Annotated in this window: 107 protein-coding genes, 1 tRNA gene and 1 pseudogene (1 of these 109 running past the window's edge); 60 read left to right on the top strand and 49 right to left on the bottom strand. The window is 35.4% G+C overall.

The window, feature by feature from the left end:
- Genes dnaA through trpC form a run of 7 tightly spaced genes read left to right on the top strand, consistent with a single transcriptional unit; the run spans position 1 to position 8,244 of the window.
- A complete protein-coding gene (gene dnaA, locus V4D31_RS00005; protein ID WP_353686193.1) occupies positions 1-1,320 on the top strand; it encodes a chromosomal replication initiator protein DnaA in 1,320 nt (439 codons plus the stop codon).
- 12 nt (positions 1,321-1,332) lie between these two features.
- Positions 1,333-2,424: a DNA polymerase III subunit beta gene (gene dnaN, locus V4D31_RS00010; RefSeq protein WP_353686194.1), complete on the top strand. Its 1,092-nt coding sequence runs from the start codon at positions 1,333-1,335 to the stop codon at positions 2,422-2,424.
- A 54-nt stretch (positions 2,425-2,478) separates the two neighbouring features.
- Positions 2,479-4,713 carry a DNA topoisomerase (ATP-hydrolyzing) subunit B gene (gene gyrB, locus V4D31_RS00015; RefSeq protein WP_353686195.1) on the top strand — a complete coding sequence of 745 codons (2,235 nt, stop codon included), beginning with the start codon at positions 2,479-2,481 and terminating at the stop codon, positions 4,711-4,713.
- 30 nt (positions 4,714-4,743) lie between these two features.
- A complete protein-coding gene (gene serS / locus V4D31_RS00020; protein WP_353686196.1) occupies positions 4,744-6,018 on the top strand; it encodes a serine--tRNA ligase in 1,275 nt (424 codons plus the stop codon).
- Complete coding sequence (locus V4D31_RS00025) at positions 6,015-7,199, top strand: hypothetical protein (protein WP_353686197.1); 1,185 nt, start codon at positions 6,015-6,017, stop codon at positions 7,197-7,199. Before serS ends, V4D31_RS00025 begins: the two co-directional genes overlap by 4 nt.
- Positions 7,196-7,459, top strand: coding sequence for an EscU/YscU/HrcU family type III secretion system export apparatus switch protein (locus V4D31_RS00030; protein ID WP_353686198.1), 264 nt, complete (start codon positions 7,196-7,198; stop codon positions 7,457-7,459). The genes V4D31_RS00025 and V4D31_RS00030 overlap by 4 nt, the downstream gene beginning before the upstream one ends.
- Positions 7,459-8,244, top strand: a complete 786-nt coding sequence (gene trpC / locus V4D31_RS00035) for an indole-3-glycerol phosphate synthase TrpC (RefSeq protein ID WP_353686199.1) — start codon at positions 7,459-7,461, stop codon at positions 8,242-8,244. The genes V4D31_RS00030 and trpC overlap by 1 nt, the downstream gene beginning before the upstream one ends.
- Positions 8,245-8,656: 412 nt before the next feature.
- Here the strand turns inward: trpC and V4D31_RS00040 are convergent.
- From V4D31_RS00040 to V4D31_RS00090, 11 genes and pseudogenes are all read right to left on the bottom strand, one after another.
- Positions 8,657-9,133, bottom strand: a pseudogene (locus V4D31_RS00040) (MjaI family restriction endonuclease).
- Positions 9,134-9,139: 6 nt separating this feature from the next.
- Positions 9,140-10,906, bottom strand: coding sequence for a DUF87 domain-containing protein (locus V4D31_RS00045; RefSeq protein ID WP_353686200.1), 1,767 nt, complete (start codon positions 10,904-10,906; stop codon positions 9,140-9,142).
- Entirely contained in the window at positions 10,869-11,828 is a 960-nt protein-coding gene (locus V4D31_RS00050) for a site-specific DNA-methyltransferase (RefSeq protein WP_353686201.1), read from the bottom strand. Before V4D31_RS00050 ends, V4D31_RS00045 begins: the two co-directional genes overlap by 38 nt.
- Positions 11,829-12,503 carry a ThaI family type II restriction endonuclease gene (locus V4D31_RS00055; RefSeq protein WP_353686202.1) on the bottom strand — a complete coding sequence of 225 codons (675 nt, stop codon included), beginning with the start codon at positions 12,501-12,503 and terminating at the stop codon, positions 11,829-11,831.
- 2 nt (positions 12,504-12,505) lie between these two features.
- Positions 12,506-13,657 carry a DNA double-strand break repair nuclease NurA gene (locus V4D31_RS00060; RefSeq protein WP_353686203.1) on the bottom strand — a complete coding sequence of 384 codons (1,152 nt, stop codon included), beginning with the start codon at positions 13,655-13,657 and terminating at the stop codon, positions 12,506-12,508.
- 9 nt (positions 13,658-13,666) lie between these two features.
- Positions 13,667-16,831, bottom strand: coding sequence for a DUF3883 domain-containing protein (locus tag V4D31_RS00065; protein ID WP_353686204.1), 3,165 nt, complete (start codon positions 16,829-16,831; stop codon positions 13,667-13,669).
- Complete coding sequence (locus V4D31_RS00070; RefSeq protein WP_353686205.1) at positions 16,832-17,977, bottom strand: Druantia anti-phage system protein DruA; 1,146 nt, start codon at positions 17,975-17,977, stop codon at positions 16,832-16,834. It lies immediately after the preceding gene.
- Positions 17,974-18,072, bottom strand: coding sequence for an MjaI family restriction endonuclease (locus V4D31_RS00075; protein ID WP_353686206.1), 99 nt, complete (start codon positions 18,070-18,072; stop codon positions 17,974-17,976). Before V4D31_RS00075 ends, V4D31_RS00070 begins: the two co-directional genes overlap by 4 nt.
- Positions 18,047-18,820: a TdeIII family type II restriction endonuclease gene (locus tag V4D31_RS00080; RefSeq protein ID WP_353686207.1), complete on the bottom strand. Its 774-nt coding sequence runs from the start codon at positions 18,818-18,820 to the stop codon at positions 18,047-18,049. Before V4D31_RS00080 ends, V4D31_RS00075 begins: the two co-directional genes overlap by 26 nt.
- A gap of 2 nt (positions 18,821-18,822) precedes the next feature.
- Entirely contained in the window at positions 18,823-20,427 is a 1,605-nt protein-coding gene (locus V4D31_RS00085) for a DNA methyltransferase (RefSeq protein ID WP_353686208.1), read from the bottom strand.
- Positions 20,405-21,721: a DNA methyltransferase gene (locus tag V4D31_RS00090; protein WP_353686209.1), complete on the bottom strand. Its 1,317-nt coding sequence runs from the start codon at positions 21,719-21,721 to the stop codon at positions 20,405-20,407. Before V4D31_RS00090 ends, V4D31_RS00085 begins: the two co-directional genes overlap by 23 nt.
- A gap of 202 nt (positions 21,722-21,923) precedes the next feature.
- Between V4D31_RS00090 and V4D31_RS00095 the strand changes: the two genes are divergently transcribed.
- From V4D31_RS00095 to V4D31_RS00135, 9 genes are all read left to right on the top strand, one after another.
- Entirely contained in the window at positions 21,924-23,741 is a 1,818-nt protein-coding gene (locus V4D31_RS00095; protein WP_353686210.1) for a thiamine pyrophosphate-dependent enzyme, read from the top strand.
- A complete protein-coding gene (locus tag V4D31_RS00100; RefSeq protein ID WP_353686211.1) occupies positions 23,738-24,181 on the top strand; it encodes a 2-oxoacid:acceptor oxidoreductase family protein in 444 nt (147 codons plus the stop codon). Before V4D31_RS00095 ends, V4D31_RS00100 begins: the two co-directional genes overlap by 4 nt.
- Positions 24,168-25,445, top strand: coding sequence for a phenylacetate--CoA ligase (locus V4D31_RS00105; protein ID WP_353686212.1), 1,278 nt, complete (start codon positions 24,168-24,170; stop codon positions 25,443-25,445). The genes V4D31_RS00100 and V4D31_RS00105 overlap by 14 nt, the downstream gene beginning before the upstream one ends.
- A gap of 63 nt (positions 25,446-25,508) precedes the next feature.
- Positions 25,509-26,216 (top strand): GAF domain-containing protein, encoded by a 708-nt coding sequence (locus V4D31_RS00110; protein WP_353686213.1) that lies wholly within the window; start codon positions 25,509-25,511, stop codon positions 26,214-26,216.
- A gap of 29 nt (positions 26,217-26,245) precedes the next feature.
- Positions 26,246-27,109, top strand: coding sequence for an HD domain-containing phosphohydrolase (locus V4D31_RS00115; RefSeq protein ID WP_353687103.1), 864 nt, complete (start codon positions 26,246-26,248; stop codon positions 27,107-27,109).
- 118 nt (positions 27,110-27,227) lie between these two features.
- Positions 27,228-27,902 carry a TonB family protein gene (locus V4D31_RS00120; protein ID WP_353686214.1) on the top strand — a complete coding sequence of 225 codons (675 nt, stop codon included), beginning with the start codon at positions 27,228-27,230 and terminating at the stop codon, positions 27,900-27,902.
- Positions 27,903-28,034: 132 nt separating this feature from the next.
- Entirely contained in the window at positions 28,035-29,198 is a 1,164-nt protein-coding gene (locus V4D31_RS00125; RefSeq protein WP_353686215.1) for an LL-diaminopimelate aminotransferase, read from the top strand.
- Positions 29,195-29,596, top strand: a complete 402-nt coding sequence (locus V4D31_RS00130; protein WP_353686216.1) for a secondary thiamine-phosphate synthase enzyme YjbQ — start codon at positions 29,195-29,197, stop codon at positions 29,594-29,596. The genes V4D31_RS00125 and V4D31_RS00130 overlap by 4 nt, the downstream gene beginning before the upstream one ends.
- A 12-nt stretch (positions 29,597-29,608) precedes the next feature.
- Positions 29,609-30,373, top strand: coding sequence for a YkgJ family cysteine cluster protein (locus V4D31_RS00135; protein ID WP_353686217.1), 765 nt, complete (start codon positions 29,609-29,611; stop codon positions 30,371-30,373).
- Here the strand turns inward: V4D31_RS00135 and rlmN are convergent.
- Genes rlmN through V4D31_RS00155 form a run of 4 tightly spaced genes read right to left on the bottom strand, consistent with a single transcriptional unit; the run spans position 30,359 to position 34,771 of the window.
- Entirely contained in the window at positions 30,359-31,411 is a 1,053-nt protein-coding gene (rlmN, locus tag V4D31_RS00140; RefSeq protein ID WP_353686218.1) for a 23S rRNA (adenine(2503)-C(2))-methyltransferase RlmN, read from the bottom strand. The two genes, V4D31_RS00135 and rlmN, sit on opposite strands and share 15 nt — an antisense overlap.
- The gene (locus tag V4D31_RS00145) at positions 31,408-32,076 is read right to left on the bottom strand and encodes a TIGR00730 family Rossman fold protein (protein WP_353686219.1); all 669 of its coding nucleotides are present in this window, start codon (positions 32,074-32,076) and stop codon (positions 31,408-31,410) included. Before V4D31_RS00145 ends, rlmN begins: the two co-directional genes overlap by 4 nt.
- Positions 32,060-32,446 (bottom strand): co-chaperone GroES family protein, encoded by a 387-nt coding sequence (locus tag V4D31_RS00150; RefSeq protein ID WP_353686220.1) that lies wholly within the window; start codon positions 32,444-32,446, stop codon positions 32,060-32,062. Before V4D31_RS00150 ends, V4D31_RS00145 begins: the two co-directional genes overlap by 17 nt.
- 48 nt (positions 32,447-32,494) lie before the next feature.
- On the bottom strand, positions 32,495-34,771 hold the full coding sequence (locus V4D31_RS00155) for a vitamin B12-dependent ribonucleotide reductase (RefSeq protein WP_353686221.1): 2,277 nt from the start codon (positions 34,769-34,771) through the stop codon (positions 32,495-32,497).
- A gap of 47 nt (positions 34,772-34,818) precedes the next feature.
- Here V4D31_RS00155 and V4D31_RS00160 point away from each other — a divergent pair, with 47 nt between their 5' ends.
- Positions 34,819-35,826: a sodium:calcium antiporter gene (locus V4D31_RS00160; RefSeq protein WP_353686222.1), complete on the top strand. Its 1,008-nt coding sequence runs from the start codon at positions 34,819-34,821 to the stop codon at positions 35,824-35,826.
- Here V4D31_RS00160 and V4D31_RS00165 read toward each other — a convergent pair whose 3' ends face one another.
- The gene (locus V4D31_RS00165) at positions 35,827-36,120 is read right to left on the bottom strand and encodes a ferritin family protein (RefSeq protein ID WP_353686223.1); all 294 of its coding nucleotides are present in this window, start codon (positions 36,118-36,120) and stop codon (positions 35,827-35,829) included.
- 74 nt (positions 36,121-36,194) lie between these two features.
- On the opposite strand from V4D31_RS00165, the gene V4D31_RS00170 reads away from it, so the two are divergent.
- The 3 genes from V4D31_RS00170 to V4D31_RS00180 are packed head-to-tail and all read left to right on the top strand — an operon-like array spanning position 36,195 to position 39,285.
- Positions 36,195-36,518, top strand: coding sequence for a YtxH domain-containing protein (locus V4D31_RS00170; RefSeq protein ID WP_353686224.1), 324 nt, complete (start codon positions 36,195-36,197; stop codon positions 36,516-36,518).
- Positions 36,515-38,836, top strand: a complete 2,322-nt coding sequence (locus tag V4D31_RS00175) for an endonuclease MutS2 (RefSeq protein ID WP_353686225.1) — start codon at positions 36,515-36,517, stop codon at positions 38,834-38,836. The genes V4D31_RS00170 and V4D31_RS00175 overlap by 4 nt, the downstream gene beginning before the upstream one ends.
- The gene (locus V4D31_RS00180) at positions 38,833-39,285 is read left to right on the top strand and encodes a TIGR00725 family protein (protein WP_353686226.1); all 453 of its coding nucleotides are present in this window, start codon (positions 38,833-38,835) and stop codon (positions 39,283-39,285) included. The genes V4D31_RS00175 and V4D31_RS00180 overlap by 4 nt, the downstream gene beginning before the upstream one ends.
- Here V4D31_RS00180 and V4D31_RS00185 read toward each other — a convergent pair.
- The 3 genes from V4D31_RS00185 to V4D31_RS00195 form a co-directional block, all read right to left on the bottom strand.
- Positions 39,231-41,111, bottom strand: a complete 1,881-nt coding sequence (locus tag V4D31_RS00185; protein WP_353686227.1) for an ATP-binding protein — start codon at positions 41,109-41,111, stop codon at positions 39,231-39,233. The genes V4D31_RS00180 and V4D31_RS00185 overlap by 55 nt on opposite strands.
- Before the next feature lie 222 nt (positions 41,112-41,333).
- The gene (locus tag V4D31_RS00190; RefSeq protein WP_353686228.1) at positions 41,334-41,612 is read right to left on the bottom strand and encodes a hypothetical protein; all 279 of its coding nucleotides are present in this window, start codon (positions 41,610-41,612) and stop codon (positions 41,334-41,336) included.
- Positions 41,613-41,627: 15 nt separating this feature from the next.
- Positions 41,628-43,904, bottom strand: coding sequence for a GNA1162 family protein (locus V4D31_RS00195; protein ID WP_353686229.1), 2,277 nt, complete (start codon positions 43,902-43,904; stop codon positions 41,628-41,630).
- Positions 43,905-44,200: 296 nt separating this feature from the next.
- Between V4D31_RS00195 and V4D31_RS00200 the strand changes: the two genes are divergently transcribed.
- From V4D31_RS00200 to pstB, 23 genes are all read left to right on the top strand, one after another.
- Positions 44,201-44,896, top strand: coding sequence for a Crp/Fnr family transcriptional regulator (locus V4D31_RS00200; RefSeq protein WP_353686230.1), 696 nt, complete (start codon positions 44,201-44,203; stop codon positions 44,894-44,896).
- The gene (locus tag V4D31_RS00205; RefSeq protein WP_353686231.1) at positions 44,893-45,405 is read left to right on the top strand and encodes a hypothetical protein; all 513 of its coding nucleotides are present in this window, start codon (positions 44,893-44,895) and stop codon (positions 45,403-45,405) included. The genes V4D31_RS00200 and V4D31_RS00205 overlap by 4 nt, the downstream gene beginning before the upstream one ends.
- A 16-nt stretch (positions 45,406-45,421) precedes the next feature.
- Positions 45,422-45,751, top strand: coding sequence for a hypothetical protein (locus V4D31_RS00210; protein WP_353686232.1), 330 nt, complete (start codon positions 45,422-45,424; stop codon positions 45,749-45,751).
- An 82-nt stretch (positions 45,752-45,833) separates the two neighbouring features.
- Positions 45,834-46,853 carry a CsgG/HfaB family protein gene (locus V4D31_RS00215; protein ID WP_353686233.1) on the top strand — a complete coding sequence of 340 codons (1,020 nt, stop codon included), beginning with the start codon at positions 45,834-45,836 and terminating at the stop codon, positions 46,851-46,853.
- A 75-nt stretch (positions 46,854-46,928) separates the two neighbouring features.
- A complete protein-coding gene (locus V4D31_RS00220) occupies positions 46,929-48,137 on the top strand; it encodes an S-layer homology domain-containing protein (RefSeq protein WP_353686234.1) in 1,209 nt (402 codons plus the stop codon).
- Between the two features lie 9 nt (positions 48,138-48,146).
- Positions 48,147-49,055, top strand: coding sequence for a hypothetical protein (locus V4D31_RS00225; RefSeq protein WP_353686235.1), 909 nt, complete (start codon positions 48,147-48,149; stop codon positions 49,053-49,055).
- A gap of 17 nt (positions 49,056-49,072) precedes the next feature.
- A complete protein-coding gene (locus tag V4D31_RS00230; protein ID WP_353686236.1) occupies positions 49,073-49,777 on the top strand; it encodes an SIMPL domain-containing protein in 705 nt (234 codons plus the stop codon).
- Positions 49,778-49,780: 3 nt separating this feature from the next.
- On the top strand, positions 49,781-52,978 hold the full coding sequence (locus tag V4D31_RS00235) for a tetratricopeptide repeat protein (RefSeq protein WP_353686237.1): 3,198 nt from the start codon (positions 49,781-49,783) through the stop codon (positions 52,976-52,978).
- A 9-nt stretch (positions 52,979-52,987) separates the two neighbouring features.
- Complete coding sequence (locus tag V4D31_RS00240; RefSeq protein ID WP_353686238.1) at positions 52,988-53,311, top strand: hypothetical protein; 324 nt, start codon at positions 52,988-52,990, stop codon at positions 53,309-53,311.
- Entirely contained in the window at positions 53,308-55,380 is a 2,073-nt protein-coding gene (locus tag V4D31_RS00245; protein WP_353686239.1) for a hypothetical protein, read from the top strand. The genes V4D31_RS00240 and V4D31_RS00245 overlap by 4 nt, the downstream gene beginning before the upstream one ends.
- A gap of 15 nt (positions 55,381-55,395) precedes the next feature.
- The gene (locus tag V4D31_RS00250; RefSeq protein ID WP_353686240.1) at positions 55,396-55,791 is read left to right on the top strand and encodes an SHOCT domain-containing protein; all 396 of its coding nucleotides are present in this window, start codon (positions 55,396-55,398) and stop codon (positions 55,789-55,791) included.
- A gap of 32 nt (positions 55,792-55,823) precedes the next feature.
- On the top strand, positions 55,824-57,794 hold the full coding sequence (locus V4D31_RS00255; protein ID WP_353686241.1) for a hypothetical protein: 1,971 nt from the start codon (positions 55,824-55,826) through the stop codon (positions 57,792-57,794).
- A 9-nt stretch (positions 57,795-57,803) separates the two neighbouring features.
- Positions 57,804-58,181, top strand: a complete 378-nt coding sequence (locus V4D31_RS00260; RefSeq protein WP_353686242.1) for a hypothetical protein — start codon at positions 57,804-57,806, stop codon at positions 58,179-58,181.
- A 167-nt stretch (positions 58,182-58,348) separates the two neighbouring features.
- Positions 58,349-58,639, top strand: coding sequence for a hypothetical protein (locus tag V4D31_RS00265; protein ID WP_353686243.1), 291 nt, complete (start codon positions 58,349-58,351; stop codon positions 58,637-58,639).
- 46 nt (positions 58,640-58,685) lie between these two features.
- A complete protein-coding gene (locus V4D31_RS00270) occupies positions 58,686-61,829 on the top strand; it encodes a caspase family protein (RefSeq protein WP_353686244.1) in 3,144 nt (1,047 codons plus the stop codon).
- 124 nt (positions 61,830-61,953) lie between these two features.
- Positions 61,954-62,175, top strand: coding sequence for a UPF0175 family protein (locus tag V4D31_RS00275; protein WP_353686245.1), 222 nt, complete (start codon positions 61,954-61,956; stop codon positions 62,173-62,175).
- Complete coding sequence (locus V4D31_RS00280; protein ID WP_353686246.1) at positions 62,168-62,617, top strand: DUF3368 domain-containing protein; 450 nt, start codon at positions 62,168-62,170, stop codon at positions 62,615-62,617. The genes V4D31_RS00275 and V4D31_RS00280 overlap by 8 nt, the downstream gene beginning before the upstream one ends.
- A 209-nt stretch (positions 62,618-62,826) precedes the next feature.
- Positions 62,827-63,681, top strand: a complete 855-nt coding sequence (locus V4D31_RS00285) for a DUF4384 domain-containing protein (protein ID WP_353686247.1) — start codon at positions 62,827-62,829, stop codon at positions 63,679-63,681.
- A gap of 73 nt (positions 63,682-63,754) precedes the next feature.
- Positions 63,755-64,234, top strand: a complete 480-nt coding sequence (locus tag V4D31_RS00290) for a four helix bundle protein (protein WP_353686248.1) — start codon at positions 63,755-63,757, stop codon at positions 64,232-64,234.
- A gap of 131 nt (positions 64,235-64,365) precedes the next feature.
- Entirely contained in the window at positions 64,366-67,236 is a 2,871-nt protein-coding gene (locus tag V4D31_RS00295; RefSeq protein WP_353686249.1) for a caspase family protein, read from the top strand.
- 115 nt (positions 67,237-67,351) lie between these two features.
- A complete protein-coding gene (pstC, locus tag V4D31_RS00300) occupies positions 67,352-68,281 on the top strand; it encodes a phosphate ABC transporter permease subunit PstC (protein ID WP_353686250.1) in 930 nt (309 codons plus the stop codon).
- The gene (gene pstA, locus V4D31_RS00305; protein ID WP_353686251.1) at positions 68,278-69,108 is read left to right on the top strand and encodes a phosphate ABC transporter permease PstA; all 831 of its coding nucleotides are present in this window, start codon (positions 68,278-68,280) and stop codon (positions 69,106-69,108) included. The genes pstC and pstA overlap by 4 nt, the downstream gene beginning before the upstream one ends.
- A gap of 4 nt (positions 69,109-69,112) precedes the next feature.
- Positions 69,113-69,871, top strand: coding sequence for a phosphate ABC transporter ATP-binding protein PstB (gene pstB / locus V4D31_RS00310; RefSeq protein WP_353686252.1), 759 nt, complete (start codon positions 69,113-69,115; stop codon positions 69,869-69,871).
- On the opposite strand, the gene V4D31_RS00315 is transcribed toward pstB, so the two are convergent.
- Genes V4D31_RS00315 through V4D31_RS00350 form a run of 8 tightly spaced genes read right to left on the bottom strand, consistent with a single transcriptional unit; the run spans position 69,868 to position 75,765 of the window.
- Complete coding sequence (locus tag V4D31_RS00315) at positions 69,868-70,287, bottom strand: hypothetical protein (RefSeq protein WP_353686253.1); 420 nt, start codon at positions 70,285-70,287, stop codon at positions 69,868-69,870. The genes pstB and V4D31_RS00315 overlap by 4 nt on opposite strands.
- A 21-nt stretch (positions 70,288-70,308) precedes the next feature.
- Positions 70,309-71,256, bottom strand: coding sequence for a tRNA 4-thiouridine(8) synthase ThiI (locus V4D31_RS00320; RefSeq protein WP_353686254.1), 948 nt, complete (start codon positions 71,254-71,256; stop codon positions 70,309-70,311).
- Positions 71,249-72,244, bottom strand: a complete 996-nt coding sequence (rfaE1, locus tag V4D31_RS00325) for a D-glycero-beta-D-manno-heptose-7-phosphate kinase (protein ID WP_353686255.1) — start codon at positions 72,242-72,244, stop codon at positions 71,249-71,251. Before rfaE1 ends, V4D31_RS00320 begins: the two co-directional genes overlap by 8 nt.
- Positions 72,231-73,466: a histidine--tRNA ligase gene (hisS, locus tag V4D31_RS00330; protein WP_353686256.1), complete on the bottom strand. Its 1,236-nt coding sequence runs from the start codon at positions 73,464-73,466 to the stop codon at positions 72,231-72,233. The genes rfaE1 and hisS overlap by 14 nt, the downstream gene beginning before the upstream one ends.
- 13 nt (positions 73,467-73,479) lie before the next feature.
- Complete coding sequence (locus V4D31_RS00335) at positions 73,480-73,950, bottom strand: DivIVA domain-containing protein (RefSeq protein ID WP_353686257.1); 471 nt, start codon at positions 73,948-73,950, stop codon at positions 73,480-73,482.
- A complete protein-coding gene (locus V4D31_RS00340; protein ID WP_353686258.1) occupies positions 73,947-74,255 on the bottom strand; it encodes a YggT family protein in 309 nt (102 codons plus the stop codon). Before V4D31_RS00340 ends, V4D31_RS00335 begins: the two co-directional genes overlap by 4 nt.
- A gap of 8 nt (positions 74,256-74,263) precedes the next feature.
- Positions 74,264-75,052: a pyrroline-5-carboxylate reductase gene (proC, locus tag V4D31_RS00345; protein ID WP_353686259.1), complete on the bottom strand. Its 789-nt coding sequence runs from the start codon at positions 75,050-75,052 to the stop codon at positions 74,264-74,266.
- A 14-nt stretch (positions 75,053-75,066) separates the two neighbouring features.
- Positions 75,067-75,765 carry a YggS family pyridoxal phosphate-dependent enzyme gene (locus V4D31_RS00350; RefSeq protein WP_353686260.1) on the bottom strand — a complete coding sequence of 233 codons (699 nt, stop codon included), beginning with the start codon at positions 75,763-75,765 and terminating at the stop codon, positions 75,067-75,069.
- Between the two features lie 24 nt (positions 75,766-75,789).
- Between V4D31_RS00350 and V4D31_RS00355 the strand changes: the two genes are divergently transcribed.
- The 3 genes from V4D31_RS00355 to V4D31_RS00365 all read left to right on the top strand — a co-directional run bounded on the left by V4D31_RS00355 (position 75,790) and on the right by V4D31_RS00365 (position 79,124).
- Entirely contained in the window at positions 75,790-77,193 is a 1,404-nt protein-coding gene (locus V4D31_RS00355) for a HAMP domain-containing sensor histidine kinase (protein WP_353686261.1), read from the top strand.
- Positions 77,194-77,196: 3 nt separating this feature from the next.
- Positions 77,197-78,582 (top strand): sigma-54 dependent transcriptional regulator, encoded by a 1,386-nt coding sequence (locus tag V4D31_RS00360; RefSeq protein WP_353686262.1) that lies wholly within the window; start codon positions 77,197-77,199, stop codon positions 78,580-78,582.
- A gap of 134 nt (positions 78,583-78,716) precedes the next feature.
- Positions 78,717-79,124 (top strand): hypothetical protein, encoded by a 408-nt coding sequence (locus V4D31_RS00365; protein WP_353686263.1) that lies wholly within the window; start codon positions 78,717-78,719, stop codon positions 79,122-79,124.
- A gap of 53 nt (positions 79,125-79,177) precedes the next feature.
- Here the strand turns inward: V4D31_RS00365 and V4D31_RS00370 are convergent, their stop codons facing one another.
- From V4D31_RS00370 to V4D31_RS00380, 3 genes are read right to left on the bottom strand one after another with little or no spacing between them, the layout of a single operon-like run.
- A complete protein-coding gene (locus V4D31_RS00370) occupies positions 79,178-79,561 on the bottom strand; it encodes a hypothetical protein (protein WP_353686264.1) in 384 nt (127 codons plus the stop codon).
- 49 nt (positions 79,562-79,610) lie between these two features.
- On the bottom strand, positions 79,611-80,759 hold the full coding sequence (locus tag V4D31_RS00375) for an MFS transporter (RefSeq protein WP_353686265.1): 1,149 nt from the start codon (positions 80,757-80,759) through the stop codon (positions 79,611-79,613).
- Positions 80,760-80,787: 28 nt separating this feature from the next.
- Positions 80,788-82,575: a KUP/HAK/KT family potassium transporter gene (locus tag V4D31_RS00380; RefSeq protein WP_353686266.1), complete on the bottom strand. Its 1,788-nt coding sequence runs from the start codon at positions 82,573-82,575 to the stop codon at positions 80,788-80,790.
- Positions 82,576-82,757: 182 nt separating this feature from the next.
- Here V4D31_RS00380 and V4D31_RS00385 point away from each other — a divergent pair, with 182 nt between their 5' ends.
- Positions 82,758-83,747, top strand: a complete 990-nt coding sequence (locus tag V4D31_RS00385; protein ID WP_353686267.1) for a mechanosensitive ion channel family protein — start codon at positions 82,758-82,760, stop codon at positions 83,745-83,747.
- Positions 83,748-83,789: 42 nt separating this feature from the next.
- Here the strand turns inward: V4D31_RS00385 and xerD are convergent, their stop codons facing one another.
- The 7 genes from xerD to V4D31_RS00420 form a co-directional block, all read right to left on the bottom strand.
- A complete protein-coding gene (gene xerD, locus V4D31_RS00390; RefSeq protein WP_353686268.1) occupies positions 83,790-84,674 on the bottom strand; it encodes a site-specific tyrosine recombinase XerD in 885 nt (294 codons plus the stop codon).
- The gene (locus V4D31_RS00395; RefSeq protein ID WP_353686269.1) at positions 84,640-85,446 is read right to left on the bottom strand and encodes a ribonuclease H-like domain-containing protein; all 807 of its coding nucleotides are present in this window, start codon (positions 85,444-85,446) and stop codon (positions 84,640-84,642) included. The genes xerD and V4D31_RS00395 overlap by 35 nt, the downstream gene beginning before the upstream one ends.
- Before the next feature lie 85 nt (positions 85,447-85,531).
- Positions 85,532-85,963, bottom strand: a complete 432-nt coding sequence (locus V4D31_RS00400) for a DUF202 domain-containing protein (RefSeq protein WP_353686270.1) — start codon at positions 85,961-85,963, stop codon at positions 85,532-85,534.
- A 236-nt stretch (positions 85,964-86,199) separates the two neighbouring features.
- Positions 86,200-87,363 (bottom strand): ATP-binding protein, encoded by a 1,164-nt coding sequence (locus V4D31_RS00405; RefSeq protein WP_353686271.1) that lies wholly within the window; start codon positions 87,361-87,363, stop codon positions 86,200-86,202.
- On the bottom strand, positions 87,363-88,052 hold the full coding sequence (locus V4D31_RS00410; RefSeq protein ID WP_353686272.1) for a response regulator transcription factor: 690 nt from the start codon (positions 88,050-88,052) through the stop codon (positions 87,363-87,365). The genes V4D31_RS00405 and V4D31_RS00410 overlap by 1 nt, the downstream gene beginning before the upstream one ends.
- Positions 88,045-89,124 (bottom strand): 3-dehydroquinate synthase, encoded by a 1,080-nt coding sequence (aroB, locus tag V4D31_RS00415; RefSeq protein ID WP_353686273.1) that lies wholly within the window; start codon positions 89,122-89,124, stop codon positions 88,045-88,047. Before aroB ends, V4D31_RS00410 begins: the two co-directional genes overlap by 8 nt.
- Complete coding sequence (locus tag V4D31_RS00420) at positions 89,111-89,623, bottom strand: shikimate kinase (RefSeq protein WP_353686274.1); 513 nt, start codon at positions 89,621-89,623, stop codon at positions 89,111-89,113. The genes aroB and V4D31_RS00420 overlap by 14 nt, the downstream gene beginning before the upstream one ends.
- 14 nt (positions 89,624-89,637) lie before the next feature.
- Here V4D31_RS00420 and V4D31_RS00425 point away from each other — a divergent pair, with 14 nt between their 5' ends.
- Complete coding sequence (locus V4D31_RS00425; RefSeq protein ID WP_353686275.1) at positions 89,638-90,195, top strand: thermonuclease family protein; 558 nt, start codon at positions 89,638-89,640, stop codon at positions 90,193-90,195.
- A 643-nt stretch (positions 90,196-90,838) separates the two neighbouring features.
- Here the strand turns inward: V4D31_RS00425 and V4D31_RS00430 are convergent.
- Entirely contained in the window at positions 90,839-92,002 is a 1,164-nt protein-coding gene (locus tag V4D31_RS00430) for a hypothetical protein (RefSeq protein ID WP_353686276.1), read from the bottom strand.
- A gap of 40 nt (positions 92,003-92,042) precedes the next feature.
- Between V4D31_RS00430 and V4D31_RS00435 the strand changes: the two genes are divergently transcribed.
- From V4D31_RS00435 to V4D31_RS00470, 8 genes are all read left to right on the top strand, one after another.
- Complete coding sequence (locus tag V4D31_RS00435; protein WP_353686277.1) at positions 92,043-92,351, top strand: AbrB/MazE/SpoVT family DNA-binding domain-containing protein; 309 nt, start codon at positions 92,043-92,045, stop codon at positions 92,349-92,351.
- The gene (locus V4D31_RS00440; RefSeq protein WP_353686278.1) at positions 92,348-94,441 is read left to right on the top strand and encodes a hypothetical protein; all 2,094 of its coding nucleotides are present in this window, start codon (positions 92,348-92,350) and stop codon (positions 94,439-94,441) included. Before V4D31_RS00435 ends, V4D31_RS00440 begins: the two co-directional genes overlap by 4 nt.
- A 234-nt stretch (positions 94,442-94,675) precedes the next feature.
- Positions 94,676-95,380: a hypothetical protein gene (locus V4D31_RS00445; RefSeq protein WP_353686279.1), complete on the top strand. Its 705-nt coding sequence runs from the start codon at positions 94,676-94,678 to the stop codon at positions 95,378-95,380.
- A complete protein-coding gene (locus V4D31_RS00450; RefSeq protein ID WP_353686280.1) occupies positions 95,370-95,735 on the top strand; it encodes a hypothetical protein in 366 nt (121 codons plus the stop codon). Before V4D31_RS00445 ends, V4D31_RS00450 begins: the two co-directional genes overlap by 11 nt.
- The gene (locus V4D31_RS00455) at positions 95,701-95,961 is read left to right on the top strand and encodes a helix-turn-helix domain-containing protein (RefSeq protein ID WP_353686281.1); all 261 of its coding nucleotides are present in this window, start codon (positions 95,701-95,703) and stop codon (positions 95,959-95,961) included. The genes V4D31_RS00450 and V4D31_RS00455 overlap by 35 nt, the downstream gene beginning before the upstream one ends.
- A 178-nt stretch (positions 95,962-96,139) precedes the next feature.
- The gene (locus V4D31_RS00460; RefSeq protein ID WP_353686282.1) at positions 96,140-96,559 is read left to right on the top strand and encodes a hypothetical protein; all 420 of its coding nucleotides are present in this window, start codon (positions 96,140-96,142) and stop codon (positions 96,557-96,559) included.
- Positions 96,560-96,602: 43 nt separating this feature from the next.
- Positions 96,603-96,884 carry a hypothetical protein gene (locus V4D31_RS00465; protein WP_353686283.1) on the top strand — a complete coding sequence of 94 codons (282 nt, stop codon included), beginning with the start codon at positions 96,603-96,605 and terminating at the stop codon, positions 96,882-96,884.
- Positions 96,884-97,948 (top strand): site-specific integrase, encoded by a 1,065-nt coding sequence (locus V4D31_RS00470; protein ID WP_353686284.1) that lies wholly within the window; start codon positions 96,884-96,886, stop codon positions 97,946-97,948. The genes V4D31_RS00465 and V4D31_RS00470 overlap by 1 nt, the downstream gene beginning before the upstream one ends.
- Before the next feature lie 45 nt (positions 97,949-97,993).
- Here V4D31_RS00470 and V4D31_RS00475 read toward each other — a convergent pair.
- Positions 97,994-98,066, bottom strand: a tRNA-Ala gene (locus tag V4D31_RS00475).
- Between the two features lie 46 nt (positions 98,067-98,112).
- On the opposite strand from V4D31_RS00475, the gene V4D31_RS00480 reads away from it, so the two are divergent.
- Positions 98,113-99,129: an alpha-hydroxy-acid oxidizing protein gene (locus V4D31_RS00480; protein WP_353686285.1), complete on the top strand. Its 1,017-nt coding sequence runs from the start codon at positions 98,113-98,115 to the stop codon at positions 99,127-99,129.
- On the opposite strand, the gene ispD is transcribed toward V4D31_RS00480, so the two are convergent.
- The 10 genes from ispD to V4D31_RS00530 form a co-directional block, all read right to left on the bottom strand.
- Positions 99,118-100,290 (bottom strand): 2-C-methyl-D-erythritol 4-phosphate cytidylyltransferase, encoded by a 1,173-nt coding sequence (gene ispD, locus V4D31_RS00485; RefSeq protein WP_353686286.1) that lies wholly within the window; start codon positions 100,288-100,290, stop codon positions 99,118-99,120. The two genes, V4D31_RS00480 and ispD, sit on opposite strands and share 12 nt — an antisense overlap.
- Positions 100,280-101,122, bottom strand: coding sequence for a PIN domain-containing protein (locus V4D31_RS00490; protein ID WP_353686287.1), 843 nt, complete (start codon positions 101,120-101,122; stop codon positions 100,280-100,282). The genes ispD and V4D31_RS00490 overlap by 11 nt, the downstream gene beginning before the upstream one ends.
- Before the next feature lie 152 nt (positions 101,123-101,274).
- On the bottom strand, positions 101,275-102,705 hold the full coding sequence (locus V4D31_RS00495) for a DegQ family serine endoprotease (RefSeq protein ID WP_353686288.1): 1,431 nt from the start codon (positions 102,703-102,705) through the stop codon (positions 101,275-101,277).
- A 1-nt stretch (position 102,706) separates the two neighbouring features.
- The gene (gene selB / locus V4D31_RS00500; RefSeq protein WP_353686289.1) at positions 102,707-104,572 is read right to left on the bottom strand and encodes a selenocysteine-specific translation elongation factor; all 1,866 of its coding nucleotides are present in this window, start codon (positions 104,570-104,572) and stop codon (positions 102,707-102,709) included.
- Entirely contained in the window at positions 104,569-105,180 is a 612-nt protein-coding gene (hisH, locus tag V4D31_RS00505) for an imidazole glycerol phosphate synthase subunit HisH (RefSeq protein WP_353686290.1), read from the bottom strand. The genes selB and hisH overlap by 4 nt, the downstream gene beginning before the upstream one ends.
- Before the next feature lie 9 nt (positions 105,181-105,189).
- Entirely contained in the window at positions 105,190-107,445 is a 2,256-nt protein-coding gene (locus V4D31_RS00510; protein WP_353686291.1) for a DNA internalization-related competence protein ComEC/Rec2, read from the bottom strand.
- The gene (gene glmM / locus V4D31_RS00515) at positions 107,445-108,800 is read right to left on the bottom strand and encodes a phosphoglucosamine mutase (RefSeq protein ID WP_353686292.1); all 1,356 of its coding nucleotides are present in this window, start codon (positions 108,798-108,800) and stop codon (positions 107,445-107,447) included. Before glmM ends, V4D31_RS00510 begins: the two co-directional genes overlap by 1 nt.
- Entirely contained in the window at positions 108,797-109,453 is a 657-nt protein-coding gene (locus V4D31_RS00520; protein WP_353686293.1) for a CdaR family protein, read from the bottom strand. The genes glmM and V4D31_RS00520 overlap by 4 nt, the downstream gene beginning before the upstream one ends.
- Positions 109,438-110,217 carry a diadenylate cyclase CdaA gene (cdaA, locus tag V4D31_RS00525; RefSeq protein WP_353686294.1) on the bottom strand — a complete coding sequence of 260 codons (780 nt, stop codon included), beginning with the start codon at positions 110,215-110,217 and terminating at the stop codon, positions 109,438-109,440. The genes V4D31_RS00520 and cdaA overlap by 16 nt, the downstream gene beginning before the upstream one ends.
- A gap of 5 nt (positions 110,218-110,222) precedes the next feature.
- Positions 110,223-110,813, bottom strand: coding sequence for a SurA N-terminal domain-containing protein (locus V4D31_RS00530; RefSeq protein ID WP_353686295.1), 591 nt, complete (start codon positions 110,811-110,813; stop codon positions 110,223-110,225).
- A 110-nt stretch (positions 110,814-110,923) separates the two neighbouring features.
- Here V4D31_RS00530 and V4D31_RS00535 point away from each other — a divergent pair, with 110 nt between their 5' ends.
- The 3 genes in view from V4D31_RS00535 to V4D31_RS00545 are tightly spaced (at most 48 nt apart) and all read left to right on the top strand, a layout consistent with a single transcriptional unit that may run on beyond the window.
- A complete protein-coding gene (locus V4D31_RS00535; RefSeq protein WP_353686296.1) occupies positions 110,924-111,124 on the top strand; it encodes a zinc ribbon domain-containing protein in 201 nt (66 codons plus the stop codon).
- A 48-nt stretch (positions 111,125-111,172) separates the two neighbouring features.
- On the top strand, positions 111,173-113,647 hold the full coding sequence (gene gyrA, locus V4D31_RS00540) for a DNA gyrase subunit A (RefSeq protein WP_353686297.1): 2,475 nt from the start codon (positions 111,173-111,175) through the stop codon (positions 113,645-113,647).
- On the top strand, positions 113,634-115,343 hold the 5' portion of the coding sequence (locus V4D31_RS00545) for a bifunctional acetate--CoA ligase family protein/GNAT family N-acetyltransferase (RefSeq protein ID WP_353686298.1). It continues 987 nt past the right edge of the window; 1,710 of the gene's 2,697 nt are visible here — the first part of the coding sequence; its start codon is at positions 113,634-113,636; the stop codon falls past the right edge of the window. Before gyrA ends, V4D31_RS00545 begins: the two co-directional genes overlap by 14 nt.

Here is a 115,343-nt window from a genome sequence, read left to right on the forward strand (position 1 = left end):
ATGAATGAAATAAATAAAATTTGGCAAAAAATTTTAGAGATTATTGCCCAGAAAGTTGGAGAATCAACTTTTCAGTTATGGTTTTCTCCTGTAAAACTTTTAGAGATAAAGAATTCAAAGGCTTTTATTGAAGTTCCAAATAGATTTTTTAAGGACTGGATAGAAGATAATTTTCCTTCAATAATAAGTGATGCTTTCTATCAAATTACAGGAAACCAAATCTCGGTTTGTTACATTATTACAGGTAAAGAGCATGAGACAGTTTCAACTGAAGAAAAAAAGCCTGTAATAAAAAGAGGTAATTTGAATCCTAAATATACTTTTAATACCTTTGTTGTGGGTCCGTCAAATCAGTTTGCCCATGCAGCAGCACTGAGAGTTGCTGAAAATCCAGGATTTGCTTATAATCCTCTTTTTATATATGGTGGTGTTGGACTTGGTAAAACTCATTTAATAACAGCTATTGGAAATTATATTCTTGATAAAAAACCGGGAATTAATGTATGTTATATGTCTTCAGAACAATTTACAGGAGAGTTTGTTTCCGCAATAAGACATGAAAAAATGCCTGAGTTTAGGCAAAAATACAGAGCCCTTGATGTATTTATTGTAGATGATATTCAGTTTATTGCTGGCAAAGATTCAACTCAGGAAGAATTTTTTCATACATTTAATGAACTTTATAGCAAGCAAAAGCAAATAGTCATTTCAAGTGATAGACCACCGATGGAGATTTCTGATATTACAGACAGGCTTCGTTCAAGATTTGGAATGGGTCTTATTGCAGACATTCAACCACCAGAAATAGAAACCAGGCTTGCCATCTTGTATAAAAAAGCTGAGCTTGAAGGAGTTCAATTGCCTGAAGAAGTAGCTTATTTCATAGCATCCCGAGTTAAATCAAATGTTAGAGAACTTGAAGGCTCTTTAATTAAACTCTGTGCATATATTTCCATTACAAAGACCCCAATAACCATGGATCTAGCAAAACATGTTTTAAGAGATTTACTTCCTGATGAAAACAAGCCAATCACAATTGATTTAATTCAGAAAGCTGTATGTGAAGCCTTAGGTATTAAACTTCATGATATAAAGTCAAAAAAAAGAACTAAAGAGATTGCAAATGCGAGGAAAATAGCCATGTATATAACAAAAAAACTGACAAATCTTTCACTGGCAGAAATAGGCAATGCCTTTGGTGGTAAGGATCATGCCACTGTTATATATGCCTGTAAGCAGATAGAAAAGGATAAAAAGCAAGATGAATCTCTTAATAAGCTAATAGACAGCATAATAAGAAAATTACAGGAAAACAAATAGAGGAGGAGTAAAATGTATGTAAAACTGAAAAAACAAAAAATACAGGAAACTATTGGAAAAATTCAAAGCATTGTTGAAAAAAAGAGCATTATGCCTGTGCTAAATCATTTTCTTATGGATGTTACTGAAAGTTCTGTATCCATTTTAGCCACTGATCTTGAAACAGCGGTAAAGCTCCCAGTTGAAGCAGAAATAATTGAACCTGGTAAAACATGTATACCTGCAAGAAAATTTTATGAAATCATAAAAGAACTTGAAAGTGATTTTGAAATTAAACTTTCAGAGGGATGGCTTAAAATTCAGTCTGGAAGATCAAATTTCAGACTTGCTGCATTAGATGCTTCTGAGTTTCCTGTTTGGCCACAGATTGGACAAGCTTGTCAGATTAATTTATCAAGAGATCTTCTTCTTACGGCAATAGATAAGACTCTTTATGCTTCTGGAGAAGCTGATGCAAGATATGTTTTAAATGCTCTTCTTTTTGAACTAAGAAATGGAGAAATTCATGTAGTTGGCACAGATGGACATAGACTTGCTCATTTTAAGGCAGCACTTAATGTAGCATCAGAAGACAGAAAAGTTATTTTATCAAAAAAATCTTTAAATGAATTAAAAAAATTCTTATCCAGTGCTGAAAATGTTTCACTTCAAATCGGCAAGACCCATGTGATGATAGAAATTGATGGAATAAGTTTTCTTACCCGTATGATAGAAGGTAATTATCCAAACTATGAAGCAGTCATTCCAAAAGACTTTGATAAACAGGCAATTGTTGATAAAGAATTGTTGATAGCTTCATTAAAAAGAGTTTCTGTGCTAAGCAGAGAAAGACAGAATGCTGTCAGAACAGAATGGGGGCAGAATTTAACTATTTCTGCATCAGACCCTGAAATTGGAGAGGCTCAGGATGAGCTCAGTATTGATTATCAGGGAGAACCTATTGTTATTGGTTTTAATGCAAGGTATTTAATAGACGCTCTTGAGCGCATAACATCAGATAAAGCAAAGATTATGATGAACGAGCCAGAAAAAGCTGTGTATATAACAGATGCTCATGATACTTCCTTTGTTTATGAATGCGTTGTTATGCCTTTAAGGCTTTAGTAGTTTGAACCCTTGAACATTTGAACACTTGAATTATGTATAAAAGGAGGTATTGTGAATAAAGAAGATACTTATAAGGTTGAAGACATAAAGATTCTTAAAGGGCTTGAAGGTGTAAGAGCCCGTCCCGCAATGTATATTGGCTCTACAGGAATTGAAGGATTACATCATCTTGTTTATGAAGTGGTGGACAATAGCGTTGATGAAGCTTTAGCAGGATTTTGCAATAAAATTGAGGTTTACCTGCACAAAGATGGAAGTTGCACTGTAAGTGATAATGGTAGAGGCATTCCAATAGGAATTCATCCGGAAGACCCTGAGGGTAGAACTGCTCTTGAGATTGTTCTTACCGAGCTTCATGCAGGAGGAAAGTTTGAATCTAAGGCTTATAAGGTTTCAGGTGGACTTCATGGAGTAGGATTAAGTGTTGTCAATGCGCTTTCTGAGGAACTTGAGGTTGAAGTAAAAAGAGAAGGTAAAGTAGTAAGGCAAAAGTATTGTCGGGGTATACCTGAGTCGTGCCCTAAGTTTGTTGGTCAAACAACACTCACAGGCACGACAATAAGATTTAAACCTGATCCTGAAATATTTGAAGTTACAGAGTTTTCAAGGGAGATTCTTGCTGAGAGATTCAAAGAGCTGGCTTATTTAAACAAAGGATTGAAAATCATTCTTATTGATGAAAGAGATGGTTACTATGAAGAGTTTATAAAAGAAGGTGGAATAGTTTCTTTTGTTGAAGATTTAAACAAAGGAAAAAAAACTTTACATCCTAAACCAATATACATTGCAGGTGAGAAAGATAGAATTATTGTTGAGATTGCTATTCAATATAATGAAGGTTTTTCAGAGGAAATTCTTACCTTTGTAAATAACATCAATACAAGAGAAGGTGGGACCCATTTAGTAGGTTTTAAATCTGCTCTTACAAGAACAATAAATACTTATGCTCTACAGAATGGACTTTTAAAAGAAGGCAAAGAATCTCTTTCTGGAGAGGATGTAAGAGAAGGCATTGTTGCTGTAATAAGTGTGAAAATTCCTGAACCTCAGTTTGAAGGACAAACAAAAATGAAGCTTGGCAATAGTGAGGTAAAAGGAATTGTAGAAACAATAGTTAATGAAAAACTCAGTAGATGGCTTGAGGAAAATCCTAATTATGCAAGGAAAATCGTTGAAAAAGCAAAAGAGGCTGCCCGTGCCCGTGAAGCAGCTAAAAAGGCGAAGGAACTTACGCGCAGAAAAGGTATACTTGAAGATACAGCACTTCCAGGCAAGCTTGCTGACTGCACTGAAAAAGACCCTTCTCAGGCAGAACTCTTTATTGTTGAGGGTGACAGCGCAGGTGGTTCAGCAAAACAGGCAAGAGACAGGCGCACTCAGGCAGTGCTTCCATTGAGAGGAAAAATTTTAAATGTAGAAAAGGCGAGAATTGACAAAATGTTGACCTCTGAAGAGATAAAAACACTCATAACAGCAATTGGAGGAGGTATTGGAAAAGAAAATTTTGAAATGGAAAATATTAGATATCATAAAATAATTCTTATGACAGATGCTGATGTTGATGGTGCTCATATACGAACTCTTCTTTTAACATTCTTTTACAGGCAAATGCTTCCCTTGATTGAAAAAGGCTGGCTTTTCATAGCTCAGCCTCCTCTTTACAGAATAAAGAGAGGAAAATGGGAAAAATATATTCAAACAGAGGAAGAAATGAATGAGTTTTTGATGGATATTGCAGTTGATGAGGTTACATTAATTGTTCAAACAGATGTAGAAACAAAGAAGAAATTCCTTAGATTGCTTTTTGATTATGGAAAGGTTCTTGTAGATTTTGAGAGAAAGGGTTTTGCCCCATCTTATATTGAGCAGATGCTCAGGATTCCAGAAGAGCAAAGCAGAATTTCTGAGTTAAAGGATTTTATCCTTATTAAGAACATTTTTGAAAAACTTCAATCAATTCAGGAAATAAAAGAAGACAAAAATTATGTTATTCAGATTAAAAATGAAGTAGTAAAAACTTCATCTCTCTGGGAGCTTTACACTAAAATCATGGATGCTGTAAAAAAAGGAGTCACTATTCAAAGATATAAAGGACTTGGGGAGATGAATCCAGAACAACTCTGGGAAACCACGATGGATCCTGAAAAAAGAACACTTCTAAAGGTTACAATTGAGGATGCTCAAAAGGCAAATGAAATATTTACAATACTTATGGGAGATGATGTTGAACCAAGAAAGGAGTTTATTGTAAAACATGCTCTTGAGGCAAAAAATCTTGATATTTAACCTTAATTATTGAGGACGGAAGGAGACAATATGCTTGATGTGAAATTTGTTAGAGAAAATCCTGATAAAGTGAAAGAAGCACTTCAAAAAAGAGGTTATGAGATTGATTTTGATAGATTTTTAGCTCTTGAAGAACAAAGACTAAAACTTTTAAGAGAGATTGAAAATAAAAGAGCGATAAGAAATTCCGTATCTCAGGAAATTGCAAAACTAAAAAAGTCAAAAACTGACAATCATGCAGTGGAAAACCTTATTTATGAGATGCGTCAATTGGGAGAAGAAATAGCAACTGTTGAAAATAAACTTCGTCAAGTGGAAGAAGATGTGCAGAATTTTCTTCTTTATATCCCCAATATACCCCATCATACAGTTCCTATTGGTAAGGATGAAACAGAAAATGTTGAGATAAGAAAATGGGGAAGTCCTCCACAATTTGATTTTGAGCCCCTTAATCATTGGGATATTGGAGAGATTCTCGGAATAATTGATTTTGAGCGTGCTGGTAAAATTGCAGGAAGTAGATTTGCTGTAATGAAAGGTCTTGGTGCTAAGCTTGAGCGTGCACTTATTAATTTTATGCTTGATTTGCATATTTCAAAGGGATACATAGAGATTTTCCCGCCTTTACTTGTAAACAAAGATTCAATGACAGGAACTGGACAGCTTCCAAAATTTGAAGAAGATTTATTTAAAATCACTGAGCCAGAGTTCTATCTTATTCCAACAGCTGAGGTCCCTGTTACAAATCTTCATAGAGAAGAGATTTTATCAGAAGATGACTTACCAATTTATTATGTTTCCTATACTCCATGTTTTCGCCGGGAAGCAGGCTCGCACGGCAAAGATGTTCGAGGACTTATAAGACAGCATCAGTTCAATAAGGTTGAACTTGTTAAATTTGTAAAACCAGAAGACTCCTATGATGAATTAGAATCTCTTACCTTGGATGCGGAAGAAGTTCTTCAGAAGCTTGGACTTCCATACAGAGTTGTTGCTCTTTGCACAGGAGATCTGGGTTTTGCTGCGGCAAAAACCTATGATATAGAGGTCTGGCTTCCCGGACAGAGGCGTTACAGAGAAATCAGTTCTTGTTCGAATTTTGAGGATTTTCAGGCAAGAAGAGCAAATATAAGATTTCGTAGAAGAGGTAAAAAAGGAACAGAGTTTGTTCATACCCTGAATGGTTCAGGATTGGCAATTGGAAGAACAGTTGTCGCCATTTTAGAAAATTATCAACAAAAAGATGGCTCTGTGCTTGTTCCTGAGGCTTTAAAGCCCTATATGGGTGTTGATGTAATAAGATGATCCAGCCAGTAATTGATCAGTCAGGCATTATTCATATTTTTAAAGGCAAACAGGCTCTGCCAATTAAGCTCGCAATTGGAGAAATTTTAACTGCAGAGATAATGGACATATTTCCTACGGGCACAATTCAGATAAAGATTAACAACAGGATAATAAATGCTCAGCCTCAGAGAGAATTGCCTTTAAATAAAGGTGATACTGTGATGGTGAAAGTTGAAAAACCTCTTCAAGATGGCACCGTTCCGTTAAGAGTTTTATCCGCATCTGAAACTGAGCAGATTCAAAAGGCTTTATTAAAAACAGAAAGTGAAATATCAAATAAAATTTTTAAACTCATTGATTCACTTTTTTCACAAAATATCAGCTCCATGAAAGAAACAAAGCAATCTCAAATGATTCAGACATTGCTTACTTTTAAGGCAGAAAATCTTTCTCAAACACAAAAGGCTGTGCTTATGCAAAAAATGATTGATGCTATTTTTTCTTATAAAAATACAATAAAGAATCTTCAGGGATTAATCAAACTTCTTGAAGAAAACAATTTTCCAGGGGAGCAAATTGCTTCATTGAAAAATATAATCATTACCAGCCATGAAGAATTAACTCCTGAAAAATTAAAAAATTGTCTTCTAAATACAGGAGTATCTTTTGAATCAAAAATTAAGCAGTTTCTTTCTGATGCATCTAATTTTGAACAGATTAAGAATGATCTTAAAATCATCGTTGATAACATAACAAAACAGGCAAAAGCAGAGGGTATGGAGGAAATAGCTGATAAAGCACAGCATATTTTAAGACAGATTGAGGGCTACCAGGTTCTTTCTAAAACATATCAAAGTTTTTTTACATTTCTTCCTGTTCTGTGGAAGGAAATAGAAGGTGGAACTTGTGCTTTCAAGAGATTTAAAAGACAAGATAAGGACTATTATACAGTTTTTGTAAGTCTCAATATAGGAGGGCAGCCTTTATCATTTGTTGTAACAATGGTAGAAAGGAGCTTTTTTGTGAGTTTTTCAGGAAAACCTGAAACCATTCAGATTGTTAAAAATCATGAAGAAGACCTTAAAAAAAGATTTGCTGAGCAGGGGTTATTGCTTTCAGGAATAAATTATGTTACAAAAGCTGAGGAACTCTTAAAACAGTGGCAAATACAGGAAGGATTGGTTAGTGTAAGAATATGACAGAACAAAAGAAGGCAGTAGCATTAAAGTATGATAAAGAAAGGGACACAGCACCAAAGGTTGTAGCTAAAGGAAGAGGCTGGATTGCTGACAAGATTATAGAGCTTGCAAGGCAGCATGGAATTCCTTTAAAAGAAGATGAGGCTTTAGTGGAAGTGCTTTCAAAGCTTCCACTTTATGAAGAAATTCCAGTTGAGCTCTATAAAGCAGTAGCTGAAATTCTTGTTTTTGTCTATAAAATTAAGGGTAAAATAAAATAATGCATATTTTACAAAAGATAGTTGAAGCCAAAAAATTAAGAATTAATGAGTTAAAAAAGATTAAATCAATTGAAGAAATAAAAAAAACAGCACACACTGTTAAGACATCTTGCCAATTCTATAAAGCAATAAAAAGACTTCCTCAGGAAGGAATAAAACTTATCGCAGAAATAAAAAAAGCCTCTCCAATTAAGGGACTGCTTAAAGAGTATGATGTTTTAAAAATGGCTGACCTTTATGTATCCTCAGGTGCAGATGCTATTTCAGTTATTACTGAAGAAGATTTTTTTCTTGGAAGTCCTTCATTTTTAGTAAAAATAAAGGAAAAATATCCTAATGTGCCTGTTTTAAGAAAGGATTTTATTTTTGATGAATATCAGATATATGAGTCAAAACTGCTTGGAGCAGATGCTATTCTTTTAATTGGAAATATTTTAAATAAACAACAATGTAAATTTTTATACGAGCTTACAAAATCTCTTCAGATGGATGTATTATTTGAAATTCACGATGAACAAGATTTAGAAAAAGCCTTATTCGCAGGAGTTGACATAATAGGAATAAACAACAGAAATCTTAAAACCATGCAGATTGCGCTTGATACAACTTTCAGGCTTAAGGAGTTAATTCCTGAGGATAAAATTACAGTGAGTGAAAGCGGAATCTCTGAAAGAACTCATGTTGAAAAGCTTCTTAAAAAAGGAATAGATGCCATCTTAGTGGGAACATCAATAATCTTAAGCAATAATCCCTCTCAAAAAATAAAGGAGCTAAAACTTACTTAATCTGCAATTAGACATGCTAATGCCTTTTTCAGCAAGAAAGCCCATCCTGAACTATTCTACCTGACTTTGACAGATTATGGCTAATTTTATTTCTTTCAGAAAGCACAAGCCAATAACATATTTACAGCTTGTAAAGTCATAGAGGGTAGGCCAAGGCACAAGGTAGTAGAGAGTTTTTTAGACAGTTATATACTTGGGCAGATACTTGCAGTGGAGGCAGTATGGAAGAAGCTAAACTTAGATGAGACATTCAATTAGTGATAGGACTGATACTCAGTGAAGATGACATGCCAATTGGCTATGAAGTATTTTCTGGAAACAGCTTTGAAGGCAAAACAGTAAGCACAATGATAATGACTGAGAGATAAATTTTCAATAAACAAGGTAGTGTTTGTTGCGGACAAGGGAATACTTAGCAGGTCTGTGTTAGTATGTCTCCAATGTAGCTATCAATTCCTTTTGATTCCTCACCAGGGTCTGACAATCTATAATTCGTTCCTTTAAGCTCTGCACCCTTCTTTAAGATTGCCTCCTGAAACCTCAACCCAGCAAAAGTTTTTACTATAACTAAATCCCTTACCCACTCTTTTACAGTATCCCTGTCAATCTTATTTATAGCATCTTTGAGTTCTTTTAATTTTTGAAGAATCTTCTCCGTGGCATTCTTTATTGCATCTGGCTTTTTCTTCAAGTATCATTCTTCCCGTTCTTGTAGTGTTTTTCCTTCAAACTCCTGAATAAGCTCGCTCATCTGACCAACTACCTTTGGTCGTGTTCCCTGTGCATTTTGATTTGCCAGGTTAATGAGTGGTGCTACATATTTTGGAAATTCAGGTGTTTCAATATCTAAATATTTTCTAATCTCTTCAATACTTATTTTTATTTTCATATTTAGCTATCTCATAAATCTATTTACTCTTAAAAATTCTTCAGGAGTATTATAAACTGTGAGGAAAAGTGGGGTACCAGCGAAAGAAAGAGGCGAAACTGGACCAATTGTCATAAAAGCATATTGTCTTGAGGCAATGTCAAAAGCACTATGTGGGTCACGAAAGGATTGATAGAGTTTAAGGGCATTAGGGTCACCACCAACAATTTCTTTTAAAGACATAAATTCTGTTCCCAAAGCCAGACCAAAACCAAAGAAGAAGATTCTCAATTGGCCAATAATCTCTTTATGTAAACTTGATAGGGTCTGACTTATAAACAACCATCCAAGTCCATATTTTCTTGTAGTTCTCACTGCGTCAAGAAGTGAAAGTCTTACACTTTCCTGTTTTTCATTTTCAATTTTTTCCCTTGGGGCTAATCTATGGGCTTCATCTAAAATCACAAGAGTATTTAAAAATCTATTTTCACGATAAGCACGCTCAGCTGAATAAGTTAGTCCATCTAATAATCGTTTTATTACCAATGCCTGAATAGTTTCATTCCAAAAAAGACCTGAGGCCATTTCTCTGGATAAATCTATAACCACAACAGGACGACGACTTCTATCAAGATCAAATGTTTGTTGAATTAGGTTATCAACACTAATAGCTCCTCTACGATCTCTTCTGAATAACTCAGTTATTGGCCCCCAATAATTATTGAAGAATTCATCTCGATTTGCGTCTTGATAAACTGTGTTGAATCTATCACGAGACTGCTGGGTTCTATAAAATTGCATCTGAACATTTCCATCACCAAGAATTTGCCATGCACGGTTAAAAGATTGGCGGTCATATAAATTTTCTAACGTAACTCGTCCTCTTTGTAATCTTTCTGCTAAAACCTCGGAGGCTATTCTTCTATTTTCTCCTTTTGGAATCGAGAGTCGCTCAAAGAATGGTGATTCATAAAGGATTTCACTAAAAAGGTCCCATCTATCCAAAACCAAATCTCTAACACTTCTAATTACCACCTCTTTATTTAACAATGAAAGAACACTGGATAAATTCAAAGGAAATCCTTCTGCTCTCATCTCTCCTCGTGCATCCTTTGAAAACTCACCTTGAGGGTCTATTACAAATATAGCCATATCAGGGTACCTTGCATAGGCTAAGAGAATCATCTTTGCCAGAACCGACTTCCCAGAACCCGTTTTCCCAAAGATTCCGAGATGATATGCCTCTCCAGCTCCGTGTGGTCCTGTCCCAAAATGCTTGAACCAGAGTGGAAGTTTTGGTGTAGAACCATAAACATGACCTAAATAAAATATTTCATCTCTGTACAGTTCTAACAACCTATCCAATATCTCGTCAGTTGCTAAATGGATGGAAGTACCTGTAGCAGGAACAGTTCCTAAAATACTCGGTTCAAATCTATTGCCATTGTCACTAAATACCGCACTTACTGTCATTTGTCCTAAATGGGTATCTTGCTGTCCACTTACAGGATTGACTTGACCCCTTTGCCTTGCAAGAGACCTCATTGTTGGGTCTTCAAGCCAGATATTCTTTAGTTGAACCTCTGTTATCTGTCCTAATGCGTAATGGGGTTTACCATCCTGAGAAAATCTAAAGAGTGCAAGCTCTCCGACCAATTTCTTCTCAACAGCAGTGCCGAGGATATCCAAAGAAAGTTCGCTGGTAGAAGAAGGAGAGCCTATTGTTCCAATACGCTCAGAGGAGCTGATTAATTGCTCAAGGTTTGTTCTTTCGTAAAACATACTCTTTTCCATCTTTTCCTCCAAATTCAAATAATCCGGGAGCATTAGAATTAAAAAACTCCTTAATGCGTCTTTCTGCTAATTTTACATATTTTTCGTTTATTTCGTATCCTATATAGTGGCGGTTAGTTTTTATTGCTGCAATTGCGGTCTGTCCACTACCCATAAACGGGTCTAAAGCAACTTCTCCCTCAAAAGTGTAAAGTTGGATTAACCGGTAAGGCAATTCAACTGGAAAAGGTGCTGGATGTCCAACTTTGGTTGCTGGTTCTGCAGCAAAGGTCCATACGCTTTTGGTAAATTCAAGAAATTCTTCCTTAGACATAGTGCTTTTTCTTCCGAGATTTTCCCTTGAAAACATACCTTTAGAAAAGACCAAAATATACTCATGAATGTCTCTCAGTGTTGGATTTTTAGCAGAAAGCCAGCTACCCCAAGCAGTTGATGGACTTCCACTTGACGCTTTATTCCATATAATTTCACCTCGCATTAAAAATCCTAACTCAAGCATATCCTCAATTATAAAAGCATGTAGTGGGATATACGGCTTTCTTCCAAGGTTAGCGATATTGATGCATGCTCTTCCCCCTGGCACAAGAACCCTTTTTACCTCCTTCCACACTCGTTTCAAAAATTCTCTGTATTCATTGAGTGTAAGATTTGCGTCATATTCCTTTCCAACATTATAGGGAGGTGAAGTAACCATCAGGTGAACGCTATTATCTGGCAGTTCATCCATCTTTTCGCTTGTCTTGCAAAAAATTTTGTCAATAAACTCTAAAGGGATAGGGTTTTCTACATATTCTGTTATCTCTTCTTTCGGAAGTCCTTCATATAACTTGCTCGTGTAGAAAGGAGTAGAGTCATGATTAATCCTCCCAGGAGACCCAAAGGTGCTCGTTTTTGTCCCATATTTTCTACGATTGACTTTCATTTAGTCCTCTCTCCATAGGTCAATCCATCTTTTATAGGCATTAAATTTTATCTCTGTTCTCTGCCAATTTATTTCAATCTTCCTAGAGTTACTATCTTCAATCAAACTCAATAATGCTTCTTTAGTGATTTCAACCCCTCTTGGATTTGTTCCTGGTTTAGGAAGTTTTATGTACCTTTCTCTACCTATTTTATCAAAAAGCCGTTTTTGAGCCTCCAATGGAATGTAATAAAATCCCCCAACATCATTCCAATTTATCTGAACAAGTAGAATATCACAATGAGGATAATAATTTTCACGGAATTCTTTTGCTTTCTGTGCGTCAACAGTCCATATCAGTTTGACACCACTAAAACTTTTACCTGTAATTGTCTTTATTGATACTGGTTCGCCAAATAATTTCACATCTACCTCTGGTTCGGTTATAGGGATCTCAGTTTCAACATTTGCTTCACCAAATTTATAAATAAGCAAGGCTACAATTATCCTTTCTCTAACTGACCCAACCTCCATTCCAGTTTTGCCCGCCCTTGAACTTTCTAATTCTGCAAGTTGAAACAGATAGGGCAACTGTCTTTTTATCTTCTCTACAAGTTTCTCATCTTCAAATATTTCTATCAAGCGATTGGATTTTGCTCCTTTACCTACAGCCAGACCGTCAGATTTTTCTTTCATATTTACCTCCCACTTTCAGTTCTATAGCCATGCATACTGAAAAAAATCTCTCCTATATCCCCCTGGTGTAATTCTGTCATCCTTCTGGTAGCAGTTTGCCTGAAGGCGGGAATAGCACTTCCAAGATGCTTTACCATTCGGTCTGCTATATAAAGAGGATATGGTTCCATAATCCCGGGGGTTCCAGACTGATATTTAAGACCTTGAAGCAATACTGCTATCCGAGAATTATTTGTGGCAATAGAAGATGCCATCTCAATTCTAAAAACTGGGGTCCAGTTATGAGGTCTGTAATACATAACATAAATCCTATTTATTGCTGAGATAACCTCATCTTTTAATCTTTCAATTTCTTTGTCGTTAATAGGAATTCTTAAATGCCAGGGTTGTTGAGGTTCTTCTAATGGGATTGGCGAGGTAAATTCACCCGGAGACAAAATCGCAGTCAAAATCGCTCTGTCATCATAATTAGCCGACCAACCGAGGTTCTTACCTAACTCCCTTCTTGTAGTGTACTTCGGCATACCCACCCATAATTTATCGGTCCTTGCTGACTCCAAAATGATTTTATAATCTTTAAGAAACTGCTTGAATCTTTCTATCAATTGTTTGCCTACTTCTGTTTGATTACCTTCATTCTCCCATTCAATAACTCTGTTTATTGCCTGATTCATATATATCAACGGTGTTGTAAGAGAACCATCTAAGAAAACTATATCGTGAGGTGCCTTTGCTGCGAGTTCAAGTTCCATCTCCATCATCAATCCTCTTATAACCGTGCCTATATCAGGGTTATGCTTTTCGGGGTGAATAAATACTCTATGATGAGGCTTCTCCCAGTATCTTTTTTCAGAGGGTGGAGTCAATCCTTCAATTGCAACCGCAGCACAAGCAGCAAAATCAGTTGCTAAAAGCCTCTCCACTGCATAAGAGCCATCTACCCCGCAAGTCGTTGGTATGCCCGGATACCCAAGTTCTGTATCCAGTTTCAAGATATTTTGTTCTTGTAGTTGCTTCCGTATTTTTGCCTTATTTTCCTGGATTTCCTTAAAAGAAGCATATAACTGCTCACCAACCGATTCACTTTTGGAAAGCATCTCTTCAACAAGTGCCTCAGGCAATTCAGCAAAAGGTGTTTGCTCAGGTTTTTCCATTTTCATTCCTCACAATTTAAAATTAACTGGATGTGCATAAAGCTTCCCTTCTTTCCAGAGTTTGATTGGATTTCTCAATATACGAATTTCAGCATCTTTTTTCCCAGCATTTGATACAACATAAAAAGAATATTTCACTCCCTCATTTTGGTCAAAAAGTTTCCTCGCAAATTCCCACTGAGTTCCTGTAACCTCTATTAATTCTTCTCCTTCCTGTGTTTTGGTTTTAACCTCAATGTATTCCACATCAGTTCCATTTTTTCTTATAACGAAATCATAACCTTTTCCCTGGTCTTGTTGCATATTCAGCCATATAATTTCTAATTCTCCATTATTAGCATTTATAACTTTAAATCCTGAATCCGTATCCTCAATTTTTCCCTCTTTTTCATACTTTTTCTTAAGGGCATTATAAACATATTTTTCACCCCACTTACCTATTGCTTTTTTATCAATAGTTTCTCTTTTATTATTCTCTTGCCCAACCCTATCCACATATCCATTTTCCTTTGCTTGTTCCTGTGCGTCTGCGATTTTAACCTTTTCTGCTTGACCTGATAGATCAGGAGTAATAATTTTTTCTGGTTCTACTTCTTGTATTTTTACAAAGTCCACATTGGGTTCAACTTCTGGTATCCACTGCTCTTTTTCCTTTTCTTCCTCTAATAGTTTCGTTTCTCTTTCAGAAAGAATTTTTTCAAGTTCATCAGGACTAAGATTATGTTTTTTTGCAATCTCCAATATTTTTCTTTCATCTTCCGGCAGTTGTTCTATAATCTCTGGTTTGAATCCAAGAACTTGCTTTAGAACCTCTATATTTGCACCATCTTTTTTGTAACTATCGGCTAGTTCCGAAAAAGTGATTTCAGAAGGCTTTCTAAAATTACCATTTTTGTCAATTAACCATGCATTTTGTTTGAGTGTTTTTAGAAATTTTGCTTCGAATCTCGCACTATGTGCTGAATAATAAAACCATTTGTATTCACCTTTAAAAAATTCTTGTGCTTGCCGACTACTTAGATGCTCAATAGCTTTTAGGAGTAATTTCCACAGCAAGTATGATTTTTCGGGTGTTATGTTATTCATAAAATTATCCAAACCTTCATAGTCATAATTTTTTTGATAAATATCATAGGTGCAACCGCTATTACCTCTTAGTTTAAATTTCTCCTCCCATGTTAAATTGCCTTCAACCTCAACGCGTCTTGGTTTATCTTCAACTCCCAATTCTTCCAAAAATTTTTTCACCATTCCCTTGTCAAACCTTTGAAAAATTTCCTCAGAAACAAAATATACTGATTGATAACCTTCAAAATAGTTTTTCAAATCCTCATCAGGGAAATAAGCTTTACTTCCTTTTACCAGAGCTTCAGTTTTATTTTCATTGTTCTTAATTGCTAAAATAAAATTCGCATCTGACAATTCTTCAATAAATTCACTCTTTTTACCTGATTGTACGGTTTCTGATTGTACGGTTTCATATCCTCTCAAAAACTTTGCAAAATCATCAAAATACTTTTCATCTTTTACAGGATTCTCTGCCTTATATTTAGGTAAAATAAATTCTCTAATCTCAGCAAAAATGTCTGGTTTTGTTAACCCAAGTTCTTTTAAGAACTTTAAAGATTGTTCCTTTTCAGTAAGAACACGCTTAACAGTCTTATATTCGGATTTTGTTTCCCCTGGCAAGTAAACTTGAACGTTTCCATTATTATCAAATGGTGCTATATGCTCGTTGTTTTCCAATCTGATAATAGGTTTGGTTCTTAAAATACCTTTTGAATATCCCCTATCACTCCATAAAGATTGCTGGTCTAAAAGACGACTATAGAAATCAATTATCCATTCATCAGATTTTGTCTGTAAGAATTCAGTAGTTATTTTTCTCGCAAAACTTTCAAAATCAACTTCAGGAACTCCAAGTTCGTTAATCAGATAATCTCTGAGTTCTCGTGTTTTATCATAGGTTATATTTGTATCTAACCAGCATTTTTTAGAAAATAATTTCTGAAGATCGCTGCTGTTTAAAAACTCGGTTAATTCTTTACCACGTGCTAATAAAGCGTCGCTTGCTTTAGTGTATGTCCCATCAAAAGAAGGTAAAAGTTCCTCTGATTGTAACTTTGCTTTTACTTTATTATAAATAACTGCGTAAATGTATTCTGCTTCTTTATGCTCTGGATCAATAGGCAAAATATTTAAAAAATTAACATCAAGATAACCTAAATTCTTGATTACTAATAAGCTTTCAGCAACAAGATTTCCGATTTCTTCCACTATCGCCTTATTTTGTTCATCTTCTAAAGGGATGTTTTCCCTATTCGGGGTTGTTCTTAATGGACCTTGAATAAGAAAATTAAGAAAGGTGACTTTCTCGGTAGGGAAAAATACAAAAAGTTTTGAATTTAGTTCTGGAACGATTATCTCTTTATTATTTTCATCTTTGTCCAGTTTATATGCTACTTCAACCCATAATTCTTTATCCTCTATGTTTATTGGTTTTCTAAAAACCAAATATTCCTCGGTAATACTTGATGACACTATTGTTACTCTCTTTATATTTTTGTCCCCATGTATATTTTTACTTTCTTTTAAATAGTGCCCGGAAGAAGATGGGGTTTCCCATTTAATTTCATTGATATTCTTTAAAAACAATAATGTTTTTAAATCTAACTCCTCAAGTTTTTTCTTCGTAAGATTGAAAATTTCTTCAGGTGACCGATATTTATGATTAAAAGGCAAACGAATTAACGTTTTGTCTATCTTTTCGTTGGAATTTATCTCAACTGGAACTACAAAATCTTCAATTTTTATTTTATATTCCCCAGAAAAAATATAAGGCGTTTGAGTAATTGCAAAAACTGACTTGAACCCAACCCCAAATTTACCAATTGCATTTAGGTCTTCTTTCTTTTTAGAAATGCCAATTCCTGTGACTCCGTCAATATCCTCCAGATCAAAATCTTTACCATTATGATAAAACTCAAATTTATCTTTAAAAAGTTTGATAATTACCTCAGTTGCTCCTTCATCTTCGGCATTTTGTAATAATTCATAAATAAAATGAGAAGGATCGGCATATAATCCCGCCAGAATACTATCAAAATCAAAATTGTTTTCTTTTGAAGAATTTACCCATTGTTTTCGTTTGTTTATGAGGTCTTTTAATTCCATTTATAACCCCTTTAACATTTTCTCTACTTTCTGAAAAAATTTATTTTTATCAAACTCTCTCCATTCCAGCATTCTTTCTGCTCTAGGTATTGCCCATCTCTCTTTCCAATAATCAACTAACTTGTCAAAAGGACGATCTACCCAAATAGGTTTTTCGCTATAATGGATAATTTCTTTTAAATTCTTGACTAGTGGAAATAGATAAAATTCTCGTTTAATTCCATGGTATTCAAATTTAGGTAACCCGAGACATTTTAGCCCCAGGCTTATCAATTTAAGTTTTCTTGACGGACCGTGTCCGTATCCCCTGGTGACATCAATACCCTTCTGGGATAAAAAGCTTAAAATTTCTTGATATAATTCTTCTGGAATATGAAATGTGCCTGAACCCTGAGTATAACCTAAAGACATTGCTACCGTCTCTCCATTGTATTTTAAGCGGTTATACAGGCTACTTTTACCAAATGCACTCGTGGTGGTAATAAATAAGAGTTCAGGTTTTAATTTTCTCCCTTTAATGATTGATATATAATTCCTGTATTTCCTCTTATAAGCTTCTCTTATTTCATTGCAGGTTAAAGCAAGAGCAACCATTTTTCCACCCAGTATCTCATTATAAGGAGGTAGAGCACCAACTCGTTGTGCCTGCATAGACATATTTATCCAGATATCTAACTCGTCCTTTGGTATATCCAGGTAATTATCCCGGACTGACATCTTTAGCACAGGGCTTTGTAAACAAATCAAACCAAAAGGTGCATCATGTGTTTTATCCCATAACAAAAATCTCATCTGGCGACCGTAGGAGCGTTGAAACGGAATACTCCACCATACTAAATTCCACCAGCGGAATAAGATTTCTTCAAGAGAACCTGATTGAACCTCTCTTAATTCTAAGGAAATCTCCTCAGGTATAATTTCAGAACCATTTTTACAATAATTTTTCACTTTCTTTATAGAATCTATCAAAAAATTTCTATGCAAAGATAGTTGCTCGAACCTTGCCTTTTGCTGAATCCGACGAAATGTTGTTTTATTATATTCAGCTGGTCTCACGTGGGGATTTATTTTAAACCCTTGTTCTTTTAAGACTTTGATAATTTTTTTCTTAATTTCTATTTCAGAAGAATTTAATTTTGTTTTCATTTCTTTCCCTTAAATTCCTGAATACGCTCGCCCATCTGACCCACTACTTTAGGTCGTGTTCCCTGTGCATTATTTAAATCTTGAAAAATATTCATCTATTTCTGGCCTCAATTCTATTCCTACCCTTTCAAAACAATTCAAAAGTTCTTCATAAGCACCTTCTCCTCCAAGAAAATCCCAAAACTCCTTTGCTACCTTTAATTCATTTTCTAAATCCAACATCCCTTTCAGTGTCCATCTTTCATAAGGTTTAGGCTCATAAGGATTATAAGGAATGGCAATGTAAGAATGGACATTTGCATCTGGGTATTTTAATAAATAGATTGCTACCCATTCTAAAAGTGTCTTCTTAAAATCTTTGAAATTGCCAATATTCGGCTTGGCTGTTTTTAAATCAAATAAATGTATTGCTCCATCATTAGTTTTTACACATAAATCTACTTTTACAGTCTTTAGCTTATTTATTTTACCCATAGTAGCCACTTTTCTTATTCTTTCAATTTCTTCCATTTTATTTGGATTTCTTCCAATAGTGAGATCATTCATAATGTGCTGAATTTCAATCTGGGCTTGTTCAGTTATTTCATTTCCTACTTCAAATTGTTTCTGTGCGGTGGGAAATCTCAAACTTGCCAATGTTTCAGCTACAGGCTCAAAAATAGAAGTACCAAAAGTAGTGTTTAAAGAGTGAATAAAGGAAAATAGTGCCATTCTATCACGACCAAGCAGGCGATAATGGAATGGCATATTACTTGTCTCTGGCTTATATGTTAAAAGTTTATTTCTTAAACTTTCTCTAATAGTATTTTCAATCTTTTTTATTTGTTCCTGAGGGAGAGGCATTTTTATCCTTCCTTTAAATGAAATATTGATTCTGAATAAGGTGTTTCCCTGTCTTTCTCTACTCGGCATAAAACAGGTCGTTTAAATTCCTTAACAATCTTCATTCCAGCTAATTCTGCAATCTTTGGATAAAGATTAAATTTATCATTAGCCACCAAAAATACATCATAGTCGTCTTGGAGATACTTTTTGCAATTTATAAGCACCTCAGCTACACCTTTAATATAAGAATTCCTTTGCTCTTCCCCCTGACCTTTGGATAGAGGCCCTATCTCTAATTCATCATTACGTTCAAATCCAAATATCTCATATGCATACGCATGTTGTTCGTGGTAATCAATAAGCCCAACATAAGGTGGACTTGAAAATATTCCTTTTATCTTTTGCCTTAATAACAATTCTCCAAACTCCGGATTTGCTTTTTTAATTTCTTCATAAATATCTATTGTTCTACTATCCCCGGTTAAACAGATTTGAAATGTATTGGTTCTTAACTTATCAAATTCTTTAAGCCGAGTAAGTGTATCTCTTGTATAAAAATCCCACCATTTTTTGATAGAAAATATTGGTTTACAGATTTTTCCATGCTTTTTGCAGTAGTAGGTAGTGGTAACAGGTTCTTTTAATGTTGCAAGGTCAGAATGGGTAGTTGCTCTACATGAGCGGGCAGTTCTGCTTAAAATGATAGTTAGGACATTTTTTACATCTATGTTATTTATTTTTTTAATTTCTTGCGATAAAAAATCTATCTCTTTCCTCACAGGATCTAAAAACCACTTATCTAAAAAAGTTTCATTTTTATCCTGTTTTATCTTGATTTGATACTTTTGTACCAGCTCATTATAAATAGTAAGAAATTCTTTTTCTTTATCTTTTGCATATTCATTTTCTTTTATTGTTCCATTAGCAACTTTTCTTTTATATTCCGGTGAGGGGAAATATTTATTATTAAATTTTGTAAGTTCCGACAGTAAATGTTCTTCAAAGAGAATATTATTTTTGGTCTTCTGAAATTCTTTTAGTCTTGAATTCAATTCACGAATAGTATCTTCAATTAAAATTAAATTATGCTTTTCAACTTTTACATTGGAAATCAAGGTATTGAAAAAAGAAATATCTATTCCGATGGCATGCATACCTAATTCATTTGCTTGGACTAATGTTGTTCCACTTCCACAAAATGGATCCAATACTATATCGCCTTTATGAAAATATACCTCTTTTTTAAACTCATCCGTATGTGAATCAAGGAAATATTCAACCAATTGAGGGATAAATTTTCCTTTGTATGGATGTAATCTATGAACATGTTTTGTCCTTTCCGCTTCCGTATATTGAGCAAATGATAAATGCCAATTGATATCCTCTCCTAATATCTTTTGCCAGTTTTTTTCTTTTGAAAAAGAATCATAATAATTTTTTAGTTCCTCTATATCTACAAGTGGATTACCATTACTACCGTATTTTTTTAATCTCCCATACTGAATTAGATATGATATATTTGAGATGGTAACTTTGCGATTCAAATAATTAGAAGCCCAGATACTGGCTTCCTTCAAATTGATAAGTTTCTTTCCCCAATTTTCAAACAAGGTCTTCTGCTCCATAATTTTCACCTTCAATATATTCTAAAAACTTTGTCTTATACTTATAAGACATTGCCATATCCACATCCGCCAGAGCATTTTTAATCAAATGTGCATTTATGAATGTTTTTTTCCATAAATAGAGATAGCAAAGTAAGCGGTTTTTCTCATCATATTTGATACTGTTATCAAATTTTAAGAAGACTTTTTGCCCTTTGGTTTTTTCTTTCAGAAATTGAATTGCTTTTTCCTTCTTTTCTACTATTTCTTTTACACCTAATAACTTAATTTCCAGTCCGTTATTTAAGAGCAATATCTCTGGGCTAATAATTTCTTTCACTTTATGATAGTTTTTTCTTTCATAATGGGAATTGTCTATTTTTGAGCCAAATCTCAATTTCTTTGGATCAACTTTTTTATCAAATTTTATAGGGTCTTTAAAAATATAGGGGAGCTTTTTTATCTCTTCTTTGAAATCTACCTTTGATTCTTTTTGTTTAATTATTTCAAAAGTAGCATCTTGAAAAACATTGCTCTGATTAATACCAAGTTTTTCTTTTATGATTGGTAAGAAATCTTCGTTTATTTCATAGCCAATAGAGTTTCTATTCAAGTTTTTAGCAGCTAAAGATGTTGTCCCACTACCAAGAAATGGGGCAAGAACAGTATCACCAACAAAGCTAAACATCTTAATAAGCCGTTTTGGCAACTCTTCAGGAAACATCGCAAGGTGTTTATCCTGTTTTTCACCCGGGAAGTTCCAGTGCCCTGTAAAGTATTGATTCCATTCCTCATCCGTTAATCTTGATTGCTCTTTAATCTCTTTACTTACCTTTGGAGGATTGCCATACTTCTTAAAAATCAAAATGAATTCATAATCTAACTTGAGAATGCCATTTCTTGGATAAGGGTAAGAACCCATAACTGTTGCACCACCCGTTGTATGGCATGTAGTCACTTTCTGCCAGATAATAGCACCCATATAATCGAAGCCTGCGCTTTCGCAGAACTTGATGATTTCCGTCCTTATTGGAATTACTTTATATCTTCCGTAATAAACCGAACGAGCAAACTGGTCTCCGATATTGATACACAATCTGCAACCTTTATGTAGAACACGATAGCATTCATTCCAGACCAAATTAAGATTGTTTATATATTCTTCATAAGTATCGTTAAATCCTATCTGTTTTCCATTCCCATAATCTTTTAACTGCCAATATGGTGGAGATGTAATAATAAGATGCACGGATTCATCTGGAAGTTCTTTCATCCATCTTGAATCTCCGATGATTATTTTGTGGGTAGTTTTCATAGGATTACTTTAAACATTTTACCATACTTTACAGCTGCAAAACTCACCCTTTCGAGTTCAAACAGTTGCAGCTGTGCAAACTCTACTTTGTTAAGAACTATTACCAATCTTTAAAATCGCCTAAGAGAGTAATTTTCTGCAGAGTTTTTCAAGTTGTTTGCTACTGTTGCGTGAGAAGTCAAATTTTTCTTATTATATAAAGATGTTGAAACAGTATCTTTCTGGTAATGAAGCAATTGCTTATGGATTGATTCATGCTGGAGTAAGATTTATCACAGGCTATCCCGGAACTCCTTCAAGTGAGATAATTCCAACAGCACAAAATATTGTTAAAGAGAAGTCATTGAATGCCTTTGTTGACTGGGCAGTTAACGAAAAAGTAGCCTATGAAGTAGCCTATGGAGCTTGCCTTGCAAATATAAAAAGTGCTGTCACAATGAAGCAGGTAGGTCTTAATGTGGCAATGGATCCATTTATGAATTCTGCTTATGTTGGAACAGTAGCAGGATTTGTAGTAATAAGTGTTGATGACCCTGGTCCTCATGCATCTCAAACAGAGCAGGATAGCCGTTTTATGGCAATGGCAGCAAAGATTCCAGTTTTAGATCCTTCAACTGTAGAGGAAGCTTATGATTTTGCAAAGAAAGCAATTGAATTAAGCGAAAAATACAGCATACCAGTTATGCTCCGAAGCACTACAAGAATTTCTCATGGAAGAGCAGTGGTGCAGATAGAGGAAGAAGTTGTAGGGTTGGATTTAAATCCTGTTTTTAAAACATCAAAAGAATGGTCAAAAAACTTAAGCAGATTTGCTGCAACACCAAAGCAAAGGCTCGAACTTCACAGGATTTTAAACAAAAAAATTGATGAGATTGCAGAGAGAAACAAACCTCAGCTGTTTTTCAGTGGAGACATTCTCATTCTTTCAAGTGGTGCTGTATTTGCATATCTTTATGAACTCATTGAAGAATATGGGTTAAATGACAAAGTTACTCTTGCAAAATTTGATATTCCCTATCCTTTGTCAAAGGAAATGATTAATTTTAATAGAAATTTCAATCGCATTGTTACTGTTGAAGAATCCTATCCTTTAATTGAGTTACAGCTTGATACAGAGGGAAGAAGAAATGGGATTGTCCCTAAGCAAGGAGAGCTTACACCAGAGGTTTGTGAGGAAATTCTTGAGAAATTTGGCTTGATTAAAAGGAGAAAAACATTCACTGTCCCTCCGCTTAAGAGACCTTCTCTTTGTCCTGGTTGTGCTCACAGAGCAGCTCTTTTTGCAGTGAAAAAAGTATTTGGTAAAAAAGCAATATATGCTGGAGACATTGGTTGCTACACCCTTGCACTTAATTTTGGAGTTACTGATACAGTTTTGAATATGGGAGCGAGTATTTCTTTTGGTTTTGCCTTCAGAAAAGCTTTTGAGCTGGGACAGAAAGAGCAGGATGTTGTTTCAATAATTGGTGATTCAACTTTTTTCCATTCAGGCATTCCACCATTAATTGATGCAGTACACTATAGAGTGCCTTTTTTAGTTGTAATTCTTGATAATCAAACAGTTGCTATGACAGGAAATCAGAAGACTCTCTCTGATGAATTCAGCTCTTCCGGTGAGCCTGTAATGCCAATTGTTATTGAAAATCTTGTAAAAGCTATAGGAGTTAACTTTGTTCATGTTGTAGATCCCTATGATTTTGATATTTCAATAAAAACTCTTAAGGAGGCAAAAAAAGTTCTTAAGAAAAAAGAACCTGCGGTGATTGTATTCAGGCATCCATGCATTAATACAAAAGAAGGACTTAGTGCTAATCCAAAGTATAATGTTCAGATTTCTAAGGAACTATGTAAAGGATGTAGAATTTGCACCGTAGAATTTGAATGTCCTGCAATAATTTTTAATGAAGATGAAGGCAGGGCAGAGATTGATAAAATCCTTTGCATAGGTTGCGGATGTTGTATTCATGTATGTCCTGCAAAGGCAATAGTTTATTTTAAAGGTTGGAATGAATTGCAATGAAACTGGTCATAGTTGGAAAAGGTGGACAGGGTGTCATATTTTTTTCAAAGATGATTGCCAAAGCTGCAATTAAAAAGGCAGTTATGGTCCGCTCCACAGAAATAAAGGGAATGGCTAAAAAGGGTGGCGTAGTTGAGATTCAGATGAAAATAGGTGAAGGAATGAGCGGGACTGTAAGAAGAGGCAGTGCTGATATGGTGATTCTTTTAAGTGAGGATTTGTTAGATTATGCAAGAAGTTTCGGTGATAAAATCTTCATTTTTAGCAAAGAAGAAATACAAAAAGCAATGACTTCTGTGCCAGTGCGTTATGTTAATACTTTTCTGCTTGGAGTATTTGTTCAGAAAACAAAATTATTCAGTTGTGATGACTTTATAAGTATTCTCGATGATGAAAATAAAAAATCCTTTATAAAGGGGTGCGAATATGTTCAATCTTGAAAAAGAAACACTACCAAGACAAGAGATCGAAAAAATTCAACTTACAGGACTTAGAAAAACTTTAAAATATCTTAAAAATTCAAAGTCAAAACTTAAGGAAAAATATAAACACATTGAGCCAGAAGATATAAAAAGCCTTGATGATCTAAAATTTCTTCCTTTTACAACAAAGGATGAGTTAAGAGATTGTTATCCCTTTGAACATATAGCTCGTGATGTTTCAGAGTGTGCAAGAATGCATATGAGCTCTGGAACAACAGGAATTCCAGTGATAAATGCAATGACAAAAGGAGACATTGCACAATGGGCAGAGATAATGGCAAGGTGTCTCAGTTGTGCTGGTCTTACTGAAAAGGATAGAATTCAGATAATGCCTTCCTTTGGACTTTTCAATGGCGGCTTTGGTTTTCACTACGGAGCTGAGCTTCTTGGTTGTTTTATTGTTCCTGCAGGCGCAGGAAGGTCTTTAATGCAGCTTAAACTTATTAAAGAGCTTGAAGTTACTGCTATAGGAGCAATTGCTTCTTATCCTGCAAGGCTTATTGAAGTTGCTCGTGAAGCTGGATTTGATTTTAGAGAAACTAAGCTCAGAGTTGCCATACTTGGTGCTGAAACATGGTCAGATGAATACAGGCGCAGGATTGAAGATGACATGGGAGTAAAAACCTTTGACATAATTGGACTTACTGAAACAGGTGGAGTTGGCCTTGGAATTGATTGTCCTGCACGGGCAGGAATTCATGTATGGGAAGACCATTATATTGTTGAGATTATCCATCCTGAAACAGGAGAGCCATTGCCTCAGGGGCAGGAAGGAGAAATGGTTATAACAACTCTTACTCGTGAAGGATTGCCATTAATCAGATATCGCACAAGAGACATATCGAGTATTTTATCTTATGAAAAATGTGATTGCGGAAGAACTCATGTTCGTGTAAGCAGAATTCGAGGAAGAACTGATGACATGCTCAAGGTTAAAGGAGTTAATTTTTATCCTTCACAGGTTGAACAGATTTTGCTTAAATACAAAGGTCTTTCTCCATATTACCAGCTTGTCATAGAAACAGTAAAAGGCAAGGATGAAATGACAATTATTATCGAAAAAGCAGACAATGGGATTACACAAAAAGAACTTGAACATCTTGATCTTGAATTGTATGACTTTTTAGGCTTTCACAGTAAAATTCAGGTTGTTCCAGAGGGAACAATTCAAAGAGTTCCTGGCAAGGCAGTAAGAATTATAGACAAGAGAAAGAAATTTTAATGTTCCACGTGGAACATTTTTAAGAATGCCTGAGAAGTTGAAGGCGCTGACAATGTTGACGCAATGACAGCAAATAAAATTTTAAATTCTCTTTATAAAGTAACAAAGCAGGTTATTAAAGGCTTAACTCTTAAAGAAAGAGCAGAGGCTGTTGCTAAACTTTGTGTTGAAGAACTCAATTTAAAGCTTTGCTGGATTGGTAAAAAGCAGAAGGATGGCTCTGTAAGTGTTTTTGTTCAATATCCTCCTGAGCATCCATATCCAGGAAAGATAAAGGTAAGATGGGATGAATCTGAATACGGATCAGGTCCTACTGGGAAAGCAATAAGATTTAAAACATATCAGGTTCTTCAAGATATAGAATCATCTCAGTATAAACTTTGGCTTTCAACTGCTAAAAAATATGGTTTTAAGTCATCAGCTTCTTTCCCAATTATAGCTGATGGAGAAGTTTTTGGAGCTTTGAATTTATATGCTAACAAGAAAAATTTTTTTAATTCTAAGATAATTGAAGCTTTTGTCTCCTTTAGTGAAATTCTTGGTATTGCCTTCAGAAATGCTCTCTTCTTTGAGCAGTCAATTGATAGATTGAATAAGATTACAGCTTTAAGAAATATTGATCTGTCAATAATTTCAAGCTTTGATATAAGAGTTATCTATGATGTCTTTATTAATGCAGCCGTTAATTTATTGAATATAGATGCTGTAAGCATCCTTATTTTTGATGAAGCAACACAGGAACTTTATTTCAAAGTCAAAGAGGCTTATTAAATGATGAATTTAAAAAGCAGAGAATAAAAATAGGACAGTTTATTCCTGGAAAAGCAGCCAGAGAAAGAAAAATTTTAAAAGTAAGCCAACAAGAAATGGATGAACCCTTAAGAAAAATGCTTATGCAAATGCAAGGTTTTGAAGACTACTATGTTTGTCCAATGATATCCAAGGGAAGGCTTCTGGGAGTAGTTGAATTTTTTCAGAGAAAAAAATTAAATCATGATGAAGAGTGGTTTAATTTTTTAGAAACATTGACAGGACAAATTTCAATAGCAGTGGAAAATGCAAACATTTTGTCTGAGATTCAGAGTGCAAAAGAAGATCTTCTTTTAGCTTATGACCAAACTATTGAAGCCCTTTCTTTTGCTCTTGATTTAAGGGACAAGGAGACAGAAGGACATTCTCAAAGAGTTACAGAGCTTACAGTAAAAATTGCTGAAAAATTTAGAATAAAAGGTGAAAAACTTAGATATGTGAGATGGGGAGCCTTGCTTCATGATATCGGAAAACTTGGAATTCCTGATAATATTCTTCTTAAGCCAGGTCCTTTAAGTTCAGAGGAATGGGAAATTATGAAAAAACATCCTGAATACGGATATAATATGCTCAGCCGCGTTGAATATCTTTTGCCTGCTCTTGAAATTCTGCTTTATCATCATGAAAAATGGGATGGCTCAGGATATCCAAGAGGGCTTAAGGGCAAAGAAATACCTCTTTCTGCAAGAATATTTGCAGTGGTAGATGTATGGGATGCTTTAACAAATGAAAGACCTTACAGACCTGCATGGAGCAAAGAAAGAGCTTTGCAGTATATTGTTTCTCAATCAGGTATTCATTTTGATCCAGAGGTTGTTAAGATTTTTTTAGAAATAATGCAGAATAAAATTTGACCTGAATTTGGAAAATATTTTAAAATTTTCAAGCTTGTCCTGAAGGATAAGTTAAAGCCATGAAGGTTCAGTAAGCTTTCATGGCTTTTTTGTTTTAAAAAAGTTTTTCAGATAAGAGATGAAAATACTTTATGTAAATAAATTGCAGTATTTCATTTTGCTGTCTATTTTTTTACATATTTTGTTTTTTATTACACTTTCAAGTTTTGCCAGGTTAAACCAGGAACGCCAGGCAGTTGAAATTTTCATAATAAATGAAGAGTTACAAAAAAGTCATGAAACTTTAAGCATGCCTAATGTGCCTCACAAAAAAACATTGAAAGCATTTGCGCCTTTATTGAAAAAACAATCAACTGTTGAATCTAAGAAGGATGCGCCAGTTGATAATTCTAAAACAGAAAAAACTATGGTTATTGAGCCTGCATCATCAAATCAAACTACAGCAACCACAGGTTCAGGCAGTTTGAGTTCTGCAGATCATTCAACAACAGAAAAAACTGGAGTGATTGATACAGAATTTGGAACAGCTTATGGTCCAAAATTTATTCACAGAGCAATTCCTGTATATCCACAGATTGCAAGAAGACTTGGCAAGGAAGGAAGAGTTATTTTAAGGCTTACTCTTAATGAAAAGGGAGAACTTATAAACATTGAAGTCATACAAGGAGCTCCGTATGGATTTACAGAATCTGCTGTTGAAGCAGTAAAAAAATCAAAATTTTCACCTGCCACTAAAAATGGTAAACCAGTCCCCTGCCGAGCCATCCTTCCTGTAAGATTTGTCTTAAAATAGCAATATTTTTTAATGTTGGAATTTCTCAGAGATTCCTTGCACCTAAGGACAGTTTAAGTTCAGGTAAAATATTTGGAAATATTACTGATTTTTTTGTAAACTAAATAAACAATCAATGATTCAGGAGGTATTATGCAGATTCAGTACTCTGAAAGGATCAGAACTTTGCCCCCTTATCTTTTTGCAGCAATTGATCAGATGAAAAGAGAAGCTCTTTCAAAGGGAGCAGATTTAATTGATTTAAGCATTGGAGACCCTGATATTCCAACTCCTTCCCATATTGTAGAGGCAATGAAAAAAGCCGTAGAAAAACCAGAGCATCATAGATATCCAAGTTATGAAGGAATGTTTTCCTTCAGAAAAGCTGTTTCAGACTGGTATAAAACCAGGTTTAATGTTGAACTTGACCCAGAAAAGGAAGTTTTAAGTCTTATTGGTTCAAAAGAAGGCATTGGGCACATTCCTCTTGCCTTTGTTGATCCAGGAGATGTTGTTTTAGTGCCCAATCCAGGATATCCAGTTTATCCAGTTGGGACAAAGTTTGCAGGAGGTATTCCATATTTTATGCCTCTTAAAGAAGAGAAAGGATTTTTGCCAGACCTTGACATTATTCCTGAAGATGTATGCAAAAAAGCAAAGCTTATGTTTATCAACTACCCTAACAATCCAACGGCTGCTGTAGCTGATGAAAATTTTTATAAAAAAGTCGTTGAGTTTGCAAAAAAATATAATATTATTGTATGTCATGATGCAGCTTATTCTGAAGTTTATTATGAAGAAAAGCCTCTCAGCTTTATGCAGACAGAGGGAGCCAGGGAGGTTGGCATAGAGTTTCATTCTCTCTCAAAAACTTATAACATGACAGGATGGAGAATAGGATTTGCTGTTGGAAATAAAGATATTCTTTCCGGGCTTGGTAAAGTTAAAACAAATCTTGACTCTGGTGTTTTTCAGGCAATTCAGGAGGCAAGTATAGTTGCTCTTCAGACAGATGATAGCTTTTTAAAAGGAATTAGAGATATTTTCAAAGAAAGGAGAGATATTCTATATGAAGGACTTAAAGCCGTAGGATTTGATGTTAAAAAGCCTATGGCAACCTTTTATCTGTGGGTGAAAGTTCCACGTGGAACAAATTCAATTGACTTTGTTGCAAAGCTTTTAAAGGAAGCTGAGGTTTTATGTACACCAGGAGTGGGATTTGGTGAATATGGAGAAGGATACATAAGATTTGCCCTTACACAGTCTAAGGAAAGAATAAAAGAAGCGGTAGAAAGAATAAGGAGGCTTAAGCTGTGATGAAAACATTGACAGTAAAAACTTCTTCAAGAGAAGAATTCGTTGATATTACAGATGAAGTTGAAAAGACTGTTAGAGACAGTGGAATTAAAAACGGAGTGTGTTACCTATATGTTCCTCACACAACAGCAGGCATAACCATTAACGAAGGGGCTGATCCTTCAGTAAAAAAGGACATCATCAATGCATTAAAAAAGATTGCACCCTATGGTGCAGGATATCTTCACATGGAAGGCAATGCAGACAGCCATATTAAAACAACAATCGTAGGTTCATCAGTGACTGTTTTTATTGAAGATGGTAATCTCCTTTTAGGACAGTGGCAGAGCATATTTTTCTGTGAGTTTGATGGACCAAGAACAAGAAAAGTTTATTTAAAAATAATTAAAGAGAATTAAAGAGGAGGAATAATGTTAAACATTAATGCTATAGCTCCAGAGGAGCTTACAGAAGAATCAAAGTTTAAGTTTCGCTGTTATCCAGGCATTTCCTGTTACAAAAGCTGTTGTAAAAATATTGATATAATGCTAACTCCCTTTGACATAATGAGATTAAAAAATAGATTTGGTATTTCTTCAGGTGAGTTTTTAATGAAGTATACCTATGTTTTTATTGAACCAAAGAGCGGTTATCCATTTGTTTTTTTGAATAAAAATGATGATGAAGAAAAAACCTGCCCTTTTCTATGTGAGGCAGGATGTTCGGTTTATGAAGACAGGCCTGCTACATGCAGATATTATCCTATAGGACAGGTGTCTCTTAAAAAATTTGACTTTACAGATGGAATTACAGAGGAACATTATTTTTTTGTTAAAGAGCCTCATTGCAAAGGCTTTAATGAAGACAGAGAATGGACAGTGGCTGAATGGAGAAAGGATCAAGGAGTTGACCTTTATGATGATATGAACAGAGGATGGAAGGAGCTTTTCTTTAAGAGAAATTTAAAACCTGAGCGACTTGATGAAAGAAAAGCTAAGGCTTTTTATATGGCTTGCTATGATATTGATGCTTTCAGAAGATTTGTTTTTGAAAGTAGATTTCTTCAGGTTTTTGATGTTTCTGAGGAAAGAGTGGAAAAGATGAAGAAAGACGAAACAGAGTTAATGAATTTTGGATTTGACTATGTAAAATTTCTTTTGATGATTAAGGAGACGATGAAGTTAAAGCATAGTTGAAGCTGTGCTACAAAGATAGAGGGCTTTTAGCTGTCCACATGCTGCGAGAATGTCCTGTCCTTTGCTTTTTCTGATAAACACAGAATAGCCATGGGATATCAATATTTGCTGAAATTTAAGTACCTCCCATTCATCTGGTTTTTTAAATTCACATCCTTCCCATGGATTAAAAGGTATAAGGTTTATTTTTGATTGTATTCCTTTAAGCATTTGCGCAAGCCTTAAAGCATCTGTTTCAGAGGAATTGACTCCTTTAAGCATGACATATTCAAAGGTAATTCTTTCTCTGGGTTTTAGTGGATATTCTTTAAGTGTTTTTAAAAGCTCACGGAGTGGATATTTTTTATTCACTGGCATAATAGAGGTTCTTGTTTTTTCATCAGACGCATTAAGGGATATTGCAAGCTTTACTGAAGGAGCCTTCTTGGGTAACTCTTTAATCGCTGGAATGATACCAGCAGTTGAAATAGTGATTCTTCGTGGTGAAAATTCAATTAAATTTTTAAATCTCCACAATGCTTCAACAACATTTTCAAAATTCAGCAGAGGCTCACCCATTCCCATAAAAACAATATTAGTGATTTTTTTATTTTCATTTTTTATTAACCTGCTAACCTGAATAAACTGATCAACTATTTCCCATGCATGTAGATTTCTTTTAAATCCGATCCTGCCTGTAAGACAAAACCTGCATTTAAGAGGACAGCCAATCTGGCTTGATATGCAAAGCGTGAGTCTGTTTCTGTCAGGAATTAACACGCTCTCTATTTTTTCTTTATCTTCCAGTTCCCACAAAAATTTTTCAGTGCTATCCTTACTTATTTTTCTTTCAATCAGTTTAATGTTGCCAATATAGTATTCTTTAGATAAACTTTCTTTAAGCGATTTAGGTAATTCTGTGATTTCATAAATTGAAGTGGCAAATTTTTTATAAATCCAGTGAATAAGTTGCCTTGCTCTGTATAAAGGAAGATGCTCGTTTTTTATAATTTCTTCTATTTGTGGATTATTGTAATTCTTGAGATTTTTCAGTATCATTCGTGATGAAGAGGCGGTATAGGAACTTCAAGCTTTGTGAGATAGTTTTTAAGATAACTGGAGACTGCCTCAGGATTGTCAATAATTTCAAAGTATTTAAAGTCATCAAGGCTTATTGCACCAATGCTCTTAGGTGAATTTTTAAACCATTCAAGAAGCCCTTTCCAGTATTCAGCGCCATAAAGAATTATAGGAAATGAAAGAATTTTACCTGTTTGAACAAGGGTTAGTGCTTCAAAAAGTTCGTCCAAAGTTCCAAATCCGCCAGGGAAGATAATAAATCCAATAGAGTATTTTATAAACATGAGCTTTCTAACAAAGAAGTAACGGAAGTTTAAAGAAATATCAAGATATTTATTAGGATACTGTTCATGAGGCAACTCAATATTCAAGCCTATTGATTTTCCTTTGCCAAGTTTTGCACCTTTATTGGCGGCTTCCATGATGCCAGGACCGCCTCCAGTAATTATTGAAAATCCTGCTTGACTGAGTAGTTTTGCCGTCTTGAAGGCTTCTTGATAATAAAAACTTTCTTCTGTTAATCTGGAACTTCCAAATATTGAAACTGCAGGTCCTATTCCATGAAGTGTTTCAAAGCCTTCAACAAGTTCTGACTGAATTCTAAATACTCGCCATGTATCAGTTGATTTAAAATCCTCTATCATCTTCATCCTCTACAATTGTAGTTCTTATAAGGGCAAGAATTGCAGAATGGGGCACAATTAGATACTTTTTTTCCTCAAATTCTATTTCAATTCCTGCATCTTTAAGAAAAAGTGCGTAATCACCTTCCTGAGCCTGAAGGGGTATGTATCTTATGGGTTCAGTGTTTGTCTGTTTCCATGGTTCTTCAAGCACAACTGAGATGTCATTCACAGGATAACCTGGTCCCACTTTTATAACTCTTCCACCAAGAACTTTGTTTTTTTCTTTTACAGTAGGAGGTAAAAAGAGTCCTGCCCGTGTTTCCATTCTCTCATCTGGTTCAATAAGAACTCTGTCTCCAACTATTATTAACTTTCTCTGTGTTTTCATAAATTTTAAATCACTCGCAGGTGCTTGAATCCTTAATTTTATTTTATCTCAGCTACATCTGGTAAATCCACAACTGTGACAGATAACGCATCCTTCTTCATAAGAAAGTGCACTTCCACATTCAGGACATGCTCCATAATGAGCTGCTTCATCATCTGAAATTTGAACTGTTAATTTTGAATTTTGACTCACCCTTTGAGCTACTGAATCACCTGAAGCTTTTGAATCACCCATTTTGCTATGTGAACTTTCTCTTATTTCGGCTTCTATTGCCTTTGCAATTGCATCTGAACAGCTTGTAATTTTACCACTGCTACACCAAACAGGAGCATGACAGGATATTCCTTTAAGCTGTTTTATTATCTCCTCTGGTTCAATACCACTTCTTAAAGCAAGAGATATAAGTCTACCAATTGCTTCTGCCTGAGAAGCAGCACATCCACCTGCTTTACCTATATTTGTGAAAACTTCAAAGGGTTTGCTTTCCTCATCTTTATTTATTGTTACATAAAGATTTCCGCAGCCTGTTTTCATCAGCCTTGTAACTCCTTTTAGAACCTCAGGTCTTTTTCTTGGTTTAAGAGTTAAAGGAATGCTTTGAGCTTCTGTTTTAGTCTTCTGGATGACCTGTCCCTGTCTTGAGCCATCTCTGTAAACAGTAACACCTTTACATCCAAGACGATAGGCAAGAAGGTAAACTTCTCTTACATCTTCCTCTGTTGCATGATTTGGAAGATTTACTGTTTTGCTGACTGCGTTGTCAACATATTGTTGAAATGCTGCCTGCATGCGAATATGTTCAGATGGAGAGATTTCATGAGCTGTAACGAATATTTTTTTAATCTCCTCAGGAATTTCTTTAATTTCCTGAATTGAACCTGTTTCAGCTATCTTTTCAGCTAAAGCATCAGACCAGAGTCCTAATTTTTCCATCTCTTTTCTGAAATAAGAATTAACTTCTACAAGACGTGTTCCATCCATTACATTTCTTGCAAAACATATTGCAAAAAGAGGTTCAATTCCAGAAGAACATCCTGCAATTATGCTCAGTGTTCCTGTAGGTGCCACTGTTGTAATAGTGGCATTTCTTAAAGGCATTTTTCCGTAATAAATGCTCTTGGGATAGTTAGGAAAGGTTCCTCTTTCTTTTGCAAGTTCTTGAGAAGCATTCCTTCCTTCTTGAAGTATAAACTTCATCAACTCTTCTGCCAAACTGAGAGCTTCCTTTGAGTTGTAAGGAATTTTTAACTGAACAAGCATATCAGCCCAGCCCATTACTCCGAGCCCTATTTTTCTGTTTGCCTTTGTATTCTTTTCTATGATTTCTAAGGGGTACCTATTTGCATCAATTACATTGTCAAGGAAATGAACAGCCTTCCATACGGTGCTTCTTAAAACTTCCCAGTCAACAGTGTTGTTTCTAACCATCTTTGCAAGATTTATTGATCCAAGATTACAGGACTCATATGGTAAAAGAGGTTGTTCTCCGCAGGGATTTGTTGCTTCAATTTCACCGAGCTCAGGTGTTGGATTTGTAGCATTAATTCTGTCAAGGAAAACAATGCCTGGTTCACCATTTTTCCATGCCTGGTGCACAATAAGATCAAAAACTTCTTTTGCTTTAAGCCTTTTTACAGTTTGCAGTGTTCTTGGATTTATAAGATCATATTCTTCATCATTTATAACTGCTTTCATGAACTCTTCAGTGAGACCAACAGAGATATTAAAATTAGTAAATTTTGTAAGGTCATCTTTACATTTTATAAATTCAACGATGTCAGGATGATCAACTCTTAGAAGTCCCATATTAGCTCCTCTACGACGACCGCCCTGTTTTACTGCTTCTGTTGCAGAATCAAAAACACTCATGAATGATACAGGACCTGAACTTATTCCCTTTGTTGAGCCTACAACATCTCCTTTGGGTCTGAGACGAGAGAAACTAAAACCTGTTCCTCCTCCTGATTTATGAATGATCGCAGCATACTTTACTGCATCAAAAATTCCTTCCATAGAGTCTTCCACTGGTAAGACAAAACAGGCACTAAGTTGCCCGAGCGGAGTTCCAGCATTCATTAAAGTAGGAGAGTTTGGCAAAAATTTAAGTGTTGTCATAAGCTCGTAGAATTCCTCTTTTGTTTTATTGACATCTTTTTCAGATTTGCCGTAAATTGCGTCTATTTGAGCAATTGCTGTTGCTACACGATGGAATAATTCCTCTGGTGTTTCTATAATTTTGCCCTCTTCATCTTTTTTAAGATACCTTCTTTTTAAAACTTCTATTGCATTGTGTGTTAATTGTAAAGATAGCTTAAATTTTTCCATCTACTTCTCCTTGTTAAGAAATAAAACTTTAGATTATAATTTTAAGCATGACTGCAGATATTTTTCTACTACTTTTTAATCTAATGTTGATACTACTAAGTGCGGAAATTTTTACAAATGGAGTTGAAGTCTTCGGGAAAAAGCTTTCCCTTAGTCAGGCAGTTACAGGAAGCATACTTGCTGCAGTGGGAACAGCTCTTCCTGAGACAATTTTACCTCTGGTTGCAATATTATTACATAAAGGAGAGGCAGGCCATAGCATTGGCATTGGCGCAATTCTGGGTGCGCCTTTTATGCTTTCTACTCTGGCATTTTTATTGATAGGATTGACAGTTCTTTCTGGATACATTTCAAAAAGGAGAGCTTTTGTTTTTGAAGCAGAAATTCCTACAATAAAGAGAGATTTAATTTTTTTTCTTATTATGTATTCATCAGGAATTTTTCTTCCAATGCTTATAAAACAACATATTGTAGTGGCTTTTTTACTTGTTTTTTGTTATATTGCCTATCTTTATGTGACCTTTAAAAGTGAAAGTGGAGGAATTTTACATGAGGAAAAACTTTATTTTGATAAAATTTTTGGAAAAGTTCTGCCAATAAAAAGATTTGAGACTTTGTTGTCGGTTGCCCAGGTTTTACTTGCTCTTTTTATAATGATTGAATGTGCTCATGGATTTGTCTCTACGCTTGAGCATGTTTCTCTAAAGATAGGATTTGATCCTCTTTTATTTGCTCTTTTGATTGCTCCAGTTGCAACTGAGCTTCCTGAAAAATTTAACTCTGTAACATGGACATTTAAAGGAAGAGATACTCTCGCAATGGGAAATGTAACTGGTGCAATGGTTTTTCAGTCAACTTTTCCAGTATCTGTGGGGATTATTTTTACAGACTGGAATATTACTGGTTATGCTCTATTGAGCGCTTCTTTGGCAATTTTATCAGGAGCAATAATTTTAGGGGAAATCTTTATAAGAAAAAAGATTTCCCCTCTTACTTTAATTTTTTCAGGTTCTTTTTACTTGATATACGCTTTGATAATTATAAAACCCTTTTAACTATTCTTCCTCTTCCTCAAACAATTCCTCAACTTCTTCTTTTCCTTCTTCAAGCTCATCTTCCTGTTCTTCATCATTCATAAGGAGAAGAGTGAGGAATTCACCTACATGGGTTTTTTCTTCTCTTGCAATGTCAAGAAAAACAGCTTTAATTTTTTCATCATTTGTTAATGAAGCAAGTTGTTCATAGAGATTGATAGCATCAAGCTCTGCAATAAGCCCTATTCTTAAAATTTCTCTGGTAATGTCTCCCTGTTCTAATTTTTCCATTGAGAAAGGTATTTTTGAAAGCATAAGCCACCTCCGTTTTTTTTAATTATACAATAAAAATTTGTTAAAATTAAACAAATACATCAAGGAGGACGAAAATGAGAGAGGAAGGCAAAATTTTAGCAGCGTTTCTTTTAGGAGGGGTAATTGGAGCAGCCTTTGCGCTTCTTTATGCACCAAAGTCAGGAGAAGAAACAAGAAAAGAAATTAAAAAGAAAGCTAAAGAGCTTAAGAAAAAAACTGTCAGAGCAGCGGAAGAGCTTTATGAAGAGATTGAAGAATTCTCAGAAATGCTGAAAGAGAAAGTCAAAGATATTAAAGAGCGTGGAGAGGATGCTAAAAAAGAGATTTTAAATCAGATTGAAAAACTTACAAAAGTAATTGATGAGAAAAAGAAGAAGCTTCTGGAGAAGCTTGATTGATTGAAAAAAAGGCTCTTCTGGACTTAGATTTTTATAAAATTCTGAGTTTAATAGAAGAGTTTGCTAATTCCTCAGCTACAAAAAAAGCTATTGAAGCGATTTTTCCTTTTGATGACTTTGAACAAGCAGAAAGGGCGCTTAAGGAATTTGAAGAAATAAAAAAATATCTTGATCAGGGAAAAGAGCTCCCAATATCTTTTTTCCCTGATATTTCTGAATTACTTGATAGAGCAAAGAAAGAAGGAGCTATTTTTGAATCATCTGAGTTAACTCAATTTTTAAAGGTTCTGAGAGTTCTGGATAAAGTAGCCCCTTTTCTTGATGAGTTTTTAAACTATTCTTTTTTAAGAGATAAAATAAAAAGTATTCTTAAAACCAGTTTATCCATCGGTCAACCATATCTTCTTGCAATACTTGAAAATACCGTTGATGAAGAGGGAAATATTCTTGATACAGCCTCTGCGTATCTGAATTACATAAGAAAACAGATAAAAATAACAGAGGAAAGAATAAAACAAAAGCTTGAAGAAATAATTAACAGGCCAAACATACAGGTTTTTCTTCAGGACAGATTTATCACAAAAAGAAACAACAGATGGGTTATACCTGTTCGGATGGATTCAAAGGGACAGGTTGCAGGAATTGTTCATGATATATCTCGTTCAGGGGAAACAGCTTTTATAGAACCCGCTGAAATCACGCCTTTATCCAAGAAACTGGAAGAGCTTTTAATTGAACAGAGAGTTGAAGAAACAAGAATACTTAAGGAGCTCTCTTTTGAGATTCATCAAATCAGTGATGCCCTTGAAAGAGAATTTAAATTACTCATTTATTTTGATAAAATTCTTTCAATATATAAATTTTCCAGAAAATTTAATGCTCATGCTCCTCAACTCAGTAAAGAAATCATGATAAATCTAATTGATGCAAGACATCCTGTTCTGATGCTTTCCAGAGATGTTGTGCCTCTTCAGATAGAACTGAGGAATAAAAAAGTTCTTGTAATTACAGGACCAAATGCAGGAGGCAAAACTGTAACACTGAAGACAATAGGACTTCTAACTGCAATGGCTATCTCTGGACTTCCCATATCTGCCAGTCCTTCCTCCACAATTCCTTTTGTAAAAACTATTTATGTTGACCTCTATCATGGAGACTCTATTGAAGAGCATCTTTCAAGCTTTGCCTTGCATGTAGTAACTCTCAAAAAAATAGTTGAAGAGGCTAATTCTGATAGTCTTGTTCTTCTTGATGAAATAGGCACAAATACTGATCCTGAGGAAGGCTCTGCCTTGGCATGTGCAATCCTTGAAGATTTAAAAGACAGAGGAGTTTTTACCTTCGCGACAACCCATTTAAGTAAAGTTAAAATTTTTGCGACAACCAATGAAGACATAGAAATAGCCTCTATGCTCTTTGACGAAAAAACCATGTCTCCCCTTTATAAATTAAGCATTGGCAGTTTAGCTCCTTCTTATGCCTTTCAGATTGCTCAAAAATATGGTTTTCCTGAGAAGCTTATTAAGAGAGCTTACGAATTAAAAGGCTCTCAGGACAAAGAAATCTATAAACTTTTGAAGGAGCTTGAAGAAGCTAAAGCTGAATATAATAAAAAAATTGATGAAATTGAAAAAATCAAAAACAGCATCATTGCAGAAAAGGAGAAATTAGAAAAAGAGATTTCTCTTGCTTATGAAAAAAAGAGAAAAATCATTGAAGAGGCAAAAATAGAGGCTCATAATATGCTCATGAAATTGAAAAGAGAGGTTAATATTCTTTATGAGGAAGCTAAAAAAGCAGATAGAAAAAAACTTAAAGAAATATCTCTTAAAATTTCAGAATTCTCAAAAAAGTTACTGTCTCAGGAAATAAGAGTGCCTGAAAATATTCAGATTGGTGATATTGTAAGAGTAAAAACTCTCGGGCTTACAGGAAAGGTGGCTTTTATTGAAGATAAAAAAGTAAAGATTCAGACAGATAAAATGTTTGTAGAAGCAAAAATTGATGAGCTTGAAAAGATTAATCCAGAGCAAAAAGAAGAAAAATCGAATATTTCTTTTGTGCAGGATGAGGAGATTACTACAAAGCTTGACATTCGGAGTTTAAGAGTTGATGAGTCAGTTCCCCTTATAGAAAAATTTTTAAATAAACTGTCATTAAGTGAGACGTCATCAGGAATTATTATTCATGGAATCGGGAAGGGTATTTTAAGAGATTTTGTAAGAGATTACTTAAAGGAACATCCTGCAGTAAAAAGCTTCCGAAAGGGCAATGCTGAAGAAGGAGGAGATGCTGTAACAGTGGTTGAAATAAAATGAAAACAGTTGGAGTCATTGGAGCAGGGAAAGCAGATAAAGAACTTTTAGAACTGGCAGAAGAGGTAGGAAGACTTCTTTCAAAGGAAGGTATTACTGTTATTACAGGTGGTTTAGGAGGAGTAATGGAGGCAGCAAGCAGGGGAGCCTTTCAGGCAGGAGGCATTACAGTAGGAATACTGCCAACACTTAAAAAAGAAGATGCCAATTCCTATGTGAAAATTCCAATTCCTACAGGCTTGGGAGAGATGAGAAATGCTCTTATAGTGAGAGCCTCTGATGTATTGATTGCCATTGGCGGTGAGTATGGCACTCTCAGTGAGATAGCTCTGGCATTAAAAACTGGTAAAAAAGTCATAGGACTTAAAACATGGAAAATACCTGGAATAATAGAATGTTATTCAGCAGAAGAAGCTGTTAGGCTTGCCACATCCTTAATTAAGGGAAAATAAATTTTAAAGGTTGTTCCCTTACCTACCTCACTTTCAACTTCAATAAATCCTTCGTGGCCTTTTATAATTTTATAAACAATTGAAAGCCCAAGTCCTATACTCTTGTCTCCTTTCGTGGTAAAAAAAGGTTCAAATATTCTTTTCTGAGTTGCCTCATCCATACCAATTCCAGAATCTATTACAGATAAAACTGCAAACTCTTTATCTAACAGAGAAGCAGCTTCTGTTTTTATTGTTATTGTTCCTCCTTCTGGCATGGCATCACGGGCATTGAGTATTAAGTGAGTTAAAACTTCATCAAAGGCTTGAATATCAAGCTTAACCATGAGGGGAATGCTTGATAATTCGTAAACTACATTAATATGGTCTTCAACAGTAGCATTTATCTTTGTTTTCATTGACTGAATCAGAGAATTTAAATCAAAGACCTTCATCTCATATTTTCTTTCACTTGTAACATTTAAGATTTCTTTTGAAAGATATATCGCCCTTTTTGATGCATTAATTATCTGGTCAAAGGCATTTCTAACAAATTCCTCTGATACTTTTGGCTGAGCAATACTGGCAAATCCATGAATTATGTTGATTAAATCCTTAAATCTGTGCACTGCTTCACCAAGAGCACGCCTTACAGATTCAAAATGGTGAAATTCTTCCATTTTTCTTTCCATTTCTCTTGTCTTAAGGATTTTTAACGAAGCAAAAGAGATGGCTCTGCTTAAATATCCTATTTCATCTGTTCTTTGAGAATATTTTTCAAGGTATATCTCTTTAAATCCAAGATAAGCTGTCTGTCCTGAAATCTCAATTATGGGATTTATGTATTTTTTTGTAATATAAAGGAGCACGAAAAAAATAAGAACCAGAGAAGTAAAAATCTGATAAAAGAGATGAATGTATAGGCTTTTTTTAATGACTATCTCTGGTGTCATTGTTACAAGAGAAAGTTTTCTATTTTTCATGTTCCAATTTTCTATTTTTACGAACCATTTTTGATTGTGAAAACTGATTTTATCTTTTCCTGAATACAGGGCATGGTAGAGTAGAGGGAACTGGTCCTTATTAACTTTATAAATTTTTCCTGGCTTAGGAGTAATTTCATCAATAAAAGCTATTAAGTACTTGTTGTCTAAGATAAGATAAAGCTTTACTTCTGGATGAAGCATCTCTTTGGCTTTATATAAAAACGAAGAGATATCCTTTATCATTAAATCAATGCCAACAACTTCTTTTGAATTACCACACAAAAGTAAAGAAGCTGTAACTCCAGGGTTTTTTGTTGTCCTGAATTGATACTGTTCACTCCATTGAATATCATTGCGTTCAAGTGCCTGTTTATACCAGAGTGTGTTTCGTGGATCGTAATTATCCTTAACTCGTCTTTTATTTATTATTTCTCCATCATTGTTGAGAGTATTCCATACTACATATCCTCGGTCTTCTGCTTTTTTAATTCTGTTAAGCCATTTGTCTCTATCATTTAAAATAAGATAGCCATTTCCCTTCCCATCTCCGTAATTTATTGATGTTACATAGGGATACTTTTTCATAAAATCCATCAGAAATTTATTGGTTTTTTCAATGTCATTAAAGTTTAAAATTTTACAGCAAACAAGAGCCTGAATGTTATAAAGAAAAGTTTCAACAGGACTCATTAATTTCTCAACTTCTCCTTTAAAAAAAGATGAAACTGTTTTCATATGATGAATGAGATATTGCTCATAAAGATGGTAAGAAACTAAATAATTGGTTATGGCAATGCCTGTAGCCAGAGCTATCATTACCAGTACAGTAAGCCACTTAATACTTAAAGTAAATTTTGCCATCTTTATTAAAGTATATCTTTAAAAAATTTTTTTAGCTACTTTAAGATTGCTAATAAAAAAATTTTCAAGACTGATTCTTTCCAATTCTTAAATCTTAGTTTTTCTATGTCTTTGGTTTCACTCTCGCAGAGTTTACTTTGAGCTTAATTAAAGGGCTCAGAACATGTCACCTGCTATGACAAAATAAGATTTAATCTTTATTGAACAGCTTTAATTAAATAATTAGCACTTTACTTTATAGGCAACGCATTTGCCATTTTTATCAGGACAACATCTTTCACACCAATGTTGTCCATTTTTATCACAGCAACATACCCTTTCATAGCAACCATTTGGTTGAAGACTCCATTGAGAGCAGTTTGCCGCTTCTGCGAGAAGAGTATTTTCTGAGTTAATATTGCATGAATTAGATTGCTCAAAGGATTTTGTTGTTGATAAACCTGATGAAGCAAATGTAAACATCAGTCCGATTAAAAAAATTGCCAAAACTAATTTTTTCATTTTTAACCTCCTGAATTATTTAATTATTAGTCTTTCCATTAAAAATTTTATCTGTCTGTCCTCTGGATTAAGTCTCAGAACCTCTTCAAATACCCTTTTTGCCTCATCTTCCATGCCCCTTTGATAATACATTAAACCAAGGGATCTTTGCAGTGTTGAATCTTTTGGAAATTTTTCCACTCCCTCTTTAAGATAATTCAAAGCCTTTTCATCTTCTCTCATCTCCTGATAGCAGATAGCAATATAATAATAAACCTCTGCAGTTGGCTGGGCTTTAAGTGCCTCTTCAAAAAGTGTTACAGCTTTTCCATAGTTTCTCTGTCTGAAGTAGTTTCCTCCTTCAATAACAAATTCTGTTGCCTTTTTCTGCCTCTCTTGCTGAGAAAGAGTTGAATAGGGATTTGCAATGGCATTTATAACTTTTCCCTCAGGAATTCTAAGATTATAGACACTGCTTACCTGAATATTTTTGAGCTTCATCTCATCAATGTTTATCGAACCAAAGTAATTTGCCGCAATCTTTAAAATTGTTTCTGAGGAAATATTCACATTGTTATCGTAAATGTTGTTATCCTTTAAATCGCCCGAAAATTCGTTAATCTTAATACCTGTCTCATTCTGGAATATGGTGTTCATGGAAATTGCAGAAGAGGTTCTTACGAGTTCAATTCCTATTTTATTTCCTGAAATTGTTGAATTTTTAATTGAGGCAGAGGGCATTCCTGATATTAAAATCCCTGTATCACAATCAGTTATTACTCCGTTTTCAACAAAACCACGGGCTGAATTTAAAATCAATCCCGTATGTGCATTTTTGAGCCTGAATCCGTTTATGTTTACCTCTCCTTCTTTAACAGCTATCCCTCTCCATTTTTTATCAGTAGCTGAAATAAACTCCACAGAAGCATCCTTTGCATCTATGACAATCTTGCCTTCAACAATAAGTTCAGAATCTTCATGAAACATTATTCTTGTCTCAGGCTCAACTGTTAGTGTTAAACCTTTGGGTATTCTAAAGCTATTCTTAACAATATAAATTCCGGAAAGAACTGTATCTTTTTCAATTGTTCCTGAGATTATCTGTGGTTGTCTGGTTGTGAGAGAAGCTTTTACAGCATCCTGTATCTCCGATTCATTTCCCGCAGTATCATATGCAATGACCCTGTAGTAATAAACTTTTCCATGCTCCAATGCTCTGTCTTCAAAGAGATTAAGCTCAACCCTTGCAATTTCTTGAAATCCTGTAAGTGGTTGTTCACTTCTTAAAACTTTATAGCCTTTTAAGTCAGGGATATTTTTCAGAGCTTGCCATGAGACTTCTATTCTATCATGAAAGCCTTTAGCCCTTAATCCTGTTACCTGAGGAGGTGCTGTTGTGTCAATTGTAATAAATCCGCTTACATCAATCCATTGAGTTTCATACCCGCCTGGTTTTCTTAATGATATAATTATGGGAACCTCTTTTACATTATCATCGGGCATAACAACATATTCACCAATATAAATTCCAGGCTGAGTTTCTTTCATTGGTATGCCTCTTTTAAAGTTACCAATATCAAAGCTGGCAACCATTCCTCTGTCTCCTTCTAAACCAACCTTTATGATCTTCCCTTTACCAAAGGGAGAATCCTTGGCATTTGTAATAACCTCTTTAATTACAGGTCTTTCTTCAACAATGCCAGATGGTGAAGGAATTTTTTCATTGAATTTATAGCAAAGTTCATTGAGCATTCTTACCTGTTGAATATCCCTTATGTTCATTGCTGTTGATATTGCTGTCATGACCGCACTTAATGGAGAAAGTGGAATTCCACCCTCATGGTATCTGACAGAGTCTTTCAGTCTGAGAACCTCTTTTCCTGTCCTTGTATTTATCATCCAGACTTCAGCTTCTATGCCAAGCTGTGAGTAGGCAACTGCATAAATTTTTTTGTAGTCAGTAACTCTACCATAAATCAATCCATCGCATCCAAGAGCCTCACATATCTCCTTTGGTGGAATTTCAAGAATATTTTTGCCCTTTGATTTTTCAAGCTGAATTATTTTTTCATCAACAATGCTCAGTTCAATATCCCTGTAAGGCTTAGAGCTAAAGTGATTGTAAAAGGCTTTTCTTACCTGGTTTGCTATTCCAAGCTCTTCTGTTTTATTTTCAAAGGGAAGAATGGCAACTGTTTTTGGAAGCTCTTCCTCTGATATTTCTGTTTGATGACTCTCTTTTTTTACCTCGGGCATGGTAGCACAGGAAGCAATAAATAAAACAATAAATAAAGCAAACAAAGGCTTTTTCATAACATACTCCTAAGGCTTTTTTCAAATTATAATGCTTTATGACAATGATTGCAAGGTAATTTTCACATTAACTTTTGAAAGTAAATGAAGAAATATTATGATAACCGGATCTCTTTAAACTCTACTTCTTCTGGATAACCATATACCTCTATCCCAGAGGTTAAGACAAACCCCGCATTATCTATCATGGGTGAAATCAATAGCTTTCTGCTTACTTTTACCCCTTCCTTCTCTCTTAAGTAATTTTTGGAAGTTCGCTCTCTTGACTCCTTTACAATGTTTTGATAAACTGGAGTATGTCAAATATTGATATTCTTCAAATTTTAAAAGAAATTCCTATTTTTCAAAGTCTTTCTGATGAACATCTAACTCTCATTTCTAAGGGTTTTAAAATATACAGAGTAAAGAAGGGAGAAATTATCTTCTATCAATCTGATGAAAGTACTGATCTTTACATTATTCTTGATGGTGCAGTTAAAGCCTGTCTCTTAGATTCGGATGGGAAAGAACTCATTCTTAATATTTTTAAAAAAGGTGATTTCTTTGGAGAATTAAGTCTTCTTGATGGTAGACCTCGTTCAGCAACAATTATTGCTATTGAGGATTCTGTTGTTGGAGTGCTTAAAAGAGAGCATTTTCTAAAATTACTCAAAAATAATCCTATGATTGTTATCTCTCTTCTTTCTGCTCTTGTTGAAAGAATAAGGATGACCGATGAAATGCTTGGTGCGATGGCATTTTTGGATGTTAGCAGGAGAATCATAAAATTTCTCATGAATGTTGCTGAAAAGGAAGGAGAGAAAACCAGAGATGGATTGATAAGAATCAAAAAGATCACTCATAGAGAACTTGCTTCCTGTACAGGTGCTTCAAGAGAAGCCATTACAAAGGCATTAAAGGTTTTGAAGTTTAAAGGGATATTAAAGGAAGAGGAAGGCTTTTTCCTGATATCACCACATATTGAGCCCTGTAGTTTTTATGAGGAAAAATGAAAACTTCTATCTTTATCATTTTTTTAATGATTTTTTTCACATGCTATGCTGAAGCAAAAATTCAATGCGTTGACTCTGAAGGAGATGCAGCAATTACAGGCAATGATATTCCATCAGCAAAAGCTGAGGCAATATCAAGAGCAAAATGGAATGCCGTTGAACAGGTAGCTGGTATAAAAATAAAAGCTCAAACAGTGGTTCAAAACTTTATCCTTGTAGATGATGCAATTGTCAAAAAAACTGAGGGAGTTATATCAAAATACAACATAAAAAAAGAATGGAAAGATAGAGATTCTTATAAAGTAATTTTAAATGTCTGTGTAGAAACCAATAAAGTAGATGATGCTGTATCAAAACTCGCCTTAAACAACTCCTTAGCTGTCTTCATTCCTGCAAAAAAAACAAAAAATGAATATCATCAATTGAGCATGAACGAAATGGAAGAGGAAAACATTCAAAATAATCATATTAACTTCAGGAACAGAACAAGCAAAAGCAATGGCATCTAATATAGAGGATGCTGCTATGCAGAGTCTTAAAACTCTTTCAGAAAAGTTTGTACCGATCGTTTTCGAAAAAATAACTAAATATGTAAATAGCCTTTCTAAGAAAATATTAGTTAAAGTTGAAGGTGTGTCAGATATAGATAAACATTTTGAAATAAAAGAATTACTGCAGAATATAGCATGGGTTACAGAAGTTGAAGACAGAGGTCTTGGAGAATTTATGATAAGTTATCCTGAAAATCCTGTATATCTTGCAAACAGCCTGAATCAAAAAGGCTTCACCGTTGTTAATTTTTCGCCATTTTATATTATTTTAAAGGCTGAAAACAATAGAGTAAGGGATAATTGAAAATTGAACAGTTGCATTTTCTTGATTATCAAAAACTTGTGTTTTTTTGAAAACTCTCAGAATTAAATTGGAGGTAATAAAGATGCAACAGAAAACTTTGTATAGCGTTATTTTATCCATTCTTATGGTAGCTATTTGGGGATGCGTCCCCCCAAAAGTTAGCTTGATGGAGTATACAATGTTGGATATTGATAACAAAAAGGTAACACATTTCATGCCTGATTATGCTATTCAGAAGAGAAAACCAAAAATTGCAATTCTTCCACCATCTGATAATACTCAGTTCAGAGGATGTGAGCTCTACAGCAGTGCGCAGGAGTATCTTACTCAAGCATTTGCCAATACAGGCAGTGTCGAACTCGTGGAAAGATCTCAACTAAAGGTATTGATGGAAGAGTTAAAATTTAGAGCAGGTGTTTCAGGAGATATAGATCTTCAGAAATTTGCAAAAATTGCTGAAAAAGTAGATTTCGTACTTGTTGGTTCCATATCAAAGGCGTATATTAATGTACGCTTTACTCCGGCAAGTTCATGGACAGATAAAAAAGGAAAAACCCACTATAACCCGGCATCTTGCAATGAAGAGGGTGAGATTGGATTGACACTCAGATTGATTCAATTTCCAGAAGGAAGAATTCAGAAAGCTTTTAGTATGAATGGTAGAGCAAAAAATTATAGAGGACAAGACAATTATTGCAGGGTGGAGGATCCTTGCGGACTTTTAAATAAGGCAATTGAAAAGGCTATTAATAACTCCAGAAGTGAAATTTTTGATGTGTTTTCAGTTTATGGATATATATACAAAACAATGACAAACAGAAAAAATCCTAAAGAAAGAATCGCGTTTATTACACTGGGGCGTTCAGATGGTTTAAAAGAAGGCTCAATAGTTGAAATTGTAGAGTTTGTAAAAGAAAGAGATCCAGTAAAAAATATTGATATAATTACACCCAGAATAGTTGGTGAGTGCACTGTATCAGAAACGGATTTACAAAGTGACAGAAGCATTTGCATTATTGCTGAAGATTATGTAGATAAAGTTTTGACAGGTCATGCTATTAAAACAAGCGCACCAAAAGGGTTCTGGCAAAAATTAAGATAAAAAATGTGAAAATTACCTTTACATATATTTTTTTTACTGATATTATCTGATTAGAAAAGCAAAGGAGGTTTTGGTATGAAATATTTAAAAATTTTAGTTTTCCTATCTATTATTGTCATAGCTATCTATGGATGTGCTCCAAAGGAAGTCTCAAAATGCACTCTTCCTGAAGACAATCCAGAATACCATTATCTCATTGGAATGAAAGCTCTGGAAGATGGGAAAATTGAGCTTGCAATTGAGAAGTTTGAGAGAGCCATTTACTGCGATGAAAACTTCTCAAAGGCTTATTCAGGGCTTGCTATTGCAAAGTCTGAAAAAGTTAAGAAAATTCAGGATCCTGAAATTAAAAAAATTGAAATTGAAAGAATTAACAAAGACCTGAAAACTGCCAAAAAGAAAGCAGAGACTCCTCAGCAAGAGTTTGACTACTACATGGCAAAAATAAGAAGTTTAACCAATCTCAAAACAAACTCACTTGAGGAAACTGAAAAAGCCTATTTCAATGTACTGAACATTAAAGTTGATGATGCTCAACTTACTTATTATCAAGGTAAAGAAGCAGCCCATTATTTTATGGGGCTTGCATATTTTGATGCACTTGATTTTGAAAAAGCAAAGGACAAATTCAGAGCTGTTTTGAACTCAAAGATAGATGGAAAATGGAATGAAAAAGCTGACAGAGCCTGGAAAAAAACTGATAAAATCATCCGTGCAATGGCTGGAATAACAGTTGGCGATGCTGGCAAAAAAATCGCAGTCAAAGATTCAATAACAAGAGCTGAACTTGTAGCTTTGCTTATCAATGAACTTAAAATTGACAGGGTTTTTTCTGGCAAAATTCCGATTCAAAGTGAGATTAAACAGATAAAGCCAGAATTTATACCTGCTGACATCATCAACAATCCATTTAAACAGGAGATACTAACAATACTCAAATGGAAAATTAGAGGACTTGAACCAAAATATGATGAAACAGTAAAGGCATATCTTTTTAAACCAGATGAAATTGTAAAAAGAGGTGAAATGGCTTTGATACTTGAAGATGTATTGATTAAGCTTACAGGTGATGAAAAAATTGCAACCGCATTTTTCGGGCATGAAAAATCTCCATTCCCGGATATAAGACCAACATCTCCAATTTACAATGCTGTTATGAACATGACAACAAGGGGGATTATGGAGCCAGAGCTTTCAGGAGAATTTGATCCTGAAAAACCAGTTGATGGAGCAGAGGCAATTCTTGCAATAAGAATGTTAAAACAAAAAATAAACATTTATTAGGAGGGCAAAATGAAAAAACTATCAGTTATTGTCTTATTATTGTTTTTATTGATAGGAGTGGGCATTGCTCAGCAGGATACTGATAAGGTCTCATCAACATTTGAAAAGGCAAATGAATGGCTTCAGAAAAACAATCTTACTCTTACCACTTCACCTGAACAGGCATTTATCAATGATTACATTCTTGTTGCAGCTGAGGGACTCCCATCACCAACTGCAAAAACACCTGCTCAGAGAAGGCTTACTGCAGAAAGAGCTGCCACTACCCTTGCTTATCGCCAGCTTGCAGAGATAATTGAAGGAGTTGCAGTTGTTGGAGACACAATGGTCAAAGATGCAGAGCTTCAGTATGATGTTGTAAGAACAGCGGTTACAGGCTTTGTAAAGGGTGCTCAGATTGTGCATAAAGAATGGGATCCTCAGCAAGAAGTTGCACTTGTTATTGTAAAAGTGGGAATGACAGGTCCAAAAGGATTTGGTTCTCTCATGTATGAAAAAATTCTCGGAGATCCTAAGATCAAAAAAGAAATAATCGAACCTCAACCTCAATTTAAACCAAAGCCTATTAAACTTGAAGAAAGATATGATGGACTTATAATTGATGCCAGAGAGGTTAACTTCAGACCAGCTCTTATAAACAGAATATTTACTCAAAAGGGTGATCTTCTTTATGACCCTTCAAAAATAAGTCAAAAAGTGCTTGTTGAGCAGGGCTGCGGTGAATACACCAATAGCATTGAAAAGGCAATGGCAGCTCTGGAAAAAAGAGGAGTAAAAAATCCTCTAATAGTAAAAGCCTCTGGTACAGTAACTCCTTCTGATGTTCAGGTTTCAGATGAAGATGCTGTAAAAATTTATTCGGCAAATCAGAAGGCAAACTTCTTTGCCAGTGCAAAAGTTGCCTTTGTGTTGAAATAAGTTAAAAGGGAGGCATCATGAAAAAATTATTGATAATTTTTATCACATTTTTTGTATTAATTGCCACTTCTACATACGCCCAGGACGATACAACGGTTTTCATAATCCTTGAAGAAGTAAAAGAGCTTATTCCAGACATTCTCTCTTTGAGTGTTGGAGTTAATGTAAATACATCAAAGGAAGTTGATGCCGTAAACATTCTTGGTGCAGTAGATAAATCTTTGAAAAATCTTGGTTTTGAATATCGTGGTGGAAAATATTATGTTACTAAAAACTGCTGGTGGGAAGAAAATAAACAAAAATGCTCAGGCTACAAAGGTTCAATTCACTACTTATTTGAATTAAAAGAACCTTCTCAGCAGAATAAAATTTTTCAAGAACTGGCAAATTTTAAAGAAAAATACGGTGAAAAAATGGATTTCATAGTATCAACTCCAGAGTGGACTGTGTCCAAAAAGAATCTTCGTAATGCTGAAGATGCATTGAAAATTGAGATAATTGGTAATGCTCAAAATTTTGCCAAAAAAGTTTCTGAAAAAATGGGTAAAACTTGTAGTTTAACCAGCATAGACTATGACATTAGAAGACCTTCATGGTGGTGGAAAGAAGAAGAGGTTTCTTATATGATGAAAACAACAAAATCAATGGTAGAAGCACCAGAACCTAAGAAGGAAGAAAAGACAGTTTCAGTAAAAGCTTCTGTAAAGATGATTTGCAGGTAAAAAATGAGATGGAAGCATCTTTTAATATCAATTTTAATAGTTTTTATTCCCCTGACAGTTACTGCTCAACCAAAAAATGAAGCTGAAAGACTGTGGGAGCTTGGAGATAAAGCTTACAAGGAAAAAAGATACAAAGAAGCGATCTACTATTATGAAAAGTCTCTTGCATTATGTGGAAATGATTATGAATGCTATACTTCTAACTACAATGGTCTTGGTGCATCGTACGAAGACATGGGAGATGATGACAAGGCACTGTTTTATTACGAAAAAGCAATTGATGCTGCAAGAAAACTTGGCAATAAAGAATGGCTTGCTGATGATCTTTTTCTTGCTGGTTCAATTTACTATCGTAGAGCAATTGATTATGAAAAAGCATACCACTATCTTGAAGAGTCAAGAAGGCTTTTTGCTGAAATCAATGCTAAAGATTCTCTTCCCATAGTTTTACACGAATTTGGAAAAGCTGCGCTGAGTATTGGTAAGTTTAATGAGGCTCTTTCAAGCTTCAATGAATCTACAAAACTTTACAAAGAAAAGGGAGATGAAAATTCTGTTGGAGCAAATCTTTCTTTTATCGGAGTGGTTTACCATAGGATGGGTCAGCTTGAAAAAGCTCTTTCCTATTATGAAGAGGCGTTAAAATTAGCAAAAAAATATAACAACTCAGAAGGGATCTCAATTGTAATGCGTTATATAGCAGACACATATGCTCACCTTTATAAGCCTGAAAAGGCTATTTCTTATTATCAGGAAGCAATAGAAATCCAGAGTAAAAACAATCTAAAACGAGAACTTGGAGTAACATTGAATAATCTTGGAACATTATATTTTGATCTCGGACAGTATGAAAAGGCTCTATCAAACTACGAACAGGCGCTTAGAATAGCAAAAGAACAAAATGATACTCCAACAATCGCAACAATACTTAATAATATTGGCCATGACTATTCCAAATTAGGCAGGCTTGATATGGCAATTTCTTATTATCAGCAGTCCCTTGAAATTGAAAGAAAACTGAAAAGACCTCATTCGCTTGCCTATGTTTTAAACAATATCGGAATGCAATATTTTAAAGCTGGTAAATACAATGATGCTTTAAAGTATCTCTATGAAGCCCTTGAAATTGATAAAAGACTGAATAATCCCTATCTTCTTGAAACAAGGCTCAATAATATTGGTGCTGTTTATCTAAAACAGGGAAGATTAAAAGAGGCAGAGGAGGTATTCATTGAAAGAAAAAGACTTGAAGAAAAAATTAAACCAAACAGACTGCTTCATCTCGGTCTCATAGAGGTATATCTTTTAACAGGCAGATATGATGAGGCATTAAGGCTTGCAAATGAGATTCCACCTTCATGGAGAGATAATCCAAATAGGCACTTTGAGTATTACACTCAGGTAGGACTGGCATTAAAAGGTAAAGGGAACTTACAGGAATCAGCAATTAATCTGATGAATGCTATAAACATAGTTGAAGACATGAGACAGTCAGTTAGTGAAAAAGGTCAATTTTTTGCAGGTGGTGGATATTACGGAAGGCTCACTCCATACAGAGCAATGATATCAGTGCTTTATGAGATGTTTAAAAAAGGTTATGAGCTTACTTCAGGTGGAAGAATAACTTTCACACCAGAGGCTTCATCATGGCAGATTCGCACAAGAAGAACTGCTTTTAATTTTTTGATTTTAGGAAATAATCCAGCATCTGCAGCCTTTTATTTCAGTGAACTTACAAAAGCGCGCACCTTTCTTGAGGCAATGGCAGGCTCTGCAGAAAAGACAACATCCGCCCAGATTCCGCCTGATTTAAAGAATCGTGAAGATGAATTAACCAGAGAGCTAAGTTATCTTGACAGCCAATGGGAAAGTGCTCTCAAAAAAGGTGAGCAGGCAGTAAAAGAGCTTGAGAGGAGAAGACAAGGAGTTAAAAAACAGCTTGATGAACTAATAGAAGTATTGAGAAAGAATTATCCAAGATATGCAGCCCTTCATTATCCTTTGCCTGTTAAAGCTGAAGACTTACCATTAAGAACAGATGAGGTTTTGTTTGAGTATGCAATAACTGATGATGCTACCTTCTTATTTATCGTAAGAAAAGGGGGTGTACAAAGGCTTATTAAGATACCCATTTCAAGAGAGTCCCTTGAAGAGACAGTGAAATCATTTATAGAGCCAATGAACATGAAAAAGCCTGATAAATTTTCAACAGCTATTGCGAAAAAGCTTTATGATATTCTTCTTTCAGAGGCATTAAATGAGGTAAAAGAAAATGAAAAGATAATCATAGTTCCTGATGGAATCTTGGGAGTTCTTCCTTTTGAGGCTCTTGTTATAAAAGAAGGAACAGGTATCAAAGATAGCATTTACATTGCAGACAAATACACAATTGCATACTATCAATCAGCAACAATCCTGGCATTTCAGAGAATTTTAAAAGAAATATCGCCAGAAAAAACACTTTTTGCACTGGGCAATCCAGTTTTTAGCAGAGATGACCCAAGATACATTGCATGGAAACAGGGAAAGAAAGAAGAGTTTGCCAGTCTCAATCAATATGCCTTCAGAGGACTTGCAATAAAAGCAAAATGGGGAGCAGTTACACAGGAGGAGTCCAACAAAATAGAATTTCCACCTCTGCCTGAGACAGAAATTGAGGTAAGAGAAATAGCAAGGATAATGGGCGTAAATCCAGAGCCTCCACAGGTTTTACTTTCAGTTATGGCAAATGAGACAAATCTTAAACAAGCAGGGCTTGAAAAATACAGATACATTCATTTTGCAACTCATGCATCCCTTCCTGGAATGATTCAGGGAGTAAATGAGCCTTTCATCCTTCTCGGGCAGGTTGAAAATCAGGGAGAGGATGGATTTTTAACATTAAGCGAAGTTGCTGATATGAAGCTCAATGCAGACATTGTGGTTTTGTCTGCCTGTGTTACTGGAGTTGGAAAGGAGGTTGAAGGAGAAGGAGTTGTAAACTTTGCAAGAGCATTTCAGCAGGCAGGAGCAAAGGCTGTGATAGTGAGTCTCTGGGAAGTGGCATCTGAGCCAGCAGTGGAATATATGAAGACTTTATATAGCCATCTGAAATCAGGCAAAAGCAGAGCCGAGGCAATGAAGCTGACAAGACAGCAATTGAAATCTAAATATCCAAGCCCATTTTATTGGGCAGTATTTATACTGCATGGAGAAAGTTAGGAGGTTAACATGTTTGGTTTGCCAGAATTAATAGTGATTTTTTATCTTGTTGCAATTGCATTCTGGATTGCAGGAATTGTGGTTGCAATCAGAATTAAAGAGAAAAAAGCTCTTTATATCCTTCTGGCTGTGTTGTCCTTACCAGTGTTAATGTTTTTAAACAGACAAGTAAGTATCTTTTTAATCAAAAGTCAGATAGTATCAACCTTCAAAAGCAGCGTGATTGCATTTGCCATAAGCACTGTTGTGATTTGTGCACTGCAAATTTCAATATTCTTCTATATGAAAAAAATCAAAAACAGAACATTTCAGACAGAAGGAGATAAAAAATGAAAAAAATTTATGCTTTGCTAATAGCAGGAATATTAATTTTTCTTTCTGCTAATACTATTTCAGCTGAGGAATTACTCACAGAAGAGACTGTAAAAAACTTCACCTATCATTTACTTTATTCAGACAAGACAGTCACTTTAAAAAATGGAGAGTATGAATCTCCACTAATACCTGGCAATCAAGAGGATATGGAAAATTTTATCCATGTAAAGCTGATAAAATACCTGATAATCAAATCATCTTCAACTAATAATTCATCGGCGATTGTAATACTTGCAGAAAACGAAGGTGGTAGTGGATTTTTCTTTCAGATTACAGCTCTTGTTCAAGAAAAAGGCGAAATAATCCAGACAAACTCAATTGAGCTTGGGGACAGGGTTGAGATAAAGGATTTGAAATTTGTTAAAGGTTTTGATGAAATGCCCTTTAGAAGAAGCAGAGATAAAATATTGCTTGCTCTTCTTACCCACAAGGAAACTGATCCCACCTGCTGCCCATCAAAATTGGAAAATAAATGTTTTACTCTGGTCAGAGATAAAGAGAATAAAATTCAATTGTTAACCTGTGAACAAGCTGAAGAAGAATATCCTCTTCCTGTGGTGAAGAAACCAGCGATTTATCTTTATCCTGAAAAAACGGAAAAAGTAGAAATAACCCTGAATCCGGAGGGCAATATTACAAAGACAATCCCACATTACAATGGAAAATGGTCTGTAACTGTTAACCCAGATGGTATTATAGATGGCAAATATCAATATCTTTTTTATGAAGTAGAACTAAGTAAACCTGTTGTTCCACCAGATGAGGGATGGGTAGTTTACAGAAAAGATTTATCTTCATGGTTTGACAAATATCTTTCCAAATTAGGACTAAATAGCAGAGAAATCAAAGATTTTAAAGAATACTGGATGGCAGAACTTCAAAAACATCCAGATGATTACTACGAGATAAAACTTTTGACCGATGATTTCCTATCAAAAAATTTACAGGTTAAGATAGAGCCAGAACCAGATACTTTTATAAGGGTTATTTTACATTTTAAACCTATCTTTGGTAATCCAAAAACCTTAAAAGAGCCTGCTATCAAGACCCCTGAAAGAAGAGGTTTTACTGCAGTAGAGTGGGGTGGAATTATGGAAGAATCCGATAAATCTGACATAAAAAATCCAGAATATTCATTTTTGCCTACTGAGACAGGGATAATTATTTTACGTGCCCTTGAGATCAAGGACCACAAAATAAAAATAAAAGTTAATACTGGTGGTTGCACAGATAAAAGAACTATAAAACCTGTTTTAAGGGAGTCAGAAACTACCATATCAAATCAAAAAGGAGCACCTAAATCTTACGAGATAATTTTTATAAGAACAGAACCTGATCGTTGTAAAGCACTTTTTCCAGAGGGCACAGATATTGAATATGATATTTCCAAAGAATTCAACATTAAAATGCCATATACAATAACCGTTAAAAATCCTACCATGCCTATTACCAAAAATGACCCATATTTTATATTTGGAAAGGTTAAATCTGAAGTTAAAGAAGTTCCTGTGCAAGGTGAGGAAGGGAAATTTATTGGTGGGGCTATTTTAGAAATGATAACAGAAATAAGAAGAGATGTTAAAAATGCCACCCTTTACGCTATAAATCAGGAAATAAAGCGTTATAAACAACGAAAGGATTCTGAAAAGGTGAAAAAATTAGAAGAAGAGCTTGAAAAAATCAAAAATATGGCTGATGAGAGTTTCCCAGTTCCAGAAGAGGATAAGCCTTTATCAGATCAAAAAGATATACTTCAGGATATTGGCAAATTTGGCACAATTGTGCCCTGTAAGCCTGTAAAGGTTGAAATGATCTTTGACAGAAAATATTCTACAGGAGAAATCTTAAATATCAAAGGGATGACAAAATCAGGTCCATTTTACCATATAGCTGGAATAAGAAAGGGAATATTTGACAGTTTAAAACCGGGAAATATTTATGAAACAATAATTTGCCTTGTATATAAACGGGAATACTTTGGATTTATACCTGACTACTATGTATATGTAGCAGATGTAAAAAAGTAAATAAAGGTGGGAAAAATGAAAGAAAAACCAAAAATAGCCTCAGTTAGACCCTCTCCTTTTGCATCATGGATAACAATCATAGGGCTTGTAATATTTCTGTTCTTCGGACTGTTTTTAATGTCTGATGCTCCTGATAATGCACCTTTTGCCCTTTTCCGTATTATCTGGATTGCTGCATGTATCGGAGGCATCATATATTCAATTAAAAATCTATCCACATATTCCAGGTCAGAAAAAAATAAGATTCCCATTACTTCTACAGATGTAGTTAAGATAGAAGAGGGTGATGAACCAGGGGTAAAGGATTTTGAGTCGAGGCTTAGAAAACTTGAAGCATTGAGAAAAGATGGGCTTATTACTGAAGAAGAATACAAGCAGAAACGTAAGGAGATTATGGAGGAGAAGTGGTAAAAGAGGAATAAATTCCAAAAAGGAGGCTTATTTTGAATAAGAAAATACTTATTTTCGTTTGCATCATGGTATGTATATTTTCAGGAATTGGTTCTATAAAGGCGTTTTCTTCAGAGCCGTTGGTAATTATTGCAGATGGGGAATATGTTATGGGCAATGGAGAGACAATGGAGGTTGCAGAGGAAAGAGCGAAAAAGGCAGCAATGCAGAAGGCTGCTGAACAGGCTGGTGCCTTTGTAAAAAGCTATACAAAGGTTAAGAATCTTGCCCTTGAAAGCGATGTTGTTGAAGTCATTGCCAATCACTCAATGAAAGTGGAAGTTATTGAAAAGAAAAAGTCAGTCCTCGGTGATGTGGATGCAATAAGGTTTTATGTGAAGATAAGATCAACAATGACAGAAGATGAGATAGAGGCAAATCTTAAAAAAATAAAGGAAGACCAGAGCATTGTGGAAGCCTATAACAGGCTTAAAGCAGAATTTGAAAAGCAGGATAAAGAAATGGCAAAACTTAAACGACAGCTTGAGCTTGCAACTTCTGGAGATAAACAAAAAATAGCAAAGCTTATATCTGAAGAAGAGAAAAGATACAAAGCAAGCCTCTGGCTTGAAAGGGCTCAGGAAGTTTGGGACACCGATGAAAAATTAAAAGCCTATGAAAAAGCCTTAGAACTCAATCCAGATATGCCTCAGGCTTACCTTGGTATTGCAAAAGCCATGATAGACAAATACCTAGCTGAACCATCCAGTGACAAAGAGATAGAAGATAAACTTGATGCTTTAAGAGATGCTGTGGAAAGTATCAACAGAGCAGTAGCGCTTGATGAAAACTATGCAGAAGCTTATGCACTTCGGGCAGATACACTTTACAAAATAAAATGTATGGAGAAGCAGAATACAAATGACAAGAACTACAATGAAAGGATATTAAAAGATATAAACAAAGCATTAGCGTTAAACGCCTCGAATAAAGGTGATTTGTATTATCTCAGGTCTTCAATCTATCTGGAGGAACTTCAAGATGCTGAATTAGAAGAGGCTTTTTCTGAAAGAATTGAAGAATATCTCAACAAGGCATTAAATGAAATAGAAAACGCAAGAAGACTCTGTAAAAAGGAAGATTTTGAGTGTTTGAGTAGATATTACAGGAAAAAAGCACATGCTTATACTTATGTGAGAAATTACTGGATAAGGCAAGGCAATATTGATAAAGAAAAGCTGTATGAAGAACTGATAAAGGAAGCAAAATTAAAGGCAGACGAATTAGAAAGGCATAATTTACAGCAAGCCGAAAAAAGAGAGCAAGAACAGATGAATGAGTTATTTCAGACAGAATATGGTAAAATTGAGTACTACCTATATGAAGGAGGATGGGTAGAGAGGGTTACTGGTATTTCTTTCAAAGAGATGCAGCAAAAAAGTGAGGATGAACAGGAGAAAATACGAAAACAGATATTAACAAGAATTCAAAAGAAGATTTCTTCTGGAACTACATCTGCAGAAGAGTATCTTTATATGTCTGAACATGTAGATTCTCCAAGATTAAGAGAGGATTACTTCAATAAGGGAATAGCTCTTCTTGAAAAAAGAAATCCTCAGGGAATTGATGCACTCTTTCTTGTGTATAATCTCGTTGGTTTCTATGAAGGAAATGATGATCTTCAGCTTAGGTACTTAAACAAGGCAAAAGAGATTGTGGATAAAAATCTTCCTCATGCACAAAAGGCATTGAGCACAGATGAAGCAATATCCTTAGCCTCAGAGATGGGCAAAGCAGAAAGTGACACGGATAGAGCTAATGTTACTAAAAAACTGGCTAAACTCAATAAACAGCAGGCAGAAGCTTTTTGGTGGTTTAGTTTTGCATTCCAGATTTCTCAAAAAAAGGCGGAGATATATGAGAGACTGGAGTTGCCTTCAAAGGCAAGGGAAGAATATCTTTATCTCTGTAATACTTTTAAAAATACAAAGGCATGCAAAAATGCGGAAAGATTAAAAAAATAGGAGGAAGACATGAAGAAGTTATTAGTTTTTGTATTGGTAGCAAGCCTATTACTTGTATCTGCGGGGTGCACTTCGTACTATAGGGAGCATTTTATCACTATTCCCAACACGCCCGAAAATGCGCAGATACTGAGAGAATGTCAGAGGACTGAAGCCGTTGCGGTCGGCTATGATTCGGATGGCATGAAGAAGCTGACAATAGACTGCTATCGCACGTTTCGGGGTTGGACAGAGCGGGTGGCTGAGTCCAAGGAAGAGGCTCGCAGGATTGATGAAGAGTTCAGGAATAAAAAGGCTGCTTCCTCGGGCCGGTGTGTTTGGCTCACGAGTTTTCGTTACTACCAAGATTGGTATAGCTATTACTTGTGTGATATCACCGACAAATGATCCAAATCGAGTAAAAGGGGCCATTTCTTTAATCTTGACAACTCGTTGTCGATATCTCGGTGCAGGAAATCCATGGACAGCAAGGATATCGCCGCCCTCGATGAGCTTAATGACTACTTTGAAGCTCATCCAGGGCTAAGAAAAAAATAAAAAACTGGAGGTGTGTTATGAAAAAGTTATTAGTATCAGGAATTATTTCAGGGCTTTTGATGACAGGTGTTGCCTTTGCAGGTAATGATTCTCCATACGATAGTGCTCAAGGCATTTCAGGAAGCAGCCACAGAGCTTCGGAAGAGGCAAATCAACCATCTGACTACAATAGATTAAATGGTCCTGATGAAAGAGCACGACATGATGCGGGTTCAGGCTTTGACACAAACAGGGATTCAAATCTTGGTTGGGGAAACCAGTATATTCCAACTCCTACTCCAAAGATTGATAAGGAATATTCAAAGTAAAATTTACTGGAAAGACTGACAATTAAAAAAAAGAGGAGGTGAAAACATGAAGAAGAATTTTTTAATGTTGATCCTCTTTCTTTTTGGGATTTTGCATATTGCTGAGTGCTCTTATGCTCAGGAAAAACCTGAGATTTTTGTGCAGTTGGGGCATAGTCACGATGTCAAAGCAGTAGCCTTTTCCCCTGATGGCAGGATAGTGGCATCAGGAAGTTGGGATAAAACCATCAAGCTCTGGGATGTAGCAACAGGTCGTGAGATAAGAACACTAAGCGGGCATAGTGACGTTGTCTCTGCTGTTGCCTTTTCCCCTGATGGCAGGATGGTGGCATCAGGAAGTGGGGATAAGACCATCAAGCTATGGGATGCTGCAAGCGGCAGAGAGATTCGCACCTTAAGCGGGCATAGTGGCTGGGTCAAAGCAGTAGCCTTTTCCCCTGATGGCAGGATAGTGGCATCTGGAAGTGTGGATAACACCATCAAGCTCTGGGATGTAGCAACAGGTCGTGAGATAAGAACACTAAGCGGGCATAGTAAGTTGGTCCTATCAGTAGCCTTTTCCCCTGATGGCAGGATGGTGGCATCTGGAAGTGGGGATAAGACCATCAAGCTCTGGGATGTAGCAACCGGCAGAGAGATTCGCACCTTAAGCGGGCATAGTGGCGATGTCAAAGCAGTAGCCTTTTCCCCTGATGGCAGGATAGTAGCATCTGGAAGTGATGATAAGACCATCAAGCTATGGGATGTAGCAACAGGTCGTGAGATAAGAACACTAAGCGGGCATAGTCGCGATGTCAATGCTGTTGCCTTTTCCCCTGATGGCAGGATGGTGGCATCTGGAAGTTGGGATAAGACCATCAAGCTATGGGATGTAGCAACCGGCAGAGAGATTCGCACCTTAAGCGGGCATAGTGGCGATGTCGAAGCAGTAGCCTTTTCCCCTGATGGAAGGATAGTGGCATCAGGAAGTTGGGAAACCATCAAGCTCTGGGATGTAGCAACCGGCAGAGAGATTCGCACCTTAAGCGGGCATAGTGGCTGGGTCGAAGCAGTAGCCTTTTCCCCTGATGGAAGGATAGTGGCATCAGGAAGTTGGGAAACCATCAAGCTCTGGGATGTAGCAACAGGTCGTAAGATAAGAACACTAAGCGGGCATAGTTATTCTGTCAAAGCAGTAGCCTTTTCCCCTGATGGCAGGATAGTGGCATCAGGAAGTAGGGATAACACCATCAAGCTCTGGGATGTAGCAACAGGTCGTGAGATAAGAACACTAAGCGGGCATAGTAAGTTGGTCCTATCAGTAGCCTTTTCCCCTGATGGCAGGATAGTGGCATCAGGAAGTGAGGATAACACCATCAAGCTATGGGATGTAGCAACAGGTCGTGAGATAAGAACACTAAGCAGGCATAGTTATTCTGTCGAAGCAGTAGCCTTTTCCCCTGATGGCAGGATAGTGGCATCAGGAAGTTGGGAAACCATCAAGCTATGGGATGTAGCAACAGGTCGTGAGATAAGAACACTAAGGGGGCATAGTTATTCTGTCAAAGCAGTAGCCTTTTCCCCTGATGGCAGGATACTGGCATCAGGAAGTGAGGATAACACCATCAAGCTCTGGGATGTAGCAACTGGTCGTGAGATAAGAACACTAAGCGGGCATAGCAATTGGGTCCGATCAGTAGCCTTTTCCCCTGATGGCAGGATAGTGGCATCTGGAAGTTGGGATGGCACCATCAAGCTCTGGGATGTAGCAACTGGTCGTGAGATAAGAACACTAAGCGGGCATAGTTATTATGTCGAAGCAGTAGCCTTTTCCCCTGATGGCAGGATAGTGGCATCTGGAAGTGGGGATGGCACTACTCGCATATGGGACATCTCCACAGGCAAGGAGATTGCTCAATTCGTGGGCTTCACAGACGGCGAATGGGTCGTAATCACTCCAGAGGGCTACTACAATGCCTCTCCAGGTGGGGATAAGCACTTAAATGTCCGCATTGGAAACAATGTCTATAGCATAGAAAACTATCGTGAGGCATTTTATCGTCCTGACCTTGTGAAGGTTGCCCTATCTGGGGGCTCACTTAAGGAGTATAAGACCCTTGCTGATGTAAAACAGCCACCACTGGTAGAGATTATTGACACACCATCAAGCACCCGGAATGATGAAGTAAAGGTTACTGTGAGGCTTACAGACCAGGGTGGTGGTATTGGAGATATAAGGCTCTATCTCAATGATGTTGCTGTACTGGTAGACAGTGCAAGGGGTGTGAAGATTACTCCAAAGCCTGGTGAAAAGGCGATTTATAAGACCTACACCATAAAGCTCCTTAATGGTGAAAATGTTATTAAGGCAGTTGCCTTCAATGGAGACAACACCATGCAGAGTAACCCTGCAGTGCACAGGATCATCGCCTCCCTCTCCATCAAAAAGCCCTCTATGTATGCAGTTGTCATAGGCATAAATAAATACAAAAACCCCAAGCTTGAGCTAAAGTATGCAGTGGCAGATGCAAGGCTCTTTGCAGAGACATTAAAACAGATTGCAGGACCATTATTTCAAAGGGTAGAGATAAGGCTTTTAACAACAAAAGAGGAGACAACAAAGGAGAGTATCAAAAAGACCCTTGAGCAGATGAAAAATCTCAATCCAGATGATGTCTTTGTCTTTTATGTGGCAAGTCACGGCACAGTGGATGAGGGAGAGTATTTTTTGATCACTTCAAATGTTGGCTCTCTTAGCACCTTCAGGCTAAAAGAGGATGCCTTAACCCAGACAGAGCTAAAAGAGCTCATAGCCAATGTGCCATCAACAAAGAAGATGATAGTCATAGATACCTGCAATGCTGGAAAGCTTGGTGAGGCACTTCAGGTTGCCATGCTTACAAGGGGGATGAGTGAGGAGACAGCAGTAAAGATACTTTCCCGTGCAGTTGGCTCAACCATACTTAGTGCATCAACCTCACTTCAGGAGGCACTTGAGGGCTATCAGGGACACGGGCTGTTTACATATGTTCTTTCAGAAGGCATGAAGGGAAAAGCAGACATGGACAGGGATGGCTTTATAAAGACCCTTGAACTTGCAAACTATGTGGACAGTGAAGTTCCTGCCCTTGCAGAAAAGGTCTTTAAGCGAGCCCAGTATCCAACAGCAACCCCAAGCGGACAGGCTTTTCCGATAGGGAAGATAAGATAGTTCAAGTGTTCAAGCGTTCAAGGGTTCAAAGGGTAGGCGCAGGCTTTAGCCTGCGAAACAACACTTTGAGTTTTGGTATTTTAAGATATAATATAGATAATGCTGAAGAAAGGAGGAAATTAATATGAGTATATCTGTAACATTGCCTGAAATAAATATACCAGAAGGTGAGTTAAAACTTATGCTTTCTATAAAATTATTAGAAGAGGGGTTAGTCTCTCTCGGAAAGGCAGCAGAAATCGCAGGATATTCAGAAAAAGCTTATGTTGAAATACTATTGCATAGAGGGGTTTCACCAATTAGATATCAGAATTTAAATCTTGAAAAAGAGTTTAATAATGCATGATAGAATTATAGCGGACACATCTGTCTTGATTGCCCTTGAGAAGATTAACCTTCTTGACTTATTGTGTAAGATTTATAAGGAAGTTATCATACCAGAGGGGGTGCTAAAGGAATTTGGTAGTATCAATTTGGGTTGTTTTTCAACTAAAAGTGTTGATAGCAAATTGGTTAACCTTTTTATAAAGGAAATGAATCTTGGTAAGGGAGAAGCAGAGGTAATAGCCTTGTCTTACAATACTGGCATTCCTGTTTTAATTGATGATTTAAGGGCAAGAAAACTGGCTGATGAAATAGGATTAACAGTAAGTGGAACAATAGGAGTATTAATGAAAGCTCAGAAAATGGGGATTATAGAGAGTGCTTTGGAAAAGGTTTTAGAGCTTAAGAAAATGGGCTTTTATATTTCAGATGAAATAATAAGACACATTAGCAGATTTTACTGATAATTTTGACAGTGAGGTACCAGCCCTTGCAGAAAAGGTATTCAAGCGAGCCCAGTATCCAACAGCAACCCCAAGCGGACAGGCTTTTCCGATAGGGAAGATACGATAGTTCAAATGTTCAAGCGTTCAAGGGTTCAAAGGTGAAAAATACCTTGAAAACTTATTTATAAAAATTTATAATTTGAGTAAGCATGGCAGAAGGAGGCTAAATGAGTAAATTCATTACAGGATTAATACTTTCACTTATTTTTGTCTCGTATCTTTATGGAGCTCAGTCTACGATTACAGAATCAGAGGGCTATGCCTGCATGGGTGAAGACAGGACAAAAAGGCAGACAGAAGAGACAGCCCTTCAGGATGCAAAGAGAAAGGCAATTGAGCAGGTGAGCACCTATATCCAATCTGAAACACAGGTAAAGGACTTTGAACTTCAGAAAGACATTGTAAATGCCTATGCCAATGCAAAAGTAAGGGTTATTTCTGCTCAGGCAAAATGGGATAGTGAGCCACCAAAAGTTGGAGACTGTTACAGAATCAAGATCAAGGCAGAGGTCATCCCGGATGAAGAAGCGATGAAGCGGATTTCACAGGCAAAGGAGATTGATGATCCTTTAGCACCCCTGAAAGTCAGACTGTGGACTGAAAAAAAGGAATACAAAGCAGGCGAAAGAATAAAACTCTATCTCAAAGGTAACAAGCCCTTTTATGCAAGGGTTCTTTACAGACAGGCAGATGGCACAGTTGTGCAGATACTTCCAAATCCTTATAGAAAAGACAACTACTTTCAGGGTGGAGTAGTCTATGAGATTCCTTCAGGTCCAGACAGGTTTGAACTTGAGACAACACCTCCCTTTGGTGAGGAAAGCTTTATCGTATATGCAAGCACAGGAGAGCTCGGAAATATTGAGCTTGAAGAGACTGGCAGTGTCTATAAGGTCCGCACATCCCTTAATGACGCAGGAGATAAAACAAGGGGGATAAACATAGTTGAAAAAGGCAGAGTAAAATCTGCCGAGTTTGTAGAGGAGAAAGTAAATATAAAGGTTCAAGATGGTTCAAGGTAGTTCAAATGTTCAAATTGAAAAAAATTGAACACTTGAACAATCTTGAACATTTGAACAATGTAATTACGGAGGAATGATGGTAAGATATTTTGAAGAGCTTGATATATGGAAAGAGGCGAGGCTTTTTACAAAAAAGATATATGAAATTACAAAAAATAGCTCATTTTCTAAAGACTATGGACTTGTTGACCAGATAAGAAGGGCATCTGTATCAGTGATGTCAAATATTGCAGAAGGCTTTGAAAGAGGTAGTAATCAGGAGTTTCTTCAGTTTCTATATATTGCAAAAGGTTCCTGTGGCGAGGTAAGAACCCAGCTATATGTTGCCTTAGACCAGGGTTATATAGATAAAAAGGATTTTGACGAACTACTCAGCTCAGCAAAGAAATTGTCCATAATGATTAGTAATTTAATCAGCCATATTAAAGGTAGCAGGTTTAAGGGAGAAAAGTTTAAACCAGTAAAACATAAATCAATGAAAGAAGAGATAGAGGAGATTGCAAAAAATCTTGGAATAGATATAGCACGAAAGGCTCAGGATGATTCAAAATAAATATAATAGTTCAAGATAGTTCAAGGTAGTTCAAATGTTCAAATTTGAACAATCTTGAACATTTAAACAATATAAATCTTGAACATTTGAACAATGTTGAACATTTGAACAATGTAATTACGGAGGTTTCCATGAAACGCCTTATATTTTTAATAATCTTCCTTATCTTACTCCTTCCCTTGGCTGGCAATACTTCTGAGCCTCCTTCTGAGCCGATATTAAGGATAGAGACAGGCATGCATATAGCTACGATAAAGCGTATTGCCATAGATGAAGAGGAACGCTTTCTTGTAACAGGCTCTGATGATAAGACCATCCGTGTATGGGAGCTAAAGACTGGAAGGCTTATTAAGACCATAAGACCACCAGTTGGTGATGGAAAAGAGGGGAAAATCTATGCAGTTGCCATCTCACCAGATGGAAAAGAGATTGTAGCAGGTGGTTGGACAGGTTATGAGTGGGATAAAGAACATTCAATCTACATCTTTGACCGTGAGACAGGAAGGCTCATAAAAAGGATAAAAGGACTTCCTAATGTGACAAATCATCTTACCTATTCAAAGGATGGAAGGCTCCTTGTAGCAACACTCTGGGGAAATAATGGCATAAGGGTATATGATACAAAGGGATACATAGAGGTCTTTAAAGATACTGAATATGGAGACAGTAGCTATGGTGCTGACTTTGATAAATCTGGAAGACTTGTGACAACATCTTTAGATGGCTATATAAGGCTTTATAATAAAGACTTTAAACTCATAAAAAAGAAAAAGGCACCTGGTGGAAAAACACCTTATCACCTGAGCTTTTCACCAGATGGGACAAAGATAGTAGTCGGATACGCTGATTCACCAAAGGTGGATATCCTTTCTGGTAAAGACCTCTCCCATCTATACTCGCTTAATACAGAAGGTGTTGAAAATGGGAATTTAGGTTCTGTTACATGGTCAAAGGATGGAAGGTTTGTCTATGCAGGAGGCCGGTGGCAAAAATTGATTGATAATGAATGGAAAGTTACTATTCGGAGATGGGAGGTAAAAAATGGTTCAAGTTATATAGACATACCTGTAGCAGATAACACAATTATGCATATCCTTCCTTTAAGTAATGGAGGGGCTGTATTTGGGTCAGGAGGGCCTTCATTTGGCATAATTGACCCAGCAGGAAGGCTTGCCTTATCTGTAAAAGGAAATATCCCGGATTTAAGGGATATGTATGATAAATTCCTCATCTCCTATGATGGCTCAATCATCCAGTTTGGATATGAATTTTTAGGCAAATCCCCTGCAGTCTTTGACATAAGAGAAAAGAGCCTTATCTCAGGTGAAAAAATCTCATATCAGAGGCTAAACCCACCAATTACAGAATCAAGGATAATAAATGTTACAGAATGGAGGGGATCCTACACACCTAAACTAAATGGAAGACCCATTGAGCTTGAAAAGTATGAACGCTCACGCTCACTTGCCATATCACCTGATGAAAGGGGCTTTCTGCTTGGAACAGAATGGTCTTTAAGGTATTTTGATAAAGATGGAAGACTATTGTGGAGTGTGCCATCACCTTCTGCTACATGGGGTGTGAATATATCTGGAGATGGAAAGGTAGGAGTTGCTGCCTATGGAGATGGGACAATAAGGTGGTATAGAATTAGTGATGGAAAGGAGCTATTAGCATTCTTCCCTCACAAGGATAGAAAGAGATGGGTTTTATGGACACCAAAGGGTTATTATGATGCGAGTGCTGGTGGAGAAGACCTCATTGGCTGGCATATAAACAATGGAAAGGATAGCTCAGCAGACTTCTTCCCTGCAGGCAGGTTCAGGGAGAGATTTTTCAGACCTGATATTATAGCAAAGGTCCTTGAGACCCTTGATGAAGAAAAAGCCATTGCCCTTGCCAATGAAGAGGCTGGAAAAAAGACAGTTGAGACAAAGATTAAAGATATCCTGCCTCCTGTTGTGACGATATTAAGCCCTCAAGATGGCTCTTCTGTATCAGTGAGGGAGGTAACATTAAGGTTTAGCATCCGCAATCCTTCAGGAGAGCCTGTTACAAACATAAAGGTCCTCATAGATGGAAGACCTCAGGAGACCCAGAGAGGAATAAAGATTGTTGGAAAAGGTGAGGAAGAAAAAGAGATAAAGATAACCATACCTGAGAGGGACACAGAGGTATCAATAATTGCAGAGAACAGGTATTCAGCAAGTGTGCCTGCTACTGTAAGGCTTATATGGAAGGGTAAAAAAGAAGAGTATGTCATAAAGCCAAAGCTTTACATCCTTGCGATAGGCGTAAGTAAGTATCAAGACAGGGATTTGACTTTACAGTTTGCCTCAAAGGATGCGATGGACTTTGTAGAGGTAATGAAGACACAGAAGGGAAAGCTCTATGAGGATGTGATTGTAAAGCTTCTTGCAGATGAAAAAGCAACAAAGGATGAGATACTGGACGGTCTTGAGTGGCTTCAGAGGCAGGCCACATCAAAGGATGTGGCTATGGTATTCATCGCAGGTCATGGAATAAACGACCCAGCAGGGGTATATTACTTCCTTCCAGCAAATGCAGACTTAGAAAGATTAAAAAGGACAGGTGTTCCTTTTTCTGACATAAAGAACACTGTATCAGCCCTTCCCGGAAAGGTTGTGATGTTTGTTGATACATGCCATGCTGGAAATGTCATGGGCGGGAAAAGGGCTATAACTGATATAACAGGTGTGATAAATGAGCTTTCAAGTGCTGAAAATGGCGTTGTAGTATTTGCATCATCCACTGGAAGGCAGTATTCCCTTGAAGACCCTTCATGGGGAAATGGTGCATTCACAAAGGCATTGACAGAAGGTCTAAAAGGAAAGGCAGACCTTCTTGGAAAGGGAAAGATCACGATAAACATGCTTGATGCCTTCATAGCAGAGAGGGTAAAGGAGCTTACAAAAGGCAGGCAGACACCAGTTACAGCCAAACCCCAGACCGTGCCAGATTTCCCGGTGGCAGTGAAGTAGGAGCTTATGTTGGTGAGAGACATCTCTGATAAATCTCACTTCAATAAAAAGCAATGGTCATTCCAAAGACATTGTAACATTAGTGTAACATAAATTTTTGTATAATATTTTGATTATGTCCATACAAAAAAGCAAGATTACTGATTTTATTTTTTTAATGATTACAGCATTCACAGCCTTCAGTATAATTATAATCACAACTGGCATTTTTTTAGTCCTTTTTAAAGAGTCTCTTCCAGCTATGAATAAATTCGGAGTTGAAGAATTTATCTTTTCAACACAATGGGATCCTGTTCAGGAAGTTTTTGGTGCATTGCCTGCATTAACTGGTACTCTAATTACAGCTTGTTTGGCACTCCTGCTTGCCACTCCAATAGCAATTGGAATAGCAATATTTATTACTGAAATTGCACCTGCATTTTTAAAAAACATTATTGGCACAAGTATAGAACTTTTAGCTGCAATTCCAAGTATTATTTACGGAATGTGGGGATTATTCACCCTTGCACCAATAATGAGTCAGAATATTGAACCATTTTTTCAGTCAACAATTGGAAAAGTTCCTTTAATTGGAAAGCTCTTTGAAGGCACACCTCTTGGTGTTGATCTTTTTACTGCAAGCATTATCCTGAGCATTATGATTATTCCATTTACAGCATCAATTGCAAGAGACTCCTTCAACCTCACACCAGCGGTGCTTAAAGAATCTGCCTATGCTATGGGGGCTACTAAATGGGAAGTTGTCAAAGATGTTGTAATGCCTTATTCGAAGCTGGGAGTTCTTGGAGGCGTTGGACTTTCTCTGGGAAGAGCTCTTGGAGAGACAATGGCAGTTGCCTTTGTTCTTGGCAATTTAAACCAGATTCCAAAGTCACTTTTTGAAGCTGCTGCCACTGTTACTGTAAAACTTGCCAATGAATTTACAGAAGCTGATAAGGATATTTATCTAAGCTCGCTTTATTATCTTGCTTTCCTTTTATTTATTATGAGTTTTGCAATTCTTGCAATAGCAAAGATTTTTCTTGTAAGAGCTGAAAAAAGATGAGAATGAAAAAAAGAAAAATATTAAGCGGATTGGCTCTCTTTATATGCTTTCTTACTGCTTTATGGGGTATTTTCTGGCTTTTTTTTATAATTATTGATGTTTTAAGGCACGGTATTACTGCAATAAATCTTGATTTATTTTTAAAGGATCCTGCACCTCCTGGTGAGACTCAAGGAGGTTTAAGAAATGCCTTTGTCGGACATCTTTTGATTACTGTATGTGCTACATTAATTGGAGTTCCAGTGGGAGTTCTTGGTGGAACATTTCTTGCTGAGTATGGAAGAAAGTATAAAATATCAAAGGTAATAAGCACCCTTGCTGACATAATGGTTAGTGTTCCTGCAATAATTGTTGGTGCTTTTGTTTATGCAATTATTGTTAAACCTCTTGGACATTTCAGTGGATGGGCAGGTGCTGTATCTCTTGGCATTATTATGATTCCTACAGTTTTAAGAACAACAGAAAACATGCTTTCTCTTATTCCGTGGACACTCAGAGAAGCAGCTTTTGCATTGGGAGCACCCTATTATAAGGTAATTATTCAAGTTGTTTATCGTGGTGCAGCAACTGGAATTTTAACAGGAATTATTCTTGCAATTGCAAGAGTCACTGGTGAGGCAGCTCCGCTTCTTTTTACATCCTTCAACAATGCCTTTTTTTCTGTAAACATGAATGAACCAATTGCATCACTTACAATAACAATATTCCAGTATGCTATGGGACCCTATGAGGAGTGGCATACTCAAGCATGGGGTGCTTCTTTGATGATCACACTCTTTGTTCTTTTTGCAACAATTGCAGGAAGAATTCTTATCAGAAGGAGGTAAAAGGGTGACCCCTGAAATTGAAGTAAAAAATCTTAATTTTTACTATACTGGAGACATTCACATTCTTAAAAACATTAATATGACAGTTTATAAAAAAAGTGTTACAGCTTTAATTGGTCCGAGTGGATGTGGAAAAACTACTTTGCTTAGATGTTTTAACAGAATGCATGACCTTTATGCGGGCAATAGATATGATGGTGAGATAATTTTCCAGGGCAGAAATATACTTTCAAAAGATACAGACCTGATCGAATTAAGAAGCAAAATCGGAATGGTTTTTCAAAAGCCTACTCCTTTTCCTATGACAATTTTTGAAAACATTGCCTACGGATTAAAACTCAAAGGGATTAAAAACAAAACAGAATTAAAACATAGAATTGAAAAAGCTTTGAAAGATGCAGCTTTATGGGATGAAGTGAAAGACAAATTAAATACAAATGCCTTTGGATTAAGTGGAGGACAGCAGCAAAGACTTTGCATTGCAAGAGCATTGGCAGTGGAGCCTGAAATTATTTTATTCGATGAGCCAACAAGTGCACTTGATCCAATATCTACAGCGAAAATTGAAGAATTAATTGTTTCATTAAAAGATAGAGTAACAATTATAATCGTTACTCACAACATGCAACAGGCAGCAAGAATTTCTGACTGGACAGGATTTATGATGCTTGGCGAACTTATTGAGTATGACAAAACTGACAAAATATTTACCGTTCCATCTAATAAGCTTACAGAAGAATATATAACTGGAAGATTTGGTTAATCAGGATATCTAAAAGGATTACCTCTCAGGATTTTCTCAACCTGTGGAGGATTTCCCTTTATCAGAAAGATTGCAAGACCTCTTTCTTCTGTTTCTTTTCCCAAGTAACTCCATTTTCCATTCCATGAAACATAAAGTCTGAAACCATCTGCAAACATTTCAGCAAATACAGGAGTAAACTCAAGCTCTGCTCTGTCAAAGGGTCTTATTGAAGCTATTATTTCTCTGTATGCTGACTCTGAACAGTGTTTTCTTATTCCAGAGTTATCTTTATTTTGATAAGCCTGCCTTATTTCATCAACAATTTTGAATGCTTGAGTTGTATAAGAATATTCTTCTGATGGTGGTTTAACCTGTTTTTTACCTCCGCAACCAAAGACAAGTAATATTAAAAGCAAAATTATAACTTTTTTCATTTCTACCTCCATTTTAAATTTTTACACTCTGTATTTTACTATCTCTTCTTTAGTAGTTGCATCATAAATTTTTATTTTCTCCTGAGGAAGTTTAATTACAACTTCTTTTCTCTTTGAATAAAACGCACATATTGAGGCTGCAGTGTCAATGTCTTTTGCTGAATACTGTCCAATTAAAAATACAACAGGACCTTTCATGTCAGAGGGATAGATAAATGCTCCCTTACTCAAAAGAATCTTATTTTCTTCTTCATCCCTTCCAACAATTGCCTTGCATTTTTCTGAGATTCTGAAATGTCTTCCTATTTTAAGCAATTCAACATTTTCCACAGTGAGTTCATCATGTTGCATAAGATCCTTAACTCTTCTACAAAAACTTGGATCAGTAAGCAAACATCCACCTGCTGGTTGAGGAGGCTTTTCAATTCCAAACTTTTTTGCTAAATCAATCTGAGGTTTTCTTGTTCTTCCATATATATCATATAAAAGCTCCCGATTAACAACTCCTTGTATTTCAGGTTTTGTAGGAGGAAGAATTTTTGCAGACAGAGGCCTTAGAATCAAATCTTTCAGTGTTGCTTGTTTTTCAATGAGTTTTAGTATTTCTCTTTTCTGAGACATTGGTCTTTGAGAAAGAACTTCTCCTGTAATTACAAATGAGGCATTAAACTCTGATAATTTTTCTTTTGCTTCTTTAAGCATTAGAATTTTACAGTCAATACATGGATTAAGATTTTTTCCGTATCCATGGGCTGGATTTTTTAAAATTTCAATAAATTTTTCTTTTATATTAATCTCTTTAATTTCAAAGCCAAATTGCCTGGCATATTCTAAATCAGACTCTTTTAAAGGTGATGTAAAGCCTGTTAAAAATTTTATGGCAATTACCTCAATGCCCTGCTGTATTACAATGATAATTGAAAGAAGACTGTCAAGACCACCAGAATAAAGGGCAATAGCTCTATGCATAAGGATGGGTTTTAAGAATCTCGAGTATTTCCTCTACAGTAGCTGTAGCAGTTCCAACCTTTCCAACTACAATTCCTGCTGCTACATTAGCTATTTTTGCAGCAGAAACCAGATCTGCACCAGCAACATGAGCAAGTGTTATAGTAGCAATTACAGTGTCTCCCGCACCTGTCACATCAAATACTTTTTTTGCCACTGTTGGCAGATGAGTAACAACAACTTCAGAGTCCTTTTTTTCAAAAAGGCTCATTCCTTCCTCTCCTCTTGTTATAAGAACAGAATCGCAGGCAAGCTTTTTTAAAAGATTGAATCCAGCTTTTATAAGAGTTTTTTCATCCTTAATTTCAATTTCTGCTCCATGAGAAGCCTCAGCAAGATTTGGCGTTATAAGAGATACATGTTTGTAAAATCTGAAATGTCCTATCTTCGGGTCAACAGCAACAAAATTACCATTTTTCTTCTTATGATTAATAAGAAGCCTGAATAGTTCTTCAAAAACAACACCTTTTTTGTAATCCGATACAATGACAGCATCAAAATCAATTAAGGCATTTTTTATCATGGAAAGAAATGTTTCCTTTGCTTTACCCTGCAGTCTTCTTGTATCTTCTATGTCAAATCTTACAATTTGTTGATTTCCTGCAATAATTCTTGTTTTAACTGTGGTTTTTCTGGCATCTTCAAAGAGATAATCCACTTCAATACCTTTTTCTTCAAGTAAATCCTTTACAATTTTCCCGGCAAAACCCTTCCCAATTATTCCTGAAACATAAGCCTTTCCTCCAAGTGCAATGATATTATTTGCTACATTCGCAGCTCCTCCAAGTCTGTAAGACTCCTCTGTCACTTCAACAACTGGAACAGGTGCTTCTGGAGAAATTCTTGAAACCTTTCCAAAAATGTATCTATCAAGAATAATATCACCAATCACCAAAATCTTTTTATCTTTGAATTTCTTTAAAAATTGTTCTGCCTTAGCTCTGGTCATTATGCCTCCTGATCAAATCAATTAATTCCTGAAAAGAGCATTCGCCTTGTAAACCTGTCTGCATATTTTTCCATTTATAAACTCCTTTTTTTATTTCATCCTCACCAATGATTATAACTATCTTAACGCCAAATTTGTCAGCTTTTCTCATCTGGCTTTTTAAAGAGGTTTCTTCATAAGAAATTTCTGTAGGTATGTTGTTTTCTCTTAAAAAATTAACAACTTTTTTCGCTTCTGTTCTGAGGTCATTTCCAAGATATGCCACATATACAATTGGCCTTTTAGGATTTACTGTCAATGTAGTTGAACAAAGCTCAATTAATCTTTCTATACCAATTGCAAAGCCAATGGCAGGAGTTGGGGGTCCTCCGAAAGACTCCACAAGATCATCATATCTTCCTCCTGCTGCAACAGCGTTTTGAGCGCCAAGCATGGTGGTTGTCACTTCAAAAACTGTTCTTGTGTAATAATCCAGTCCGCGAACAATTTTTGGATTTACAGTATAAGATATGCCCATTTCATCGAGCTCTTTTTGTAAACTTAAAAAATGTGCTTTACAATCAGAGCATAAAAACTCAAGAATTAAAGGAATGTCTTTTAAAGCTTCTTTACAGGATTCTACCTTGCAATCCAGCACTCTCAAAGGATTCCTCTCAAATCTTCTTTTGCAGTCATCGCATAATCTGGATACTCTATTTGATAGGAAATTAAAGAGTATTTTTCTGTATTGTGCTCTACATTCTTTGCATCCAAGAGAATTTATTTCGTAAGCTAAATTTTTTATTTTTAATTTCTCAAGAAATATTTTAAGCATATAAATTAGTTCAGCATCTATAAAGGAAGAGCTTACTCCAAAACATTCCACCCCAATCTGATGAAACTGTCTGAGTCTTCCTTTTTGCGGTCTCTCATATCTAAACATGGGACCAATGTAGTAAAACTTCTGTGGAGCTGGATTATTGAAAAGTCCGTGTTGAATGTAAGCTCTCACAACAGAAGCAGTTCCTTCAGGCCTTAAAGCAACAGTTCGTCCTTTTTTGTCATTAAAAATATACATTTCCTTTTCAACTATATCTGTATTCTCACCAATACTTCTTAAAAAAATTTCAGCCTTCTCTAAAATAGGCGTTCTTATCTCCTGAAAATTATAATTTTCGAATATTTCTCTAACATTATTCTCAATGTGTTGCCATAGATGGATCTCCTCTATAATATCCTGCATTCCCCTGAGGGAGCTAAATCTCACTTTCTTCCCCTTCTCTTTCTTTATCAAATTCAAGCATTCTTAAGTGACTTTCAATAAGCCTTTTTATTTCCTCTTTAAAATGTCTTCTTATGCCTTTTAGATCAACAATATCCTCATGAATTTTTACAACTTTTTCCTGTGCTTCTTTGATAATGTTTTCTGCTTTTAATTCAGCCTCCTTAATTATAAGTTCAGCCTCTTTTTTGGCATTTGCTTTATAGTCTTCAACAAGTTTTTGTGCTGTCATCAATGTATCTCTAATTGATTGCTCAATTTTTCTGCATTCTTCTAACTGATTCTCAAGAATTACTACTTTTTCTTTTAACATAGAGTTTTCTTTTAAGAGTTCTTCCAGCTCTTCCCTTATAAGCTCCAGAAAAGAGTATACTTCATCCATGTCAAAGCCTCTGAATTTGACCTTGAACTGCTTTTGCTGAATATCAAGGGGTGTAATTCTCATATAATTCCTCCTTTAATTCTGTAACCAAGCTCAATAAGGCTTGGAATTAAAAACCTCTGTAAAAAATATATTATAAGCAAAAGAATTAATGGTGAAATATCAACGGGTAGTCTCAGAGGCAGAAGCCTTCTTATTGGACGAAGGAGAGGTTCTGTAACAGAGTAGAGAAATCTAACAATTGGATTATAGGGATCTGGATTTACCCAGCTAATTATTGCTGCAATAATTACAATAAATGTATAAATCGTAAAGACAATATCTAAAATGCTTGCCAGTGCAATTATAAGATTTCCAAGTATAAACATTTTTCACCTCAGTCTTGCATACTAAGTTCTTGAGCTCTTTTTGTTGCTTCTTGTAATGTTTTAAAAATTATTTCTCTCAGAGTTCCTTGAGATAAAATCCTGAGACCTGCCTCTGTTGTTCCACCGGGAGATGTTACTTTCTGTCTGATTTTATCAGGTGGAAGTCCGCTGTCAAGGAGTTTTGCTGTTCCAATAAATGTTTGCACTACAAGTTCCCTTGCTATGTCCTCAGCGAATCCAAGCTCTGTTGCCACATCTATAAACTGCTCAACTATGTAACATAAAAATCCTGGTCCACTGCCTGACAGAGCAGTGACAAGATTCATGTATTGTTCTGGCAGTGTAATTACTTTTCCCACACTCATAAATATTTCTCTTACTGGTGCTATAATCTTCATTTCAAGACACTCGCAAATGGCAAGAACAGTTATTGCCTCTCCTACTGTAGCTGCAAGATTTGGCATAGCTCTGATTAGCTTGTCTGTTTTAAGATATTTTTGAATAAACCGAAGAGGAATTCCTGCAGCAATTGAAACCACAGTATGTTTTTCTGAAACAGCATCTTTTATTTCTTCAAGAACCTCTTTCATATTTTGAGGCTTTACTGCTAATACAACAATCTGAGATAAATTAACTACCTCTTTGTTTGAAGGTGTTGTCCTCACTCCATAACAGTTTTCAAGATATCTTCTTCTTTCTTCAATTGGTTCAGATACAATGATATTTTTTTTCCCTTCTTTAACAAGCCCTCTTATAAGGGCTTCTGCCATGTTACCTCCGCCAATAAAACCAATCATTTTATTTTACCCCCTCAATTTATTCTTTGCCCGAAAAGGGCTGTGCCAATTCTTACCATTGTAGCACCTTCCTCGATTGCTACTTCAAAATCATTTGACATCCCCATTGAAAGCTCAGTAAGGGCATATCCTTTTTGAAATAAACTGTCTTTTATCTGTCTTAGTTTTCTGAAATAGGGTCTTGCATTCTCCGGATTTTCAAAATAGGGAGGGATTGTCATAAGTCCTTCTACTTTAATATTTGGAAGTCGAAAACATAGTTCCACTAATTTTTCTGTATTTTCAGGCTCTATCCCAAATTTAGATTCTTCCTCTGAGAGTTTTACCTGAATTAAAACTCTTTGAATTTTACCGATTTTTTCTGCTTCCTTATTTATCAATACTGCAAGCTTTTCTGAATCAACTGAGTGAATTACTTCAAAGAGCCTTAGAGCATCCTTTACTTTGTTGCTCTGCAAATGCCCTATCATATGCCACTCAATATTTATCTGCCATTGAGCTATAAAATCTTTTAAAGCCTCTATTTTATTTTTTGCTTCCTGAACTCTGTTTTCCCCAAAAATTCTTAAGCCAAGTTGGGCTGCCTCTTTTATTTTATCAATGCCCTGAGATTTTGTTACAGCCACAACTTTAATTTCCTCTGGATTTCTACCTGCTCTCAAAGCAGCGTAGGTTATTTTTTTAAAAACAGATGATATTCTTTCTGAAAGCATACTATAATACAATTATACATGATTATGAAAATCCTTGATAGACTTTCTTTAAAGTGGAAGTTTATGGTGCTTCTGCTTTTACTTAATTTTACTTTAATGTCCACACTTTATATATTTTATACACAAACTGAAAGAAGACTGTTAAAGGAAATAGAACGACAGACTGCAGATCTTACAAAGGCTATTCAGATAGGAGTTGAAGAGGTCACCCGTGGTGGCTCAAACAAACTTACAGAATATCTTAATAAACTCAATACTAAAGGAATAAAAGAAGTCTCCATAATTAGTAATCAGCAAGAGATTATTGCAAGCACTAATCCACAAAACATAGGAAAGCCAATAACTCACAGGAAGAAAGAATTGATTATCAAAGCAGAACTTGGGGAACCAGTATTTGAAGAAGAAAATATTTATAATGTAATTGTACCAGTAATAGCAGGTAATGTTCAGTATGGATATATTCATTTGAGAATTAATAAAGATGATTTTTCAAAGATTTTAAAAAACAATGCAGTTAAAAGAATGCTTACAACTTTGATTATATTTTCCATAGGCATAATTATAACCTACATCATTTCTTTAAGATATACCAAGCCAATTGATAGCTTAACTCAGGCTGCAATAAAGGTTGCTCAGGGTGATTTTAATTATAGATTAAACATCAACAGAAAAGATGAAATAGGCAAAATAGCAGAAAGTTTTAACTTTATGATTCAGAAGTTGCAGGAAAATCAGATGCTTCAGGAAAGACTTAGAGAAGCAGAACATCTTGCAGCAATTGGACAGCTCAGCAGAACAATTGCTCATGAAATAAGAAATCCTCTTAATTTTATAAACTTAAGCATTGATCATCTTATAGAAAAACTAAAAAAACAACAAAATGATAATACTTATATAAAACTTCTTGAAAGCATGAAACAAGAAATTTACAGGGTAAACAATCTAATTACAGAATATCTTGAATATACAAGGCCATTAAAGTTGAATAGAAAATTTGTAAGTGTTATAGAGATAATAGATGAAGTAGTCTCAATTATTGAACCAACTGCAGAGCACAGAGGCATTAATATCTATAAAGATTACAAAGTTGATTTTACTGTCAATCTTGATGTAGATTTGATAAAAAGCTGTCTTTTAAATATTATTAAGAACGCAATAGATGCAATGAAAGACTCTGAAGTTAAAAATCTTTTTATTCAAACAGAGATTATAGAAGACAATCTTTTAATCAAAATATCTGATACAGGCTGTGGAGTACCCGAGGATGTTATTGATAAAATTTTTGAACCTTTATTCTCTACTAAAAAAGAAGGACTTGGGCTCGGGCTTCCTCTGGCAAAAAAAGTTATAGAAGAGCATGGTGGTAAAATAGAATTTTCAAGTAAAACAGGACAAGGCAGCGAAGTAAAAATTTATCTGCCGGTTTAATCAATGACAACAATACTGATAATAGATGATGAACAGTTACAAAGAGAAATTCTCCAGACAATTCTCTCAGAAGAAGGTTATAATGTTTACACTGCCTCATGTTTAGAAGAAGCAAAAGAAATAATTGGCAAAGTCCTTCCAGATATAATTCTTACTGATTTAAAACTGGGAACTCAAAATGGGATTGAAATCCTTAATAGTCTTCCAGAAGAACCTTTCAAGCCTGCTGTAATTGTCATTACTGCTTTTGGAACAATCTCTTCCGCAGTTGATGCTATAAAAAAAGGAGCCTTTGATTATCTTACAAAACCCCTTGATAAAGAAGTTCTTTTAGTGACTGTAAAAAAAGCAGAAGAAAGAATGAATCTTATTAAAGAAAATCTGAGGCTAAGAAAGGAGCTTTATGAGAAATTCAAAATTGAAGGTATAATCGGAAAATCAAAAAAAATGCTTCAAGTGCTGGATATAGTTAAAAAAGTAACTCCAACAAATGCAACAGTGTTAATATATGGCGAATCAGGGACAGGTAAGGAACTTATCGCAAAAGCAATTCACTATAATTCACCAAGAAAAGACAGACCCTTCATTGCAATAAATTGTGCAGCAATTCCTGAAACATTGATAGAAAGTGAACTTTTTGGTTATGAACCAGGAGCGTTCACAGGTGCAAATACAAGAAAAATAGGACTCATTGAAGCAGCAGATAAAGGAACACTTTTTCTTGATGAAATTGCTGAACTTCCTTTAGCAACTCAATCTAAACTTCTCAGAGTGCTTCAGGAAAAAGAAGTAAGAAGAATTGGTGGTAAAGATACAATCAGGGTTGATGTGAGAATAATTGCAGCAACAAACAAAAATCTCTCTACAGAGGTGGAAAAAAATAAATTCAGAGAAGACCTTTATTACAGATTAAAAGTCATAACAGTGGAAATACCTCCTTTACGGGAGAGAAAAGAGGACATTCCAGAGCTTGTAAACTTTTTCATTGAAAAATACTCAAGAGAATTTGGAAAAAGAATTAATGGAATTGACAACTCTGCAATGGAGGCTTTATTTAATTATCACTGGCCTGGCAATATAAGACAGTTAGAGACAGTTATTGAAAGAGCAATAATTATTTGTGAAGGAGAAAAAATCACCCTAAAGGATATTCAGGATGAATTAAAGATTTCCATGCCAAGAAATGTCTTTGAGATAGATATACCTGATGAGGGAATAAATTACGAAGAGCTTGAAAAAGAGTTACTAAAAAAAGCTCTGGTTAAATCCAATTATGTTATTGCAAAGGCAGCAAGATTACTTGGAATGAGCTACAAAACATTCTGGTACAGACTTGAAAAATTCGGACTTTCTGAAAATTTTCCGAAAAGGGAAAATTTCCTTAAATGAGGAAATCTCTATTAACGAAAAGGTAAGATAGATAACCTTATGTATGCTGGCATAAAATTTGTATAGTATATTTTAGAGCTAAAGACTGAAATCCCTTTGAAAAAAACAGAAAAGAAAGGAGGTGACAAAAGAGGATGAAGAAAATTTTAGCAGTAGTAATGGCATTGGTATTTGCTCTTACAGTAACAGCAGCATTTGCTCAGCCTCAGGCAAAACCAGCAGAGCCTGCAAAGAAAGCAGAGCCTGCAAAACCAGCAGAGCCTGCAAAGAAAGCAGCTAAGGAAAAGGTAAAAAGCATTACTGGTGAGGTTACAGCTGTTGACACAGTTGGCAAAACCATCACAGTAAAAAGCAAAAAGCAGGAGCTCACAATTGCAGTAACAGATGAGCAGATTAAGGACGTTAAGGCTGGTGATAAGGTTGTAGTAAAATACACTGAGAAAGATGGCAAGGCTACAGCAAAGAGCGTAAAGAAAGTTGCAGCCAAGGCTGAGAAAAAAGCTAAAGGAAAGAAAGAAGAAAAACCAGCTGAAAAGAAATAGTAAGCTTTCAGTAGAAAGGTGGAGGATTAATCCTCCACCTTAATTTTTTTATTTCATACTTCTATCCCTCTTTTTCTTAATTCTTCAAGTTTCTTTTCTCTGCATTCTTTGCATCTAAACTCTGGTTCAGGATCATGAAGTCTGTCGTAGTTTTTAGTTTTTACGACCCTGTATCCCTCACAAATCTTTCCGCAGTCAGCACATACCACATCTTTTCTGATTTCCCATAGAGGATAAAAAGCTGGAATGTTAAAATGGGATTTAAATATTGCCTTATCCACAAACCAGAATACATTGGCAAGTAAAAACTGATTGAGTAAAAATGCTGGAATTGTGTGAATTCTCAGGTAATCACTCAAAACAAACTGAAGCAATGCTCCTGCAATACCTGAAAGTACAATCCAGCGACCAAATACATAAACAAACCATGTCTTCATAATAAAACCTCCTCGTAGCAATCAATTTTAAATTATTTTGACCTAATTTTTAGTGTAACATTTTTCTTACTTTGATAAGAAAAGGGATTGAGGTAATCTGAAGAATTACTGAAAAAATAACCAAAATATACACTGAAAAATCATATAAAAGCCCCAACACCGTGCTACCTAAAAACCAAAATAAACCGTATCCAGTATTGAATACTCCATATCCAACTCCTCTTTTTTCCTTTGGAACCAAAACCGCTACAGCTGCCCTCATTACAGACTCCTGTGCCCCCATTCCTATCCCCCACAAAATCATGCCCAACAAAGCAGAATAAAAACCTCCAAGAAAACATAAGGGCGCAAAACCTGATGAAAGAATTACTGAAAAAATAAGAATAGAGAGTCCCTTTTTATCAAAAAAATATCCAAAGATTAAAGCTGCCAGAGCATCAATACCCATTGCCATAGCATAAAAAACAGGTACCCACTGTTCCGAAACTGTTTCGACTTTTTTAAAATGATAGGCAATCAAAGGAAAATCAGCATATCCTGCACCATTTAAGGCAACTGCTATGAGATAAACCCAGTAAACTTTGCTAAATCCCTTTGTTTCAATATGAATTTTTGATACTTCCAGCTCTTTCGGTGATGGATAAAGAAACCTTGCAAAAAATAAAATACCAATAGCAAACAAAGCTGGAACAAGCAGTGCTGCAAAAGCTTCTCTATATCCTCCATGAAAATAAAATACTGCTGCCACTGTCAATGGACCAAGCATTGCTCCAATTTGATCCATTGCCTCATGAAGTCCAAAGCCCCATCCCCTACCAATCTCTGCTGTGGCATGACTTAGCATAGCATCTCTTGCAGGTGTTCTCAATGCTTTGCCAATTCTTTCAGCCATGATCAGCAAAGCTGCCATCTGCCAATGCCCAACCAAAGCTAGTGCTGGAACACTTAAAAGATTGATTAAATATCCTCCGATTGTGATGCTCCAGTATTTACCAGTCCTGTCAGCAAGCCATCCAGAAAAAAGCCTTAAAGCATATCCAATAAACTCTCCAAAACCTGCAATAAATCCAACCAAAGTAGCACTGGCACCTAAAAATGCAAGAAATGGACCTGTAATGCTTCTTGCAGCCTCATATGTCATGTCAGCAAATAAACTTACAAGCCCAAGTAAAACAATAAATACTGTAGTAGGTTTCATTTTTTTCAGTTACAAATATTGAAATTGCTCACATCTCAATCCTTGTTAAAACTCCGTGAAGCTTTCTTGAAGGCAAGCGGAAAAAGCTTATAAATGTGGGAGTTATTTTTTTTATAAAAGCAAATATCCTCCAGTATCCTCTTGCAACAATGTCTTCAAGACCGTAAAATATAGCCCTTTCTTCAATTCCATTTTCTCTAAGTATTTCTTCAATATTTACAAACTCCATGTAACCCATTTCAATTTCAAATACTCTTATGCTCTGACAGAGATTTTCTTTAAAATAACCAGTAACTCCAAATGGATCAGGCCTAATGAGTATTGACAGAAATACATTGTCCTCATAAATTATTCCGTGGTAAAACATTGTTTCTACAATATAAGGAGAGATCTTACTTGTATCCCTGATAAAGAAAATAGCTGTTCCCGGAATTTTTGGATTTGTTTTATAGATCCTCTCAAATTTTAAAATAAAATCTTCTTTTTCTATAAACTGCATAATACTGTAAAGTTTTTTCTGTCCATTGGTAAAAACCAGAATGGTTAAAAATGGAAACAACGCAAGAATTATTGAGTAATATCCACCCTGAGGAATTTTTTGCAAACATGCACTGACATATACAAAATCAATAGCAGTAGCAAGTAAAGCAAATATCAATGCAATATAGTTTCTTTTAAGAAAAAATATTGAAATCAATATAATTCCTGTTATGCACATATTTGCTGTTACCGTCAATCCATAGGCTCCTGCTAAATTTGAAGAAGTTTTAAACTCTAACATAATGAATAAAACTGCAATCAATAAAAACCAGTTAACAGTTCCAATATATATTTGGGATTTTAATTCTTTTGAGGTATAATCAATCTTCAACATTGGCATTATTCTTGTTGTAATTGCTTGATAGACAATAGAAAACATTCCACTTATCATTGCCTGCGAAGCAATAATTGTAGCAGCTATACTTAAAATCAAAAAAGGAACATAAAGAGAGTATGAAAAATTTAAAGATAGTTCAAAAAGAATGTTTTTAACCTCAGGATGAGATAGAATAAAAGCACCCTGACCGAAATAATTAATTGAAAGAACAAAAAACAAAATTGTCCATGCCTGCCTTATAGGCTTTGAACCAAGATGTCCCATATCTGCATACATTGCCTCACAACCTGTTACGCAGAGAATGACTTCTCCTAAGATTAAGTAGCCTTTCCACCCATTTTTTAAAACAAAATCTATAGCATAATATGGATTTACAGCCTTCAAAACCTCAGGATTTTTTAAAATTCCATAGATACCAAGAATAAGAAGAGAAGAAAACCATATAACCATTACAGGACCAAAAGCAGAGGCAACCTTTTCAGTTCCCTTTTTTTGGAAAAGAAATAAAAATATAGCAATAACCATGGCTCCTAAAATAATCATCTCTTGCGAAATTGTTATTTCTGGTATAAAAGCTGAACCCTCGACAGCACTTAAAATACTTATTGATGGAGTTATAACACCATCACCCATAATAAAAGAAGTTCCTATAAAGGATAAAAATGTGACAACTCCTTTAGCTTTTTTTGATTTTGAAAGAGATTTAAATATCTCAGCAAGAACAATTGTTCCACCTTCACCCCTTATACTTAGTCTCATTGCAAGAACATTGTATTGAATCGTAGGAAGTATAACAAGTGTCCAGAAAATAAGAGAGAGAACTCCGAGAACATTTTCATAGGTAGGCTCAAGAATTAAAAATGTAACAGTTAAAGTATATATTGGGCTTGTTCCAATATCTCCAAAAACAAGGCCCATTGCTTTGATGATTCCAGTCATAGATTTTTATTATACCTGAAATTGAGAATAGAAAAAATCCCTAAGTTGCCAGCTTTGATTAACTAAAATCTCTTGATTTTTTAAGACTGCTTGCTATAATCTATTACCGTGATTTAATGCAGGTTCTAATGCGTGATATTTCCTTCATATTCAGGAATTGAAGACAATTTAAGGATAATTTTATGAATATTGAAAAAATTGCAGTTTTATCTATAATAGTAGTAGCTGTAGCAGGAGTTTTACTGTTTGCAAGATTTTTTTTATTCAAAATCCTTCATCACTGGGGTAAAAAGACTAAAACAGGCATAGACAAATTAATAATAAATACAATTAAAGTTCCTTCAATTTTCTGGTGCATTGGAATAGCCCTTTATATAGGAATTGAAAGCTCAGAATTTCCTCAAAAATATAATTTATACATAATTAAAACGATTCATGTATTGATAATTCTATCAATAACTATACCTGTTGCTAATCTCGCTAATAGACTTTTTATGCGGTATGTGGAACGCTCATCAGTTTCTGTGCAGTCAACAGGTCTTTTAAATATAATAATAAAGAGTGCCGTCTATTTAATTGGTTTTATAATAATACTTAACATTTTTGGAATTTCCATAGCACCTCTTATAACAGCACTTGGTATAGGTGGATTAGCAGTTGCTCTTGCTCTTAAAGACACTCTTGAAAATCTCTTTGCCGGAATTCATATTATGGCAGAAAAAACAATAAGGATTGGTGATTTTATACGACTTGAAAATGGACAGGAAGGATATGTGGAGGATATTTCATGGAGAACTACAAGAATCAGAATGCTTTCAAATAATATGTTAATAATACCAAACAGCAAGCTTTCTCAAAGCATTGTGGTTAACTATTTTTTACCTGAAAAAAGAACGACTCTACAGATTCCAGTTAGTGTAAGTTATTCATCAGATCTTGAAAGAGTTGAGAAAATATTGCTTGAAGAAACAAAAAAGGCTTCAGTAGAAATTGAAGGACTACTTAGTGAACCCGAGCCAGTAGTAAGATTTATTCCCGGATTTGGTGAGAACTCTCTTAATTTTACTATTGTTTGTCAAATAAGAGAATTTGTTGATCAGTATAGTGTTCAGCATGAACTAAGAAAAAGAATATTTAAACGCTTCCAGGAAGAAAGAATTAGCATTAGCTGAGATTGAATTAGTAATAGAAAAGTTTGAATCTTTCTTATAGCTTTACTTAGCTCTTGGATGATGTTTAAGATACTCTTTACGAAGTCTATCCATTGAAACTTTAGTATAAACTTGAGTTGTAGATATGTCACTATGACCAAGCATTTTCTGTAGAGACCTTAAATCTGCACCACCTTCAAGCAAATGGGTTGCAAAGCTGTGTCTAATCATATGAGGTGTTACATTTACGCCTGCAATTTTCCCCATTACCTTGAGATTCTGCCAGAATCTCTGACGGGTCATTGCTTGTCCTCGATTATTAAGAAAAAGATAATCGGAAGCCTTCTTTTTAAGAAGCTTTGGTCTTAGCTCTATCAAATACTTTTTAATTTTATCTATTGAACGATAAACTATTGGAACAACTCTTTCTTTATCACCCTTACCTTTAACTCTTATAAATCCTGCTTCAAAGTTTATATCGCTCAATTTTAGATTAACAAGCTCACTGACCCTTAATCCTGAAGCATACATCAATTCAAGCATGGTAATATCTCTTAAGTAATATTTGCTTTGAAGCATCACTGAAAGAAGCTTTTTTATCTCATCAATTTCAAGAGCTTTTGGAAGTCTGAGCCATAGTTTTGGTGATTTAAGTCCCTCTGTTGGATCATGATTTATTAAATTTTCAAAGATCAAAAACCGAAAAAACTGCTTTAAAGAAGACAGGTTTCTCGCAATGGATGAAGAACTGTAGCCTTTTTCTTTCAAGCCTAAAAGGTAATTTACAACCAGTTGTTTTTCGCAATTTAAAGGTGAAATTTGCTGTTGCTGAAGATATAAACAAAATCCTTTCAAATCATTTTCATAGGACTTTACTGTATTTATAGAAAGGGCTTTTTCAGTAAGACAATAGTTAAGAAACTTTTTGAGAATCTCTTTTTGTTCCATTATCTATAAACTCTTCAATGCCTACCTGTGAGCGCAACATATCATAAAAAATCTTTCCGAGCTGGAATAAATTTTCTGTATCTGCTCTGTTATAAGAAATAAGGCGCTCAAGACTGTCAGTACTTCCATTTAAATATGCTTTCCAGAGCTTTACAGCATCATATCCGTTAAGCCCTTTGAGCTCTTCCTGTCTTTCAATCAGAAATAATGTTTCAAGCTTTTTAAGCCCACCATGAATTCCCAATCTTTTTCCTGCAAAAAATAAATCAAAATGAGGCATGTGTTCAATTTTCAAATTAGGAAACTCTTTTTTAAGAAATGGAATATCAAAAATGCTTCCATAAAATGTTATCAAATATCTGTATCCATCAAGGGATTGCTGAAGATTGTCTTCTGTGAGATTTTCTCCTTTAACTAAAGCTTGATACCCTTTTGGAGAATAAAGTCCAACCACAGTTACATATCCACCTTTCTCTGGTGTTAGTCCGTTTGTTTCTATATCAAGGCATACTACATCGTTCATCCATTCTTCAAAAAGCCTCCAGTGTTCTCTTTTTTTCAAATGTTCAGCAAAAAAACAACAATCCTTGCAAATTAAAGCCTCATAAGCCCAGTGAAGAAACTCATCATAGCTTTGTTTTTTTTCATAATCTAAATCAAGAACCTCTTTACAATTGAAAAAATCTTCCCAAGTAAGAACTCCTTGTCTCCATAGCTTTCGTTCTCTTTTTTCTCCAATTCCATCAAGAAGTATAAAAGTATTTTTAATCATGTTTTTATTATATTAAGCTTAAGAAAATTTAGACAAGTTTTCAAAGAATAAAAATAAGTTGAATCATACTTTTTGAACAAAAAAATTAAATACTATGTATAAGATAAATTATCAAAAAGCCAGCTATTACAAGAATAGCGACTACCAGAAGTATATCAAGTAACAAAGAGGGTTTATAACTGTCCTCATCAATCTGTTTTTCAATCTTTTTATATCGTATAAAAGCAAGAAAACCCATTAATGCTCCAAGAGCGACAAGAAATATACCAAAGAATGAAGAATATCCAACATGCGATGGCTGTAATAGTTCTTTCTCCAAAACATGCGATGGCTCTTTCTGATGTAAAGTTGAAGAAACAAAAAAGGAGATCTGCCTTACAAAAAGTGCAAATTTTTCAACAACAAATCCGAATGCCATTATTCCAATGCTTGTTCTAATCCATGAAAGAAAGGTTCTTTCATTTGCAAGATGAACTCTTCTGTTCCGAACTTTTGGATGTGTGTTATTTTCTTCCATTGTTTTGAAAACTTCTTTTTACATCTCTGACATCATTTTTAAACATTAATTTTAATTTTAAAACAAACCATCAATTAAAATAAATCTCCCGAATTGCCTCATTTAAAATCTACTTGAAATACCATTCGTTGCAGATTCCTTTTCGCACCCACAAGGGATGCAAGGACAACACGGTGTCAAGAAAAAGGTAAAAACTCCTTTCGAATAGATTTTTATGTGAGGCAATAAGGTAGTTTTCAAAAATTATCATGAATAATAATTTTTACCTCTGTTCCTTTATTCACTTCACTGTCAATTTTGAACTGCCATCCATGAGCTAAAACAAGGTGTTTAACTATAGCTAATCCGAGCCCTGTTCCTCCAAGCTGTCTTGAACGGGCTTGATCAACCCTGTAAAATCTCTCTCCAATTCTATAGAGATGCTCCTTTGGAATTCCTATCCCTGTATCTTCCACTGAAAGAATTCCTTTATCATTTTCCTGGAAAAATCTCACTTTTACTAAGCCTTTTTCAGTAAATTTTATGGCATTGTCTATGAGATTTATCATTATTTGGGTAAATCTATCTTTATCTGCATAAATAAATGTTTCATAGGGAATTTCTTTTTTTAAAAGAAGCCCTTTTTTTTCTGCCCTGTCCTTAAAAATCTCAAAAACCGACTCTACCAGACTCTCAAGCAGTATCTTTTCCTTTTCAATTTTTATATCTCCTGATTCAATCCTTGAGAGAGTCAAAAGGTCTTCTACCAGTGCATTAAGTCTGTCTGCCTGATTTTTTATGATTTCAATAAATTTTTTGGCATTCTCTCTTTCATCAATAGCTCCATCAAGAAGAGCTTCCGCATAGCCTTTTATGGCAGTAACAGGTGTTTTAAGTTCATGAGAAACATTTGCGACAAAATCTCTTCTTATATTTTCAAGTTGTTTAAGTCTACTTATGTCATGAAGAAGAATTATTAGAAAAGAGACACTTCCTGAATCAACCACAGGCATTGCTTTGGCAAGAAGATATATGTCTTTTCCAGCTTTCTTAACTATGATTTCTGCTGTCAAATCTTGTTTTTCAACCATTGCTGAGCTTATAAGATTTATTAAATCTATGTTTCTAATAACTTCAATAACCTGTTTTCCTTCTGGAGGTTCATCTATTCTTAAAATATCTTTAAGACTTTGATTGGCAAGCATTATGTAACCTCTGGGATCAATAATAAGAAGTCCTTCTGTTATTGATTTTAAAATTGTTTCAAAGCTTTGAGGTGATTTAATTTGAGTTAATTCATAAACATTTTTTTCAGACTGCAGCTCATGAATTTTTTGAGAAAGTGTTTTTATCCTGCCTGTCAGTATCAAAATTATAAGAATTAAAAGAAAAATCAGCAATATTAAAAATTCCGCTACCATTAAGCCTCAATGTAATAGCCAATTCCACGAAGTGTTTTAATATATTCTGGATTATCAGGATCCTCTTCAATTTTTAAACGAAGTCTTCTTATGTGAACATCCACTGTTCTTGAATCCACATAAATTTCATGCCCCCATACAGCATCAAGAAGATGGTCTCTATTAAAAATTTTATTTGGTCTTTCTGCAAGGTATAAAAGAAGTTTAAACTCAGTTGCTGAGAGCCTTTTTGGCTGTCCTTTTACTGTTACCAGGTATTTTTCCTTATCTATTACCATTTCTTTTATTTTTATAATCTTCTGCTTAGAATGTGCTGGCATTGTTCTTCTTAAAACTGCTTTTATTCTTGCCAGAAGCTCTTTTGAGCTGAAAGGCTTTGTAATGTAATCGTCTGCTCCAGCTTCCAGTCCTGTGATTTTATCAAACTCTTCACCCTTTGCAGTTACAATTATTATTCCCGTTTTCTGCATATCTGGATTATTTCTTATAACTTTGCATATCTCAAGTCCCTGAATCTTAGGCAGCATGAGGTCAAGAACCACGAGATCAAAGAAATTTTCTCTTAGTTTCTTTAAAGCTGTCTCACCATCAAGAGCTATTGTTACTTCAAAATTTTCCTTTTTAAGTGTATAGGCTATTAAATCAGCAATCTCTCTTTCGTCCTCAACAACTAAAATTTTTTCATTCATTTAAAACCTTTTTTAAATCTTCCTCTGATATTTCAAAGTTTATTTTCATCTTACCTATTGCTTCTGGAATGACCATTCTGATTTTTCCTTCAATGTTCTTTTTATCAAGCAAAATGGTTTTTATCATGGCTGATGAATCCATATTAAGAGGTAGATTTATGGGTAATCCAAAGTTTTTCAAAATATTTTTTATTCTTTCCAGACTTTCTGTTTCAAGAAAACCAAGCATTCTACTGAGCTTTGCCTCATAGACCATTCCAATTGATATTGCCTCTCCATGAAGATATCTGCCATAACCTGTCAGAGTTTCAATGGCATGCCCGATTGTATGACCATAATTGAGTATGGCTCGAAGAGAGCTTTCTCTTTCATCCTTTGAAACAACCTCTGTCTTGATCTCACAGGCTCTTTTTATTATCTGGATCAGTACTTCTTTTTCTTTTCTCAGAATTTTTTCCCTATTTATCTCAAGAAATTCAAAAAATTCTCTATCCCATATAATTCCATATTTTATAACCTCAGCCAAACCTGAAATAAACTCTCTTTCAGGTAAAGTATCAAGGGTATCAACATCAATCCATACTAAAGAAGGTTGCCAGAAACTCCCAATCATGTTTTTGCCAAGAGGATGGTTAACAGCAGTTTTTCCTCCTACTGAACTGTCAACCTGAGCAAGCAAGGTTGTTGGTATCTGAATGTAAGGTATGCCTCTCATATATATGGAAGCAACAAAGCCTGTGAGGTCTCCTATCACTCCTCCTCCTAAGGCAATAAGTGAGGAGCGTCTGTCAAATCCTGCTTCAAGAAGTTGAGTAAGAATATGGTATGCCCAGAAGTAGTCTTTGTAAAGCTCTCCATCTGGGACTAAAACTGAATAAGTGTCGAATCCTTCTTTTTTTAATGATGCTATTACTCTTTCGCCATAAAGCTCAAAAATCTTTGGATTGCTTATGATAGATACTTTCTTTCCTACAGAAAATCTTAGCAGCCTCTCTCCAATGAGGGAAAGATTTCCTCTGTCAATGAGAATTTCATAACTTCGTTCACCCAATTCAACTCTAAGTTTTTCCATCTATCAACCTCTCAATTATTTTTTCTGTCACCTGCTCAGGAGTTAATCCTTCTGTGTCAATGCAAAAATCTGCTTTTTCATAAAGATGTTTTCTCTTTTCAAGGAGTTCTTTTATCCTTTTTTCAGGATTTTCCACCTGCAGTAGAGGTCTGTCTTTACAATGCTTCACTCTTTCAAAAATAACATTTTCTGAAGCTTTAAGGCAAAAAATTACACCATTTTCCTTAAGTTTTTTCATATTTTCTTCTCTTAAAACAACTCCTCCGCCTGTGGCAATAACCTGTCTGTTTTTTTGAGTTATGAGATTTATAACTTCTGATTCAATATCTCTGAAACGGGGCTCTCCAAATCTTGAAAAAATCTCAGAAATTTTCATGCCTGTTGTTTTTTCAATAACTTTATCAACATCAATGAATTTAAAACCAAGTTTTTTTGATAGAATTTTCCCAACTGAGCTCTTCCCTGTGCCCATGAATCCTATGAGAACAATATTTTTCATGTTAAAATTAATTTATGCAATACTATTATACTAAAAATTTCATAGGCTTTGGGATTCTACTGTTTCTTGTATTTTTTATTTTCACCAGTGCCTGCGCAAAAAAAGAGGCTGATTATTACAAAGTCACAGAAATCAATGATGGTGATACTGTCAGTATTGTTACGGGCAGTTTTTTTGGGATTATAGTTAAAACTGAAAGAGTGCGTCTTATTGGAATAGATGCACCAGAGCTTGCCCAGGAACCATGGGGAAGAAGAGCTAAAAATCATCTAAGAAAACTCATTAAAGAAAGTGACTGGCTTGTAAAAATTGAACTCGATGTTCAGCACAGAGACAGATATGGAAGAATTCTTGCATATCTGTGGGATAAAAATGGGAGGATGCTTAACTATATGATGGTAAGAGATGGATATGCTATGGTTTATACAGTGCCGCCAAATGTTAAATATACTGAATGGTTTTTGCAGGCACAAAGACTGGCAAGACAGGAAAAAAGAGGAATTTGGGGAAAAGATGGACTCCGTGAGGCGCCATCTCAATGGAGAAAACAGCATCCTCAAAATCATAGATAAGATTTTAACCGGAAACTGCGAATAGAAGTAGCAAAGATTTACATTGATGCGGTAAAACTCTTGAAAAACTACAGTATGACAATTTTGCGAAGGTCTAAAAAGTGATTTCTTGTAAACCCTTGATAATTCTTGATGGACGGTAGGGGACTTGAACCCCCGACCTCCAGAGTGCGATTCTTATTCAGGCACTTTCTTATGTTATCCCATGTTGTCTTTTCTTAGAAAAATCAAAGAGTTTGCAAAATAGCATTTACCCCTGTTTGCCCTCATTTTTTATTGCTTACTTCACAATTACTTCACATTTTTTAGTATTACTTCACATTGGTTTTTCCTATAGTAAAGATAGATTTTTTCTATGAAAGGGTATTTTTAGCTTTTGTAATTCTCAAACATTTAACAAAGTTAACTTATACAAAAGAATTTATGTAAATAGAAATAGTATTTGTAGAAAGCCCTGTTTTTTTGGGGGTGAAGTAAGGGGGCAGACAGGCAGCTAAACACATCCAACTGTGTTTTTATGCTTAGACTATGTTTCCTGCAGGAGATACTACAGGACTTCTTGTTGGATACTCTATTAGATAGATAGAGATAGAACTCAGGGCTAACTAAGAAAAGGCATAATTATTTTTTTTAAGCTTATTTCTTATTGCTGTGTTTTTGTTTTAATAGGAGCAAACACCTGAGGATATTTTTCTCTAATTTCATACACAAGTCTTTCTATGACTTCTATGTTACAAACCTCTTCTTTAAGCAGTTCTCTTATGTTTTGTAATTCTGTTTGTATAGTTTCTCTTTCAGGATGCCTTTGTATTCTTTTTTGAATTATGCTTCTATACCTGTTTTTGCAAACAGGACAAAATAGGGCAGGACTAAAACAACGAGTGTTAAACCTGCTAAGGCAAAAGATGCAGATTGTAGTTTTTTCATAGATTGCTCTCCCTGTAAGTTTTGCAATATCTTGAAGTTCATCACCAATGATTTTTTTCAGCTTACCAATGTTGGTTAACTTTCCATCTTTGAGGCAACCTTCATTTAAAAGTCTTTTACGCAACTCGATACATTCATAGGTTAGAATGTCCAATTTGTCTGGCAATTTATCAGGAAGGGTTAAGAAGAAGTTTTTAAACCACCTTGTCGTATATATAATCATTACATGCTTAATCTCAGACTCTGTAATCTCAGGCTTTATGGTCTCAAGTTCAAAGAAAGAGACAACTTTTAAAATTTTCTCAAGCTCGTGTTTTTTATAATTACCAAGTGTCTTTCCTAAAAAAGTTTCAGCAAATAAAGGGATGAGGTCCCTTTCAAAATACTCATCTGGGTTGAAGTATCTCTCAGGGGTTAACTCTTCCTCTTTGAATCTCTTTTTTGAAAAGATTTCAGGAAATAAGGAAGCAAACTTTCTTCTGGAATGTCTTTCTAATTTTAGTCCTTCTTCATAAAGCTCTTTGACAATCTGTTCGTTTGAGGAAATATTCTCTATCAGGGCTTTCTTAAAGCTCTCTTTAATTTCAGGAACCTTAAAGAAGACTATCAAGAAAAGAAATACCCACCAAATAGAACTATCCTTTAAATTCCAGGCAAATGCTCCATCCTCAATATATCCAACTATGCAGTCTTCAGCTTTCCAACCAATCTCTTTATAAACCTCAGACAAAATCTTTAAGCAAACCTGCTTATTTACCTTCTTGGTGTAGCAAACCAATAAGTCCTCCCTGTTCCATTCAAGAGATATTAATCTTTTCGGTGTCCACCTCACTTTTTTATGTCCTCCCATCTTCTTTATTGTCTTTCTTAATTTTAACATAAAGACATAGACAAAAAACAAAAAAAAGGAGGTGGGAAAAATGTTTTACAGTTTGCGACAAAGAAAAGATGGCACTTTTGCAGTGAATGTCCCTACATGGGTGATAAAGCTGCTAAAGATGCAAATCGGGGATTATGTAGGGCTTGAAGTCAGAAGAGGTGCTATTGTCTTAAATCCAAAACAATACAGTGGCTTTACTTACAAACTAAGAAGAAACGGGAGGTATGCAGAGGTGGGAATCCCATCTTGGGTGGTGAAGCAGTTGAGGTTGAAAGCTGGAGATAAAGTAGATTTCTCCATACAAGGAGGTAAAGTTCTAATCACGCCAGTAAAGGAGGAGCTATCATGACATTGGAGGAACTTTTGAACAAATTAGAGGGGGTAAAAAAAGTGGGCAATAGCTACATGGCCTACTGCCCAGCACACAGTGATAAACATCAGTCATTAAGTGTAAAAGAAACTAATGGTAGAATCTTGCTACATTGCTTTGCAGGTTGCAGCCTCGAGAGTATTTTGGATGCCTTAGGACTGAAAGTTCAAGACTTATACACAAATCACAAAGAAAAATTTACAGAAGACAAAACAGAGGATAATGAAAAGAGGATAGTCGCAGTATACGACTATACAAATGAAACGGGGCAGCTGCTCTTTCAGGTTGTAAGATATGAGCCCAAGGACTTTAGGATAAGGCGCTTCGTGGATGGTAGGTGCGTATACAATTTAGGAGACGTGGAGCCTGTTTTGTACAAACTGCCAGAATTAATCAAATCTCAACAAGTGTTCGTTGCCGAGGGTGAAAAAGATGCTGACAATCTTGCCAAAATGGGGTTAACAGCGACGACAGCTCCGTTTGGCGCTGGAAAATGGAGAGCAAATTTTAATAAATACTTCATAGATAAGGACGTTATCATAGTTCCGGATTTTGATGAGGTGGGTATTCAACACTCCTTCAAGATAGAGGAGCAGCTAAAGCCAATAGCTAAGTCCGTAAAAATCTTGAATCCTGAGTCCTTAAATCTAAAAGAAAAGGGCGACATTTCGGACTGGATTGAAAGCGGAGGAACAAAAGAGCAGCTTCTTGAGATTCTTCAAGAAGAAAAAAATTTCTTAAGCAAGGAAAAATGGCAAAAGAAAAAAAAAGAAAAAGAAACTTTGAAGCTTCTAAACACAGTAATTGAAGAAATCTACGAGCCAAAAGCTATCGATTTCCATAATGGAGTTTTAACTTATGGAACTATCTGGAATTCCAAAAAAGTGCTAATCTCAAGCGATTACAAAGTTAAAGAAGTTGAGAACGCAAACTTTATGTGTTCCAACTTAACACCTGAAATTGCAAAAAGATTTCTTGAAAAGAAAGAAAAAGTAGATGGAGCTGGTCTTGTCCAGGAGCTTGCCAACTTTATTGGGAGTCACGTGTTCTTCACGGATGCAAACACTCCAATTTTTCTTGGGATGTGGGTTATTGGAACATACCTTCATCCGCTTTTTATTTACTACGGGTACCTTTGGATTACCTCACCAATGAAGAGGTGTGGCAAATCCTTGTTATTGGATATTTTGTCCTGTTTATGTTTCAATGCGACTCCACGATTAATAAGTCCATCAAGTGCCTCATTATTTAGACAGGTTGAGAGTGATTGTAATACTGTAATCCTTGATGAGATGGAGCGAATCAGAACAGATGATGTCGAAACCTACCATGATATTATCTCTCTACTTAATGGAGGATTCCAACAAAACTCAGTCATTCCACGAGTCAGTAAAGATAGAAGTCATACAATTCATTACTTCCGAGTCTACTCTCCAAAAGTAATTGCAGGGATTAATAAAGTTGCTGACACGATTGAAGATAGGGCGTTCAAAATCATCATGTCAAGGAAAAAAAAGAACGAAAGTGTTTGCAGATTTAACATCGTAAAAGAGAAAAAAAGAATTGATGAATTAAAGGCGAGGCTTTATTTGTTTTCCCTTAATTTTGCTGAGGAGATTTCTGACGTATACCACTCCGCTACAGGTGAATGGAAAGATATCTTTTCCCTTGATGACAGACTTCAAGATATCTCAGAACCAATTTTGTCCATTGCGTCAGTCATCGATGAAGCTTTTAAAAGCAATTTCTACGACAAAACCGTGGAGTTCATCCTCAAGAAAGGGAGGAAAAGAAGAGACGTTGAAGGAGAAAATTCAGTTAAAGCTTTCCTGGAGATATTGTCCTCGAAACTCACAGCAGGAGAAAACGAAATCTTTGTTCCCACTTCTGAGCTCTTAAGAGACGTTCAAAACGATGAAAATTTGAAATTTATTACGAGCGGCAAAAGACTGTCCCAGTTTATCTCAAATCTTAGCGAGGATGCTCCAACACCAATCCTAAAGCGTGGATTTGGAAGAGGATACCACGTAAAAAAAGAGTGGCTCGATGAGATGATGGAGAGATATTAATGAAAATTTTTGTTTTTAATGTATATTTCCGAAAACAAAGTGTTACATATGTTACATTTGGCATAAAATCAAGGGTTTGCGAGGATTTTTCAAAGTGTTACAGATACCCTTTTGTAACACTTCAAAAAAAGCCCGTAAACCTGCATAAAATCAACATTTGTAACATATGTAACACTTTGATTTGGGGTATATATATAAAAAGAAAAATTTTCACAAAAAGGAGGGTGTCTAAGGATGGGAGAGATAGCAAAAAGGGTAGTTGAAAAATTAGGGTTAAGTTATGATAAGAGGCTTGTTAGAGAAGAGACCGTTAAAGAAGAGATAGACTCTGCTGTCCTAAGAGAACAAGTTGACAAACTAATAGAAGAAACTCTTGAGAGGATAAACAAAAAATATACTCCAGGGCTTATTGAGTGGGCTAAGAAAAATGAACCTGACATTTGGAAAAAGATTTTAGAGATTGAAGAAAGGATAAACTTCTTCTTTAAGCCTAACGTCTCTTTTACGCAGAAAAGCTTTAAAGAGCTAAAGGACATATTAGGAGAGTATGAAAGCCTCTACCTTCTTCTTTGTGGTTATAGAGAGCAGGCAGAGCAAACTGTAACCTCAACTAATGATAAACTTGATGAAGATATTTATCTATGGGAGGCAAACAACAAACTCAAACCTAAAGAACCAAAAACTTTAAAACACTCTTTAGAAGTGTTTAATGAAGTTGTAAATGCAGAAACTAAACAGGAAGATAAACAAAAGACTCGTATACCTCAACCAACCGCTCAACATAAAGAAGGCATCAATCTCAACAGACCTTGTGTTATATGTGGAAGTGACAGTTGGATAATTCTTAAGCCTAATCAAAGACACTCAGCCATAGAATGTTTAAATTGTGGGCATATTGAGCTCCATATCTTTAACAAGGGTGGCCAATATGATTTGTAAGAACTGCAATAAAGAATTTACTCCTACAAGACAGAACAGAAGCTTTTGCTCTTATTCTTGTAGGACAGAGTATAGAGATAGATACCTGAAAGCTTATGCTAAGCAATACAGAGCTAAAAATAGACTTCAGAACTCATTTAAATGCCTTTCTAAGCCTGTAAACAGTATAGGCAAGGAATTTATCTTTGATGACTGCTGTAATGCAGAGATGAAAAAGAAAACAGGCTACTGTATTACTCTTTATGAACCATACTTCCTTTTTAAAGGCAATTGCTCTCAATGCAGGATTTATCAAGCTTTCAAAATAAAGGGGAGTATTAATGGAAATAAAGCTTACAGAAGAAGAACTCAATAAGCTTGCTGAGTTAGTTGCAGATAAACTTAAGGATAAAATAGCTGAGTTAATTAATAAGCAAGATGAGGTCTTAAGCTTTACTGAGGCTTGCTCTTATCTTAAGTGTCCTTCTTCCTGGCTATACAAGGCAGTCTCTCAAGGCAAGGTTCCTCATATAAAAGCTGGAAAATACTTGAAGTTTAGAAAGTCTGAGCTTGACAGTTGGTTAAAAAGAAGGTCAAAGTAATACTTCACAATTTACTTCACAGTCTTTGTAAGTGATTGATTTATAAAGACAAAACAGTAGGGCTCTTGATTAGTCATCTGAGGATTTATATAATAAAAAAACAGATAAAAAAATAGAGATAAAAAGAAAAGCTTTTTGGTTATATTGCTTTAGCAAAAATAAAAATGGAGGTTTTAAAATGCGAGAACTAAAAACCATTTCACCAAAACCAATTGTATTATGTAGTGCCTTGATTTTTTTATTAGCAGGTTGCACTCAATATGTGTGGAAAGCCCCGCCAGGAAAGGGCTATTTTGAAGCAACACTTGATTATCAAGAATGTCAAAACTATGCTAATACCCTTTATCCCCAAAAGCCTTTACCAGAGCCCGAAATAAGTGGATATAACTGCTCCGGGAGCAGTCATGGTAGCACTTATTATTATAGCTTTGGAAGCTCAAGCTCTTACTCAAACTATAATCTCCAATGTAAGCCAGTATATGACTACACTAAAAGAAATTGGGCACAAATAGGCGAAAATATAAAAGCGATTGCAAGAGATAAGGCATTTAGAGAATGTATGGAAGGAAAAGGATATAGGTATGAACCAAAAGAATAATACAAAGAGCCGTTCAATATTAAAGGAGAGGAGGTAAGTACAAATGAGAAAAATAAGTAGTATAGCCTGCGTTGTTTTTGTATTCTTAGCTTTTTTCCTATCAAGGTCAGCCTTCTGTTTTGACAGTAGTTTTAGTGATTTCGGTGACTACGGAACAACAAAAGAAGATAGACTAAGATACAACCCTTTTGAAAACGAATGGAGTTATGAACCTGAAGATGCTCGCTTGAAGTACAACCCTTTTGAAAACGAATGGAGTTATGAACCTGAAGATGCTCGCTTGAAGTACAACCCTTTTGAAAACCGTTGGGAGTGGGCGCATTAATGAAACACAGAGGCATTTATAAGCGTGGTAGAATTTATTGGATTTGTTATGTAGATGCAGTAGGCAAGCTAAGAAGAGAAAGCACAAAGTCAACCAACGTTCACACTGCTATCAGTCTTCTTGCTAAGAGAAGGGCTGAGGTAATGGAAGGCAAGCTTCCAGTTACAACCATTAAGAAGTATACATTCCAGGAACTTGCAGAAAGGTATACAGAGTATGTCTCTATTCAGAGAAGCTATAGGAAATTTAAAAGCTATATCATTCAGAGGCTAAAAGAAAGATTTGCTGATATGCCACTTAAAGCATTTAACACACAGATTGTTGAACAACTGCAAGTTGACCTTATAAAAGAAGGTAGGAAACCAGCAACAATTAACAGAACAATAGCTGTTCTTAAACATATGCTGAGAAAGGCTCAAGAATGGGACATGATAGAAGAGGAAATCTTAAAGAGAGTCAGAAAAGTTGGCACTCTAAAAGAAAACAACCAAAGGTTAAGATACCTTACAGAGGAAGAAATACAGAAACTGCTTTCATGTTGCGATAAGCATCTTTATCCGATTGTATTAACTGCACTGTCAACAGGTATGAGAAAAGAAGAAATCCTGAGCTTAAAATGGGATAACATAGACTTAAAGAATGGCTACATCCATGTAGAAAAGACAAAAAATGGTGAAAGAAGAGATATTCCAATTAATGCAACTCTCTTTAAAACCCTGAGAGAACTTTACATTAACAGAAGGATTGATACTCAGTATGTCTTTGTAAACCCTGAAACAGGCACAAGATACTATGACATCAAAAGAGCCTTTAGAACAGCACTAAAGAAAGCTAAGATTGAGGATTTCCGCTTTCATGACCTAAGACACACATTTGCAAGCCACCTTGTAATGAAAGGAGTTGACCTAACAACAGTCAAAGAACTCTTAGGACATAAAGAACTAAGAATGACCTTAAGATACTCTCACTTAGCACCTGAACATAAAAACAGAGCAATAGCTTGTCTTGATGGTTTGTTTTCAACAACTGTGAATTCTACTTCACAATTACTTCACAATTTTTAATTTTTAAGGAAGTGTGATTTCTTGTAAACCCTTGATAATTCTTGATGGACGGTAGGGGACTTGAACCCCCGACCTCCAGAGTGCGATTCTGGCGCTCTCCCAACTGAGCTAACCGCCCGCTTTGTTTTATAATATTTTATCAAAAAATTTCTAAGGAGGAACAGATGAACTGGCAGGATGTGAAAAAAAATGCAAAAGAAAAGTTAAAACCTTACTGCCGTGTATGTCCTATTTGCAATGGCATTGCCTGTGCAGGAGAAGTCCCGGGTATGGGTGGCGTTGGAACAGGCTCTTCTTTCAAAGCCAATATTGAAGCTTTACACAAGATCAAACTCAATCTTTCCACTATCCATAATGTAAGAGAACCTGATACAGCTATTGAAATTTTTGGTCAAAGTCTTTCCCTTCCTGTAATGGCTGCACCAATCACAGGAACAACATACAACATGGGAGGTGCAATTACAGAAGAGGTTTATTGTGAAGAGGTAATTGCAGGCTCTATTATGGCAGGAACAATTGGCTGGACAGGTGATGGAGCAGATCCATTAATGTATGGAAGTGGAATTAATGCAATTAAGAAAAATAATGGTAAAGGAATTCCTATAATTAAGCCAAGAGCACAGGATGAGATAATCAAAAGAATAAAGCAGGCTGAAGATGCGGGAGCAAGAGCAGTGGGAGTTGATATTGACGGAGCAGGACTTATTACAATGGCACTGAAGGGACAGCCTGTCAGTCCAAAATCTCCAAAGGAGATTGAAGAACTCGTTAAGGCAACCTCTCTTCCATTTATTCTCAAAGGAATAATGACTTTGAGAGAAGCTGAAATTGCTTACAACGTGGGTGCTTCAGCAATTGTTGTATCAAATCATGGTGGAAGAATTCTTGACCACACTCCAGGTGTTGCAGAGGTTCTGCCAGAAATTGCTGAAAAATTTAAAGGTAAAATTAAAATTATTGCAGATGGAGGAGTTCGTTCAGGAGTTGATGTGCTTAAGCTTCTTGCTCTTGGAGCAGATGCTGTGCTTATTGGAAGACCAGTTGTTGTAGCGGTTTTTGGTGGTGGAAGAGAAGCTCTTAAGCTTTATTTTGACAATATAAAGAATGAGCTTAAACAGGCAATGCTTCTTACAGGTGTTGCCTCAGTAAAGGATGTTCCAAGAGCTATTTTAAGGTTCTAATTTTATGCTGCTCAGGCATATTGCCTGGGCGGCTATTCCTTCACCTCTTCCAATAAATCCCATGCCTTCAGCTGTTTTTGCTTTGATGTTTACTTTTAATCCAAGTTTTTGAAAGTTTTGTACCATTCTCGGTATATAAGGGCTGAGTTTTGGTTTTTCAGCAAATATTATGCAGTCAATCCATAATGGTTCAATTTTTTGCTCATGCACAAGTTTTAAAGTTTTCTCAAGTAAAACAAAGCTTGAAATATCCCTATATTGAGGATCTGTATCAGGAAAATGTGTTCCTATGTCACCTGCTCCTGCTGAGCCAAGTATTGCATCAATTATTGCATGAACTAAAACATCGGCATCTGAATGCCCTTCAAGTCCTTTTTCATAAGGTATTTCAATTCCTCCGATAATAAGTTTTCTTCCTGAGACAAGCCTGTGACTGTCATGTCCTATACCAACTCTTATATTTAAGATTGAAGACTGAAGATTGTTTAAATAAAGTGATTTCATTTTTTCCAGGTCCTGCCTTGTTGTTATTTTAATGTTTTTTTCATCACCTTCTACAGTATAAATTGTGCCACCATATCTTTCTATTAAAAAGGCATCATCCGTTCCATAAACTCCTTCTCTGTAAGCTTTTTCGTAAACCTTAAGAATCTTTTTAAACCAAAATGCCTGAGGCGTTTGCACTGTTCTTAGAATTTCTCTATTAAGCGTTCCGCCAACAATGTTTTTACTTTTAATCCATTTAACTGTATCGGTTATTCTTGTTACCGGGATTACACCGTCAATCTGTGGACTCATGGCATAAAACACCCTTTCTACCAATTCTTTACTGACCAATGGACGGACTGCATCATGAATTAAAACAACTTCTGTATCCTCTGGCATTACTTTCAAGGCATTGTAAACAGAGTCCTGTCTTTCCTTTCCACCTTCAACAATTTCTTTAACTTTTTTAATGTTAAAAATTTTTAGATAAGAGCGTACTTTTTGGACTGCATCTTTTCTTGTTACGATCCATATATCATTGATAAACTCAAGATTGTCAAAAGCTTGAACAGCCCATATAAAAATTGGTTTGTCATTTACTTCAAAAAATACTTTATCTGGCGAGCCAAATCTTTTCCCTAAGCCAGCTGAAACAATTATAGCGCTACACTTCATGATGCGGTTCAGATGCCTCAGCCTTTGGTTTGCCAAATATCATTCTTCCAGTTCCTGTTTGTAAAACACTGTGAATTACCACATCAATAGTCTTACCAATATATTGTTTCCCTTCCTCAACAACCACCATTGTTCCGTCATCAAGATAAGCAACTCCCTGCTCAGGCTCTTTACCTTCTTTAACTATAAAGAGTTTTAGAACCTCACCTGGAAGCACAGGAGGTCTCATTGCCTGAGCAAGTTCATTCATATTCAGTACAGGCACTCCTCTTAATTGAGCAATTTTTATGAGATTTAAATCATTTGTAATCAGTGTGCCTTTAAGAATTCTTGTAATTTCAACGAGTTTTATATCAACTTCCTTTATTTCAGGAATGTCTTTTTCCACAATCTCAAATCTTATTTTTTCAGCACTCTTAATTTTCTGAAGCACATCAAGTGCTCTTCTGCCTTTTGCTCTTCTCAGAGGATCTGGGGAGTCTGCAATATACTGGATTTCTTTTAAAACAAATCTTGGAATCAATAATGTGCCTTTTATGAAACCTAACTCTACAAGATCTGCAATTCTGCCATCTATGAGAACATTAGTATCAAGGATTTTAGGCTCTTGCCAGATAGCTTCTTTTTTAATTATCCATAGAATATCTGCAATTTTTATTGTCTGAGCTTTTTTTAAACCAAAAATTGCACCAGCATATCCAAAACCTGTAATAATGCTGAAAACAATAAATTTCAGATCATAGAAAATTAACAGAGGAATGCTTAAAAGAAGTCCTGTTAAAATTCCGAAAAAAAGCCCTAAAAATCCAAACAGTATTTGCGAACTATTCATTTTTTTGAAATTTGAGTATATGAAAAGCAGTAAAAAAATGCTTCCTGATAAGACAATCAGGCTTTTTATAATGGGATTGATGAAAAATGACTCACTTAAGGTGAAAAAACTAACAATACCAATAGTTATCACAAAAAGAAGAACTAACAGGCTCATGATCCCAGAATCATATAAAATTTTTTACCGCCTCTGTTTATCAGCACAAGAACATCAGGTCTTGAGATTCTCCGTATTGCCTTTTGAAAATCAGATGCAGAAACTATTCTTTGTCTTTCAATCTCCATTATTAAGTCTCCCTTTCTAAGTCCTGTGGTTTCAGCTGGTGAGCCAGGTTCAATTTTATAAACAACAACTCCTCGGTCTTCTAAATCTACTCCAATCTGTTTCGCCATTGATGGGTCAAGGTCAATTACTGATAGTCCTTTAAAGGGATTTTCAGGCTTTCCTGTTGATTTTTTTAAAATTTTTGTATCCTGAATCTGTTCTGAAGGAATTTGAGCAATTGTAACTGGTAGTGTATAAATCTGACTATCTCTGAAAATTTTTAGATTCACAATTGAGCCAATTTTACTTTGAGCTACAAGATTTCTAAGTATAGCACTTTCTGTTATTTGTTTGCCATCATATTCCAGAATTATGTCACCTCTGCGGAGTCCTGCTTTGTAAGCAGGTGAATTTTTTGTTACATCTGTAATGATAACTCCATATGCTTCTTTTAAATTAAATCTCTCAGCAAGCTCAGCTGTTAAGTCCTGAACCATTATTCCTATCCAGCCTCTTATTACCCTGCCTTCCTTTATTAAACTGTCTTTTATTATACGAGCCATATTACTTGGAACAGCAAATCCTATTCCCTGATATCCTCCAGTTTTTGAAAATATTGCTGTATTTATCCCTATAATTTCTCCTTTTATGTTTACAAGTGGGCCTCCTGAATTGCCTGGATTAATTGCTGCGTCTGTTTGGATAAAGTCTTCATAGTCTGCTATTCCCACATCTGCTCTTCCTGTAGCGCTTATTATTCCCATTGTAACAGTGTGAGTTAATCCATAGGGATTGCCAATGGCAAGGACAAAATCTCCTACCTGAAGTTTGTCACTATCTCCCCATGGAGCAACTGGTAAATCCTTTGCATTTATTTTAATTACTGCAAGATCGGTTTTAGGATCAGCACCAACTAAAGTGGCTTTAAATGTTCTTCTATCATAGAGAGTTACTTTTATGTCTTCTGCCTGTTCAATAACATGATAATTTGTAAGGATGTATCCATCAGTTGAAACAACTACTCCTGAGCCCATGCTCATTTCTTTCCATTTTTTACCTTGAGAATTTCCAAAAGGTGGTAAGAATTCAAAAAGATCTTCAAGTGTTGGCGGATTCTGGACAGTCCTTGTTGTAGAGATGTTTACAACTGAAGGAGAAACTGCTTTTACTATCTCAGCAAAGCTTTTAACAGGCTCAGCAATATCTCTATAAATAGGGATAGACTGTCTTGTTGTGGTTATGAGATAAAATAATGTTATCCCACTTAAACATCCAATGATGAAAGTTAAAATGATTAAAGCAAGTTTTTTTCTTGTCATTTTATCCTCTTTTAACCATTTTCCTGATCTCTCCAATCCTTAGAGTTATTTTATGGGAATCAAGATGCTCAAGATATGCTATAGCATATCTTCTTGTTGTATTAAGAAGATTTCTGAATTCAGAAACTGTCATCTCATTCTTTTTTGAAAAGAAATCTTTAAGCAGTTCAAGCATTTTGTTATAACTTTCCACTGGAAGATACAAAGAGTCATTTATTCGAACTATCTTTCCTTTCTTAACAATTATTTTCAATATGTCTGATAACTTTGATTCAGAGATTGAGAGTTTTTGAGCAATCTCTTCTTTAAGTGGAGGTTGAAATTCTCTTTGAAGTTCTCTTATTATTCTTTCCTCAAGCACGGGATCAATCTCTTCCCTCTGGGCTGACTTAAGCTTTACTGTGTTGCCTTCCACTGAAATTTCTTCAATATAGGGCAAAAGCATTAAAAGCTCAGAATCAACAGAGAGTTTTGTTTTCAGCTCTTCCTTGGGTAAACCTTCCTTAAATGGATTGGTTTGATGGAATTCTTTAAGTAAATTTAATAGAGATGATTTGAAATTATTGAAAACATCTATATGGAAAAGCTGATTTTCCGCCTTTATAATCTTTCGTTTTTCAAGAAGTTCATCTATGGCTTTTTTAATCTCTTTTAAATCTGCATTTATCCAGCCTTCAAGCTCAGATATTGAGACCCCCTTAAATGCCTTCCTTTTAATCTTGATTTCTATCTTTTGTGAAAGACTGCCACTGGAAAGCAATTCAAGATGCTCAGATTGTATTTCTCTCTTTTTTCTTGGTGGATCAGGATCAAGAACAATTCCTCCACCAAGAGTTTCAAGTGGAGAAAATCTTCGAAAAATAAATTTATCCTGAGCCATTGCCACTATGGGTTCCTGCAACTTCACATAAGCAAAGCTTTCTTCTTCAGGTAAAATTTCAGCTTTGTTGAAAAGCTTTATCCTGCCTACAGTTTCAGATGTAGTAAGATAAAAATGAATGGGGGCTCCGTTTTTGAGGGGACTTACATCTTTTAAAAGCTTTATCTTTACTTCCAGAAATGTAGTTAGTTTAAGTTTTTGAGGAATACTGACAACATCTCCTCTTTTAAGGTCTTCTTTTGATACTCCCTGAAGATTTATTCCAACTCTTTGTCCGGCATACGCTTCATCAAGTTTTTCTCCATGACTCTGAAGTCCTCTTATCCTTGAACTAATTCTTGCTGGAAGAATTTCTACAGGGGAGTCAACAGAGATTTTTCCTGAAAGAACTGTTCCTGTAACAACAGTTCCAAAACCCTTTAATGTGAAAACCCTGTCAATGGGCATTCTGAATATTCCACCAGTTGATTTTTCTTCAACTGATAAAGCGAGTTGTCTGATTTTTTCCTTTAAAAGCTCAATATTGTATCCAGTTTTAGCTGAAACTGGTATTATTTGAGCATTTTCAAGAAATGTTCCTTTAACAGCTTCCTTTACATCTTCTTTTGCAAGTTCTATTGTTTCTTCATCAACAAGATCTACTTTATTCAGAGCAATCAATCCTGATTTTATTTTTAACAAATCGCATATTGCCAGGTGTTCTTTTGTCTGAGGCATAACTCCTTCATCTGCAGCAACTACCAGCATTACTATATCAATTCCACCAACTCCTGCAAGCATGTTTTTGATGAGTCTTTCATGTCCTGGTACATCAACTATGCCAACAATCAGGTCTGGATATCTTATGTTTGCAAAACCAAGATCAATTGTTATACCTCTTTCTTTTTCCTCTTTTAGTCTGTCAGGATCAATTCCAGTTAATGCTTTTACTATAGCACTTTTACCGTGATCAATATGTCCTGCTGTGCCAAGAATTACTTTTTTCATCTGCTGAACTGAACGAAGTTTTTAAGAAGTGTAAGTCCTGTTTTCTGTGATTTTTCAGGATGAAACTGGGTGGCAAAAATATTCTCATAAATTATCATTGATGTAAAATCTGTGCCATAATCTGTAACTCCAGCAATAATCCTTTCGTCTTCTGGGACAACATAGTAAGAGTGAACAAAATAAAAATAGGAATTATCAGGAATGCCTTCCAGTATTTTGTTTTTTCTTTTGAATTTAACTACATTCCATCCCATATGAGGGATTTTGTATTGTCTTGGAAGATTGAATCTTACAACCCTTCCTTTAAATATATCAAGCCCTTTGCAAAATCCGAACTCTTCAGATTCACTAAAAAGTATCTGCATTCCCAGACATATTCCAAGATAAGGTTTACCATTAACAATTTCTTCTTTTATTGTTTGTAATAGTCCCAATTCTGAAAGGTTTTCCATGCAGTCACGGAAAGCTCCAACTCCGGGAAGCACAATAGCTCGGGCATTTTTAATATCCTCTGCATTCTGAGTTATTTTTACCTGAGCTTCCACTGCCTCTAATGCCCTTGAAACGCTTCTTATATTTCCCATTCCATAGTCAACAACTGCTATCATTTTTAAAGTTTACCATAAAATAAAAAGTTTTTTTAAATTTTCCCAGTCTTCATATGGTTTAAACACGGCATTTTTAAAGGTTTGCACTCTGAGGCTTCCATCTGGTAATTCTTTAATCTGAATTGCTCCATCTTCATCAGTTCTATAAATCTTGCATATTTTATTTATATTTTCAACAACTTCTTTATGAGGATGTCCATAAGGATTTTGTTTTCCTGCACTTATTATGCAAATTTCAGGCTCTGTTACTTTATAAAATTCTGGATAAAAAGAGCGTTTACTTCCATGATGGGGAATTTTTACTACCTCTGATTTTAAGTAATTCACAGGAATTGTCTGTAAAGCATCAATCCCAGCATCTGATGTGAAAAGAAAAGTTTTTTTAAAACATTGAAATTTAAATATCAGGCTTACTTCATTGCTATCCCTTGATAAAGAGGGGCTCCAGAATCCCTTATAGGGATGAAGTACTGTAAAAGAGCAACTGCCTACTTTTAAAACATCGCCTCTTTCAAGATGTCTGATTAAAATATCATTGGCAGGCTCTTTGCTGTAATTAATATATCCTGTGTCCCATATTTCTTTTATCTGGAAGTTTTCTAAAATTCTTTCAAATCCTCCTGCATGATCCTTTTGTTCATGAGTAATAATCAATATCAGCTCTTTAACGTCATAGGCTTTAAGAAACTGTGTTGCCTCCCATCCTGTTTTCCCTGTGTCTATAAGAAAGAATCCAGATGGAGTTTTTAAAACCACTGATTCTGCCTGACCAACATCAAGAAATGTAATTTTTAAGCTTTCTTTGTCTTTAATATGCATAAAAAACGGGATTAAAATAGACGTTAAAACCAAAATCATAGAGAAACCAAGAATTAGTGTTTTCTTTTTCTTTAAACAATAAAAGCCGAATAGAGTAATAAAAACTGCCATATAGAAGATAGCCAGTGCCATAGGAGGAATTAGAGGAATCCATATAGATGAATATTTAAAAGAGGCAAGAGTATGCATTATTTTAAAAGAGAACTTTCCAATGAAATCAATTACTTCAGGCAAAGGATAATATCCTGTAATCAAAAAGACTACCACAAAAAATAAATGTAAAGGGAAAAGAACCATTCCAATTAAAACTCCTACTGTAAGGTTTGCCAAAGGAGATATCAGGGATAAATAGTGAAATCTGTAAACTATTAAGGGTGCTGTGATAACTGTTGCTGAAATGCTGATAAAAAGACTTAAAAGAAGATAAGAGATTTTTTTTGGAATTTTGTCTTTGAACTTTTTATAAATATCTGATGCAAAACCAATTCCTGCAGTGGCAAGAAAGCTAAGTTGAAAGGAAATATCTTTTATTGCTTGAGGTTGAAAAATTAAAATTATAAGGCATGCAAAGCTTACAGTAAAAATCCATAGGGATTTCCTCTCTGATAAGGCTCCTATCATGAAAAGTGTTGCCATAATAAAAGAGCGACTGGTTGGATAATTTGGTTCAACAATAAGAAAGTAGCATAAAATAACAGGGAATGTAAAAAAAGTGGCTAATTGGGAGGGTTTCCAGTAAAGGGTAATTTTTAACAGAACAGTGTATGGAAGCCTTTTAATGAGAAATTTAAATATCAAAAAACAGACTGTAAATAAAAGACTGAAATGGGCTCCTGATATACTTAGCAAATGAATAAGTCCTGTTTTTCTGAAGTCTTCTTGAATCTCTATTGGAATTGAAGTTCTTTCACCTGTTGTCATTGCAATGAGTGTTCCAGAAAGTTCTTTATTAATGGTTTCTGCAATTTTTTTGTTTATTTTTTCTCTTATTTTGTCAACTGCTGTCTTTTGAAAGTTTTCTTCCAGTTGTGCTGTTTTTAAAAAACAAAGGGGCTCTCCGTATTGGTAGGGATTTAAATGTTTTTTACCAATGATGCATTGGATTTTATAGGTTTGCCCTTCCTGAAGAGGCTCATTAGAGTAAAGTTTCAGTATTGTTTTTTTAGTATCAGAACTACAGCTAACTTTAAACTCATAGATATTGCCGCTTTTATTTTTTAAATAGCCTGTGAAGCTTATATTTTCTGGTTCTACAGTATCTTTACAATAAGTAATACTTATGTACAAAATTCCAAAAAGCATTGATATGAAAAGGAGTATCGCTATGAGCTTGTTATTTTTAAAGGCAAAAATTAAGAGAATTGAAAAAATTATTGTTATTACAGGGAAATAAGTAAAGAAATATCCCAGAAGAATTCCTGATACTAAACATGGAACAACGGGCATTAGTAGAGTTTTTGTTTTACTAACTCTTCCAGTTCCTCTAAAATCTTATTGGCCCTTCCTGGATCTTCTTCTTCCACCATAATTCTTATTTTTGGTTCTGTTCCTGATGGTCTTATAAGTATTCTTCCTTTTATTTCCTGTTGAAGCTTTGAGATTTTGAAATTTAAATCTTCAAGTTTTTTTATAGCCTCCTTTTTTGAAATTCTCTCAGGAATTCTAATGTTCTTTAAAAGTTGTGGATACCTTGATATTTCCTTTGTTAATTCACTGAGAAATTTACCATTTTTCATCATAATATAAGCCACCTGAACCGCTGTTATTGCTCCATCTCCTGTGCATGAATAATCAAGACATACGATGTGTCCTGACTGTTCTCCACCGAGATTATATCCACCTTTAAGCATTTCTTCCACAACATATCTGTCACCTACCTGTGTTCTTATAAGTTTTATTCCCTGTGTTTTTAGATAGTTTTCAACTCCGCTGTTTGTCATTACTGTTGCAACAACAGTGTTTTTCTTAAGCTTTTTTTGCTTTTTTAACTCTGTTGCCCATATACTGAGAATAATATCTCCATCAATAATGTTTCCCTTTTCATCAATAAGAATTGTTCTGTCTGCATCTCCATCATGAGCAATTCCAAGATTTGCCTGAGTTTCTATGACTTTTTTTATTAATTCCTGAGGATACAATGCTCCGCATTCTCTGTTTATATTCAGTCCATCAGGTTTATCATTGATTGTTATCACTTCTGCTCCAAGTTCACGGAAAAGTGTTGGAGTGATCTTGTAGGCAGCTCCATTGGCAGGATCAATTACTACTTTAAGTCCTTCAAAGGTAAAATTTTTTGGTAGAGTTGATTTAACAAACTCTATGTATCTTCCTACTGCATCTTCAATTCTAAAAGCTTTTCCAAGAGCCTTTGCTTGAGGCCTGCTTTGAGGAAAATCAGGTTCATTTAAAAATTTTTCAATAGTGTTCTCAATATCCTCAGACACCTTAAAGCCATCATTTGAAAATATCTTTATTCCATTATCAGGAAATGGATTGTGAGAGGCTGAAATTACCATGCCAGCATCTTGACGCATGCTTTTTACAAGGAAAGCAATCGCTGGAGTGGGAATTGGCCCAACAAGATAAACATCTCCTCCCATTGAAGTTATTCCTGCTGTTAAAGCTGATTCAATCATATAGCCTGAGATTCTTGTGTCCTTTCCAATAAGGATTTTTGGTTTATGAGAAATCCTTTGTTTTAAAATAAAACATAGAGACATCCCTACTTTCATGCATAATTCAGGTATCATTGGATACTGATTTATTGTTCCTCTAATTCCATCTGTGCCAAAAAGTTTCATCTCTTCCTCCCCAATTTGACATTTATATAAACTGTATCCTGGTCTGTTCTGAAGATTTTTCCTTCGGGATCTATTTTTGCCTGAATTTTCAGGTCTTCAGCGATACCTTCTATGTCCACTGGCTCAGTTTTAATTGAATGGATTTTGCTAAGTTCTTTTTTTGCTCCTTCTATTTTTATCGTAGAAGGCTCAGCAGTTACTGATACAACAGTAAATTCTTTTGCTGGATTCCCTGTTAGAACCACTCTTACAGGAACTGTTTTCTGCGATTTTTCATCCATATATATTTTTACCTGTGAAGGCTCAATCTTCAGAATTTCAACTCCTCTTGGCAGTTTTACTGAAGACTTTGTTATAGGGATTGAATTTTCACCGAGTTTAACATTGGTGAGATCAATTACTACTCTGATATTATTTTGCGTTAATTCTCGTAGAATTCTTTCTCTCGTAGAGATTGTTATTGTTACCTTTTTTACATTCTGTTTTAAAATCTCCATTTGTGATGGAGTATTTTTAAACTCAATAGGTACTTCAATAGATGTCTCTGTTTGCCCTCTAAATGTGACGAAAAACCATAGAAATATTGCTAAAGCAATAGATATTAGTTTAAATGTAAGATTTTCCGCTAAAAGTTTTTTTAAAATTCTGCCCATTTTCTCTCTCTTTCTGTTGTAAATAGATTTGTTAATTTCTCTCTCAGAGTTTCCATATCAAGGTTGCTAAAAAGCTCTCCGTTTACTGCTAAAGAGATGGCTCCTGTTTCCTCTGAAACTATAACAGCAACAGCATCTGTTTCTTCTGTAATACCAAGAGCAGCTCTATGTCTCGTCCCATATGTTTTCTTTAAGTCTGCTCCGAGCTTTATGGGAAGAAAACATCCAGCAGCTACTATTCTGTTCTTTTTTATGATTACAGCACCATCATGAATGGGGCTTGTAGGATGAAATATACTCATTAAAAGTTCTTTTGTAACTCTTGCTTCAAGAGGAACACCTATCTCAACATACTCATTGAGACTCACATTTCTTTCAAAAACAATTAAGGCACCTATTTTTTTATTAGCAAGCCCCTGAGATGCCTTAACTATTTCTTCAATTGTTTTCATTTCTTCTGCAGAACTAAATCTGTGCAGTAGTGGAGTCTCTCCCATCTGAGCGAGAGCTTTTCTTATTTCTGGCTGAAAGAGAATTATCAAAATTATCACTATCTGAGTCCAGAAACTCTGGATAAGCCAGTCAAGAGTATACAGTTCAAAAAATCTTGAAATTAAAGAAATCGCAAGAAGAACCCCAATTCCAATGAGCATTCTTGCAGCACGAGTTCCTTTAACGAGAATAAATATCTTGTAAATTATAAAAGAAACAATGGCTATATCAATTAAATCCTGCCATCTTAATTGTTCAAAAAACTTTTCCATATTTTTCAGGATAAAGCATCTTTATTAATTTTAATTGAAATATTTGCTTTCACCGCTTTTAAAAATGATTTAAAAAAAGTTTCATCAGATATATCAGCTTGATCCTTTGCTAACATAATAATTTGGAAAGTCTTCCCAATAGTGATTTGCCTTTGCAAAGAGGATTCATACTGCTGAGGAGTAATTCTGTTAAGTCTTAAAATTTGAAAATATATGTCTTTCTGGAAAATTCCATTTCGTTGAAATCTCGGATCATTAATAATTGCATCCTGAATTTCTCTTTCTGTTGCCTCTATCCCATATTTTTTTGCTAAATAAAGTAGCAGTTCTTCGTTAATTAAATCTTCAAGAACTTTCTCTTTCAAGTTCTGTTCCATTTCTGCGGCTTTGTCTTTAAATATTTCTCTGTAAAGTCTTCTTGTTGCTTCATATTCTCGCCAGAATCTTTCTGCTGTAATTTTCTGTCCTGCCACCTCTGCTACTACAGCAGAGTGCTGTTTATCAACACTTCCCACACCCCAGAATACAAAGGTAATAATTACAAGAAAAAACAGAAAATAGAAATATTTTGCATTTTTTCTGAGAGTTTTTATCACAGTGAACCTCCTTGAATAAATTAACTCTTTTACTTTAAAAGAATTTTTTAACATAAGGCAAGCTATGATATAATAAAAAAGCTCAAATCAAAATTTTATGAGGTGGATTGATGCCTATTTATGAGTATGAATGTAAAAAATGCGGAGAGGTTTTTGAATTACTTGTTTTTGGAAATAAAACTGTTTCATGCCCAAAATGTGGATCAGAGCAATTGATTAAGAAGTTTTCTCCTTTTGCCATGAAAGGAGTACAAAAAGGAAATTCCAAATGTTCTTCCTGCGGAGCCTCTTCGTGCAGTTCCTGTAAATAATTTATCAGTCTTTATTCATATATCAGAAGATTACAAAAAGGAGCAAGTATGCCAAATGTTTTAAAAGTTAATATTGAAGATGAAATGAAAACAAGCTACCTTGATTACGCCATGAGCGTAATTATTGGTAGAGCCTTACCTGATGTGAGAGACGGGCTTAAACCTGTGCAGCGTAGAATTCTTTATGCCATGTTTAGAGAAGGGCTTCTTGCCGGAAAAAAGTATTCAAAGTGTGCTGGTGTTGTTGGCGAGGTTTTAAAAAAATATCACCCCCATGGAGATCAGGCTGTTTATGATGCTTTAGTCAGGCTTGCACAGGACTTTAACATGCGGTATCCTTTAATTGATGGGCAGGGTAATTTTGGTTCTATTGATGGAGACCCTCCAGCAGCATATCGTTATACAGAAGCAAGACTTACAAAGATAGCTGAAGAACTTCTCCAGGACATTGATAAGGAAACAGTTCCATTTATTCCAAATTTTGATGCAACCACTGAAGAACCTCTTGTTCTTCCTGCCCGTATTCCAAATCTTCTTATAAACGGCTCTTCAGGAATAGCAGTAGGAATGGCAACAAATATACCACCTCATAATCTCAATGAGATTATAGATGCATTGATCAAACTTCTTGAGAATCCTCAGATTTCATTAGAAGAACTCATGAATTTTGTAAAAGGTCCTGATTTCCCAACAGGTGGAATAATTTACGGAGTAGAAGGAATTAGAGACCTTTATTTAACAGGCAGAGGACTTATTAAAATAAGGGCAAAGGTTAAAATTGAAAGGGAAACAAAAAGTAAAAAACTTAAGGAAACCTCCATTTTTGAACCAGAAGGCAAAGCAGTTAAAGAAAGAATTGTAATAACAGAGATTCCTTATCAGGTAAACAAAGCGAAGCTTATTGAAAAGATTGCAGAACTTGTAAGAGAAAAAAAGATTGAAGGTATAACTGAAATAAGAGATGAGTCAAACAGGGAAGGTATAAGAGTTGTTCTTGAGCTCAAAAAAGGTGAAATGCCCGAGATAATTTTAAATAATCTTTACAAACATACCCAGATGGAGACCACCTTTGGTGCCATAATGCTTGCTATTGTTGATGGACAACCAAGAATTTTAAATCTTAAAGAATCTTTATGGGAATTTCTTAAGCACAGAAAAGATGTTGTTCTTAAAAGAACAGCCTTTGATTTAAAGAAAGCAGAACACCAAGCTCATATTTTACTTGGATTAAAAATTGCTGTTGAAAATCTTGATGAAGTCATTTCCATTATAAGAAAATCACAAAATCCAGAAGAAGCTAAAATTCGTCTTATGAGCAGATTTCCTTTAACAGATACTCAGGCACAGGCAATACTTGATATGAGGCTGCAGAGACTTACAGGACTTGAAAGAGAAAAAATAATTCAGGACTATGAGGCAGTGCTGAAAGAAATTGAACGCCTCAAAGCAATACTTGAAAATGATACTCTTGTAAGAGAAATTATTAGGGATGAACTTATTGAAATCAAACAAAAATATGGTGATGACAGAAGAACCCAGATAGTAGCTGAAACAAAGCAAATAAATGTGGAAGATCTCATTGCGCAGGAAGATATGGTAATCACACTTACTCATCTTGGCTATATTAAAAGAACATCTCTTTCTGATTATCGCAGTCAGAAAAGAGGCGGTAAAGGACTTACTCCCATGGAAACAGTGTCAGATGACTATCTCAATGATGTGCTGGTTGGTTCAACCCATGATCATATTCTATTTTTCAGTAATTTTGGCAGAGTCTACTGTCTTAAAGTCTATCAAATTCCAGAGACAGGAAGACTTTCTCGCGGAAAAGCAATTATCAATCTATTACCATTGAGTGAAGGAGAAAAAATTACCACTGCTCTGATATGCAAAGACCTTGAACAGGGTTTCCTTGCGATGTTTACAAAAAAGGGATTTGTTAAGAAAACATCTCTTGAAGAATTTAAAAACATACGCAGTAGAGGTGTTATTGCAATAGACCTTGAAGAGGCAGATGAATTAATTTCAGTGGTAAAGACAGATGGGCAGAATCATCTAATAATTGCGACCAAAAAAGGGATGTCAATAAGATTTGATGAAAAAGATGTAAGACCAACTGGAAGAATAGCACGAGGTGTAATTGGAATAAGATTCTCAGAGCAGGGCGATGAAGTGGTATCTGCAGATGTGGTATCTGAAGGCTCTTATGTTCTTACGATTACAGAAAAAGGAATTGGCAAGAAAACACCAATTGAAGAATACAGGCTTCAGCACAGAGGAGGCTCAGGAGTAAAAAATATCAAGCTTTCACCAAAAACTGGAGATGTTGTTTCTTCTTTACAAGTAAAAGATTCTGATGAAATTATTATATGTAGCAGTAGCAAAATAATCAGACTTAAAGTTTCTCAGATTACAACACAGGGAAGAGCTACAACAGGTGTTAGATTGATAGACCTTTCTCAAGATGACAGGGTAGTAAGTGTTGGCAGAATTTTAGAAGGAGAAGAAAATGTCAATCTATAATCTTGAATATTTTTTTAATCCGAAAAGAATTGCAGTAATTGGAGCTAATGACAGACTTGGAAGTATTGGCTACACAGTTTTTAGAAACCTTATTGGTGAGGGATACAGAGGGATTGTTTATCCTGTAAATTCACAGACAGATTCTGTTCAAGGAGTTGAAGCATACAAGAGCCTGAGTGACATTTCAAAGGAAATTGACCTTGTTGTTCTGGCAGAAGAATGTGGCACAGGCATTCTGAATGTTCTTGAAGAGTGCGGGCAAAAAGGAGTTAAAGGAGTTATCTTGCTTTGTCCTGATTTTAGAACAAAGATCAAAGAAGCAATGCATCTTGAGGAAAAGATAGAGGAAATTCACAGAAAATATGGTTTCAGACTTCTAGGTCCAAATACTCTTGGTTTTATCAGACCAGGGATAAATTTAAATGTGAGCCTCTTCAGAAGAAGACTTAATAAGGGCAATATTGCATTGATAGCACAGAGTGCAACCCTTTCAGTTGCCCTTTTAGATAGAGCTGCTGATAAAAATATTGGTTTCAGTTATTTTGTCTCTCTCGGTTCTGACATAGACATAGACTTTGCTGATCTTATAGATTTTTTCGGTGTTGACCCCTCTACAAGAGCAATTGTCATATATATGCAGTCCATTAAAAATGGAAGGAAGTTTATGACTTCTGCTAGATCTTTTGCTTTTTCAAAGCCTATAGTTATAGTAAAATCAGGAAAATTTGTTGAATCACTTGAAGTTGCACTCACTCACTCAGGACTTCTTGCAGGTGAAGACAAAGTTTATGATGCTGCTTTTAAAAGAGCTGGCGCTGTAAGGGTTGATGAAACACTTGACATGTTTTATATTACAGAGACTCTTTCAAAGCAACGGAGGCCAAGAGGCAACAGACTTGCAATAATTACAAATGCTGGTGCTCCAGCTGTTAGTGCTGTTGACAGCCTTTTAAGGCTTGGAGGCCAACTTGCTGAGTTTTCAGAACAGACAATAAAAGAACTTGAAGGCAATGTATCTACTCGTTTTATTAGAAATCCTTTAGACTTAGTTTCAGATGCAACACCTGACCACTATGAAAAGGCTTTGAGAATAGTAATAAAAGATAAAAATGTAGATGCAGTATTAGTAATGCTGACTCCATCCCTGGGAACAGAGCCTGTTGAAACAGCTCAGAGAGTTATAAAAATAGTAAAAGAGAATCCATACAAACCTGTGCTTACCAACTGGATGGGTGCAGCACTGGTTAATGAAGCAAGGGAATTGCTTAATGCACATGGGATTCCTACTTTTGTAACTCCTGAGCAAGCAGTAAGAACATTTATGTACATGTATCGTTATGATTTTAACCTGAAGCTGCTTCTTGAGACTCCTCAGACAATTCTTAAAGATATTAAATTTGATACTGAAAAAGCAGACAGCGTAATAGAAAAGGCAATTTCAGAAGGAAGGTCTATCCCCACATTCTTTGAAGCCTCAGAAATTCTTTCTGCTTACGGAATTCCTGTAATTTTAACAAAGAGAGCTAATACCTTAGAAGAACTGAAAAAGGCAATAACTGAAATAGGATATCCAATTGTTTTAAAAATAGATACACCTAAGATAATTCACAAATTCAAAAAAGGTGGAGTAATTCTTGATATAAGAGACGAATTAGAAGCTACTGAAGGATTTAAATGGCTTAAAAATTTGGCTACA

Source organism: Thermodesulfovibrio sp. 3462-1, from assembly GCF_040451425.1.
In the GTDB taxonomy this organism is placed as follows: Bacteria; Nitrospirota; Thermodesulfovibrionia; order Thermodesulfovibrionales; family Thermodesulfovibrionaceae; genus Thermodesulfovibrio; species Thermodesulfovibrio obliviosus.

Bases quoted from the DNA above. Each gene is read 5' to 3' on its own strand.
- dnaA (WP_353686193.1), top strand. From the start codon at position 1: ATGAATGAAATAAATAAAATTTGGCAAAAAATTTTAGAGATTATTGCC.
- dnaN (WP_353686194.1), top strand. From the start codon at position 1,333: ATGTATGTAAAACTGAAAAAACAAAAAATACAGGAAACTATTGGAAAA.
- serS (WP_353686196.1), top strand. From the start codon at position 4,744: ATGCTTGATGTGAAATTTGTTAGAGAAAATCCTGATAAAGTGAAAGAA.
- V4D31_RS00025 (WP_353686197.1), top strand. From the start codon at position 6,015: ATGATCCAGCCAGTAATTGATCAGTCAGGCATTATTCATATTTTTAAA.
- V4D31_RS00030 (WP_353686198.1), top strand. From the start codon at position 7,196: ATGACAGAACAAAAGAAGGCAGTAGCATTAAAGTATGATAAAGAAAGG.
- trpC (WP_353686199.1), top strand. From the start codon at position 7,459: ATGCATATTTTACAAAAGATAGTTGAAGCCAAAAAATTAAGAATTAAT.
- V4D31_RS00045 (WP_353686200.1), bottom strand. From the start codon at position 10,906: ATGGAAAAGAGTATGTTTTACGAAAGAACAAACCTTGAGCAATTAATC.
- V4D31_RS00050 (WP_353686201.1), bottom strand. From the start codon at position 11,828: ATGAAAGTCAATCGTAGAAAATATGGGACAAAAACGAGCACCTTTGGG.
- V4D31_RS00055 (WP_353686202.1), bottom strand. From the start codon at position 12,503: ATGAAAGAAAAATCTGACGGTCTGGCTGTAGGTAAAGGAGCAAAATCC.
- V4D31_RS00060 (WP_353686203.1), bottom strand. From the start codon at position 13,657: ATGGAAAAACCTGAGCAAACACCTTTTGCTGAATTGCCTGAGGCACTT.
- V4D31_RS00065 (WP_353686204.1), bottom strand. From the start codon at position 16,831: ATGGAATTAAAAGACCTCATAAACAAACGAAAACAATGGGTAAATTCT.
- V4D31_RS00070 (WP_353686205.1), bottom strand. From the start codon at position 17,977: ATGAAAACAAAATTAAATTCTTCTGAAATAGAAATTAAGAAAAAAATT.
- V4D31_RS00075 (WP_353686206.1), bottom strand. From the start codon at position 18,072: ATGAATATTTTTCAAGATTTAAATAATGCACAGGGAACACGACCTAAA.
- V4D31_RS00080 (WP_353686207.1), bottom strand. From the start codon at position 18,820: ATGCCTCTCCCTCAGGAACAAATAAAAAAGATTGAAAATACTATTAGA.
- V4D31_RS00085 (WP_353686208.1), bottom strand. From the start codon at position 20,427: ATGGAGCAGAAGACCTTGTTTGAAAATTGGGGAAAGAAACTTATCAAT.
- V4D31_RS00090 (WP_353686209.1), bottom strand. From the start codon at position 21,721: ATGAAAACTACCCACAAAATAATCATCGGAGATTCAAGATGGATGAAA.
- V4D31_RS00095 (WP_353686210.1), top strand. From the start codon at position 21,924: ATGTTGAAACAGTATCTTTCTGGTAATGAAGCAATTGCTTATGGATTG.
- V4D31_RS00100 (WP_353686211.1), top strand. From the start codon at position 23,738: ATGAAACTGGTCATAGTTGGAAAAGGTGGACAGGGTGTCATATTTTTT.
- V4D31_RS00105 (WP_353686212.1), top strand. From the start codon at position 24,168: ATGTTCAATCTTGAAAAAGAAACACTACCAAGACAAGAGATCGAAAAA.
- V4D31_RS00110 (WP_353686213.1), top strand. From the start codon at position 25,509: ATGACAGCAAATAAAATTTTAAATTCTCTTTATAAAGTAACAAAGCAG.
- V4D31_RS00120 (WP_353686214.1), top strand. From the start codon at position 27,228: ATGAAAATACTTTATGTAAATAAATTGCAGTATTTCATTTTGCTGTCT.
- V4D31_RS00125 (WP_353686215.1), top strand. From the start codon at position 28,035: ATGCAGATTCAGTACTCTGAAAGGATCAGAACTTTGCCCCCTTATCTT.
- V4D31_RS00135 (WP_353686217.1), top strand. From the start codon at position 29,609: ATGTTAAACATTAATGCTATAGCTCCAGAGGAGCTTACAGAAGAATCA.
- rlmN (WP_353686218.1), bottom strand. From the start codon at position 31,411: ATGATACTGAAAAATCTCAAGAATTACAATAATCCACAAATAGAAGAA.
- V4D31_RS00145 (WP_353686219.1), bottom strand. From the start codon at position 32,076: ATGATAGAGGATTTTAAATCAACTGATACATGGCGAGTATTTAGAATT.
- V4D31_RS00150 (WP_353686220.1), bottom strand. From the start codon at position 32,446: ATGAAAACACAGAGAAAGTTAATAATAGTTGGAGACAGAGTTCTTATT.
- V4D31_RS00155 (WP_353686221.1), bottom strand. From the start codon at position 34,771: ATGGAAAAATTTAAGCTATCTTTACAATTAACACACAATGCAATAGAA.
- V4D31_RS00160 (WP_353686222.1), top strand. From the start codon at position 34,819: ATGACTGCAGATATTTTTCTACTACTTTTTAATCTAATGTTGATACTA.
- V4D31_RS00165 (WP_353686223.1), bottom strand. From the start codon at position 36,120: ATGCTTTCAAAAATACCTTTCTCAATGGAAAAATTAGAACAGGGAGAC.
- V4D31_RS00170 (WP_353686224.1), top strand. From the start codon at position 36,195: ATGAGAGAGGAAGGCAAAATTTTAGCAGCGTTTCTTTTAGGAGGGGTA.
- V4D31_RS00180 (WP_353686226.1), top strand. From the start codon at position 38,833: ATGAAAACAGTTGGAGTCATTGGAGCAGGGAAAGCAGATAAAGAACTT.
- V4D31_RS00185 (WP_353686227.1), bottom strand. From the start codon at position 41,111: ATGGCAAAATTTACTTTAAGTATTAAGTGGCTTACTGTACTGGTAATG.
- V4D31_RS00190 (WP_353686228.1), bottom strand. From the start codon at position 41,612: ATGAAAAAATTAGTTTTGGCAATTTTTTTAATCGGACTGATGTTTACA.
- V4D31_RS00195 (WP_353686229.1), bottom strand. From the start codon at position 43,904: ATGAAAAAGCCTTTGTTTGCTTTATTTATTGTTTTATTTATTGCTTCC.
- V4D31_RS00200 (WP_353686230.1), top strand. From the start codon at position 44,201: ATGTCAAATATTGATATTCTTCAAATTTTAAAAGAAATTCCTATTTTT.
- V4D31_RS00205 (WP_353686231.1), top strand. From the start codon at position 44,893: ATGAAAACTTCTATCTTTATCATTTTTTTAATGATTTTTTTCACATGC.
- V4D31_RS00210 (WP_353686232.1), top strand. From the start codon at position 45,422: ATGCAGAGTCTTAAAACTCTTTCAGAAAAGTTTGTACCGATCGTTTTC.
- V4D31_RS00215 (WP_353686233.1), top strand. From the start codon at position 45,834: ATGCAACAGAAAACTTTGTATAGCGTTATTTTATCCATTCTTATGGTA.
- V4D31_RS00220 (WP_353686234.1), top strand. From the start codon at position 46,929: ATGAAATATTTAAAAATTTTAGTTTTCCTATCTATTATTGTCATAGCT.
- V4D31_RS00225 (WP_353686235.1), top strand. From the start codon at position 48,147: ATGAAAAAACTATCAGTTATTGTCTTATTATTGTTTTTATTGATAGGA.
- V4D31_RS00230 (WP_353686236.1), top strand. From the start codon at position 49,073: ATGAAAAAATTATTGATAATTTTTATCACATTTTTTGTATTAATTGCC.
- V4D31_RS00235 (WP_353686237.1), top strand. From the start codon at position 49,781: ATGAGATGGAAGCATCTTTTAATATCAATTTTAATAGTTTTTATTCCC.
- V4D31_RS00240 (WP_353686238.1), top strand. From the start codon at position 52,988: ATGTTTGGTTTGCCAGAATTAATAGTGATTTTTTATCTTGTTGCAATT.
- V4D31_RS00245 (WP_353686239.1), top strand. From the start codon at position 53,308: ATGAAAAAAATTTATGCTTTGCTAATAGCAGGAATATTAATTTTTCTT.
- V4D31_RS00250 (WP_353686240.1), top strand. From the start codon at position 55,396: ATGAAAGAAAAACCAAAAATAGCCTCAGTTAGACCCTCTCCTTTTGCA.
- V4D31_RS00260 (WP_353686242.1), top strand. From the start codon at position 57,804: ATGAAGAAGTTATTAGTTTTTGTATTGGTAGCAAGCCTATTACTTGTA.
- V4D31_RS00265 (WP_353686243.1), top strand. From the start codon at position 58,349: ATGAAAAAGTTATTAGTATCAGGAATTATTTCAGGGCTTTTGATGACA.
- V4D31_RS00270 (WP_353686244.1), top strand. From the start codon at position 58,686: ATGAAGAAGAATTTTTTAATGTTGATCCTCTTTCTTTTTGGGATTTTG.
- V4D31_RS00275 (WP_353686245.1), top strand. From the start codon at position 61,954: ATGAGTATATCTGTAACATTGCCTGAAATAAATATACCAGAAGGTGAG.
- V4D31_RS00280 (WP_353686246.1), top strand. From the start codon at position 62,168: ATGCATGATAGAATTATAGCGGACACATCTGTCTTGATTGCCCTTGAG.
- V4D31_RS00285 (WP_353686247.1), top strand. From the start codon at position 62,827: ATGAGTAAATTCATTACAGGATTAATACTTTCACTTATTTTTGTCTCG.
- V4D31_RS00290 (WP_353686248.1), top strand. From the start codon at position 63,755: ATGATGGTAAGATATTTTGAAGAGCTTGATATATGGAAAGAGGCGAGG.
- V4D31_RS00295 (WP_353686249.1), top strand. From the start codon at position 64,366: ATGAAACGCCTTATATTTTTAATAATCTTCCTTATCTTACTCCTTCCC.
- pstC (WP_353686250.1), top strand. From the start codon at position 67,352: ATGTCCATACAAAAAAGCAAGATTACTGATTTTATTTTTTTAATGATT.
- pstA (WP_353686251.1), top strand. From the start codon at position 68,278: ATGAGAATGAAAAAAAGAAAAATATTAAGCGGATTGGCTCTCTTTATA.
- V4D31_RS00315 (WP_353686253.1), bottom strand. From the start codon at position 70,287: ATGAAAAAAGTTATAATTTTGCTTTTAATATTACTTGTCTTTGGTTGC.
- V4D31_RS00320 (WP_353686254.1), bottom strand. From the start codon at position 71,256: ATGCATAGAGCTATTGCCCTTTATTCTGGTGGTCTTGACAGTCTTCTT.
- rfaE1 (WP_353686255.1), bottom strand. From the start codon at position 72,244: ATGACCAGAGCTAAGGCAGAACAATTTTTAAAGAAATTCAAAGATAAA.
- hisS (WP_353686256.1), bottom strand. From the start codon at position 73,466: ATGCAGGATATTATAGAGGAGATCCATCTATGGCAACACATTGAGAAT.
- V4D31_RS00335 (WP_353686257.1), bottom strand. From the start codon at position 73,950: ATGAGAATTACACCCCTTGATATTCAGCAAAAGCAGTTCAAGGTCAAA.
- V4D31_RS00340 (WP_353686258.1), bottom strand. From the start codon at position 74,255: ATGTTTATACTTGGAAATCTTATAATTGCACTGGCAAGCATTTTAGAT.
- proC (WP_353686259.1), bottom strand. From the start codon at position 75,052: ATGATTGGTTTTATTGGCGGAGGTAACATGGCAGAAGCCCTTATAAGA.
- V4D31_RS00350 (WP_353686260.1), bottom strand. From the start codon at position 75,765: ATGCTTTCAGAAAGAATATCATCTGTTTTTAAAAAAATAACCTACGCT.
- V4D31_RS00355 (WP_353686261.1), top strand. From the start codon at position 75,790: ATGAAAATCCTTGATAGACTTTCTTTAAAGTGGAAGTTTATGGTGCTT.
- V4D31_RS00360 (WP_353686262.1), top strand. From the start codon at position 77,197: ATGACAACAATACTGATAATAGATGATGAACAGTTACAAAGAGAAATT.
- V4D31_RS00365 (WP_353686263.1), top strand. From the start codon at position 78,717: ATGAAGAAAATTTTAGCAGTAGTAATGGCATTGGTATTTGCTCTTACA.
- V4D31_RS00370 (WP_353686264.1), bottom strand. From the start codon at position 79,561: ATGAAGACATGGTTTGTTTATGTATTTGGTCGCTGGATTGTACTTTCA.
- V4D31_RS00375 (WP_353686265.1), bottom strand. From the start codon at position 80,759: ATGAAACCTACTACAGTATTTATTGTTTTACTTGGGCTTGTAAGTTTA.
- V4D31_RS00380 (WP_353686266.1), bottom strand. From the start codon at position 82,575: ATGACTGGAATCATCAAAGCAATGGGCCTTGTTTTTGGAGATATTGGA.
- V4D31_RS00385 (WP_353686267.1), top strand. From the start codon at position 82,758: ATGAATATTGAAAAAATTGCAGTTTTATCTATAATAGTAGTAGCTGTA.
- xerD (WP_353686268.1), bottom strand. From the start codon at position 84,674: ATGGAACAAAAAGAGATTCTCAAAAAGTTTCTTAACTATTGTCTTACT.
- V4D31_RS00395 (WP_353686269.1), bottom strand. From the start codon at position 85,446: ATGATTAAAAATACTTTTATACTTCTTGATGGAATTGGAGAAAAAAGA.
- V4D31_RS00400 (WP_353686270.1), bottom strand. From the start codon at position 85,963: ATGGAAGAAAATAACACACATCCAAAAGTTCGGAACAGAAGAGTTCAT.
- V4D31_RS00405 (WP_353686271.1), bottom strand. From the start codon at position 87,363: ATGGTAGCGGAATTTTTAATATTGCTGATTTTTCTTTTAATTCTTATA.
- V4D31_RS00410 (WP_353686272.1), bottom strand. From the start codon at position 88,052: ATGAATGAAAAAATTTTAGTTGTTGAGGACGAAAGAGAGATTGCTGAT.
- aroB (WP_353686273.1), bottom strand. From the start codon at position 89,124: ATGGAAAAACTTAGAGTTGAATTGGGTGAACGAAGTTATGAAATTCTC.
- V4D31_RS00420 (WP_353686274.1), bottom strand. From the start codon at position 89,623: ATGAAAAATATTGTTCTCATAGGATTCATGGGCACAGGGAAGAGCTCA.
- V4D31_RS00425 (WP_353686275.1), top strand. From the start codon at position 89,638: ATGCAATACTATTATACTAAAAATTTCATAGGCTTTGGGATTCTACTG.
- V4D31_RS00430 (WP_353686276.1), bottom strand. From the start codon at position 92,002: ATGTTAAAATTAAGAAAGACAATAAAGAAGATGGGAGGACATAAAAAA.
- V4D31_RS00435 (WP_353686277.1), top strand. From the start codon at position 92,043: ATGTTTTACAGTTTGCGACAAAGAAAAGATGGCACTTTTGCAGTGAAT.
- V4D31_RS00440 (WP_353686278.1), top strand. From the start codon at position 92,348: ATGACATTGGAGGAACTTTTGAACAAATTAGAGGGGGTAAAAAAAGTG.
- V4D31_RS00445 (WP_353686279.1), top strand. From the start codon at position 94,676: ATGGGAGAGATAGCAAAAAGGGTAGTTGAAAAATTAGGGTTAAGTTAT.
- V4D31_RS00450 (WP_353686280.1), top strand. From the start codon at position 95,370: ATGATTTGTAAGAACTGCAATAAAGAATTTACTCCTACAAGACAGAAC.
- V4D31_RS00455 (WP_353686281.1), top strand. From the start codon at position 95,701: ATGGAAATAAAGCTTACAGAAGAAGAACTCAATAAGCTTGCTGAGTTA.
- V4D31_RS00460 (WP_353686282.1), top strand. From the start codon at position 96,140: ATGCGAGAACTAAAAACCATTTCACCAAAACCAATTGTATTATGTAGT.
- V4D31_RS00465 (WP_353686283.1), top strand. From the start codon at position 96,603: ATGAGAAAAATAAGTAGTATAGCCTGCGTTGTTTTTGTATTCTTAGCT.
- V4D31_RS00470 (WP_353686284.1), top strand. From the start codon at position 96,884: ATGAAACACAGAGGCATTTATAAGCGTGGTAGAATTTATTGGATTTGT.
- V4D31_RS00480 (WP_353686285.1), top strand. From the start codon at position 98,113: ATGAACTGGCAGGATGTGAAAAAAAATGCAAAAGAAAAGTTAAAACCT.
- ispD (WP_353686286.1), bottom strand. From the start codon at position 100,290: ATGAAGTGTAGCGCTATAATTGTTTCAGCTGGCTTAGGGAAAAGATTT.
- V4D31_RS00490 (WP_353686287.1), bottom strand. From the start codon at position 101,122: ATGAATAGTTCGCAAATACTGTTTGGATTTTTAGGGCTTTTTTTCGGA.
- V4D31_RS00495 (WP_353686288.1), bottom strand. From the start codon at position 102,705: ATGACAAGAAAAAAACTTGCTTTAATCATTTTAACTTTCATCATTGGA.
- selB (WP_353686289.1), bottom strand. From the start codon at position 104,572: ATGAAAAAAGTAATTCTTGGCACAGCAGGACATATTGATCACGGTAAA.
- hisH (WP_353686290.1), bottom strand. From the start codon at position 105,180: ATGATAGCAGTTGTTGACTATGGAATGGGAAATATAAGAAGCGTTTCA.
- V4D31_RS00510 (WP_353686291.1), bottom strand. From the start codon at position 107,445: ATGCCCGTTGTTCCATGTTTAGTATCAGGAATTCTTCTGGGATATTTC.
- glmM (WP_353686292.1), bottom strand. From the start codon at position 108,800: ATGAAACTTTTTGGCACAGATGGAATTAGAGGAACAATAAATCAGTAT.
- V4D31_RS00520 (WP_353686293.1), bottom strand. From the start codon at position 109,453: ATGGGCAGAATTTTAAAAAAACTTTTAGCGGAAAATCTTACATTTAAA.
- cdaA (WP_353686294.1), bottom strand. From the start codon at position 110,217: ATGGAAAAGTTTTTTGAACAATTAAGATGGCAGGATTTAATTGATATA.
- V4D31_RS00535 (WP_353686296.1), top strand. From the start codon at position 110,924: ATGCCTATTTATGAGTATGAATGTAAAAAATGCGGAGAGGTTTTTGAA.
- gyrA (WP_353686297.1), top strand. From the start codon at position 111,173: ATGCCAAATGTTTTAAAAGTTAATATTGAAGATGAAATGAAAACAAGC.